The 115,343-nt window shown below is 70.6% G+C and carries 101 protein-coding genes, 2 tRNA genes, 1 other RNA gene and 2 pseudogenes (2 of these 106 only partly in view); 26 read left to right on the top strand and 80 right to left on the bottom strand.

The window, feature by feature from the left end; translation table 11 throughout:
- Positions 1–481 carry the 3' portion of an acetate--CoA ligase gene (acs, locus tag ABD882_RS11150; RefSeq protein ID WP_345186937.1) on the top strand. The gene continues 1,484 nt to the left of window position 1, outside the view, so only the last 481 of its 1,965 coding nucleotides appear in the window; its start codon lies beyond the left edge, outside the window; its stop codon occupies positions 479–481.
- 111 nt (positions 482–592) lie between these two features.
- On the opposite strand, the gene ABD882_RS11145 is transcribed toward acs, so the two are convergent.
- Positions 593–1,051 carry a RidA family protein gene (locus ABD882_RS11145; protein ID WP_345186935.1) on the bottom strand — a complete coding sequence of 153 codons (459 nt, stop codon included), beginning with the start codon at positions 1,049–1,051 and terminating at the stop codon, positions 593–595.
- A gap of 2 nt (positions 1,052–1,053) precedes the next feature.
- The gene (gene sp36, locus ABD882_RS11140; RefSeq protein ID WP_345186933.1) at positions 1,054–1,275 is read right to left on the bottom strand and encodes a Sp36 family protein; all 222 of its coding nucleotides are present in this window, start codon (positions 1,273–1,275) and stop codon (positions 1,054–1,056) included.
- 77 nt (positions 1,276–1,352) lie between these two features.
- Here sp36 and ABD882_RS11135 point away from each other — a divergent pair, with 77 nt between their 5' ends.
- The 5 genes from ABD882_RS11135 (at position 1,353) to ABD882_RS11115 (ending at position 6,644) form a co-directional block, all read left to right on the top strand.
- Complete coding sequence (locus tag ABD882_RS11135) at positions 1,353–3,995, top strand: transglycosylase domain-containing protein (protein WP_345186930.1); 2,643 nt, start codon at positions 1,353–1,355, stop codon at positions 3,993–3,995.
- Between the two features lie 2 nt (positions 3,996–3,997).
- Positions 3,998–4,933 carry a metallophosphoesterase gene (locus tag ABD882_RS11130; protein ID WP_345186928.1) on the top strand — a complete coding sequence of 312 codons (936 nt, stop codon included), beginning with the start codon at positions 3,998–4,000 and terminating at the stop codon, positions 4,931–4,933.
- 121 nt (positions 4,934–5,054) lie between these two features.
- Complete coding sequence (locus tag ABD882_RS11125) at positions 5,055–5,609, top strand: hypothetical protein (RefSeq protein WP_345186926.1); 555 nt, start codon at positions 5,055–5,057, stop codon at positions 5,607–5,609.
- Between the two features lie 97 nt (positions 5,610–5,706).
- A tRNA-Pro gene (locus tag ABD882_RS11120) sits at positions 5,707–5,780 on the top strand.
- Between the two features lie 108 nt (positions 5,781–5,888).
- Positions 5,889–6,644, top strand: a complete 756-nt coding sequence (locus ABD882_RS11115; protein WP_345186925.1) for an HAD-IIB family hydrolase — start codon at positions 5,889–5,891, stop codon at positions 6,642–6,644.
- A 188-nt stretch (positions 6,645–6,832) separates the two neighbouring features.
- Here the strand turns inward: ABD882_RS11115 and ABD882_RS11110 are convergent, their stop codons facing one another.
- The 8 genes from ABD882_RS11110 to ABD882_RS11075 form a co-directional block, all read right to left on the bottom strand.
- Positions 6,833–8,059 carry an alpha-hydroxy acid oxidase gene (locus tag ABD882_RS11110; RefSeq protein WP_345186961.1) on the bottom strand — a complete coding sequence of 409 codons (1,227 nt, stop codon included), beginning with the start codon at positions 8,057–8,059 and terminating at the stop codon, positions 6,833–6,835.
- A gap of 73 nt (positions 8,060–8,132) precedes the next feature.
- Positions 8,133–8,858, bottom strand: a complete 726-nt coding sequence (locus tag ABD882_RS11105; RefSeq protein ID WP_345186923.1) for a FadR/GntR family transcriptional regulator — start codon at positions 8,856–8,858, stop codon at positions 8,133–8,135.
- Positions 8,859–9,009: 151 nt separating this feature from the next.
- A complete protein-coding gene (locus ABD882_RS11100; RefSeq protein ID WP_345186921.1) occupies positions 9,010–9,612 on the bottom strand; it encodes a thymidine kinase in 603 nt (200 codons plus the stop codon).
- Positions 9,613–9,619: 7 nt separating this feature from the next.
- Positions 9,620–11,080 (bottom strand): malate dehydrogenase (quinone), encoded by a 1,461-nt coding sequence (gene mqo / locus ABD882_RS11095; RefSeq protein ID WP_345186920.1) that lies wholly within the window; start codon positions 11,078–11,080, stop codon positions 9,620–9,622.
- 80 nt (positions 11,081–11,160) lie between these two features.
- Positions 11,161–12,237, bottom strand: a complete 1,077-nt coding sequence (locus ABD882_RS11090; protein WP_345186917.1) for an aspartate-semialdehyde dehydrogenase — start codon at positions 12,235–12,237, stop codon at positions 11,161–11,163.
- 153 nt (positions 12,238–12,390) lie between these two features.
- Complete coding sequence (locus tag ABD882_RS11085; protein WP_345186915.1) at positions 12,391–13,677, bottom strand: aspartate kinase; 1,287 nt, start codon at positions 13,675–13,677, stop codon at positions 12,391–12,393.
- Positions 13,678–13,770: 93 nt separating this feature from the next.
- Positions 13,771–14,388, bottom strand: a complete 618-nt coding sequence (locus ABD882_RS11080; protein ID WP_345186913.1) for a response regulator — start codon at positions 14,386–14,388, stop codon at positions 13,771–13,773.
- On the bottom strand, positions 14,385–15,626 hold the full coding sequence (locus ABD882_RS11075) for a sensor histidine kinase (protein WP_345186911.1): 1,242 nt from the start codon (positions 15,624–15,626) through the stop codon (positions 14,385–14,387). Before ABD882_RS11075 ends, ABD882_RS11080 begins: the two co-directional genes overlap by 4 nt.
- A gap of 96 nt (positions 15,627–15,722) precedes the next feature.
- Between ABD882_RS11075 and ABD882_RS11070 the strand changes: the two genes are divergently transcribed.
- Positions 15,723–16,208 carry a DUF2871 domain-containing protein gene (locus ABD882_RS11070; RefSeq protein WP_345186910.1) on the top strand — a complete coding sequence of 162 codons (486 nt, stop codon included), beginning with the start codon at positions 15,723–15,725 and terminating at the stop codon, positions 16,206–16,208.
- Here the strand turns inward: ABD882_RS11070 and ABD882_RS11065 are convergent.
- From ABD882_RS11065 to ffs, 6 genes are all read right to left on the bottom strand, one after another.
- Positions 16,174–17,142, bottom strand: a complete 969-nt coding sequence (locus ABD882_RS11065) for a DMT family transporter (protein ID WP_345186908.1) — start codon at positions 17,140–17,142, stop codon at positions 16,174–16,176. The two genes, ABD882_RS11070 and ABD882_RS11065, sit on opposite strands and share 35 nt — an antisense overlap.
- Positions 17,139–17,732: a recombination mediator RecR gene (recR, locus tag ABD882_RS11060; RefSeq protein ID WP_345186906.1), complete on the bottom strand. Its 594-nt coding sequence runs from the start codon at positions 17,730–17,732 to the stop codon at positions 17,139–17,141. Before recR ends, ABD882_RS11065 begins: the two co-directional genes overlap by 4 nt.
- A 38-nt stretch (positions 17,733–17,770) precedes the next feature.
- Positions 17,771–20,005, bottom strand: a complete 2,235-nt coding sequence (locus tag ABD882_RS11055; RefSeq protein WP_345186905.1) for a DNA polymerase III subunit gamma and tau — start codon at positions 20,003–20,005, stop codon at positions 17,771–17,773.
- A 208-nt stretch (positions 20,006–20,213) separates the two neighbouring features.
- The gene (locus ABD882_RS11050; protein ID WP_345186903.1) at positions 20,214–22,721 is read right to left on the bottom strand and encodes a glycoside hydrolase family 65 protein; all 2,508 of its coding nucleotides are present in this window, start codon (positions 22,719–22,721) and stop codon (positions 20,214–20,216) included.
- Between the two features lie 24 nt (positions 22,722–22,745).
- Positions 22,746–23,480 (bottom strand): beta-phosphoglucomutase family hydrolase, encoded by a 735-nt coding sequence (locus tag ABD882_RS11045; RefSeq protein WP_345186902.1) that lies wholly within the window; start codon positions 23,478–23,480, stop codon positions 22,746–22,748.
- Positions 23,481–23,625: 145 nt separating this feature from the next.
- Positions 23,626–23,722: signal recognition particle sRNA small type (gene ffs, locus ABD882_RS11040), an RNA gene on the bottom strand.
- Positions 23,723–23,838: 116 nt separating this feature from the next.
- Between ffs and ABD882_RS11035 the strand changes: the two genes are divergently transcribed.
- The 3 genes from ABD882_RS11035 to ABD882_RS11025 are packed head-to-tail and all read left to right on the top strand — an operon-like array spanning position 23,839 to position 28,377.
- The gene (locus ABD882_RS11035) at positions 23,839–24,834 is read left to right on the top strand and encodes an AAA family ATPase (RefSeq protein WP_345186900.1); all 996 of its coding nucleotides are present in this window, start codon (positions 23,839–23,841) and stop codon (positions 24,832–24,834) included.
- Positions 24,831–26,102 (top strand): DUF58 domain-containing protein, encoded by a 1,272-nt coding sequence (locus tag ABD882_RS11030; protein ID WP_345186899.1) that lies wholly within the window; start codon positions 24,831–24,833, stop codon positions 26,100–26,102. The genes ABD882_RS11035 and ABD882_RS11030 overlap by 4 nt, the downstream gene beginning before the upstream one ends.
- Positions 26,089–28,377, top strand: coding sequence for a transglutaminase TgpA family protein (locus ABD882_RS11025; RefSeq protein WP_345186897.1), 2,289 nt, complete (start codon positions 26,089–26,091; stop codon positions 28,375–28,377). The genes ABD882_RS11030 and ABD882_RS11025 overlap by 14 nt, the downstream gene beginning before the upstream one ends.
- 13 nt (positions 28,378–28,390) lie before the next feature.
- On the opposite strand, the gene ABD882_RS11020 is transcribed toward ABD882_RS11025, so the two are convergent.
- The 3 genes from ABD882_RS11020 to ABD882_RS11010 form a co-directional block, all read right to left on the bottom strand.
- Complete coding sequence (locus ABD882_RS11020; RefSeq protein ID WP_345186895.1) at positions 28,391–29,080, bottom strand: DedA family protein; 690 nt, start codon at positions 29,078–29,080, stop codon at positions 28,391–28,393.
- A 143-nt stretch (positions 29,081–29,223) separates the two neighbouring features.
- Positions 29,224–30,120: an oxygen-dependent tRNA uridine(34) hydroxylase TrhO gene (trhO, locus tag ABD882_RS11015; protein ID WP_345186893.1), complete on the bottom strand. Its 897-nt coding sequence runs from the start codon at positions 30,118–30,120 to the stop codon at positions 29,224–29,226.
- Positions 30,121–30,129: 9 nt separating this feature from the next.
- Positions 30,130–31,584, bottom strand: coding sequence for an LssY C-terminal domain-containing protein (locus tag ABD882_RS11010; RefSeq protein WP_345186891.1), 1,455 nt, complete (start codon positions 31,582–31,584; stop codon positions 30,130–30,132).
- A gap of 81 nt (positions 31,585–31,665) precedes the next feature.
- Between ABD882_RS11010 and ABD882_RS11005 the strand changes: the two genes are divergently transcribed.
- Positions 31,666–31,753: transfer RNA gene (locus tag ABD882_RS11005), tRNA-Ser, on the top strand.
- Positions 31,754–31,817: 64 nt separating this feature from the next.
- Here the strand turns inward: ABD882_RS11005 and ABD882_RS11000 are convergent.
- The 5 genes from ABD882_RS11000 to ABD882_RS10980 form a co-directional block, all read right to left on the bottom strand.
- Positions 31,818–32,426, bottom strand: coding sequence for a GNAT family N-acetyltransferase (locus tag ABD882_RS11000; RefSeq protein ID WP_345186889.1), 609 nt, complete (start codon positions 32,424–32,426; stop codon positions 31,818–31,820).
- Between the two features lie 32 nt (positions 32,427–32,458).
- Positions 32,459–33,130: a phosphatase PAP2 family protein gene (locus ABD882_RS10995; RefSeq protein ID WP_345186887.1), complete on the bottom strand. Its 672-nt coding sequence runs from the start codon at positions 33,128–33,130 to the stop codon at positions 32,459–32,461.
- 106 nt (positions 33,131–33,236) lie between these two features.
- A complete protein-coding gene (locus ABD882_RS10990; RefSeq protein WP_345186885.1) occupies positions 33,237–34,205 on the bottom strand; it encodes a carbohydrate ABC transporter permease in 969 nt (322 codons plus the stop codon).
- Entirely contained in the window at positions 34,205–35,425 is a 1,221-nt protein-coding gene (locus ABD882_RS10985) for a carbohydrate ABC transporter permease (RefSeq protein ID WP_425563362.1), read from the bottom strand. Before ABD882_RS10985 ends, ABD882_RS10990 begins: the two co-directional genes overlap by 1 nt.
- A 210-nt stretch (positions 35,426–35,635) precedes the next feature.
- The gene (locus ABD882_RS10980) at positions 35,636–36,967 is read right to left on the bottom strand and encodes an ABC transporter substrate-binding protein (RefSeq protein ID WP_345186881.1); all 1,332 of its coding nucleotides are present in this window, start codon (positions 36,965–36,967) and stop codon (positions 35,636–35,638) included.
- Positions 36,968–37,203: 236 nt separating this feature from the next.
- On the opposite strand from ABD882_RS10980, the gene ABD882_RS10975 reads away from it, so the two are divergent.
- A complete protein-coding gene (locus tag ABD882_RS10975; protein WP_345186880.1) occupies positions 37,204–38,220 on the top strand; it encodes a LacI family DNA-binding transcriptional regulator in 1,017 nt (338 codons plus the stop codon).
- Positions 38,221–38,345: 125 nt separating this feature from the next.
- On the opposite strand, the gene rplL is transcribed toward ABD882_RS10975, so the two are convergent.
- The 3 genes from rplL to ABD882_RS10960 all read right to left on the bottom strand — a co-directional run bounded on the left by rplL (position 38,346) and on the right by ABD882_RS10960 (position 40,690).
- Positions 38,346–38,726, bottom strand: coding sequence for a 50S ribosomal protein L7/L12 (rplL, locus tag ABD882_RS10970; RefSeq protein ID WP_345186879.1), 381 nt, complete (start codon positions 38,724–38,726; stop codon positions 38,346–38,348).
- 51 nt (positions 38,727–38,777) lie between these two features.
- The gene (rplJ, locus tag ABD882_RS10965) at positions 38,778–39,266 is read right to left on the bottom strand and encodes a 50S ribosomal protein L10 (RefSeq protein WP_345186876.1); all 489 of its coding nucleotides are present in this window, start codon (positions 39,264–39,266) and stop codon (positions 38,778–38,780) included.
- A 428-nt stretch (positions 39,267–39,694) separates the two neighbouring features.
- A complete protein-coding gene (locus ABD882_RS10960) occupies positions 39,695–40,690 on the bottom strand; it encodes a hypothetical protein (RefSeq protein ID WP_345186875.1) in 996 nt (331 codons plus the stop codon).
- A 288-nt stretch (positions 40,691–40,978) separates the two neighbouring features.
- On the opposite strand from ABD882_RS10960, the gene ABD882_RS10955 reads away from it, so the two are divergent.
- Positions 40,979–41,659 carry a YqaJ viral recombinase family protein gene (locus ABD882_RS10955; RefSeq protein ID WP_345186873.1) on the top strand — a complete coding sequence of 227 codons (681 nt, stop codon included), beginning with the start codon at positions 40,979–40,981 and terminating at the stop codon, positions 41,657–41,659.
- A gap of 12 nt (positions 41,660–41,671) precedes the next feature.
- Here the strand turns inward: ABD882_RS10955 and ABD882_RS10950 are convergent, their stop codons facing one another.
- From ABD882_RS10950 to ABD882_RS10920, 7 genes are all read right to left on the bottom strand, one after another.
- Complete coding sequence (locus ABD882_RS10950) at positions 41,672–42,193, bottom strand: hypothetical protein (protein WP_345186870.1); 522 nt, start codon at positions 42,191–42,193, stop codon at positions 41,672–41,674.
- The gene (locus ABD882_RS10945) at positions 42,190–42,798 is read right to left on the bottom strand and encodes a signal peptidase I (RefSeq protein WP_345186869.1); all 609 of its coding nucleotides are present in this window, start codon (positions 42,796–42,798) and stop codon (positions 42,190–42,192) included. Before ABD882_RS10945 ends, ABD882_RS10950 begins: the two co-directional genes overlap by 4 nt.
- A gap of 71 nt (positions 42,799–42,869) precedes the next feature.
- Positions 42,870–43,514, bottom strand: a complete 645-nt coding sequence (locus ABD882_RS10940) for a SipW-dependent-type signal peptide-containing protein (protein ID WP_345186867.1) — start codon at positions 43,512–43,514, stop codon at positions 42,870–42,872.
- 23 nt (positions 43,515–43,537) lie between these two features.
- Positions 43,538–44,164 (bottom strand): SipW-dependent-type signal peptide-containing protein, encoded by a 627-nt coding sequence (locus ABD882_RS10935; protein WP_345186866.1) that lies wholly within the window; start codon positions 44,162–44,164, stop codon positions 43,538–43,540.
- 169 nt (positions 44,165–44,333) lie between these two features.
- Entirely contained in the window at positions 44,334–45,518 is a 1,185-nt protein-coding gene (locus ABD882_RS10930) for an SseB family protein (RefSeq protein WP_345186865.1), read from the bottom strand.
- 61 nt (positions 45,519–45,579) lie between these two features.
- Positions 45,580–48,069 (bottom strand): ATP-dependent helicase, encoded by a 2,490-nt coding sequence (locus ABD882_RS10925; protein ID WP_345186863.1) that lies wholly within the window; start codon positions 48,067–48,069, stop codon positions 45,580–45,582.
- Positions 48,070–48,106: 37 nt separating this feature from the next.
- Entirely contained in the window at positions 48,107–49,108 is a 1,002-nt protein-coding gene (locus tag ABD882_RS10920) for a glycerophosphodiester phosphodiesterase family protein (protein ID WP_345186862.1), read from the bottom strand.
- An 87-nt stretch (positions 49,109–49,195) separates the two neighbouring features.
- On the opposite strand from ABD882_RS10920, the gene ABD882_RS10915 reads away from it, so the two are divergent.
- Positions 49,196–50,122, top strand: a complete 927-nt coding sequence (locus tag ABD882_RS10915; protein ID WP_345186860.1) for a Bax inhibitor-1/YccA family protein — start codon at positions 49,196–49,198, stop codon at positions 50,120–50,122.
- A gap of 70 nt (positions 50,123–50,192) precedes the next feature.
- On the opposite strand, the gene ABD882_RS10910 is transcribed toward ABD882_RS10915, so the two are convergent.
- Together ABD882_RS10910 and ABD882_RS10905 are read right to left on the bottom strand one after the other, a co-directional pair.
- Complete coding sequence (locus ABD882_RS10910) at positions 50,193–51,467, bottom strand: RNA polymerase sigma factor (RefSeq protein ID WP_345186858.1); 1,275 nt, start codon at positions 51,465–51,467, stop codon at positions 50,193–50,195.
- A 25-nt stretch (positions 51,468–51,492) separates the two neighbouring features.
- A complete protein-coding gene (locus ABD882_RS10905) occupies positions 51,493–51,918 on the bottom strand; it encodes a YciI family protein (protein ID WP_345186856.1) in 426 nt (141 codons plus the stop codon).
- A 117-nt stretch (positions 51,919–52,035) separates the two neighbouring features.
- Between ABD882_RS10905 and ABD882_RS10900 the strand changes: the two genes are divergently transcribed.
- Complete coding sequence (locus tag ABD882_RS10900; RefSeq protein ID WP_345186854.1) at positions 52,036–52,710, top strand: DNA alkylation repair protein; 675 nt, start codon at positions 52,036–52,038, stop codon at positions 52,708–52,710.
- Positions 52,711–52,797: 87 nt separating this feature from the next.
- Here the strand turns inward: ABD882_RS10900 and guaA are convergent, their stop codons facing one another.
- The 7 genes from guaA to ABD882_RS10865 form a co-directional block, all read right to left on the bottom strand.
- Positions 52,798–54,402, bottom strand: a complete 1,605-nt coding sequence (guaA, locus tag ABD882_RS10895; protein ID WP_345186852.1) for a glutamine-hydrolyzing GMP synthase — start codon at positions 54,400–54,402, stop codon at positions 52,798–52,800.
- On the bottom strand, positions 54,399–54,884 hold the full coding sequence (locus ABD882_RS10890) for a DUF3817 domain-containing protein (protein ID WP_345186850.1): 486 nt from the start codon (positions 54,882–54,884) through the stop codon (positions 54,399–54,401). Before ABD882_RS10890 ends, guaA begins: the two co-directional genes overlap by 4 nt.
- A 107-nt stretch (positions 54,885–54,991) precedes the next feature.
- Positions 54,992–59,695, bottom strand: a complete 4,704-nt coding sequence (locus ABD882_RS10885; protein ID WP_345186849.1) for an ExeM/NucH family extracellular endonuclease — start codon at positions 59,693–59,695, stop codon at positions 54,992–54,994.
- Between the two features lie 235 nt (positions 59,696–59,930).
- The gene (locus ABD882_RS10880; protein ID WP_425563361.1) at positions 59,931–60,785 is read right to left on the bottom strand and encodes an SURF1 family protein; all 855 of its coding nucleotides are present in this window, start codon (positions 60,783–60,785) and stop codon (positions 59,931–59,933) included.
- A 34-nt stretch (positions 60,786–60,819) separates the two neighbouring features.
- Complete coding sequence (locus tag ABD882_RS10875; protein WP_345186847.1) at positions 60,820–61,941, bottom strand: GuaB3 family IMP dehydrogenase-related protein; 1,122 nt, start codon at positions 61,939–61,941, stop codon at positions 60,820–60,822.
- Between the two features lie 56 nt (positions 61,942–61,997).
- On the bottom strand, positions 61,998–62,549 hold the full coding sequence (locus ABD882_RS10870) for an OsmC family protein (protein ID WP_345186845.1): 552 nt from the start codon (positions 62,547–62,549) through the stop codon (positions 61,998–62,000).
- A 110-nt stretch (positions 62,550–62,659) separates the two neighbouring features.
- Positions 62,660–63,304 carry a TetR/AcrR family transcriptional regulator gene (locus ABD882_RS10865; RefSeq protein ID WP_345186843.1) on the bottom strand — a complete coding sequence of 215 codons (645 nt, stop codon included), beginning with the start codon at positions 63,302–63,304 and terminating at the stop codon, positions 62,660–62,662.
- A 97-nt stretch (positions 63,305–63,401) separates the two neighbouring features.
- Between ABD882_RS10865 and ABD882_RS10860 the strand changes: the two genes are divergently transcribed.
- Positions 63,402–64,955, top strand: coding sequence for a DHA2 family efflux MFS transporter permease subunit (locus ABD882_RS10860; protein ID WP_345186841.1), 1,554 nt, complete (start codon positions 63,402–63,404; stop codon positions 64,953–64,955).
- Between the two features lie 157 nt (positions 64,956–65,112).
- Here ABD882_RS10860 and guaB read toward each other — a convergent pair whose 3' ends face one another.
- From guaB to ABD882_RS10840, 4 genes are all read right to left on the bottom strand, one after another.
- The gene (gene guaB / locus ABD882_RS10855) at positions 65,113–66,615 is read right to left on the bottom strand and encodes an IMP dehydrogenase (RefSeq protein WP_345186839.1); all 1,503 of its coding nucleotides are present in this window, start codon (positions 66,613–66,615) and stop codon (positions 65,113–65,115) included.
- A gap of 94 nt (positions 66,616–66,709) precedes the next feature.
- Entirely contained in the window at positions 66,710–67,669 is a 960-nt protein-coding gene (rarD, locus tag ABD882_RS10850; RefSeq protein WP_345186837.1) for an EamA family transporter RarD, read from the bottom strand.
- A gap of 179 nt (positions 67,670–67,848) precedes the next feature.
- Positions 67,849–68,145, bottom strand: coding sequence for a co-chaperone GroES (gene groES, locus ABD882_RS10845; RefSeq protein ID WP_017203655.1), 297 nt, complete (start codon positions 68,143–68,145; stop codon positions 67,849–67,851).
- A 135-nt stretch (positions 68,146–68,280) separates the two neighbouring features.
- Positions 68,281–69,177 carry a hypothetical protein gene (locus ABD882_RS10840; protein ID WP_345186835.1) on the bottom strand — a complete coding sequence of 299 codons (897 nt, stop codon included), beginning with the start codon at positions 69,175–69,177 and terminating at the stop codon, positions 68,281–68,283.
- Between the two features lie 51 nt (positions 69,178–69,228).
- Here ABD882_RS10840 and ABD882_RS10835 point away from each other — a divergent pair, with 51 nt between their 5' ends.
- Entirely contained in the window at positions 69,229–70,527 is a 1,299-nt protein-coding gene (locus tag ABD882_RS10835) for a class I SAM-dependent methyltransferase (RefSeq protein ID WP_345186833.1), read from the top strand.
- Positions 70,528–70,534: 7 nt separating this feature from the next.
- Here the strand turns inward: ABD882_RS10835 and ABD882_RS10830 are convergent, their stop codons facing one another.
- The 15 genes and pseudogenes from ABD882_RS10830 to coaA form a co-directional block, all read right to left on the bottom strand.
- Positions 70,535–71,623 carry a hypothetical protein gene (locus ABD882_RS10830; RefSeq protein WP_345186831.1) on the bottom strand — a complete coding sequence of 363 codons (1,089 nt, stop codon included), beginning with the start codon at positions 71,621–71,623 and terminating at the stop codon, positions 70,535–70,537.
- 6 nt (positions 71,624–71,629) lie between these two features.
- A complete protein-coding gene (locus ABD882_RS10825) occupies positions 71,630–72,031 on the bottom strand; it encodes a hypothetical protein (protein WP_345186830.1) in 402 nt (133 codons plus the stop codon).
- Complete coding sequence (gene tsaD / locus ABD882_RS10820) at positions 72,028–73,116, bottom strand: tRNA (adenosine(37)-N6)-threonylcarbamoyltransferase complex transferase subunit TsaD (protein ID WP_345186958.1); 1,089 nt, start codon at positions 73,114–73,116, stop codon at positions 72,028–72,030. Before tsaD ends, ABD882_RS10825 begins: the two co-directional genes overlap by 4 nt.
- An 81-nt stretch (positions 73,117–73,197) precedes the next feature.
- Positions 73,198–73,623 (bottom strand): annotated as a pseudogene (rimI, locus tag ABD882_RS10815) (ribosomal protein S18-alanine N-acetyltransferase); the annotation flags it as partial.
- Entirely contained in the window at positions 73,620–74,270 is a 651-nt protein-coding gene (gene tsaB / locus ABD882_RS10810) for a tRNA (adenosine(37)-N6)-threonylcarbamoyltransferase complex dimerization subunit type 1 TsaB (RefSeq protein WP_345186827.1), read from the bottom strand. The pseudogene rimI and the gene tsaB, both read right to left, overlap by 4 nt.
- Positions 74,267–75,436, bottom strand: coding sequence for a hypothetical protein (locus ABD882_RS10805; RefSeq protein WP_345186825.1), 1,170 nt, complete (start codon positions 75,434–75,436; stop codon positions 74,267–74,269). Before ABD882_RS10805 ends, tsaB begins: the two co-directional genes overlap by 4 nt.
- On the bottom strand, positions 75,433–77,031 hold the full coding sequence (locus tag ABD882_RS10800) for a sensor histidine kinase (RefSeq protein ID WP_345186823.1): 1,599 nt from the start codon (positions 77,029–77,031) through the stop codon (positions 75,433–75,435). Before ABD882_RS10800 ends, ABD882_RS10805 begins: the two co-directional genes overlap by 4 nt.
- A 279-nt stretch (positions 77,032–77,310) precedes the next feature.
- Positions 77,311–78,189: a response regulator transcription factor gene (locus tag ABD882_RS10795; protein ID WP_345186821.1), complete on the bottom strand. Its 879-nt coding sequence runs from the start codon at positions 78,187–78,189 to the stop codon at positions 77,311–77,313.
- Positions 78,190–78,318: 129 nt separating this feature from the next.
- Entirely contained in the window at positions 78,319–78,822 is a 504-nt protein-coding gene (tsaE, locus tag ABD882_RS10790) for a tRNA (adenosine(37)-N6)-threonylcarbamoyltransferase complex ATPase subunit type 1 TsaE (RefSeq protein ID WP_345186819.1), read from the bottom strand.
- The gene (alr, locus tag ABD882_RS10785) at positions 78,819–79,928 is read right to left on the bottom strand and encodes an alanine racemase (protein WP_345186817.1); all 1,110 of its coding nucleotides are present in this window, start codon (positions 79,926–79,928) and stop codon (positions 78,819–78,821) included. Before alr ends, tsaE begins: the two co-directional genes overlap by 4 nt.
- Positions 79,929–80,113: 185 nt before the next feature.
- A pseudogene (locus tag ABD882_RS10780) lies at positions 80,114–80,461 on the bottom strand (holo-ACP synthase); the annotation flags it as partial.
- 255 nt (positions 80,462–80,716) lie between these two features.
- Complete coding sequence (gene glmS, locus ABD882_RS10775) at positions 80,717–82,561, bottom strand: glutamine--fructose-6-phosphate transaminase (isomerizing) (RefSeq protein WP_345186815.1); 1,845 nt, start codon at positions 82,559–82,561, stop codon at positions 80,717–80,719.
- Between the two features lie 70 nt (positions 82,562–82,631).
- Positions 82,632–83,645: a MauE/DoxX family redox-associated membrane protein gene (locus ABD882_RS10770; protein ID WP_345186812.1), complete on the bottom strand. Its 1,014-nt coding sequence runs from the start codon at positions 83,643–83,645 to the stop codon at positions 82,632–82,634.
- 42 nt (positions 83,646–83,687) lie between these two features.
- Positions 83,688–84,227, bottom strand: a complete 540-nt coding sequence (locus tag ABD882_RS10765) for a hypothetical protein (protein WP_345186809.1) — start codon at positions 84,225–84,227, stop codon at positions 83,688–83,690.
- A gap of 96 nt (positions 84,228–84,323) precedes the next feature.
- On the bottom strand, positions 84,324–85,274 hold the full coding sequence (gene coaA / locus ABD882_RS10760; protein ID WP_345186808.1) for a type I pantothenate kinase: 951 nt from the start codon (positions 85,272–85,274) through the stop codon (positions 84,324–84,326).
- 325 nt (positions 85,275–85,599) lie between these two features.
- Between coaA and ABD882_RS10755 the strand changes: the two genes are divergently transcribed.
- The 4 genes from ABD882_RS10755 (at position 85,600) to ABD882_RS10740 (ending at position 89,078) form a co-directional block, all read left to right on the top strand.
- Positions 85,600–86,109, top strand: a complete 510-nt coding sequence (locus ABD882_RS10755; RefSeq protein ID WP_345186807.1) for a hypothetical protein — start codon at positions 85,600–85,602, stop codon at positions 86,107–86,109.
- Between the two features lie 231 nt (positions 86,110–86,340).
- Positions 86,341–87,276 carry a Ppx/GppA phosphatase family protein gene (locus tag ABD882_RS10750; RefSeq protein WP_345186805.1) on the top strand — a complete coding sequence of 312 codons (936 nt, stop codon included), beginning with the start codon at positions 86,341–86,343 and terminating at the stop codon, positions 87,274–87,276.
- A gap of 52 nt (positions 87,277–87,328) precedes the next feature.
- Positions 87,329–88,156 carry an arsenate reductase/protein-tyrosine-phosphatase family protein gene (locus tag ABD882_RS10745; protein WP_345186804.1) on the top strand — a complete coding sequence of 276 codons (828 nt, stop codon included), beginning with the start codon at positions 87,329–87,331 and terminating at the stop codon, positions 88,154–88,156.
- A 73-nt stretch (positions 88,157–88,229) separates the two neighbouring features.
- The gene (locus ABD882_RS10740; protein WP_345186802.1) at positions 88,230–89,078 is read left to right on the top strand and encodes an AraC family transcriptional regulator; all 849 of its coding nucleotides are present in this window, start codon (positions 88,230–88,232) and stop codon (positions 89,076–89,078) included.
- Positions 89,079–89,102: 24 nt separating this feature from the next.
- Here ABD882_RS10740 and ABD882_RS10735 read toward each other — a convergent pair whose 3' ends face one another.
- Together ABD882_RS10735 and ABD882_RS10730 are read right to left on the bottom strand one after the other, a co-directional pair.
- Positions 89,103–90,167, bottom strand: coding sequence for an ATP-binding protein (locus tag ABD882_RS10735; protein ID WP_345186801.1), 1,065 nt, complete (start codon positions 90,165–90,167; stop codon positions 89,103–89,105).
- Positions 90,164–91,645 carry a tyrosine-protein kinase domain-containing protein gene (locus tag ABD882_RS10730; protein WP_345186799.1) on the bottom strand — a complete coding sequence of 494 codons (1,482 nt, stop codon included), beginning with the start codon at positions 91,643–91,645 and terminating at the stop codon, positions 90,164–90,166. Before ABD882_RS10730 ends, ABD882_RS10735 begins: the two co-directional genes overlap by 4 nt.
- 122 nt (positions 91,646–91,767) lie before the next feature.
- Here ABD882_RS10730 and lepB point away from each other — a divergent pair, with 122 nt between their 5' ends.
- Positions 91,768–92,496: a signal peptidase I gene (gene lepB, locus ABD882_RS10725; RefSeq protein ID WP_345186797.1), complete on the top strand. Its 729-nt coding sequence runs from the start codon at positions 91,768–91,770 to the stop codon at positions 92,494–92,496.
- Here lepB and ABD882_RS10720 read toward each other — a convergent pair.
- The 5 genes from ABD882_RS10720 to ABD882_RS10700 all read right to left on the bottom strand — a co-directional run bounded on the left by ABD882_RS10720 (position 92,474) and on the right by ABD882_RS10700 (position 95,219).
- Positions 92,474–93,529: a heparan-alpha-glucosaminide N-acetyltransferase domain-containing protein gene (locus ABD882_RS10720; protein WP_345186796.1), complete on the bottom strand. Its 1,056-nt coding sequence runs from the start codon at positions 93,527–93,529 to the stop codon at positions 92,474–92,476. The genes lepB and ABD882_RS10720 overlap by 23 nt on opposite strands.
- A gap of 102 nt (positions 93,530–93,631) precedes the next feature.
- Positions 93,632–94,141, bottom strand: coding sequence for a hypothetical protein (locus ABD882_RS10715; RefSeq protein WP_345186795.1), 510 nt, complete (start codon positions 94,139–94,141; stop codon positions 93,632–93,634).
- Between the two features lie 175 nt (positions 94,142–94,316).
- Entirely contained in the window at positions 94,317–94,439 is a 123-nt protein-coding gene (locus ABD882_RS10710; RefSeq protein ID WP_345186793.1) for a hypothetical protein, read from the bottom strand.
- Between the two features lie 23 nt (positions 94,440–94,462).
- The gene (locus tag ABD882_RS10705; RefSeq protein ID WP_345186792.1) at positions 94,463–94,978 is read right to left on the bottom strand and encodes a hypothetical protein; all 516 of its coding nucleotides are present in this window, start codon (positions 94,976–94,978) and stop codon (positions 94,463–94,465) included.
- A 46-nt stretch (positions 94,979–95,024) separates the two neighbouring features.
- Entirely contained in the window at positions 95,025–95,219 is a 195-nt protein-coding gene (locus ABD882_RS10700) for a hypothetical protein (RefSeq protein ID WP_345186791.1), read from the bottom strand.
- 286 nt (positions 95,220–95,505) lie between these two features.
- Here ABD882_RS10700 and ABD882_RS10695 point away from each other — a divergent pair, with 286 nt between their 5' ends.
- On the top strand, positions 95,506–96,408 hold the full coding sequence (locus ABD882_RS10695) for a helix-turn-helix transcriptional regulator (RefSeq protein ID WP_345186789.1): 903 nt from the start codon (positions 95,506–95,508) through the stop codon (positions 96,406–96,408).
- Here the strand turns inward: ABD882_RS10695 and ABD882_RS10690 are convergent.
- A complete protein-coding gene (locus ABD882_RS10690; RefSeq protein WP_345186788.1) occupies positions 96,381–97,319 on the bottom strand; it encodes a hypothetical protein in 939 nt (312 codons plus the stop codon). The two genes, ABD882_RS10695 and ABD882_RS10690, sit on opposite strands and share 28 nt — an antisense overlap.
- A 212-nt stretch (positions 97,320–97,531) precedes the next feature.
- Positions 97,532–99,034: a helix-turn-helix transcriptional regulator gene (locus tag ABD882_RS10685; protein ID WP_345186787.1), complete on the bottom strand. Its 1,503-nt coding sequence runs from the start codon at positions 99,032–99,034 to the stop codon at positions 97,532–97,534.
- An 89-nt stretch (positions 99,035–99,123) separates the two neighbouring features.
- Between ABD882_RS10685 and ABD882_RS10680 the strand changes: the two genes are divergently transcribed.
- Positions 99,124–100,164, top strand: a complete 1,041-nt coding sequence (locus tag ABD882_RS10680; protein ID WP_345186785.1) for a glycosyltransferase — start codon at positions 99,124–99,126, stop codon at positions 100,162–100,164.
- 37 nt (positions 100,165–100,201) lie between these two features.
- On the opposite strand, the gene ABD882_RS10675 is transcribed toward ABD882_RS10680, so the two are convergent.
- Positions 100,202–101,116 (bottom strand): glycosyltransferase, encoded by a 915-nt coding sequence (locus tag ABD882_RS10675; protein ID WP_345186784.1) that lies wholly within the window; start codon positions 101,114–101,116, stop codon positions 100,202–100,204.
- Positions 101,117–101,244: 128 nt separating this feature from the next.
- On the opposite strand from ABD882_RS10675, the gene ABD882_RS10670 reads away from it, so the two are divergent.
- Together ABD882_RS10670 and ABD882_RS10665 are read left to right on the top strand one after the other, a co-directional pair.
- Positions 101,245–103,431 carry a glycosyltransferase gene (locus ABD882_RS10670; protein WP_345186782.1) on the top strand — a complete coding sequence of 729 codons (2,187 nt, stop codon included), beginning with the start codon at positions 101,245–101,247 and terminating at the stop codon, positions 103,429–103,431.
- Entirely contained in the window at positions 103,428–104,381 is a 954-nt protein-coding gene (locus ABD882_RS10665; RefSeq protein ID WP_345186781.1) for a glycosyltransferase family 2 protein, read from the top strand. Before ABD882_RS10670 ends, ABD882_RS10665 begins: the two co-directional genes overlap by 4 nt.
- An 8-nt stretch (positions 104,382–104,389) precedes the next feature.
- Here ABD882_RS10665 and ABD882_RS10660 read toward each other — a convergent pair whose 3' ends face one another.
- The 8 genes in view from ABD882_RS10660 to ABD882_RS10625 are tightly spaced (each overlapping or abutting the next) and all read right to left on the bottom strand, a layout consistent with a single transcriptional unit that may run on beyond the window.
- Positions 104,390–105,478, bottom strand: a complete 1,089-nt coding sequence (locus ABD882_RS10660; RefSeq protein ID WP_345186779.1) for a glycosyltransferase — start codon at positions 105,476–105,478, stop codon at positions 104,390–104,392.
- Positions 105,475–107,334 (bottom strand): ABC transporter ATP-binding protein, encoded by a 1,860-nt coding sequence (locus ABD882_RS10655; RefSeq protein WP_345186778.1) that lies wholly within the window; start codon positions 107,332–107,334, stop codon positions 105,475–105,477. The genes ABD882_RS10660 and ABD882_RS10655 overlap by 4 nt, the downstream gene beginning before the upstream one ends.
- Positions 107,328–109,565: a glycosyltransferase family 4 protein gene (locus ABD882_RS10650; RefSeq protein WP_345186777.1), complete on the bottom strand. Its 2,238-nt coding sequence runs from the start codon at positions 109,563–109,565 to the stop codon at positions 107,328–107,330. The genes ABD882_RS10655 and ABD882_RS10650 overlap by 7 nt, the downstream gene beginning before the upstream one ends.
- Complete coding sequence (locus ABD882_RS10645; RefSeq protein ID WP_345186775.1) at positions 109,558–110,529, bottom strand: glycosyltransferase family 2 protein; 972 nt, start codon at positions 110,527–110,529, stop codon at positions 109,558–109,560. The genes ABD882_RS10650 and ABD882_RS10645 overlap by 8 nt, the downstream gene beginning before the upstream one ends.
- The gene (locus tag ABD882_RS10640; protein ID WP_345186773.1) at positions 110,526–111,644 is read right to left on the bottom strand and encodes a glycosyltransferase; all 1,119 of its coding nucleotides are present in this window, start codon (positions 111,642–111,644) and stop codon (positions 110,526–110,528) included. The genes ABD882_RS10645 and ABD882_RS10640 overlap by 4 nt, the downstream gene beginning before the upstream one ends.
- Entirely contained in the window at positions 111,635–113,881 is a 2,247-nt protein-coding gene (locus ABD882_RS10635) for an N-acetylneuraminate synthase family protein (protein ID WP_345186771.1), read from the bottom strand. The genes ABD882_RS10640 and ABD882_RS10635 overlap by 10 nt, the downstream gene beginning before the upstream one ends.
- Positions 113,878–114,600, bottom strand: a complete 723-nt coding sequence (locus tag ABD882_RS10630; protein WP_345186769.1) for an acylneuraminate cytidylyltransferase family protein — start codon at positions 114,598–114,600, stop codon at positions 113,878–113,880. Before ABD882_RS10630 ends, ABD882_RS10635 begins: the two co-directional genes overlap by 4 nt.
- Positions 114,597–115,343: the 3' portion of an RNA-binding protein gene (locus tag ABD882_RS10625; protein WP_345186767.1), read on the bottom strand. It continues 288 nt past the right edge of the window; the window shows 747 of its 1,035 coding nt (coding positions 289–1,035); its start codon lies off the right edge, out of view; its stop codon occupies positions 114,597–114,599. The genes ABD882_RS10630 and ABD882_RS10625 overlap by 4 nt, the downstream gene beginning before the upstream one ends.

Genomic DNA, 115,343 nt, shown 5'->3' with positions numbered 1-115,343 from the left:
GAAGTTCGAGAAGCAGGGCTACTACTTCGCCGGCGACGGCGCCCGCCTCGACGAGGACGGCGACCTGTGGCTGCTCGGCCGCGTCGACGACGTGATGAACGTGTCGGGGCACCGGCTCTCCACCGCCGAGATCGAGTCGGCCCTGGTCGCGCACGAGGCCACCGCCGAGGCAGCCGTCGTGGGCGCCTCCGACGAGACCACCGGACAGGCGGTCGTCGCCTTCGTGATCATCAAGGAGAGCTACCTGGCCGCGCACGCGCCCGAGGGCCTCGCGCAGCTGCTGCGCGGCTGGGTCGGCGAGCAGATCGGCCCGATCGCCCGCCCGCGTGACGTCTACATCGTGAACGAGCTGCCAAAGACCCGCTCCGGCAAGATCATGCGTCGCCTGCTGCGCGACGTCGCCGAGGGCCGCGAGGTCGGCGACACCACGACCCTCGCCGATACCGCCGTGATGAGCGTGATCTCGGCCCAGGTGAAGTAGGGATCCGGACCCCCGGTTCCGCACCCGTCATCAGGGACGGGAGATGGAAAACGCACCCGAGAACGTCGTTCCGGGTGCGTTTTCCATCCCGCCGTGCGGCGGGGCCTGAGCTCAGGCGAGCGTGAAGGTGACCTCGACCTCGACCGGGCTGTCCAGCGGCAGCACGGCCACGCCGACGGCCGCGCGCACGTGGCGTCCGGCGTCGCCGAAGATCTCACCGAGCACCTCGCTGGCGCCGTTGATCACGCCCGGCTGGCCGGAGAACGACGGATCCGAGGCGACGAAGCCCCCCACCCGGAGCACTCCACCCAGACGGTCCACACCGCCGGCCGCGTCTGCCGCTGCGGCGACCGCGTTCAGCGCGCAGAGGCGGGCGAGGGCCTTGGCGTCCTCCGCGGAGACGGCCGCTCCCACCTTGCCGGTGGCGGGCAGGGATCCAGCCACGAACGGCAGCTGGCCGGACGTGTGCACCAGGCCGTCGTGCACGCGTGCGGGCACATAGGCGGCCACGGGGGCGGCGACGGACGGGAGTTCGATGCCGAGTTCGGCGAGTCGGGCGCTGACGGTCATGCTCATTCTCCTTCGAATTGACGGGCGGCTTCCGCCGCGGCGCCGAGGCCGGTGTTCGCGGAGGCGGCGTCGCCTCCGACCGGGCGCTTGAGATAGGCGACCAGTCCCCCTTCGGGGCCGGTCACCACCTGCACCAACTCCCACCCCTGCTTGCCCCAGTTGTTCAGGATCGCGGCGGTGTTGTGGATCAGCAGCGGCGTCGTGAGGTATTCCCACGTGGTCATGGCACTCCCGGAGGATGGGGACGCACACGCAGGCGCGTCAAAGTTTGCGTTCAGGGAACTCCCCTACGATCAAGCGTATGCCTCAGACCAAACGCACGCTCACCGGTGTGCTCAGCGGCCTGGCCGGCCTCGTCGGTCTCAGTGTCGTCGCCGGTGTGCTCGTCACGGCCACTGTCACGCCGGTGTTCGCCGTGACCGGCGCCGCTGCCACGCAATCGATCGACCTGTTCGAGAACCTCCCCTCGAACCTCACCGTCGATCGGCCGATGCAGCCGACCACGATCTACGCCAACGACGCCAATGGGCAGCCGCAGGTGATGGCCCGGTTCTTCGATCAGAACCGCATCCCCGTGACGTTCGATCAGGTCGCGCCGGTGCTCTACGACGCTCTCCTCTCGAGCGAGGACAAGAACTTCTACTCGCACGGCGGTATCGACATCGTCGGCACGCTCAAGGCTGTCGTCGGCAACGTGAGTGGTTCCGCGAGCAACGGCGGATCCTCCATCAGCCAGCAGTACGTGAAGAACGTGCTGTTGCAGGAGTGCGAGCAGAGCGTGCCGCTGAGCGACGCGCAGGCGACGCGCGACGCGAAGCTCAACAAGTGCTGGCAAGACGCAGCCACGACGGTCGGCAGCGCCGGCATTGCCCGCAAGCTGCAGGAGATCCGCTACGCGACGGCGATCGAGAAGAAGTACTCCAAGAACGACATCCTGATCGGCTACCTCAACCTCGCGAACTTCGGCGGCACGACCTACGGCATCGAGGCCGCGGCGAACCGCTACTTCGGCGTCTCGGCCGCGAACCTCTCGCTCGCGCAGGCGGCGACCCTCGCCGGCATGGTGCAGAACCCGAACGCGTTCCGGATCGACCTGCAGGATCCGACGATCTGCGATTCGAGCGGCAAGAACTGCGAGAACTCGCCTAAGGACGGATTCAAGGACACCCTCGTCCGTCGTCACTACGTGCTGAGCCGCATGCTGGCCAATGGCAAGATCACCCAGGCGCAGTTCGACGAGGCCGACAAGCAGCCGATCACCCCGAACATTCAGACGCCCAGCCAGGGCTGCGCAGCGGCAGCCGGCAACGCGTACTTCTGCCAGTACGTGAAAGAGACGCTGTTCACCGACCCGTCGCTGGACAGCGTTCTGGGGACGGCAGGTTCGGCCGCTCGCCAGGACAAGCTGTACCGCGGCGGCCTGAACGTCTACACCAGCCTGTCCGCGCCGCTGCAGGGCACGGTTCTCCAGGCGATGGCGGACAACACCACTCCCACGATTCCCGGGATCGCGTTCGGCGCGGCAGCGACGAACATCGAGGCGTCGACGGGGCGCATCCTGACGATGGCGCAGAACACCACCTTCAGCGAGGAGGCGGGTGACGTCGCGGCGACGGGCCAGACCTCTCTGGTCTACGCGGCCGACTACGCCCACGGCGGATCCACCGGCTTCGCCGTCGGATCGACGTACAAGGTGTTCACCCTTCTGGACTGGCTCGAGAAGGGGCACTCGCTCAATGAGAGGGTGGACGGAAACCTCAGGCGGCAGACGATGCACTGCGGCACGAAATCGATCCCGATGACCTCGGACGTCCAGAACTTCCAGAACGCGCGCGGCTACGTCGGCACCCCGATGGAGTTCACTGCGGCGTCGCTGAACAGCGGCTTCCTCGCGATGGCCGCGAAGCTCGATCTGTGCGAGATCAACGACGTCGCGGCCCGCGTTGGCGTGCACCTGGGCAGCATGGACCCGGTCAACTCCCGCGTCGCCACCTACTACCCCGACGGGACGGTGAAGGATCCGGGCCCGCAGCCCTTCGACGTGCTGGGCTCGAAGGCAATCGCGCCTCTGGACATGGCTTCGGTCTACGCCGCGATCGGGAACAAGGGCGTCCGCTGCGACCCGCACGCGATCGACAAGATCACCGGCCCTGACGGCTCCGAGCTCAAGCTCCCGCCGACGACCTGCACCCAGGTCATCCAGCCGGATATCGCCGCAACCGCCGCGTATGCGCTTCAGGGCGTCATGACCAGGGGCGGTACTGGGTCCCAGGCGAACCCGGGCGACGGCACAGAGCTGATCGGAAAGACCGGAACGAACAACAACGATCAGACGATGCTGATGATGTCGAGCACCAAGATCGCGACGGGAATCTGGGTCGGACAGTCCACCGGGCTCGCCAACATCTACGAGTTCTACACCAAGGACAACAACGTCCCGAACATCCGCTACTACCTCGGCAAGGCGATCCAGGGGGAAGCGGACAGCCTCTACGGCAGTGACGCGTTCCCGCCGCCCGTGCAGAGCCTGCTCAAGCAGTCGTACTCCAACCTGCCGAGCGTGATCGGCCAGACCGTGGATCAGGCGACGCAGACGCTTGAGGGCGCAGGCTTCAGCGTGAGCGTGGGTGCGGCGGTTCCGAGCAACCTGCCGACCGATCAGGTCGCGGCGCAGGATCCGGGCCCCGGCCAGGTCGTGACCGGAAGCACGATCACGATCTCGCCGAGCAACGGACAGGGCTCCACCGTCCCGAATGTGGTGGGCATGATCATGGCCGACGCGGCGAGCGCGCTGCAGAAGGCCGGTTTCCAAGCGGCGAAGGGCACCTGCACGCCGGGCAACGGCGACGACACCGGAACGGTCTCGGCATCGAGCCCGGCGGCCAACACGGTCGCTCCGAAGGGCTCGACGGTGACGCTGAACTACGTGAAGAAGAACTGCTAGCAGTGCCGGTCGCTACCCCGGCTCGTTCGGCCCTCATCGCACTCGGTGCGGTGGGGGCCGCCGGCGTCGCAGCGGCGACCTGGGGCATCGGCATCGAGCGCTACCTGTTCACGCTGCGGCACGCGACCGCCCGCTCCCTTCCGGCGGGATCTCGGCCGATCCGGATCCTGCATGTCTCGGACGCGCACATGGCGCCGTGGCAGCACCGCAAGCAGCGCTGGCTCGCCTCGCTCGCCGAGTTGCGCCCCGACCTCGTCGTGAACACCGGCGACAATCTGGGCCATGAGAACGGGCTGGAGGGCATCCGGGCCGCCTTCGCGCCGTTCGCCGGTGTGCCTGGCGTGTTCGTGCACGGCTCGAACGACGTGCATGCGCCGTCGCCGCGCAACCCGTTCCGCTACTTCATGGGACCGTCGGCGCGGGTCGCGACAGCGCCGAAGCTCGACACGGCCGCGATGGACCGGTTCTTCACGGACGAGCTCGGCTGGACGGATCTGAACAACGCCGCCGCAACCCTGACGGTGGCGGGTGAGCGGATCGATCTGTTCGGCGTCGACGACGCCCACCGTGACTGGGACGAACTCGACGACCTGCCCCCCGCGATCGACGCCCTGGGTGCCCGCCCGGCCGGCGTCCCGGTGCTGGGCGTCACGCACGCCCCCTACCAGCGCGTGCTGAACGCGTTCACCGATCTGGGCGCGGACGCGATCCTCGGCGGCCACACGCACGGCGGCCAGGTGTGCATCCCCGGATTCGGCGCGATCGTGGCGAACTGCGACATCCCGCTCAAGCAGGCGAAGGGCCTGAGCACCTGGACGCACGCAGGCCGCTCCGTGCCGCTGAACGTGAGCGCCGGCTGCGGTCACTCGATCTACGCGCCGATCCGCTTCGCGTGCCGCCCCGAGGCGACGCTGCTGACGCTGCTGCCCCGGGCCTGACGTTCCCTCGGCCCGAGCATCGACTGCGCGGGGTGGAGATGAGGTTTCTCCCGGTTCCCGACACGTGGCTGATTGGTTGGTCAGCCTGCCGGCCTGTCCGCGCACGAGTTAGGCTCTCGACATGAAGCGCGCCGCGATCATCACCGTCACGGTGGCCGGGCTCGCCGTCGCCGGGCTCATGGCTCTCGCCGCATCGCCTGTCATCTCGGCCGTCGCGAAGTCGAGTCACGTTCAGCCGACCGCGCCAAGCGCGCCACAGCGGACACCGGCGCCGACGTCCACGCCGAGCGCCGACCCGGACCGAGTCATCTGGCTCGGGGACGGGATCAGCGTGAAGGTCAGCGAGCTCCCGAAGGGGTGCACGACCTATTCGAAGATCGAGATCTTCGACGTGAACGCCCACAGCTACGGCAGGCTCATCGGAGATCCCGAAGATCGCGGATCGGCCCCGGGTGCGACCGGCACCGTGAACCGTGACGCCGCAGGCGAGATCGTCAGCTACACGGCCGCTTCCGGCGACAACACGTGGACCGTCGGCGACCGTCTCTGCACGAACCCGCTCATGGTCGGGCGGTACAACCACATCGGCTCCGACCGGGGCGACCACGCCCTCCAGCCGGGCGAGACCGTGGTGATCCGTCCCGACATGAACGTCGAATGGGTGCCCGGCAGCTGACGTCCACCCCACACCCAGCGGATTCCTCCCGCCACGCGCGGGCTCCCACCTCGATTCGGCCCCCGGCTCGTTTCCGTATAGACTTGAACGGTTGTCGCGGGGTGTGGCGCAGCTTGGTAGCGCGCTTCGTTCGGGACGAAGAGGCCGCAGGTTCAAATCCTGTCACCCCGACAGCACGAGGAAGGGATCGATCCATCGGATCGGTCCCTTTCCTCTTGCCCTCATCGCTCGATGCCCCGTCCGCCGCCTCTCAGAGACACCCTCTACGCTGGAACAGCTATGACGACGCCCCGCCTGGTCGCCTTCGACCTCGACGACACCCTCGCCCCCTCGAAGAGCGCGATCGACCCGCGCATCGCCGCACTGCTGCTCGCCCTCGCCGAGCGCGTGGAGGTGGCGATCATCTCCGGCGGCAACGAGGAGCAGTTCCGCACCCAGGTCATCTCGAAGCTCGACAGCACCGACGCCTCGTTGCTGGGACGGATCCATCTGCTGCCGACCTGCGGCACCCGTTACCTGCGCCACGACGGATCCGCCTTCTCCCTCGTCTACGCACGCGATCTGAGCGATACGCAGAAGACCGCCGCGCTCACCGCACTCGAGGAGGAGGCCGCCCGTCTCGGACTCTGGGAGAGCGAGACGTGGGGCCCCATCCTCGAGGACCGCGGCTCTCAGATCACGTTCTCGGCGCTGGGCCAGAAGGCTCCGCACGACGCGAAGAAGGCCTGGGATCCGGACGGCTCCAAGCGGGCAGCGCTGCGCGATGCCGTCGCAGCCCGGGTGCCCGACCTCGAGGTGCGTTCGGGCGGATCCACCTCGATCGACATCACCCTCGCCGGCATCGACAAGGCCTACGGCATGACCGAACTTGCCGAGCGCTGCGGGATCCCGTTCGCGGAGATGCTGTTCTACGGCGACCGTCTCGACGAGGGCGGCAACGACTACCCGGTCAAGGCCCTCGGCGTGCCCTGCGTGGCCGTGGAGGGCTGGGAGGACACCGCCGACCACCTGGACGCGCTGCTGCCGACGCTCTGACGGCCGGTACGCCCCTCGCGGGATGGAAAACGGTGCTCCCCGCGCCCGAGTAGTCGCGTTTTCCATCTCCCACGCCCGAGGCCGCTCCCGGGAAGATGGATTTCGTTGCCCGTAAGGGAGTGGGAGCGACATTATCCATCTCACCGCGGGCACACCCCGCGGGTAGGGCGGATCCGCGTTCGGCGCGATCAGCCTGCGGCTGCCTCCGCAGCGGTGGACAGGGTTGCCGCGACCGGCACCATCCGGGTGAGCTGGGTGACGTGGCGGGGTTCGAGCTCGGCGAGCGACGAGACGCCGAGCAGGCGCATGGTCCGCTCGATCTCGCTGCGCAGGATCGCGATCGTGCGGTCGACGCCACGGCGCCCGCCCGCCATCAGCCCGTACAGGTAGGCCCGGCCGATGAGGGTGAAGTCGGCGCCGAGCGCGACCGCGGCGACGATGTCGGCGCCGTTCATGATGCCGGTGTCGACCATGACCGTGAAGTCGTCGCCGACCGCTCGGCGCACCCGCGGCAGCAGGTGGAACGGGATCGGCGCACGGTCGAGCTGACGGCCGCCGTGGTTGGAGAGCACGACGCCGTCCACACCGTGAGTGTCTTTGAGCCGCACCGCGTCCTCCACGGTCTGCACGCCCTTCACGATGAGCTTGCCGGGCCAGATGCCCCGGATCACGTCGAGGTCGTCATAGCTGATCGTAGGATCCATCGCCGCATCCAACAGCTCGCCGACGGTGCCGCCCGTCGTCGACAGCGAGGCGAACTCGAGCTTCGGCGTCGTGAGGAAGTCGATCCACCACCATGGCCGCGGGATCGCGTTGACGATCGTGCCGAGGGTGAGCTGCGGCGGGATCGAGAAGCCATTGCGCTTGTCCCGCAGGCGCGCACCGGCGACCGGAGTGTCGACCGTGAACATGAGCGTGTCGAAGCCGGCCTCAGCGGCACGGCGGGTGAGCCCGTAGGAGATCTCGCGGTCGCGCATGACGTACAGCTGAAACCAGTTGCGCCCGTCGGGGTTGGTCTTCTTCACGTCCTCGATCGACGTCGTGCCGAGCGTCGAGAGCGTGAACGGGATCCCGGCAGCGGCGGCAGCACCGGCCCCGGCGAACTCGCCCTCGGTCTGCATGAGGCGGGTGAACCCGGTCGGCGCGATCCCGAACGGCAGCGCGCTCGGCCCGCCCAGGATCGTGGTGGACGTGTCCAGCTCGGGGGCGGGAGCGAGCACCCCGGGGTGGAATTCGATGTCCTCGAACGCCTGTCGGGCGCGGGCCAGCGACAGCTCGCCCTCAGCGGCGCCGTCGGTGTAGTCGAAGGCCGCCTTGGGGGTGCGGCGCTTCGCGATCGTGCGCAGATCGGAGATCGTCAGCGCTCCCTCGAGACGGCGCTTGGCGCCGTCGAGCTCGGGTGCCTTGAACTTCATCAGCTCGAAGATCTCGGCGGGGTTGGGCAGCTGGCGCTGCACGGTGCGCTGGGTCACGGGAGTGTCCTCTCGGTCAGTGGGTCGTCTGGTCGGCGTCGGCCAGGCCGGTCGCCGCGTAGTAGCCGGTGATGTGGTCGCGGACCAGAGCAGCCGCGGCCTCGGCCCGGCCCTCTTCGATCGCACGGACGATGTCGCGATGCTCGGCGCGGAGCCGATCCGCCATGCCCTGCCAGTCCTGGACCCGGTCGGATCCCGCCAGGACATACGATTCGATGCTGTCGCGGAGCCCCGTCATCATCGCGGCGACGACGGCGTTGCCGCTCGCCTCGGCCAGGGCGAGGTGCAGCTGGGCGTCGAGGGCGAGGAAGTCGGCGGGGTCGAGATGCTCGTCCATCGCGTCGAGGATCCGGTGCACCGCAGTCGTGTCGCACTCCCCCGCGGCAAGGGCCGTGACGACTGCCTGCTCGAGGATGAGGCGCGTGCCGACGACGTCGGCGATCGGGAAGCCGTGCGCGGCGACCTGCAGCCGCAGCAGAGCGGACAGGCCTCCGCCCGGGGCCGCGATGACGATCGCGCCGGCCTGCGGCCCGGATCCCGTCGACGTGCGGATCAGCCCCATCACCTCGAGCACCCGAAGCGCCTCGCGCACGCTGGAGCGGCCGACGCCGAGCTCGGCCGCGAGATCGCGCTCCGAGGGCAACCTGTCGCCGGGCCCGACCGCGCCGTCGAGCAGCCGCTGCTCGACGTGCTGCAGCACGGCACGCCAGGTGCGCGCGGGCGCATCGCCGGGAGCGGGCATCGATCCTCCTGTGGTCTGACCACAGTTTAGGCCGTGTGGTCAGACCACGCAACCCGCCCCGCTACCGACGAGTCGTCCCCGTCAGTGCACGCTATAGGGCGCGCTGACGGGGACGACTCGAAAGAAGGGAGGCGAGGTGGGAGGGATGTGGTCAGCCGAGGCGGCCGGCGGACTCCTGGAGGTAGCAGTGGCCGCAGAGCGACTCGTAGGCGACCGAGGCGCCGTCGATCGCGACCTGATCGCCGTCGAACACGAATCGGTCGCCGATCCGGCGGCCGTTGAACACGGCCTTGCGCCCGCAGCGGCAGATCGTCTTCAGCTCCTCGAGCGTGTGCGCGATCGCGAGCAGCCGACCGGATCCGGGGAACGCGTGCGTGCGGAAGTCGTTGCGGATCCCGTACGCCAGCACGGGGATGTCGTCCTCGACGGCGACGCGGAAAAGATCGTCGACCTGATCCGGCGTGAGGAACTGCGCCTCGTCGATGAGCAGGCAGGCCACGTCGAACCCGGTGCGCCGGACCCTCTCGCGCTCGCGGTGGAACACCGCCCTCGCACCGTCGTCCGCGCCGATCAGGAAATCGGCCTCACGGGTCATCCCGAGTCGGCTCTCGATCTGCGAGGCGCCCTTGGTATCGATCGCGGGCTTGGCCAGCAGCACATGCTGGCCGCGCTCCTCGTAGTTATAGGCGGCCTGCAGCAGCGCGGTGCTCTTGCCGGAGTTCATCGCCCCGTAGCGGAAGTACAGCTTGGCCACGGCGCGCTCAGGCGGTCAGGTCGAGCGTCTTCGCGGTGGACGCCATCGAGGCGCGGGCGTCCGCGGCGTCCTCGTTCAGCTTCTCGCCGAGCGTCGGGATGAGCGCCTGCAGCTTCGGCTCCCACTCCGCGTACTGCGCGGGGAAGCAGCGCTGCAGCACATCGAGCATGACCGGCACGGCCGTCGACGCACCCGGCGAGGCGCCCAGAAGACCGGCGATGGATCCGTCGGCGGCGGCGACGACCTCGGTGCCGAACTGCAGCTTGCCGCCCTTCATCACCTGTGCGCGCTGACCGGCCTGCAGCAGCTCCCAGTCGCCGTCCTGCGCGGTGGGCATGAACTCGCGCAGGGTCGACACCTTGCGGTGGTGGGTCTTGAGCAGTTCGCTGACCAGGTACTTGATCAGGTCGAAGTTGGTGAAGGCCACCTTGAGCATGCTGCCGAGGTTGTGCGGGCGCACCTGCGTGACGATGTCGAGCATCCCGCCCTGCTTGAGGAACTTCGGGCTGAACGTCGCGAACGGGCCGAACAGCAGGCTCGCCTGGCCGTCGACGACGCGGGTGTCGAGGTGCGGCACCGACATCGGCGGAGCGCCGACCGGCGCCTGCGAGTAGACCTTCGCCTGGTGCTTGGCGACGATCTTCGGGTCGGAGGTCTTCAGCCACTGTCCGCCGATCGGGAAGCAGCCGTAGCCCTCGATCTCGGAGATCCCGGATCCCTGCAGCAGCTTGAGCGCCCAGCCGCCGGCTCCCACGAACACGAAGCGCGCCTTGATCTCGTTGGGGGTGCGGCCGAGGCTGTTGCGGTACTTGACGAGCCAGGTGCCGTCCTGCTGCTTCTTGAGCTTGCGGACCTCGTGGTTGCGCAGCAGCGTGAAGTTCTCGTCCTCGGTGAGGTGATCGAAGAGCTGACGGGTGAGGGATCCGAAGTCGACGTCGGTGCCGCTCGGGGTGCGCGTGGCCGCGAACGGCTCGCCCTTGCGGCGCTGCTCCATGAGCAGGGGCGCCCACTGGTTGATGACGCGGGAGTCCTCGCTGAACTCGATCCCCGCGAACAGCGGCTGCTGCTTGAGGACCTCGTAGCGCCGGCGCAGGTAGTCGACGTCCTTCTGGCCGCGCACGAACGTCATGTGCGGCGTGGAGTTGATGAACGTGGAGGGGGCGTCGAGCACGCCCCGGTCGACGAGCGTCGACCACAGCTGACGGCTGAGCTGGAACTGCTCGTTGATGCCGACCGCCTTCGCCGGGTCGAGCGCGCCGCCCGGCCCCTCGGGCATGTAGTTCAGCTCGCACAGGGCCGCGTGCCCCGTGCCCGCGTTGTTCCACGCGTTCGAACTCTCCTCGGCCACCTCGCTCAGGCGCTCGAAAGCCACGACCTTCCAGTCGGGCTGAAGTTCGCGGAGCAGGGTTCCCAGGGTGGCGCTCATGATGCCACCGCCGATGAGGACGACGTCGACGGATTCAGTCACTCGACCAGTCTAGTTGCCCCCGAGCGTGCGATGATTCGCCGTGGCGGCCATCCCGCCGCCGATATTCGCCGGGATGTACGTCAGGCGCTGAGGCGGGCGGAGAGTCGCTCCGCGACCAGCTCGGCGACCTGGACGGCGTTCAGCGCGGCGCCCTTGCGGAGGTTGTCGTTGCTGATGAAGAGCACGAGGCCCTTGCCCTCCGGAGCCGACTGGTCGGCGCGGATCCTGCCGACGAAGCTCGGGTCCTTGCCCGCGGCATACAGCGGCGTGGGAACCTCTTCGACAACCACGCCGGGCGCGGCGGCCAGCACCTCGTAGGCGCGCTGCGGGGTGATGTCGTTCGCGAACTCGACATTGATCGAGAGCGAGTGCCCGGTGAAGACCGGCACGCGCACGCAGGTGCCGGCGACGCGCAGGTCGGGCAGGTCGAGGATCTTGCGGCTCTCGTTGCGGAGCTTCTTCTCCTCGTCGGTCTCGTTCAGTCCGTCATCGACGATGGATCCGGCGAGCGGGATCACGTCGAACGCGATCGGGGCGACGTACTTCTCCGGCTGCGGGAAGTCGACGGAGGATCCGTCGTGCACGAGCCGCAGCGTGTCGCCCTGCGCGAGCACACCCTCGACCTGGCCGAGCAGCTCCTGGGCGCCGGCGAGGCCGGATCCGCTCACGGCCTGGAACGTGCTCACGATGAGCCGCTCCAGCCCCGCCTCCGCGTGCAGCGCCTTGAGCACCGGCATCGCCGCCATCGTGGTGCAGTTCGGGTTGGCGATGATGCCCTTGGGCGTGTCCGCGATGGCCTCGGGGTTCACCTCGCTCACCACGAGCGGCACCTCGGGATCCATCCGCCAGGCGCTGGAGTTGTCCACGACCACCGCACCGGCGGCAGCGAAACGCGGCGCGTAGGCGCGGCTCGCCGTGGCGCCGGCGGAGAACAGCGCGATCTCGACACCGGCGGGATCCGCGGTCTCGACGTCTTCCACAATCACCGAGACGCCGCCGAAGTCGATCGCCGTGCCGGCCGAGCGGGCAGACGCGAACAGGCGTAGCTCGCGGATCGGGAACGAGCGCTCCGCGAGGATGTCGCGCATCACGGTGCCCACCTGGCCGGTGGCGCCGACGATGGCGACGGAGAATCCTGAGTCGGAGATGCGGGTCATGGGGTGCTTCCTCAGCTACGTGCCGTGGCGTGCTGCCAGGCGGACGAGACGGAGGCGCGGTCGCCGGGTGTGGCGGATCAGTCCGCGCCTGGCGCCGATGTCAGGGTTTCGGCGATTCTACCGGGTCGGCGGGGGGCCTGGCGCCGTGTGGTGTCAGCGACCGGTCCCGGCGGCGACGACGGTCTCGACCTCGCCGTCCAGGCCGTAGGCCGCGTGCACGACGCGGGCGGCCTCGGCGAGCTCGTCACCGCGCACGACCACGGAGATCCGGATCTCCGAGGTCGAGATCATCTCCAGGTTCACGCCCGCGGTCGACAGCGCCTCGAAGAGGATGGCGGAGACACCGGAGTGCGACCGCATGCCGGCGCCCACGACCGACAGCTTGCCGATCTGATCGTCGTGCAGCAGACTCTCGAAGCCGACCTCGGACTGCTCGGCGGCGAGCGCCTTGAGCGCCGCGGACGCGTCGGACTTGGGCAGCGTGAACGAGATGTCGGTGCGGCCGGTGGACGCCGCCGACACGTTCTGCACGATCATGTCGACGTTCGCGCCGGACTTCGCGACGATCTTGAAGATCTCGGCTGCCTTGCCCGGGACGTCGGGCACGCCGGCGACGGTGACCTTGGCCTGGCTGAGATCGGTGGCGACACCGGCGACGATCGGCTCTTCCATGGCTTCTCCCTCGGATTCGCGAGGGTGCTTCATGCCCTCGCCCAGAACGTACGTGCCCTCGTTCGCGGTGAAGCTCGAGCGGGCGTGGATCAGGACACCGTGCCGGCGGGCGTACTCGACGGCGCGGATGTAGAGCACTTTGGCGCCGTTCGCGGCGAGCTCGAGCATCTCCTCGCTGGTCACGTGCGCGAGCTTGTGCGCGAGCGGGACCACTCGCGGATCCGCCGTGAAGATGCCGTCGACGTCACTGTAGATCTCGCAGACGTCCGCGTCCAGGGCTGCGGCCAGGGCGACGGCCGTGGTGTCGGATCCGCCGCGGCCGAGGGTGGTGATGTCCTGCGTGTCGTCGTTGATGCCCTGGAAGCCGGCGACGATCACGATCGCGCCCTCGTCGAGCGCCTCACGCAGCCGGGTCGGGGTGACCTCGACGATGCGCGCGGATCCGTGCCGGCTGTCGGTGCGCATGCCCGCCTGCGGGCCGGTGAAGGAGCGGGCGTCGAAGCCCATCGAGTGGATCGCCATCGCCAGCAGCGCCATCGAGATGCGCTCGCCGCTGGACAGGAGCATGTCGAGTTCGCGCGGCGCGGGGATCGGGGCGACCTGCGCGGCCAGGTCGAGCAGCTCGTCCGTGGTGTCGCCCATCGCGCTCACGGCCACGACCACGTCGTGCCCGCCACGCCGGGTGTCCACGATGCGCTTCGCGACGCGCTTGATGCTCTCTGCGTCGGCGACGGACGAGCCGCCGTACTTCTGCACGATGAGGGCCACGGGTCACTCCTGGGGGATGCCGGGCGCCGGGGTCGGCGCGCCATGGGTCATTCTACGAGCGGGATCCATGCCGCTTCCGGTATGTGTCGGCGTTCAGAGCAGGCCGCGTCTGTGCGCCTCGGAGACCGCGCCCGTGCGGCTGTCTGCGTCCAGCTTGTCGAGCAGGTGCACGACGTGGGTCTTCACGGTCGCCTCGCTGACGAACAGCCTCGTCGCGATCTCCCGGTTGCTGAGTCCTTCGGCGACGAGGGCGATGACGTCCCGCTCCCGCGCCGTCAGGTCGACCCGGGGTGCGCGCAGCGCCGCCACGAGCCGTTCGTCGCCGCCGGGGGTGAGCACGACGGATCCCGCCGCGGCGTCCACGATCGCTCGGGAGATGACCTCGACTCCGACCTCCTTCAGCAGGTAACCCGCGGCACCCGCCTCGACCGCGCGGACGATCTGCGCATCGTGGTCGAACGTGGTGAGGATGAGCACGGCCGGCGGATCCGGCAATGCCCGCAGCGCCGCGGTCGTGGCCACGCCGTCCATGCCCTCGCCGAGTCGTAGGTCGCACAGCACCACGTCGGGATGCAACTCGCGCGCCGACTCCACAGCCGCCTCGCCGGTGCCGACCTCGGCGAGCACCTCGAACCCGCGGGCCTCGACGACCGCGCGGATCCCCGCCCGGACGATCGGATGGTCGTCCACGATGATGAGCCGGATCCTCACTGCGCCTCCCCTCGGTCGCTCCGCGCGGCGCGTGCCGCGCCCGCCGGCAGCGGCAGCGTCGCCGCGATCGTGGTGCCCGCCCCCGGCGCGGTCGTCACCGCCAGATCGCCGCCGCCCTCGCGCAGGCGCGAGCGCATCGCGGCCAGCCCGTACGACGCATCGGACGGACGGGCGTCGGCATCGAACCCCACCCCGTCATCGGCGATGCTCAGCCGCACGGATCCGCCGTCCGCCTCGAGCGCGACCTCGACCGCCTGCGCCCCGGCATGCTGGCGCACGTTCGCGAGCGCGGACTGGGCGACGCGGAGGAACGCGACCTCCGTGGGGGTGGTCAGCACGGGCAGATCCGGATCGACCCGCAGCTGCACGGTCGTGCCCTCGTCGTCGTGCAGGGCGTCGAGCATGCGGGCGAGGGCGCCGGCCAGGGCGGACTCGTCGAGATCCGCGGGCGCGAGCGCGGCGACGATCCGGCGCAGGTCGGTGAGCGAGTGCTGGGCGAGCTCCTCGATCTGGGCGATGTTCCTCGGCCGCGGGTTCTCGGACGACGAGCCGCCCGGATCCTCGACCCGGGCGAGCAGCACGATCGTGCTGAGCTCCTGCGCGATCGTGTCGTGCAGGTCGCGGGCCAGCCGGGTGCGTTCGCGGGTGGCTCCGGCCTCGCGCTGGCTGGAGACGAGCTCCTCGTGCAGCCGCTCGGCTTCGCTCTGGGCCCGCAGCAGCGAGTCGATGAGACGCTCTCGCTCCGCGGCGTCCCGGAGCATGGCGTCGTAGCCGAGCGAGACGGCGTAGGCGAAGCCGCCGCCGACGAGGGGTCCGATCAGGTGCGCGAGCGTGGTCCCCGGCTGCACCCCGCCCGGATGCAGCATGGGCGCGATGATCGAGGCGGCGAGCACCGCGATCACGAACACCGGCGACCACGGCCGGCGCAGCACGTGCCCGGCCAGCAGCAGCAGCGGAAATGCCAGCCACACGAACTCCGGCGACAGCACGAGCATCCCGATCCAGATGGCGAAGAGGCCCAGCATCCACCAGCCGGCGGCGCGCTGGTGGGCGAAGCCCGCTCCCGCGCCGTACCAGGCCAGATAGACCGACGCGGCGAGCAGCAGGGGCAGCAGCTCGCCCTCCGTCCCCGCACGCACCGTCGTCACGACCACCAGCACGACCGTGATGAGGTGGAGGGCGAAGCGGGCGCCGCGCAGCATCCGCCAGCGGGCGGTGGCGGCTGCGGGCTCGGTCATCCTCCGATTCTCCCCGGTCGGAGGGGTGTTCGGCCAATACACGCTGTCGATCCTTCGATGGATGCGCGCTGGCGCTCGGCGCGGCAAGCTGGCAGCATGACCACTTCCTCCGACTCCGCCGCCCCGGCCTCCGCCGCTTCCCCCGCGCCCGCCGTGCAGCGCCGTGCGCTCACCCAGCTCTTCTGGGCATCCGTGACCTGGATCGCACTCGGCCTGATCATGGGCCTCTTCTACCGCGAGTTCACGAAGGCCCACGGTTTCCCGGACGGCTTCACCGGGCAGCTCGCCATCGTGCACACGCACCTGCTCGCCGTCGGCGCCCTGGTCATGCTGATCGTGCTGGTCCTGGAGAAGGCGTTCCGGCTCTCCGCGAGCAAGCTGTTCCGCTGGTTCTTCTGGATCTACAACGTCGGCCTGCTGCTGACCGCGGCCATGATGACGTGGCACGGCATCCTCGAGGTGCTCAAGGTCGAGGCGTCGAAGGCCATTCCGGGGATCGCCGGTGCGGGCCACATCCTCATCAGCGCGGGGTTCGTGCTGCTGCTGATCACCCTGTGGAAGGGGATCCGCCGGGCGTCGTGACCTCGGGCGGTGCGGCGGCCTGGGCCAGGGCGGCCGCATCGTCGGCTGCCCTGGGGCGCAGCCGTCCGCCGGTTCCGGCGAACCAGCAGCCGATGATCACCAGGGGGAACCCGATCAGCAGGCCCACGGTCAGCGGCTCGGTGAGCACGATCGCGCCGAGGATGATCGCGATGATCGGGTTGACGTAGGTGAACAGCGGCGCACGGACCGGGCCGACCTCCTTGATGAGGGCGAAGAACGCGAGGAACGCGACCGCGGTGCAGATCACCGCGAGCGCGATCAGCGCGACGATCGACGGCGCCGTCGGCACCTCGTGCTGCGTGAGCAGGGCGATCGGCAGGTAGAGGATCCCGATGAACAGCAGCGCGAGCGTGATCGTCCCCATCGAGGGCACGTCGCCGAGCTTGCGCGCGACGATGAACGGGGCCGTCGCGTAGAGCACGGCGACGAACAGCACCTCCCCCGCGGCGAGGAGATCGACCTTTCCGCCGGAGAGCCCGGGGCCCGCGACGACGACGCCCACGCCGACGAATCCGACGAGCAGGCCGATCAGACGTGCCGGCGCGAGCACCCCGCGATCCCCGCCGCCGAGCGCGATGAGCGCGGCGAACAGCGGGACGGTCGCGACCAGGAGCCCGGTGAGCCCCGACGGCAGCGACTGCTCCGCGTTGCCGAGGAGCAGGAAGGGTCCGCCCATCTCGACCAGCCCGAACGCGAGCACCCAGGGCCACACCTTCCAGGCGGCCTTCAGCGCGCCGCTCCGAATCGCGAACGGGAGCAGCAGGAGCGCGGCGATCAGCGTGCGCCCCGCGACGATGGACGGCGGCGAGAACGACTCCACCGCGATGCTGATGAACAGGTACGGCACGCCCCAGAGCAGGCACATCGCCCCGAACAGCAGCCAGCCGCGGCGGCCGAAGCCGGTGCCGCTCACAGGACGCGCCGGCCCTCGAAGGCGCGGCCCAGCGTGACCTCGTCGGCGTACTCCAGGTCGCCGCCGACGGGCAGGCCGGAGGCGAGGCGCGACACGGTGATCTGCATGCTGACGAGCAGACGGCTGAGATAGCTCGCCGTCGCCTCGCCCTCGAGGTTCGGGTTGGTCGCGAGGATCACCTCCTGCACCGTGCCGTCGGCGAGACGTGTCATCAGCTGCGCGATGCGCAGGTCGTCGGGACCGATGCCCGCGATCGGGCTGATCGCGCCGCCGAGCACGTGGTAGAGCCCGCGGAACTCACGGGTGCGCTCGATCGCCGCGACATCCTTCGCGTCCTCGACCACGCAGATGGTGGCCGCACTGCGGCGCGGATCGCGGCAGATCGCGCAGCGCTCCTGCTCCGAGACGTTGCCGCAGATCTCGCAGAAGCGCACCCTCTCGCGCACCTCGGAGAGCAGCTCGGCGAGCCGCTTCACATCGAAGGAGGGCGTCTGCAGGATGTGGAACGTGATGCGCTGAGCGGACTTCGGGCCGATGCCCGGCAGGCGGCCGAACTCGTCGATCAGCTCCTGGACGATGCCGTCGTACATCTAGATGGACCTCGTAAGTCTCAGGGAAGCGTCGTGGATCATTGGAACCGCGTCTGAGGCTCGTAGGCCTCTTCGCGCAGGAAGGTGGCACCGAGCACCTGACGGACCACGGCCTCGCCGTAGCGCTGGACGCCGGGGGCACCCGAGCGGGGTGTTCGCGCGGGGGCTGCGGCAGCAGGTGCCGCCGGGGCGGGCGCCGGCGGGGCGGGCACCGGGGTGTTCGGGATCGCGGCCGCGGGGACGGTCGCCGGTTCCGGAGCACCCCGGTACGGACCCGGATCCGAGTCGGGACCGGGGGCGTCGGCATCGTCCGGGAAGGGCGGTTCATCGTCGAGCACGTCTCCGTCGTGCACCGGCTCGTACCACCCCGAGGCGGGCATCGCCTCGACGTCGGCGGGCTCCTCGTCGACGGGGAGCTGCGCCACGAGCGGCGCGGCCGCGACGGCGACCGGCGTCGCAGATGCCGGCTCGGACGTCGACTCGGTTTCGGGGGCGTCCTGCGGGATCGTCGCGACCGCCCACTCCGTGACGGGGGCCGCGGTGGCGGATGCCCGACCGTTCGACGCAGGCGCAGCGAGCCCGGTGCCGCCGGGCGGGGACGGAACCGCGGGGGCAGCAGCCGGTTCGGAGGGTCGCGGGGCCTTCCCGCCCTCGTCTAACTTCCGCTCCGGAGCCTCCGCGGGCAGGGGCGCGGGACGGTACTTCACCGTCACCGCCAGCTCGGCCTCGATCGCGGTGCGCAGGTGATCGGACGGCCCGCTGCCGGGCGTCGTGCCCTTGAACCGCGCGACGTCGTTCGGGCCGGGGAAGCCGAGGGTGAGCACCTCGGTGTCGGCGGCGAAGGCCAGGGGCTGGACCGCGGTGACCACGAGCCAGGATCCGCGGCTGAGCTTCTCGACCCGGCCGAGCACAGCGGGCCAGACCGCGCGGATCCGATCGATGTCGACAGGAGCGGACGCGGCGATCGGGGCGGACGCGTCCTCTTCGGGGACGGCGACCGGGGCGGAGGCAGCCCGTTCGGGGACGGAGACCGGAGCGGGAACGGCCCGTTCGGGGTCGTTGAGCGAGGACGGCGAAGCCGACCGAGACGAAACGCGGCCATCCCCCGGAGCGACCACGGCCACGCCCTCCGCGGCCGGAGCGTCCGCGGCCGGCGCGAGCGCGGACAGCACGCGCGCCACGAGAAGTTCGAGGTGCAGGCGCGGAGAGGTCGCGCCCGTCATGTCGTCGAGCGCGGAGCTCACCAGGTCGGCGGCGCGGGAGAGCCGCACGCCGCCGAACGCGGCGGCCTGCGACCGCATCCGGGTCAACTCGTCCTCGGGTACGCCGCGCAGCACGGCGGAGGCCCCGTCGCCGACGGCGGCGATCACGATCAGGTCGCGCAGCCGCTCCAGCAGGTCATCGACGAAGCGCCGCGGATCCTGCCCCGTCTGCACCACCCGGTCGATCGCCGGGAATGCCGAGGCGGCATCCCCCGCGGCGAGCGCGTCGACGATCTCGTCGAGCAGGGCGGAGTGCGTGTAGCCGAGCAGCGCGACCGCGCGCTCGTAGGCGACTTCCACGGCCCCGGAGTCACTCGAGGGATCGGATCCGGCGATGAGCTGGTCCAGCAGCGACAGGGTGTCGCGAGGCGATCCGCCGCCCGCCCGCACGACGAGCGGCAGCACGCCCTGCGCAACGGTCACGCCCTCTTCTGCGCACAGCTTCTCGACGTACGCGAGCATCGCCGCGGGCGGCACCAGCCGGAACGGGTAGTGGTGCGTGCGGGAGCGGATCGTGCCGAGCACCTTCTCGGGCTCGGTGGTCGCGAAGATGAACTTGATGTGCGGCGGCGGCTCCTCGACGAGCTTCAGCAGCGCGTTGAAGCCCTGCGGCGTCACCATGTGCGCCTCGTCCAGGATGAAGATCTTGAACCGGTCGCGGCTCGGCGCGAAGGTGGCCCGCTCGCGCAGGTCGCGGGCGTCATCGACGCCGTTGTGGCTGGCCGCGTCGATCTCGACGACGTCGAGGGATCCGCCCCCGTCGCGGGACAGCTCGACGCAGCTCGGGCAGACGCCGCAGGGCGTGTCGGTGGGGCCCTCGGCGCAGTTCAGGCAGCGCGCCAGGATGCGCGCGGACGTGGTCTTGCCGCACCCGCGCGGGCCGGAGAAGAGATAGGCGTGGCCGACCCGATCACCGCGCAGCGCCGTCATGAGCGGATCGGTCACCTGCGACTGCCCGATCATCTCCCCGAAGTTCTCGGGCCGGTAGCGGCGGTACAGGGCTGTGCTCACCGGTCCAGCCTAGAGCGTGCCTCCGACATTGGGACCGGTGCGGATCCCGTCACCGCATCGGACCGCCGAAATGCCGCCGTCGGCGCGAGCGCCTGCCTCGGAGATGTGCGCTTCACGCGGACCGGATCCCGGGGATCCGTCCGAGCGAAGCGCACAAGTCCGAGCGAAGCGCACACGGCCGAACCGCGCCCAAACTCGGAGCGAAGCGTCACTCCCCCGATTCGCCGACGAAGCCGATGATCGGGATCGCGGACGTGGTGGGGACAGTCGGCGAAAGGATCGTGCCGTCCTCACGGCGCGATCGGGTGCCGAACTCCGGCCGGCCCGGGATGAGCGGGCCCTGATGCGTGAGCGGCACGTGCGCCGGAGCCGAGACCTGCGCGGTCCACTCCTGGCCGCGGACGAAGAACGCGACAGGATCGCCGGAGCGCACCTCGACGAGCAGCTCGCCGGCGGTCACGGTGACCTGCAGGGAGGATCCGTGCCACTGCAGCGGGAACGACAGCTCGGGCCAGTCGACCGGCAGGCGCGGGTCGAAGCTGAGCTCGCCGTCGTGGTCGCGCATTCCGCCGAAGCCGCTCACGAGCGCGGTCCACACGCCGCCCGCGGAGGCCACATGCACGCCGTCCGCGGTGTTGCTGTGCAGATCTCCGAGGTCGACGAAGATCGAGTGCAGGAAGTACTCGTATGCGAGATCCTGATATCCGACCTCCGCCGCGAGAATCGACTGCACCACGGCGGACAGTGTCGAGTCTCCCGTGGTCAGCGGGTCGTAGTACTCGAAGTCGGCGAGTTTCTCCGCCTCCGTGAAGTGGTTGCCCTGCAGGAACAGCGCGAGCACCACGTCGGCCTGCTTCAGCACCTGGAACCGATAGATCACCAGCGGGTGGAAATGCAGCAGCAGCGGGCGCTGCTCGGGCGGGGTCGCGGGCAGATCCCACACCTCGCGCTCCAGGAACAGCGAGTCCTGCGGGTGGATCCCCAGCGCCGGGCTGAACGGGATGTGCAGCGCGTCGGCCGCGCGCTCCCACTGCTCGACCTCCGACGGGTCGATCCGCAGGCGCTCCACAGCCGCCTCGTACGCCTCGGGCGCGTCGTCCGCCATCTCCCGCACGACCCGGGCGGCGAAGCGCAGGTTGTAGCGGGCCATCACGTTCGTGAACAGGTTGTCGTTCACGACCGTCGTGTACTCGTCCGGGCCGGTCACGCCGTGGATGTGGAACGTCGGCGCATCGACGCCGCCACGACGCCAGAACCCGAGCGTGGCCCACATCCGCGCGGTCTCCACCGCGATGTCGACGCCCTCGCGATGGAGGAACTCGTCGTCGCCCGTGGCGCGCACGTACTTGCCGAGCGCATAGCTGACGTCGGCGTTGATGTGGTACTGCGCGGTGCCGGCGGCGTAGTAGGCGGAGGCCTCCTCGCCGTTGATGGTGCGCCACGGGAACAGCGCCCCGCCCTCGTTCAGCTGGCCGGCCCTGCGACGGGCGGCGGGCAGCATGTGCACCCGGCAGCGCAGGGCGTTGCGGGCGAACCGCGGCGACGTGTAGGTGAGGAACGGCAGCACGTAGACCTCGGTGTCCCAGAAGTAGTGCCCGCCGTAACCGGATCCGGACACGCCCTTCGCGGAGACCCCCGCACCGTCGGCGCGCGCCGAGGCCTGCGCGAGCTGGAACAGGCACCAGCGCGTGGCCTGCTGCAGATCGTCATGTCCGGAGATCTGCACGTCGCTCCGCTCCCAGAACGCGGTGAGCCACTCGGCCTGCTTCGCGAACTGCGCCTCCACACCCTCGACGCCGGCCCGGTCCAGGGAGCGCCGGCAGCGGTCGATGAGCTCGCGTGCGGGCACGCCGCGCGAGGTGTGATAGCTGACGACCTTGGTCACCCGCGTCGGCACGCCCGCCTTGGCCTGCACCCGGAAGACGTTCTTCGCGATGTCCGGCTCGACCAGCTGCCGCGCGGTGTACTCGTTCTCGGTCTCGACGATGTGATCGGCGACCACGGCGAGGGTCATCCCTGAGTTCGCCACCCGGTAGGCGAGCGCCGAGCGCTCCCCCTCCTGCCAGTACTCGGCGGGCTGCAGCACCCGGTCGCCGATCCACTCCGCCTTGCGCGGGTCGAAGCCCGCCTCCTCGCCCGGGGATCCGACCGCCATCGACGGCACGCCGCCGTAGACGTCCTCACCGTCCTGGCGGTTCAGCAGCTGGCACGAGATCGTGACGGGGGCGTCGGCGTTCTCGACGGTCACCTCGAGGCGCAGCACCGCGAGGTGACGCTCCTCGAACGACACGATCCGCTCGTCGCGGATCCGCACCCGCTTGCCCGACGGGGTCTCCCAGAGCACCTCGCGCTCGAGGATCCCGGTGCGGAAGTCGAGCGACCGGCGGTACTCGCGCACGTCCGCCTCGTCGAAGCTCAGCGGCTCGTCGTCGACGTACACGCGCATGACCTTCGCGTCCGGCGCGTTCACGATCGTCTGGCCGACCTCGGCGAACCCGAACGCCTGCTCCGCGTGGCGGATCTTCCACGTCTCGTGCAGGCCGTTGATGAAGGTGCCGTGCTCGTGCGCGATGCGCCCCTCGATGTGGTTTCCGCGCAGGCCGAGATAGCCGTTGCCGAGCCCCATCAGCGTTTCGGACACGCCGGGATCCGTGTGCGGGTACCGGGTCTCGACAAGACGCCAGGGATCGACGGGGAAGAGGTCGCGATCGATCATGCAGTGCTCCGTTGCGGGGTGGTCTCAGGGAAGGAAACGGGCGAGGTCGTCCACGACGACGGTCGCGCCGTGGGCGAGGAGGGATGCGGATCCGGCGCCGCGGTCGACGCCGATGACCGTGCCGTACCCGGCGGCCGCGGCCGAGGCGACGCCGCTCGTGGCGTCCTCGACGGCCACCGCGACGGCGGGATCGACACCCACGCGCTCGGCGCCGACGCGGAACACGTCGGGCGCGGGCTTGGAGGCGAGGTGCTCGCGCTCGGCCACCACGCCGTCCACCACGACGGTGAAGAAGTCGCGGATGCCGGCGGTGGCCAGCACCTCCTCGGCGTTCTTGGAGCTGGACACGACCGCGAGCGGCACACCGTCCGCCCGCAGCCGCTCGAGCAGCGCCAGCGATCCGGGATACGGCGCGATGCCGTCGCGGCGCAGCGCCTCGGAGAAGGCGACGTTCTTGCGGTTGCCGATGCCGCACACGGTGTCGACCTCGGGGTCGTCGCCGACGGATCCCCACGGGATCTCCACGTTGCGGCTGCGCAGCAGGCTGGCCACCCCGTCGTAGCGCTTCTTGCCGTCGACGTAGGCGAAATAGTCCTCGTCGGTGAAGGCGGGCGTGATCCCCCACAGGGTGAACACCTCGTCGAACACCGCCTGCCACGCGTGCATGTGCACCTCGGCGGTCGGGGTCAGCACGCCGTCCAGATCGAACAGCACCGCCGCCGCTCGATGAAGATCGGGGAGGGCGGGGGTGTCGGGCACGGCGGAGCCTCCGGGTGGCTGAGAGCGGAATCGAGCGGACCGGCACGTCGGGGTGCCACACTGTCCAGGCTAGTGCGGAGGTGCACCCCACGGGAAGACGCCGCCGACCCGCATCCGCGGGACGCAGGATCGCCCCCCCGGGAACAGAAAAGACCCTCCGCGCACCCGGCAGAGCCCGGTTACCCTTGCTGCGTTTCCGCCCTGGGGGAGTTGGCCTGGGTGCCGTCACGCGGAGAGCCGAGGATCAGTCTACCCGAGGTCGCGGGCGGGACCGACCTGCGCCCGCCCGCCCCGTCGCCCCCTCCCCGCGTTACGATCGGAGACGCGGGCGCACCGCGGCGCCCGGCGAGAGGGACGCATGCACGCCACCGAGACCGCACAGGCCACGCACGAGACCATCGACGCCGACGAGTTCGCACGCCGGACCAGCGCGATCCTCGGTGCGATCACCGAAGTCATCGACGGCAAGGACGATGCGATCCGCAGCGCCCTGATCTGCCTGCTCGCCCAGGGGCACCTGCTCGTCGAGGACGTGCCGGGCGTCGGCAAGACCATGCTCGCGCGGGCGCTCGCGGCCAGCATCGACGCGACCGTCCGACGGATCCAGTTCACCCCCGATCTGCTGCCCGGCGACATCACCGGGGTGAGCGTCTACAACCCGGTCGCGCAGGAGTTCGAGTTCAAGCCCGGTGCGGTGTTCGCGCACATCGTGATCGCCGACGAGATCAACCGCTCCTCCCCCAAGACCCAGTCCGCGCTGCTGGAGGCGATGGAGGAGGGGCAGGTGACGGTCGACGGGAACTCGCGTCCGCTGCCGGATCCGTTCCTCGTGGTCGCCACCCAGAACCCGCTCGAGATGGAGGGCACCTACGCGCTGCCCGAGGCGCAGCGCGACCGGTTCATGATGCGGATCTCGATGGGCTACCCGGACGCCGCGGCCGAGACGCTGATGCTGCGCCAGCGCGACGTCGCCAACCCGCTGGACGCGATCCGCCCGGTGCTGGCCGCGTCCGACGTGCGGGCGCTGATCGGCTGGGCCCGCTCGGTGCACGTGGCGCCGGCGCTCGAGGAGTACGCGGTCGCCCTGTCGCAGGCGACCCGCTCCGACTCCAACCTGCATCTGGGCGCGAGCCCCCGCGCCACCCTGCAGCTCGTCCGGGCGGCCAAGGTGCAGGCGGCCCTGGACGGCCGCGACTTCGTCCTGCCCGACGACCTCACCGCGCTCCTGCCGGCCGTCTTCGCGCACCGGCTCATCCCCGCCCGCGGCCTGCACCGCGCCGGGGCGCGCCCGATCGAGGCGGCGCTCGAGGGGATCGTCCGGCGCACCCCCGTCCCCATCGGCCTGCCGCGGTGAGCCGCTCGGTCTCGGCGCCGGCGCCCGGGCGGCGGATGACCGGGCGCGGGGTGTCGGTGCTGCTGACCGGGATCGCGCTGGTCATCGCCGCGAACGTGTTCGCCGCGCCCATACTTCTCGCCGCGGCCGTGCTGCTGCTCGCGATGCTGATCCTGTCGGCGATCGTGGTGTTCGCCCCGCACCGGCGGGCGGTGGTGAGCCGCACGGTCGCGTCCGATCTGCTCACCGTGAGCGACGACACCACCGTGCGGGTGCGCGTGGACCTGCGCACGCTCCTCTCCGCTCCGGCCGGCCGCTGGCATGACGTGCTGCCGCCCGCGGTGCGCGGATCCTCCTCCGGCGCGTTCCCGCCCGACTCTCGGGAGACCGTGCCCGGCGGCGTCACCATGACCATGACCTATGCGATCAGCGGCGCGCGACGGGGCCTCGCCTCGCTCGGGCCGTTCCAGCTCACCACGACGGATCCGTTCGGGCTCTTCCGCCGCACCGACGAGCTGGGCGATCCGACGCCGATCACGATCGTCCCCGCCGTGCTGCCGCTGCCCCGGCTCGCCGACCGCACCGGCCGCGCCGGCGGCACCGCGCAGACCTCGTCGCATCGGCTCGGACAGGGATCCGACAACCTCTCGCCGCGGCGGTACGTGCCGGGCGATTCGATGCGGCGGATCCACTGGCGCGCCACCGCGCATCGCGGCGACCTGATGGTGCGCCAGGAGGAGCAGGAGTCCAGCCCCGACGCCCTCGTCGTGCTGGATCGCGCCGGCGTGCGGTGGGGACCGGCGGATCCGACGATGCCGGGCGCCGTGGCCGCGGGCTTCGGCGAGGAGGGCTTCGACCGGGCCGTGACGGCGTGCGCCTCGATCGCGCTGCACCTCGTCGATCACGGGTTCGCCGTCGACGTGGTCGATGCGACCGGCGTGCTCATCGGGCGGCTGCGCGGGGCGGAGGATGAGCGCGACGGGCTGCTCGTCGCGCTGGCCGGCACGGCTGCGCGCACCGGGGAGCGCGATGCCGGCCTTCCCGCGGCGAGCGAAGGGCATACCGTCGGCCCGCTGGTCATGATCACCGGGGCGCTGGACGCCGCCGATGCCGCCGCCCTCACGCACGGCGGCGCGGGCACGCCGATCCTGCTCGCGACCGCTCCCGGCGCCGATGCGCTGGCCGCGGCCGGCGCGCGGGGCTGGCGCACCGCCACGCTCGGCGACGACCCCGCCATCGCGTGGGCGAACACCGGCGCCGACGAGGAGCCCGCGCATGCCGGCACCTGACCACAGCGCGTACGGCGGACCGGCACGGGAGCGCAGCGGCTACTCCGGCCCGGTGGCGGCCGCCGCGCTCTGCGCCCTGGGCCTGCTCGTCGCGGTGTGGCCGCTGAGCGCGGTCGTGGAGCCCGGAGCGTGGAGCGCCGGCGCCGCGGCGGCCGCCGGATCCGTGATCCTCACCGGGCTGATCGTGCGGCTGCTCACCCGACGCAGTCCCGCATGGTTCACCCTTCCCGCCGTCCCGATCGCGCAGCTGCTCGTGGGCGCCGTCACGATCACCGTCTTCACGTCGGCGCAGACCGGGAGAGGCGGCCTGCTCCTCACGCCCCAAGCGCTCGATCGGATCGGCGCGCTGCTCTCGACCGCGACCGAGGAGATCCGCGCGGGCGTCGCGCCTCTTGCCGCCAGCCCCGCGGTCGCCGTCGCGGTCGCGGTCGTCACCGGGTTGCTCGCGCTCGTGCTGGATCTCGTGCTGGTCGCGCTGCGCGGCGGTCTCGTCGCCGCCGTGCTGCTGACCGCGGCGGGCGCGGTGCCGTCGATCATCGTGCACGAGGATCTGAACCCGGTGTGGTTCCTCGCACTCGCCGTCGTGATCGTGCTGTTCCTGCATGTGCGGTTCGGGCCGCAGGGATCCGGGCGTCCTGGCGCCGCGGGGCGCGCGACCGCACCGCCGATCCGCACCCGGGCCGTCACGACCGTCGTCGTGGGGGCGTTCTCCGTGGTCGCCGCGCTCGTCGTCTCCCCGCTGCTGCCGCTCTCGGCTTCCGGGATCGGCGCCGGCGGCGGGACCACGACCCTCAGCGCGACACTCGATCTCGGGCAGGATCTGCGCCGCCCCTCCCCCACGACGGCGCTCACGCTGATCAGCGACGACGGCATCGCCCCGTATCTGCGCATCGCGACGCTCTCCTCGTTCGACGGCAGCCAATGGCAGCCCGATCATCCCGCCACCGCGCCGCTCACGCAGGGACTCGAGGCGGTGACCGCGCCCGAGGGCGTGGCGACGCACAGCACGCACACCACCATCCGCACGACGGGCATCGCGGGTGCGTGGCTGCCCATGCCCTATCAGGCGACAGCTGTGCGCGGCGTCGGCGGCAGCTGGGTCGCGGCGCGGGAGAACCGCACCGTGGTCGCCGCGAACGCCGACGCCGCCGATCAGAACTACACGACCGACACGACGACCGTGGTGCCGACGCTCGCACAGATCCGCGACTCGACGGCCTCGGGATCCGATGCGCCGGCGGCGCTGCGCGCGCTGCCGAAGAACATGCCGGCGGTGATCGCGGCGGACGCGGAATCGGTCGCGGGCGGAGCGGGCACCGACTACGACAAGCTGATCGCCCTGCAGACCTGGTTCCGGGCCGGGTTCCGCTACTCGCTCAAGACGCCGGTCGATGAGGGCTTCGACGGCACGAACGTGCAGGCGGTCGCCACGTTCCTCAGCGTGCGCGAGGGGTACTGCGTGCACTTCGCGGGCGCGTTCGCGCTCATGGCCCGCTCTCTCGGCATCCCGACCAGGATCGTCGTCGGCTACCTGCCCGGCACCTCGACCGATCGCCGCTCCGACGACGGCAAGGTCGTGTTCGACGTCGGCACGGATCAGCTGCACTCCTGGCCCGAGGTGTACTTCCAGAACATCGGCTGGGTGCCGTTCGAGCCGACCGCGACACGCGGCGTGCCGACCGGGTTCGTCGACCCGACGGGCACGGGCTCCGGCCCGGACGCGACCGCGACCCCCGGTGCCACGCCGCAGCCGACCTCGACGTCGGCGGCGAAGGATCCGAACCGCTCCGACATCCCCAACGCGGGCGCCGCGGGAGCCGCTGTGTCGAGATTCGACCCGAGGCCGTTGCTGTGGGCCATCGCCGGCGTGATCGTGCTGCTGCTGATCCCGGCGGGGTTGCGTGCCGTGCAGGGCGCGCGGCGGATGAGCCGCGCCGCACGCGGGGACGCGGTGGCCGCCTGGGACGAGCTGCGTGCGATCCTGCAGGATCTGGGGCTCCCCGCCCCCGCTTCGGAATCCGCCCGTGCCCGCGGCGCCAGGCTGGTGCGCGACCGCGGAGCGGATCCCGATGCGGTCGCGGCGCTGGTGAACGCTGTGGAGCGCGCGAGCTACACGCGTCCGGGGGCGCCGGAGACCGGATCCGATCTCCGTGGCGCGCTCGGGACCGTGCGCGCCGGGCTGCGGGCGCACGTGTCCCGACGCGACCGGATCCGCGCGCGGCTCGCCCCGCGCTCGCTGCTCGGCGACCGGATGCTGGCGACCTCGACGTCCTGACGGAGGGGACCCGTCAGGATCCCTCCACCGGCTCCGGGCTCCGCGGCGCCTCCGCCGCCCGCGCGGTCGTGACCGCAGCCGTGGACGGCTGAGACGGTGCCGCATCGCCCCGGCGCCGGTGCCACCAGCGCAGCCCATGGTCGATCCCGACGCCGAGGATCACGGCGAACACGACCGCGATACCGACGCCGAGCAGCGGGTTGTCGTGCACCCACTGGCCTGCGATCAGCCCGATCGCGAGCGCATAGGCGACCCAGGTGACGCAGGCGAGCGCGTCGTAGAGGAAGAACCGGCGGTGCGGGTACCCGGTCTGGCCGGCGACGTAGTTGACCGCGACCCGTCCCCACGGGATATAGCGGGCCGTGATGATCAGGGCCGCGCCGCGCTTGTCCAGCTCATCGCGCGCCCAGTCGAACATGCGGTGCACTCGCGGGCGGCGCATCCACGCCCAGCGCTCGGTGCCGATCGTGCGGCCGAGCAGGTAGGCCATGTTGTCGCCCGCGATCGCGCCGATCAGTGCGGTGAGCCCCAGCAGCACCAGATTCGGTTCGCCGCTGTGCAGCGAGAGCGCGGCGAGCGCGACCAGAGCGGTCTCGCTGGGCAGGATGGTGGCGAAGCCGTCGATGAAGAAGAACACCAGCAGCACCGGGAAGAGCCAGAGCTGACCGGCGGCGTGCAGCAGCCAGACGTTCAGCAGTTCCATGCGGGGGCGCTCCTGCGGCGAGGACGGACAAGGGGATCGCTCTCACGCTACGCGGGCGACGCCCGGCCGTCGTCATACCAGAGGGTGATGTTCCGCGTTGTTCATCTCGGCCGTTCCGGGCGGCGGCTGGCGGCTGGTCCGGCTCAGGCGCGGCCGGCGTGCTCCGCGCACGGCACGCTGTCGCACGCCGCGCACACCACGTCCTGGTGCCGGCACGACGGATCGGGGCAGTTCGCGGTGCGGTTGGTCGCCGTCCCGCACCCCGCGCAGACCCCGATCAGCGCGGCGTGGTCGCTGAAGTCCACGGATCCTCGTCCGTCGAACACGTACAGCGATCCTTCCCAGAGCCCGTCGTCGCCGTACTCCTCGCCGTAGCGCACGATCCCGCCGTCGAGCTGGTAGACCTCGCCGAACCCGCGCGAGCGCATCAGGCCGGAGAGCACCTCGCAGCGGATCCCGCCGGTGCAGTACGTGACGACCGGGCGGCCCTTGAGGTCGTCGTAGGCTCCGGAGTCCAGAAGTCCGACGAAGTCGCGGGTCGTCTCGGTGTCGGGCACCACGGCTCCGCGGAAGCGCCCGATCCCGGCCTCGAGCGCGTTGCGTCCGTCGAAGAACACGACCTCGTCGCCGCGTTCGGCGACCAGCTCGTGCAGCCCCGTCGGGCTCAGCCGGGTCCCGCCGCCGACCACCCCGTGCTCGTCGACGCACAGCTCACCGGGCGCCCCGAAGGAGACGATCTCGTCGCGCACCTTCACGCTGAGCTTCGGGAAGTCGGCGCTGAAACCGGCCGCATCGACCGCGGTCCCCTCGCTCCACTTCACGTCCGCCTCGCGGAACGGCGCATAGGAGCGGAACGAGCGCAGCCACTTCTTGACCGCGGGCAGGTCGCCGCCGAGGGTGCCGTTGATTCCGTGCTCGGAGATCAGGATCCGCCCGCGCAGGTGCAGTGCGTCGCACAGGTCGCGCTGCCAGAGCCGGATGGCCTCGGGATCCGGCAACGGGGCGAACGCGTAGAACAGCACGATCTTCGGGGTGGGCACCCAGCGATCCTAATTCGACTGGGAGCGCCGCCGGGCCCAGGCCCCCGCGGCCTCGCTGGAAAGCGCCAGCAGTGCGAGGCACTGCAGCGACGCGGAGAGCAGCGTGCCGTTGAACCCGAGCGCCAGCCTGCCGTCGAGATAGTCGATCGCGGTGGAGAGCACGCCGATCGCGAGCAGCACGAGCAGCACGGCGCGGGAGCGCCGCCCCCGCCGCAGCACGAGCCACGCCATGACGAGCTGGGCGACGACGATGGCCGCCGCGAAACCGAGGGCGCCGAACAGCACGGCCCGCGCGAGATCCGGTCCGTCCGTGACCGTCGTGCGCACGGTCGGATCCGTCGCCGCCGTCACGATCAGGGCGCCGAGGTCGATCAGCCCGCCGAGCACGACGACGCCCACCGCGAAGAAGATCGCGAGCGGCGCGCGCCGCATCGACCGCTCCGCCGTGGTGCGCAGGGATTCGCCGTGCCCCTCTCCTGCACGCTGAGCGGCGGGGTCGGCGTCGTCGGTGCCAGCGCCGGGGCCTGCGGATCCGGCGTCCGTCGCGACGGCGGAGACGTCGAGGATCGGGAGATGCCCGTCGGTGATGAACCGGTCGCCGCCGCCGTTGCGCGAGTGGTAGCCGGTGGTGAAGTCGGGAAGGTCGCGGATGCGCACGGCAGGATCGGCCTCGCGTGCGCTCTGCACGACGAAGTCGCGTTCGATGTCGGTGTTCTCGTCGATGCGGTGCGTCACCTGCAGGGTGAACAGGCTGAGCCCCACATCGGTGTCGTACGTGCCGGCGCCGAGCCAGTCCGCCTGCGCGCCGCCGGGCAGCAGCCAGCCCGGCGGGCAGTGCCAGAAGCGCACGTGATGGCGCTGCTTCGGATTGCCCGCCACCTCCTGCTGGTAGGCGACGTCGTGCCGGCGACCGAACAGCATGAGCGGCGACACGGGCGCGGTCGGATAGCTGCGCCGGGTCAGAGTCGACACGATGATCCCCCAGGTCGACGCCGCGGTGATCTCGTCGGCGCGGTGCCAGCCGCCGCGAGTCATCACGGCATCGAGCTGCAGGGCGGATCCGTCAACGCCGAGGTTGACCGGATCGCCCAGCAGACCGTCCGCGGTGCGCGTGCGCCCGAAGAAGTAGTCCGGCACGTAGAGGTCGCTCAGCAGCTTGTGCAGCCGGGGCAGCACCAGGTAGGCCATGATCGCCCACACCGGCAGGAAAAGCAGCACCGACCAGGGATAGCGGAACCCCTGGATCGAGATGATGCCCGCCAGCCAGACGGCCGAGACGGTGCCGACGAGGAATGCGATCCGGTCGAAGACCGTGGAGGACGGCAGCGGCTGCTGCATCTGCAGCGCCCACCGTCGCCGCGACGGATGCTGCTCGTCGCCGCGCGCCCCCTCGTCGCTGGTCCCCGCGGGCTCGGATCTCTCAGTGCCGGTCACCACGTGCCTCTCCTTCGCGGTCTTCTTCATCCTGGCACGCCTCGCCTGCCGGCGGATGCCCGTGTCCGGGAGGGCTCAGGGGATCGGATAGGATGGTCAGGTTGTCTTCCTGGTGACGTGTCCGAGCGGCCGAAGGAGCACGCTTGGAAAGCGTGTGTTGTGCAAGCAACCGCGGGTTCGAATCCCGCCGTCACCGCCAGGCAGAAGGGCCTCCGCACATGCGGGGGCCCTTCCTCATTCACCGGCTCCGAGGTGCCCGCGACTCAGGGCGCCGGGATCCGGATCCCGTAGGTCGTGCTTCCGTCGCCGGATGCGAGAAGCGCGAACCCGAGCCGCTCGTAGAAGGCGCCGGCCGGGGCGTTGTCAGCGTTCATGGAGAGATGCAGCGCGGGCACGCCGCGGCGGCCGAGCTCGGCGAGCAGCGTGTCGATGAGGCGGCGGCCGAGGCCCTGCCCCTGGGTCTCCGGCAGCAGATCGATGTGCAGGTGCGCGGGGTATTCGCGGACGATGGCGTCCTCCCGCGGCACCATCCGGTCGCCGTAGCCGAGGAACTTGTCCTGGGCCGTGGGCTCCGCGGCGCCGGAGCGGCGGTAGCGGTGCACGCGAGACGGCCACCACTCGTCGCGGAACCACGCCGCGAACGCATCCGTGTCGTCGGTCGCCACGACGTAGCCGATGACACGACCGTCGTCCGACTCCACGACCCAGCAGAGCTCCGGGTCGCGCACGCCGTAGGGCACCGCGAACAGGTCTCCCCAGAGCGCGTCGTCCTCGAGCATGCCCGTCGCGTCCTTCCCGACATCGGCGGTCTTCACGCACACGTCATACAGGCCGTCAGCATCGGCGGCACGGTAGGGGCGGATCTGTGCCACGGAAGCTCCTCGGGATCGCGAACCCGTTCAGCCTATCGACCGTGCGCGGGCGGACCGCCGATGCCGCGGTCGCGCGGGATGTCCTCCCCCGCCTCGCCCGGCATCCCCACCCGGCCCACCCAGCGCCACAGCACCGCCGCGGCGATCAGCGCCACTCCGCCGCCGACGAGCGCCCCGCCGACGGTGTCGCTGAACCAGTGCACGCTCAGCACCGTGCGGGAGAAGCCCATGGCGACCACCCAGACGGCGCCGCCGATCGCGGTCGCGACCGCCGGGAACAGGAACCACAGCACGATGGCGACCGTGGCCGCATTCGCGGTGTGCCCGGAGGGATAGGATCCGAAATCCGACGCGATCAGCAGATCCTCCGGCCGGGGCCGACCCAGCAGGTGCTTGATGAGCTGCACGACGGCCGCGCTCGCGACGAAGGCGGCGAGCGCGTAGACCGAGGCCCTCCAGCCCCGCAGCAGGCCGACCAGCGCGATCCCGAGCGGGACCACGAACGTCGCGAACCAGCCGCCGCCGAGGAAGTTCATGACCAGCGCGAAGCCGATGAGCGGGTCGGAGCGCCATTCCCCCATCTCCAGGTTCCAGGCATCGTCCCACGAGACGATGAGCCCGGGGCGCAGGATGACGAGGGCGCCGACCATGGCCGCCACGGCGACCGCGGCGATTCCGGTCCACAGCGCGATCCGTCGTGTCATCCGGCCATTCTCCCCCGGATCCGGTCCTGAGCCAGTCGAAGTCCGGTCCCTGAGCCTGTCGAAGGGTCCGGGGCGACGCTTCGACAGGCTCAGTGAACGGAACGACTCAGCCCTTCGTCGCGCCGGCCAGCAGGCCGCGGACGAAGAAGCGCTGCAGCGCGAAGAACACGATGAGCGGGACGATGATCGAGATGAACGTTCCCGCGGACTGCAGGAACCACTTGTCTCCCCACGACCCGGACAGCGAGTTCAGCGTCTGCGTCAGCGGCAACGACGAATCCGGCGCGAAGATCGTCGCCACGAGCAGGTCGTTCCAGACCCAGAGGAACTGGAAGATCCCGAACGAGGCGATGGCCGGCATGGCCAGCGGCAGGATGATGCTGAAGAAGATCTGCCCGTGCCCCGCACCGTCCACCCGTGCGGCCTCGACGACCTCGGCGGGGATCTCCGCGATGAAGTTGTGCAGCATGAAGATCGCCAGCGGCATGGCGAAGATCGCGTGCGCGATCCATACCGTCGCGAAGCTGTGATCCACGTCGCGCAGCGTGAAACCGGGGAAGATCTCCGTCCCGAACAGCGTGAGGCCGCGCGAGAACAGCGAGAGCAGCGGCACCAGCGCCATCTGGATCGGCACGATCTGCAGCGCGAACACGAACACGAACACGAGGTTCTTGCCCTTGAAGTTCATCCACGCGAAGCCGTAGGCGGCGAGCGACGCGATGAAGATCGGGATCACCGTAGCCGGGATCGTGATCGCGAGCGAGTTGATGAACGAGGCGCCCAGGGTCAGCGCGGTGCCGCCCGAGGTCAGCGCGTCGGCGTAGTTCTGCAGCGTGAACGACGGGTTCACGAAGACCGTCCACCAGCCCGTGCTGTTCGAGTCGGCTCCCGGGCGGAACGACGTCACGAACAGTCCGAAGGTGGGCAGCGTCCAGAAGATCGCGATGATCACCGCGGTGATCGTGGCGCCCCGCGACGTGAGCCGCTTCTGCGCGTTCGCCTCGTGGCGGCGGGTGTCGCGCTCGACCTGGCGCTTGGTGCGGTCGTCGGTGACGACCGCCTGCGTCGCACTCATCAGCGGATCTCCCTCTGCTTGGCCATCTGCCGTGCGTTGTAGATGATCAGCGGCAGCACGAACAGGAACAGCACTACGGCCAGCGCCGAGGAGTGTCCGTAGCTCTGGAAGCGCTGCTGCTGGTTCACCATCTCGAAGCCCAGCACCGTGCTGTTCGCCCGGCCGCCGGTCATCACCGCGACGATGTCGTACACCTTGAGCGAGGCGATCGTGATGGTGGTGAGTACGACGATCAGCGACGAGCGGATCCCCGGCACCGTGACGTTGCGGAAGCGATCCCAGGCGTTGGCGCCATCCAGCGATGCCGCCTCGAGCTGCTCGGTGGGCACGGCCTTGATCGCGGCGGAGAGGATCACCATCGCGAACCCGGTCTGGGTCCAGATGAACACGATGAGCAGGCAGATCGTGTTGACCAGGGGCGTGGTGTCCAGCCACGAGATCGGCTTGCCGCCGAACAGCGTGGCGATCGCATTGAGCAGTCCGATCTGGTTGCCCTGCCGGTAGTCGTAGATGAACTTCCAGATGATGCCGGCGCCGACGAACGAGATGGCCACCGGCATGAACACGAACACCTTGAGGATCTTCTCGCCGCGCGCCCGGTCGATGAACACGGCGTACGCGAGACCGAAGACCGTCGACACGATCGGGGCGATGAGCGCCCAGATCAGCGTGTTGATCACCGACCAGAAGCCCTCGGGGTTCGTGAAGGTCCAGGCGTAGTTCTCCAGCCCGACGAAGTCCTTGCCGGTCTTGTCGAAGAACGACTGGATCACCGTGCTCACGGCCGGATAGATGAGGCCGATGATGAGCAGGATCGTGGCCGGAGCCATGAACAGCACCAGCTGCAGCGTGTATCCGGCACCCTCTCGCGCTCGGTAGTCGGCGAAGAACAGCAGGCCGCCGGCGATCAGCGCGATCGCCATGACGTAGATCACGGCGTTCTGGTACGGCCGCAGCATCATGAACGCCAGGACGGGGATCACGAAGCAGGCGACCAGGCGGAGCCAGAAATAGCCCCTCCCGCGACGCGGCGCGTATTCGATGAGCAGCAGCAGGATCGCGGCCACGGCGCCGAAGACGACGAGCACGATCGGGATCTGCAGCAGCGGATTCAGTGCGCCGATCCAGATGAAGAAGCTGTTCAGCGAGAAGCCGATGGTGGTCGGCTTCACGGTGTCCGAGGAGCCGGCGAGGATCAGGGCGAAGAAGATTCCGACCATCGCGACGGCGCCCACGATCAGGGCGCCGACGGTGAGGGACCGGGATCCGGTCGTGCGGCCGGTTCGCGTGGAAGCGGTCGCGGTGGGATGCGACATGTGGACCCCCTTCTGGGTTCGACGTTGAACTCTGTCAGGACCTGCCCGAGGGGAACGGCGGGGCCGCCCGCCAGAGGCGGACGAGCCCCGCTGTCCTCTCAGGTAGTGCTCAGACTAGTTCTTGTAACCCGCCTGGATGTCGCTGAGCACCTGGTCGGTCGGCTTGCCGTCGATCCAGCTGACCATGCCCTTCCAGAACGACCCGGAGCCGACGGTGGCCGGCATCAGGTCGGAGGCGTCGAAACGCAGCGTGGTCTTCGGGTCCTGCAGCGTCTTCATCGCGTCCTGCAGGAACGGGCTGGAGGCCAGCGACGCGTCTGCGTTCTTGTTCGCGGAGATGACGCCGCCCAGCTTCACGCGCGCGTTCGCGAAGTCGGCGGACGACATGAACTCGAGCACCTTCTGCGTCGCGGCGGTGTCGCTGAAGCCGGCGACGAACTCGCCGCCACCCTCGATCGTGTTCTCGCCGGCCTTCATGCCCGGCAGCACGAACGCGTACACGTCGCCGTCCGCGGCGACCTTGGGCGCGGCTCCCGCCTTGGTCTTCACGTCGAGGAAGTTCGACGAGAGGAACGAGGCCTGGTGCGTCAGCGCGCAGGTGCCGTCGGCAACCTTGGCCGCGACGTCCGCGAAGGCGGTCGAGTTGATGCTCTTCACGTCGCCGAAGCCCGCGTTGACGTACTTCGGGTCGAGCAGGATCGTGCCCACGGCGTCGAAGGCCTGCTTGATCTGCGGGTCGGTGAACTTCACGTCGCCGGAGACCCACTTGTCGTAGACGTCGGTGCCGCTCTGGCGCAGGACGAGGTCCTCGATCCAGTCGGTGCCAGGCCAGCCGGAGGCGTCACCCGAGGCGAAGCCGGCGCACCAAGGTGCGGTGCTGGTCTTCTCCTGGATGGTCTTGGTCAGCGTGAGCAGGTCGTCCCAGGTCTTCGGGACCTCGACACCCCACTCCTTGAACTTGGCCGGCGAGTACCAGACGTAGCCCTTGACGTTCGCGAGCATCGGTGCGGCGTAGAACTTGCCGTTGAACGTGCCGTAGTTCTTCCAGTCCTTGGACCAGTTCTTGTCGACGTTGGCCGAGACCGCCGCGGGGGCGGTCTTCACATCGCCGGTGTCGACCAGGCTCTTGAGCAGGCCGGGCTGCGGCACGATCGCGATGTCGGGTGCGCTGCCACCGGTGACCTTGGTGACGATGTTGCCCTCGAAGCTCTTGTCACCGGTGTAGACCACCTTGATGCCGGTGTCCTTGGTGAACTGGTCGAAGGACTTGTTCAGCAGGTCCGCCTCGGATCCCGTGATGCCGCCCGAGATCTTCACGGTCTGCCCCTTGACGGACGAACCTCCGCCGGACGAACTGCCGCCCTCGGCGCATCCCGCGAGCGCGAGACCCGAGACGGCAAGCAGCGCCAGAGGTGCCAGCAGGCGACGTCGCTGAGACATTCCCATACGTTTCTCCTTTGAATCACGCGGAAACCAGTTTCTCCGCGCTGGGGGCTCCTCCCAGGAACCGCTTCCAGGTGACACTAATGACCTTTGCCTGCTTCCCGCAACGTTGATCTGGTCACAACTGCATAACCGAAGGGTTCGAAGGCGGAGCCTCGTGGGAGCGTTTTCAAGGAACCGGTTCCACAAAGCCCTTCTGATCGCTAGGGTGGGGGAATCCGTTTTTCTAGGAGGACGCAGTGACCGGGATCATCGATGTCGCGCTGCGTGCGGGCGTTGCGAAATCGACGGCCAGCCGCGCGCTGAGCGGGAACGGGTACGTCTCCGCGGAGACCAGGGAGCGCGTCGAGCGCGCGGCACGAGAACTCGCCTACTCCGCGCACTCCAGCGCATCCAGTCTCGCGACCGGACGCACGTCCACGATCGGCGTGATCATGCCGATGGCCGACCGCTGGTATTTCGCCGAGCTGCTCAGCGGAATCCAGCGGGCGCTCGTCGACGACGGGCTGGACCTCGGCCTGTACGGCGCGACCGAGGGCAGCGCGGAACGCGCCCGGATGCTGGACCACGCCCTCGCCGGGCGACGCTTCGACGGCATCATCGCCGTCTGCCTGCAGCCCGGCGCGCATGAGCTCGAGCGGCTCACGGAGACCGGCCTGCCGCTCGTCTCGGTCGGCCCGTTCTCCGAGCGCGCCGACACCGTGACGATCGACGACGTCGCGGCCTCCCGGGTCGCCACGGAGCACCTGATCGACCTCGGGCACGAGGACATCGCGTTCCTCGGCGACGAACCGGATGCCGACCGGTTCAGCTTCGGCGAGCGCAAGCGCCTGGACGGCTACTGCCAGGCGATGATCTCGGCGGGACTCGATCGCCGGATCCGTCCCGTCACCACCCGCTCGACGATCCCGGAGGCGTTCGAGACGTCGGCCGCGCTGCTGGCGGACAAGCGGCACCGCCCGACCGCGATCGCCGCGGTGTGCGACGAGGCGGCGATCGGCGCGATCCTCGCCGCGCAGCGCCTCGGCATTCCCGTGCCCGGTGAACTGAGCGTGACCGGCATCGACGATCATCGCTACGCCGAGATGTTCGCCCTGACCACGATCCGGCAGTCACCCAAGGAGCAGGGCGCGGAGGCGGTGCGGCTGCTCCGTGCGCGGATGCAGGATCCTCAGGCGCCGCTCGGGCACGTGGTCGCGCCGGTCTCCCTGGTCGCGCGGGCATCGACCGCGGTACCACGCAGCGACGCCCGCTGAGGATCCGGCACGGCGCGGTCTCGCCCCGCTCTCATGCCGTGCTCCCAAGCCGTGCTCCCGCCCCGCACACGCACGAAGGCCCCGGGAGAACCCGGGGCCTTCGCGGAGCGTCGGTGAGACGAAGGTTACTTGAGGGTAACCGTCGCGCCAGCCTCCTCCAGAGCGGCCTTGGCCTTCTCGGCGGCCTCCTTGTTGGCGCCCTCCAGGACGGCCTTGGGGGCACCGTCGACGACGGCCTTGGCCTCGCCGAGGCCCAGCGAGGTGAGCTCGCGGACCGTCTTGATGACCTGGATCTTCTTGTCGCCGGCAGCCTCGAGGATGACGTCGAAGGAGTCCTTCTCCTCGACCTCTTCCGCGGCACCCGCGCCACCGGCGCCGGCAACGGCGACGGGAGCAGCAGCGGTGACGTCGAACTTCTCCTCGAACGCCTTCACGAACTCGCTGAGCTCGACAAGGGTCAGGCCAGCGAACTGCTCGAGCAGCTCTTCGGTGTTGAGCTTCGCCATGATGTATCTCCTAGATTGATGGGGTTTGTGGGACGAAGACCTGCAGGGCGCTCACGCGGCCGCTGCGGTCTCCAGCTTCTCGCGAAGGGCATCGATGGTGGCCGCAGCCTTGCCCATCGTCGCCTTCATCATGCCCGCGGCCTTGGCCAGCAGAACCTCACGGCTCTCCAGCGAGGCGTACTTGTCGACCTCGGCGGCGCTGAGGGTGTTGCCCTCGAACACGCCGCCCTTGATCACGAGAAGCGGGTTGGCCTTGGCGAAGTCACGCAGAGCCTTCGCAGTGGCGACGAAGTCGCCATGCACGAACGCCACGGCAGACGGACCCTTGAGGTCGTCATCCAGCGACGTGATCCCCGCGTTGTTCGCGGCGATCTTGGTCAGCGTGTTCTTCACCACGGCGTAGCTCGCGTCCTGACGGATGCTGTTGCGCAGCTGCTTGAGCTGGGCAACCGTCAGACCGCGGTACTCGGTCAGCAGGACGGCGTTCGAGTTCTCGAAGTTCTTCGTGAGCTCGGCAACCGATGCATCCTTCTGCGCCATGGTCACTCCTTGGTGGGTACGGGATGCTCCACGGCGGTGGAACACCGGCCTCGACCGCCGCGCAGCGCTCTGCGGGCAAAGAAAAACGCTCCGGCGCAAGCGCACGGAGCGGGAGACCCAGAATCCTGGATGATCGTTCGTGACACCTGCGCGGGCCTCTGCGTCTCGGATCCGGGGATCCTGCAGTGCTTCGATCGCCCCGCACTCGCATGCACGACGATGACCGGCGGTCTTCGGTTATGCCCAAGGTTACGCGATCCCCGACTCCCCACCAAATCCGCCGTGGCTCGCGCGGCCGTCTGCGGGCCCCCTGCGTCCGTGCACCCGCGAGTGCACGGCCTGTTGCCGAGTGCACCGGCTGTCGACGTGAAGAGGCGGTGCAGTCGGCACCATGCCGTGCACTGGGATCCTGGGCATCCACGAGCTCGTCACGGGGCGACGATTCCGAACGCCTCCAGGCGGCGGCCGAGGGCCAGCGCCGTGCGAATGTGATCGGACTCCCAGCGGGCGAAGCGCGACTGTGTCGTTCCCCGGATCCAGTCCTCCCGCCTCTTCTCGTCGAAGAGCACCTGCTCGAGTGTCCGACCCGACCGCATCGCCTCGTCGAGATACTTGTCCTTGCCGTCGAACTCACCGAATCCGTCCACGCCGACGAACCGGAAGTCGACGTAGTAGGTCGTGCCGTCCGGGCCCGCCACGGGGGCCTGCAGCACCGGGGGCGCGAAGCCCAGCCGATGCAGCTGCAGGCGGCTGACGCTCTCCCCCGGCAGCTGCGCCCGGCCATCGCTGAAGTCGGCGACCCAGCGCGCCCGGCGTACGCCCCGCGATCCCGCGGCGTTCGCCAGCCTCGTCTGCAGCCCGCGGCGCCACGACACCACGGAATCGATGTCCCATTCGCGCAGGCGTTCGCCCATCTTCCGCTCGGCCGCATCGGCGAGCGCCACCCCAGCTTCCCGTGGCAGGGCTCCGGTCAGGTCGAACACGGTGCGACTGAGCGACGTGCAGCGGATCCCGTCGATGACGACGACGTCCTCGGCGGGAAGGTCGGCGACGTGGCGCTTCACGTCCGGGGCGCTCGAGATCCGCGCCGAGGCCTCCGTCGTCATGTGCACCCGCACGCAGTCGATCCGGTACAGCGGGAGCCTCCAGAGCACCGCCGCGGACGTGTGCGACATCACCGCGCCGCCGGTCGCATCCCTCGCCACGGCGATCACATGCGCACGATGGCGCTCTTCGGGCCACAGCGCCTCGCGATCCTCGGTCGCGATGTACCAACCGCGCCGGATACGGAAGAGCACCCCGTGGCGCACGGCGTCGGCGATGCGCCGATCCGTCCAGCCGTTCAGGACGAGGTCGTTCCGCGAGCGCACCAGCTGCTCCAGCTGAGGCGCGTGCGGGAGAGGGATCGCGAGGGCTGAGGACATCCTTCAGCATGTTCCGGCGCATGCGCGACGAGGAGCGCGATCACGCACTCCGTGCACAACCCGGCCGAGGGCGCGCCTGTGCGGAACCATGACAGGAGAGGCCACGGTGCACGGGATCCTGCCGAGTGCACCGGAAGATCGCGTCAACAGGCCGTGCGTTCGGCAGAATCCCGTGCACCTGCGGCGCCCGCGCACGGCCCGCACGGCCCGCACGGCCCGCGCGTGGCCCGCGCAACCACCGCGGCGCGCCAGGCCGTGGGCGTCGGCGCCCGGAGGTAGCCTCGAGAGGTGACCCCGGATCTCGCAGCGCGCATCGTCGCGGATTCGCGCGACCGGGTCGCGTGGTTGCGGGCACGGGCGCGCGGCATCACCGCCACCGACGTCGCGGGCCTCACCAGCGAAGGCTCGATCGCCCGAGCCGCCGATGCCAAGCTCGGCGCGGGCCCGCGGTTCGCCGGCAACGCGTACACCGACCATGGCCGCAGGCGCGAGCCCGAGATCGCGGCCTGGGTCGCCGCCACGCACGGGATCCTGCCGTCGTCCGCGCTGTTCCGCGCGGAGGTCGAATCACGGCACCTCGCGACGCCGGACGGCATCATGCAGGATCCGGCCGGGCGCGTCACGCTGGCCGAGATCAAGACGACCAACAAGTCGTGGCGCGCGATCCCGCGCACCTACCTGCGCCAGGTGTGGTGGCAGCAGCACGTGCTGGGCGCCGAGCGCACCCTGTTCGTCTGGGAGGAGCACACCGACTTCCAGCCGATCCACGACGAGCCGCACTGCGTGTGGATCGACCGCGACCAGCGCGAGATCGACGCTCTGGTCGGTCTCGCGACCCGCCTCATCGACGAGCTGTACCAGCGCACCACCGGGCGCACTCCCCCGTCGCCCACTCCGCAGGCCGCGGAGAGCCGCCGCGAGGCGCTGCGCGAGCGCGACATGTTCCGCGCCCTCGCCCTGGCCGAGTGAACCGGGCGCGCGTCAGCTGCCGTTCGTGAACGTGCAGGTGGGATTCGTCAGGATCGGCTTGGTGTAGGTGAGCGTCGACACCGTCGGCGAGACCCACCCCGCCCACGCCTTGGTGCGCACGATGGAACTGAACGTCTCGCCCAGCAGGCCGCCGAGCAGGCCCGAGAGCAGCGTCTTGGTGAAGGTCGTCGTGTAGACGCCGTTCGCGTCTGGACCGGTGGTGGGCACGGACTGCCACGCCGTGCCGGCGATCTGCCACTCCGTGTTGGCGGCGGCCGTGAACCCGGTGTACGGCGCGATCTGACCGGTCCACTTCCACGTGACAGCCATGACGGTACCGCCCAGCAGGGCACTGTGGCAGGTGGTCACGGCGGTGAGCTGCGGCGGGACGAGCCGGATCGCGGTGACCGCACTGCCTGAGGCGTACTCCGGATCGACGTAGGACGCATCGGTGAGCTGCGGTGGAGGCATGGTCGCGATCCCGAGCAGCCCCGCGATCAGGACCACCCCCGCGAGCCGGATCCGCACGGTCATGAGTCCGGATCGCCCTCGGTCGCCGCGGAGGTCGTCGCCTGCCTGCGCTCGCGCGGCCAGAACGCCCAGACCACGAGTGCGGTCGCGCCGAGCGTGAGCCCGCCCAGCACGAACGGGTTCCCGAACGCGACGATCAGCGGAGCGATGCCGGGAATCGCGAAGCGCACGATCCGCACGGTGCTGACCGGATACGGCGCAGGGTCGTCCTGCGCGTTCGCGTCGCCCCGCAGAGTGATCAGGCGCTGAGCGGCGGTGTCGCCCAGCGCCACCACGCGCACACGGTGCGTGACCGGCAGCTGCCCCGGCCGGTCCACGGTCACGACGTCGCCGACATGCACGTCACCGGCGGGGATCTGCTGCACGATAGCGACGGATCCGGCAGGGATGGTGGGCGACATGGATCCGGTGCGGAACATGATGAGCGTGATGTGCGCGGTGAGGGCGAGCACCACCAGCACGATGCAGATCAGACCGGCCAGCGCCGCGACCCACAGCAGGATCTCGCTCAGCACGCCACCCGCCGACGGCCGAGGACGGACGCCGGCACCGGCCGACTCGCGTCGCGCTCGTCGGGTCGCCGGCGCCGGGGTCGAAGTCTGGGTCATCGCCTTCTCCTGCTCACGTTCTCCTGCTCACGTTCTCCTGCTCACGTTCTCCTGCTCGCGATGCTCGGGCGTCAGCTCGAGGTCGCGGCGAACTGCCAGGTCTGCGTCAGCGGCAGTCCTTGCGCGCCGTTGCCGGTCGCCGCGGGCATCGTGATCGCGAAGCAGTAGTTCACCTGGTTGCCGCCGTTCGCCGTGAGCGTCTGCGACGTGGCCGCCGAGGTGCTCAGCACGGAACCGTCGGCCACGACGCTGACGGATCCCGCGGCGGCGTAGTCCGCAGCCGTCGCGCACTGCGCAGCCGTCACGGTCTTCACGCCGTATGTCAGGTAGTCGGCGAGCGTTCCGGCCGCGTACGTGCTCGCGGTGAGTTTGACGGTCCCCGCGACGGACGGGTTGACGGTCTTCACGCTGAACAGCGCGTAGACCGTCTTCCCCGGCGCGAGGGCGGCGGCATCCGCGGCCTGGGCGAAGACCATCGCGATCGCGGTGCCCGCCGTCGCATGGCTGGCGAAATTCGTGCCGTTGACGCTGCCGACGACATCGAACCTGCCCGCGGTGAAGGTTCCGGTCGCGAACTCGGAATCGTTCCAGCTCGCGAGCGTCATCGTCGCCCCGACGCCCAGCACGAGCCCGCCCGCGAGCACGGCCCGCACCCGCCGCAGCACGAGGCTGCGGCGGCGCGTCCGGAGCCCGCGGCGCGTCGGCACGATGATCACCGTCCCCCCTGACGCATGCGTGCTCAGTTCGACGTAGCCGTGAAGGACCAGGTGCCGGTCGCCACGCCTCCCTGGGTGAGCGACGACTTGGCGGTGGCGATGAAGCACAGCTGGGCGGCGGTTCCGGCCGTCCCCGCGGTCGCTCCCTTCGTGAGCGCGACGCTGGATCCGGCGGTGAAGGTGGTGAGATCGGCGCCCGATGCGACGAGAGTGCCCGTGGTCGCGGTGGCGTCGCAGGTCGCGCCGGCGGCGATCGAGTACACCGAGTATGAGATGTTGACCGCGTTGGCTCCGGTCGCGGTGCCCGTCGAGGCGACCAGCGTGGCATTGCTCGTCGTCGCCGAGTCGAGCCGCACCCAGAACGGCGCGTACACGACGTCGCCCGGCGTGAGGTTGCTGAACGGCGCGCTGAAGGTGAGCGCCGCGGCGGTGTCGCCCTTCGTCACATTGTGATCGCTGAATCCGGCGGTCGCCGACGTCGTCGACCCCTGCAGGTTGAACGAACCGGCAGTGAAAGTCCCGGTCGCGAATTCGGAATCATTCCATGCCGCGAGGGTGATGGCGGCGCCGACGCCGAGCACGAGGCCCCCGGCGAGCACGGCGAGGATCTTGCGACGGGTGCGGGTGGTGTCGGAAGGCGTAGTGGTCATGATCGTCCTCAGTTCAGAGCTGTTAACCTGATCCTGCATTCCGGAATATCAGTATGCAAGGAGGTTCACACGTTCTTGAGGTCGGCTTCACAGACCCTTGAGGATCCGCCTCACGGCGTCCCGACGCCCCCGGATCCCGCACCCCCGGGGAGCCCGCCCCGCCGGCGGCCTACTCGGCAGGCGCGAGGGCGATCACGGCGCCGAGGGCGTCGCGATGCACCGCGATCGCGGGCCCCGCGGCATCGACGAGGACACCCGTCATCTCCGGGTGCTGGGCGATGACAGTGCCGATCTGCTCGGCGCTGAACGGCAGCGGCTGGTCGCCGCGGCCCAGGGCGATGACCTCGAGCGGGTGGCTGAACAGCTGCAGGTAGCGCTCGCCGTCGGCGGTGTGCGCCTCGGCGACGCCGAACTGCCCGTCGCCGTCCGCGTCGCTGACCGCCACCCACATCCGCGCGGTCGTGAGCGCCTCGGCCACACGTGCCTCCGAGTCCGCCTCGCGGGGAGCTGCGAGCAGCGCCTTGATCGCGAACGACGGATCGGCTTCCTCGAGCGCCTTCTGCAGCACCTCGGAGGGGAACACCACCCGGTTCGTGCCGGAGGCGTTGTCGATGATGAGTCCGGCGAACGGTCCTTCGATCACCTGCTGGTACACGGCCTGCACCGGCTGCACCACGGCGGACGTCTCGGACGGATCCTCATCGCTCTGCTGCACCGAATCGCGCACGGCGGCCGCGGCGCTGAACGCGAGCATGAACGAGTTCTCCCCGTCGTTGACGACCGCGACCGAGAGCGGTCTGCCGGCCTGGATCTGCTCGCCGGCGTCGCCGTGCACGCGCAGGAACAGGTTGCCCTGCAGGGACTGGCGCAGCACGCCCAGCAGCTCGGCCTGGCTCGGATCCCCGCCGAGCTGAGCGAGCGCCTCGCGCAGCAGCACGTTGTCCGGCATTCCGGGGATCGATTCGGTCTGCGTGGGCGGATCCGCCGGGGCGAGCGGCAGGGGCGGCCGTCCGGACGGAAGGTCCGCGGGCGCCGGGGCCGGGGCGATGAGCGCGTCGTCCACGACCGTGTCGATCAGGTCGTGGCCGGGCGCCGGGCTCTCCGCGGGGGCGTCGACCGTCGGCCCGGCGGGCGCTCCGAGCCCGCGGAACGCCTGTACGGACACGTTCACGGCGGGGACGTCCTCCGCCGCCTTCTCCGCGAGCGCCTCAGCCGGAGACTCCGGGGCGACATCGCCCTGCGGCTTCTGCGACGGCGCTGCCTGCAACGGCACTTCCTGCGACAGGACGCCGTCGGCGGATGCCTCAGCGTCGACGGCCTCGTCCTGCTTCTGACGGCGTGAGAAAAGTCCCATCCGGCCAGCCTAACCGGGCGGAGCCGTGCCGTCGTGACGGGGAGATGAACGGGCCGCGGGATCAGATCCTCTGGATCGGCGCGATCTTCACCAGGAGCTTCTTCTGCCCCGCCGTATCGAATCGCACGTGCGCGATGCGCTTCGCACCCTCGCCCGTGATCGCCTCGACCCTGCCCTCGCCGAAGTCGTCATGGCGGATCCGGTCACCGGCGGTCAGTTCGAGATCGCCGTTGTCGCGCACCTTCGCGGTCACCCGGTTCGGGAACTTGTCCATCGCGGTGGACAGCGGTTTCAGGCCCTCCCGCCGCGGCAGCTCGCGGGCGGCGAACCGGTCGCCGGAGCCACTGGATCCGGATCCGCCGAAGCCACCCGGACGGCGCGCGTTCAGCGCACGGGACTGGGTGCCGCCGCGCGAGTTCACATCGCCCGGCGACTGCCGCCAGTCGATGAGTTCGGCGGGGATCTCCTGCAGGAACCGGCTCGGCATCGCCACCGTCACCTCGCCGAACTGGGCGCGGGTCATCGCGAGGGAGAGGTGCAGGCGCTTGCGCGCGCGGGTGATGCCCACGTAGAAGAGCCGCCGTTCCTCCTGCGGCCCGCCCGGCTCGTTCGCCGAGATCCGATGCGGGATGAGGTCTTCCTCCACGCCGGTCACGAACACGGCATCGAATTCGAGGCCCTTCGCGGTGTGCATGGTCATGAGCGACACCACGCCCGACTCGTCGTCGAGGTCGTCGGCGTCGGAGACGAGCGCGACCTCGGTGAGGAAGTCGGCGATCGTGCCCTCGGGGTTGTTCCGGGCGAAGTCGCGGGTCACCGCGATGAGCTCGTCGAGGTTCTCCAGGCGCGCCTCGTCCTGCGGGTCGCGGCTGGCGCGCAGCGCGTCCATGTAGCCGGTCTTCTGCAGCAGCAGGGTCAGCCCCTCCGCGACCGCGGTGGGCGGGGCGACCTCACCCGACGCGGGCAGCATGATCTCGGTCGCCTCGCGCAGCACCGCATCGAGCTGCGCGATGGCCGCCTGGATCTTCGGGCCGACGCCCAGCTGGCCCGGATGGGCGAGCGCGTCCCGGAAGCTCAGGCCGTGCTGCTCCGCGAAGCGGGCGATCGAGGACTCCGTGACGTCGCCGATGCCGCGCCGGGGCCGGTTCAGGATCCGTCGCACCGCCATCTCGTCGGCCGGGTTCGCGATCGCGACGAGGTAGGCCAGCGCGTCCTTGATCTCGGCGCGCTCGTAGAACTTCGTGCCGCCCATGATCTTGTACGGCACGGCGGAGCGGATGAAGATCTCCTCCAGCGCGCGGGACTGCGAGTTGGTGCGGTAGAACACGGCCATCTCGCCGTAGGGCATGCCGGCTCGGCGCAGCGCCTCGACCTCGTCGGCGACGAACTGCGCCTCGTCGTGCTGCGAGTAGCCGGTGAAGCCGACGATCGCGTGGCCCGCGCCCTTGTCGCTCCAGAGCTTCTTGTCCTTGCGGTCGAAGTTGTTGCCGATCACGGCGTTGGCCGCCGAGAGGATGTTCTGGGTCGAGCGATAGTTCTGCTCGAGCAGCACGACCTTGGCGCCGGGGAAGTCGCGCTCGAACTCGCTGATGTTGCGGATGTCGGCACCGCGGAACGCGTAGATGGACTGGTCGGAGTCGCCGACGACGGTGAGCGCGGCTCCGGGCTCGACGCCTGCCGCCTCGTGCGGGTCGGGCTCGAAGATCATCATGCCGTTCGAGGCATATGGCTCGGGCGCGTTGCCCTGAACGGGCCGGGTGAGTTCGTGGATGAGGGCGTACTGGGCCGCGTTCGTGTCCTGGTACTCGTCCACGAGGATGTGCCGGAATCGGCGGCGGTAGATGTCCGCGATCTGCGGGAACGCGCGGAACAGATACACGGTCTGCCCGATGAGATCGTCGAAGTCGAAGGCGTTCGCCTTCTGCAGCTGTCGCTGGTAGTCGGCGAACACCTCGATGAAGACCCGCTCGGCCGGATCCGACATGTTGGCCTGCCGGGCGTAGGACTCGGCATCCTGCAGCTCGTTCTTGAGCTTCGAGATCCGCGACTGCATCGCGGCCGGGGTGAACCCGAACGCGTCGGCCTCGTGGTCTTTGACAAGTCGCTTGATGAGCGCGCGGGAGTCGCCGGAGTCGTAGATCGTGAACGACTTCGTGAATCCGAACTGCTCGGCCTCTCGGCGCAGGATCCGCACGCAGGCGGAGTGGAAGGTCGAGATCCACATGCCGCGTGCGGAGTCGCCGACCAGCTGCACGACGCGCTCGCGCATCTCCCCCGCGGCCTTGTTCGTGAAGGTGATCGCGAGGATCTGGCTGGGCCACGCCTCCCGCTGACGCAGCAGCAGGGCGATCCGCCGGGTGAGCACGCTGGTCTTTCCCGATCCCGCCCCGGCGACGATGAGCAGCGCCTGCCCGCGATAGGTGACGGCGTCGAGCTGCTGCGGGTTGAGCCCCGCGAGCAGGTCGTCGGCGGCAGCACCGGAGGTCGCTCCGTGCACCCCTCCGAAGGAGGATCCGGGCGGGAGGATGACGGGTGACGGGGCTTCGCTCATGACCCTTCGAGTCTAGGTCCGGCGTCCGACATCGGCTTCAGCGGCGGAAGGCGTCCACACCGAGATCCGGATGGTCCACGAACACCCCGTCCACGCCGGACGCGCCGATCCGAGCCCACTCCGCCCGGTAGTCACCGAAGGCGGCTGGTTCCCCCGGCACCCGGAATCGCTCGTCCAGGAACGCGTTCTCAGGGCGGCAGGTCCAGGTGAACACGACGAGCCCGCGCTCGTGCGCCCGGGCGACGAGCGCGGCGCCATCCCCCTCGAGCAGAAGCAGCTTGTCTACGCTGATGCCGTCCACGACACCGGTCAGATCGTCCAGGCCCCGCGGGGTGAGCGCTTCTGCGTAGGTGCGCGCGGCGGCGCCGTCGCGGGCGACGAGGTCGGCCGGCGCCCCCTCGGCCTCGAGCAGATACACATAGTGCGCCACGACGCCGCGGGCGCGCAGCTCGGCGAGCACCGTCTGCTCGAACGACTCGATCCACAGGGGATGCTCCCCTGAGGCCCACCCGGCCGCACGCAGGTCGCGCTCCACGAGCGCGGCGAGATCATGCCCGATCCCGGCGAAGTACGTCGCGTGCTTGATCTCCAGGACCACGCCGATCTCGCGGTCGTGGATCGCTGATCCTTCGGCGACCAGGGCCAGCAGATCCGTCAGCCGCAGGATCGGCTCGGTGCCGTCGTGGGCGGCCGATTCCGGCCGGATCGCCGGGATCCGCTCCCGGCAGCGCAGGGTGCGAAGCTCTGCCCAGGTGAAGTCCTCGGTGAACCAGCCCATGAGGTCTTCGCCGTCGATCCGCTTCGTCGTGCGCCGGTCCGCGAACTCCGGATGATCGGCGACGTCGGTGGTGCCGGAGATCTCGTTCTCGTGCCGGATGACCAGCACGCCGTCACTCGTGGCGACCACATCCGGTTCGACGGCGTCCACGCCCATCGCGAAGGCGACGCGGTACGCCGAGGCCGTGTGCTCGGGCCGATACCCGGGAGCGCCGCGATGGCCGATGATCAGAGGGGTGCCGAGTGGGTTCCGCCGGGTCACGCTCTCAGCGTACGGCAGTGCCGCACGGACGATCGGCCGCTATCCTCGAAGAAAGAAGACCACCACTTCTGAGGAGTGAGGCCGACCATGAGCAACTTCGCGTTCAACAACCCGGCGTTCAAGCAGCAGGATCCGCGCGCCGTCGCGACCTATCCCGGAGGCCCGCAGGCGGGCGCCCAGAGCGGGCAGTACGCGCCCCCGCCGCCCGCCGGGCAGTTCGCCGGCGCCCAGCAGGCCGCCGTCAACGCCCACCTCGAGGGCATGTACACCGCGCCGTCGGCCGGCTCCCTCGAGACCAACCGGATGACCGTCGAGGACACCGTGTGGAAGACCGCCGGCCTGTTCGGCATCCTCCTCGTGTTCGCCGTGATCGGCTGGTTCTTCACTCTCGGCGGTGTGAGCGCCGTCGGCGCCCGCAGCGTCAGCATGCTGCCCTGGGTCGTCGGTGCCCTCGGTGGCTTCGTCCTCGCGATGATCGTGAGCTTCACCTCCCGCAAGAAGGTGCGCCCGGCGCTCATCTTCGCGTACGCGGCGTTCGAGGGGCTGTTCATCGGCGGCATCTCGGCCTTCTTCGAGGTGCTGTGGCCCGGCATCGTCATGCAGGCCACGCTGGCCACGGCCGCCGTCGTCGCCGTCACCCTGGCGCTGTTCGCCAGCGGCAAGGTGCGCGCCTCCGCGAAGATGACCAAGATCGTGATGATCGCGATGCTCGGCTATCTGGTGTTCTCACTGCTGAACGTCGGCCTGATGCTCTTCAACGTGCTGCCGCAGAACCAGATGTTCGGTCTGTACAGCGCGAAGGTCGCCGGCATCCCGCTCGGCCTCATCATCGGCGTACTCGTCGTGTTCCTCGCCGCGTACTCGCTGGTGATGGACTTCGACCAGATCCAGCAGGGCGTGCGCAACGGCGCCCCGCGCGTGTACGGCTGGCTCGGCGGCTTCGGCATCATGGTCACCGTCGTCTGGCTGTACGTCGAGATCCTGCGCATGATCGCGATCGCCCGCAGCAACTAGCCACGGCTCGGAATCGACGAAGGCCGCTCTCCCTGGGAGGGCGGCCTTCGTCGTTCTCCCAGCGATCCGCTCAGCCGCGCGCCTTCTGCTCCAGCAGGGCGCGTTCACGGTCGTTGCCGGCGAGGGCGGCGGCGGTCACGAACTCCGAGCGCGCCTCCTCGCTGCGGCCGAGGCGCAGCAGCAGCTCGCCGCGGGTCGCCGGCAGCAGGTGATACCCGCGCAGCGATCCGTCCGCCACCAGCGCGTCGATGATCCGCAGCGCCGACGCGGGCCCGGTCGCCATCGCGACGGCCGCGGCGCGGTTCAGTTCCACCACGGGTGAGGGCGCGATCCGTCCCAGCGCCTCGTACAACAGCACGATCCGGTCCCAGTCGGTCTCCTCGACCGAGCCGGCCACCGCGTGGCACTCGGCGATCGCGGCCTGCAGCGCATAGGCACCGCGCCCGCGGCCGAACGAATCGGCGCGCGCCAGCGCCGCCCTGCCACGCGCGATCCTGCCCCGATCCCACAATCCGCGATCCTGATCCGCCAGGAGGATCGGATCCCCGTTCGCGTCGGTCCGCGCAGGGAACCGCGCGGCGGTGAGCTCCAGGAGCGCGAGTAGCGCGTGCACGTCCGGCTCCTGCGGCACGAGCGCCGCCAGCACCCTGGCCAGCCGGATCGCCTCCCGGCCGAGGTCGGGTCGCAGAAGGTCCTCCCCCGCCGTCGCGGCGTGCGCCTCGTTGAACACCAGGTACAGCACGCTCAGCACCCCGCCGAGGCGCTGCGCGAACTCCTCGCGCGGCGGCACCTCGAACGGCGCCTTCGCCGCAGCGAGCGTCTTCTTAGCCCGCACGATGCGCTGCTGCACGGTCGCCGTCGGCACCAGGAAGGCACGGGCGATCTGCTCGCTGGACAGCCCGCCGACGACCCGCAGCGTGAGCGCCACCCTGGCCTCCCGGGAGAGCACGGGATGGCAGGCGATGAAGACGAGCCGCAGCACGTCGTCATCGATCGCGTCCGGATCCCACGGCTCGGCGTCGAGCGAGGCATCCTGCTCGCGCTGCGCGTCGTGCGCGATCCCGGCGAGACGTTCGTCGTAGCGCTCCCGGCGGCGCCATCCGTCGATCGCGCGGCGCTTGCCGACCGCGGTCAGCCAGGCGGCGGGGTTGGCCGGCACGCCGTCCCGGGGCCAGTGCGAGAGAGCCTCCAGGAGCGCGTCCTGGGCCAGATCCTCCGCAAGGCCGAAGTCTCCCGTGTACCGGGTGAGGGTCGCGACGATCTTCGCCGATTCGATGCGCCAGACCGCGGCGACGGTGCGCTCCGCCGAGGAGCCCGCCGTCGCCGCGGTGCCGGATCCGGTCATGGCCGCCGCCCTGGAATCCTCGCGCTCACTCGGCGGATCGCGCGTCCGCCTGCTCGCGCCACTCGGCCTGCTTCTCGACCCACTCGTTGTCCGCCGGGAAATCCGCCAGCTCCGTGACACGACGCACCTCGAGATACGAACCGGGGCCGAGCGGCGCCCGCTTGGCCCACTCCGCCGCTTCCTCGCGCGTGGACGCCTCGATGATCCAGAAGCCGTTGAACAGCTCCTTGGTCTCCCCGTAGGGGCCGTCGGTGACGAGCGGGGCCTCGGCGGAGAAGTCGACCACGAAGCCTTCGGCTGCATCGGTCAGACCCTCACCGGAGAGCAGGACACCCGCCTTGAGCATCGATTCGTTGTACCGCCCCATCGCCTCGATGACCTGCTCGAACGGCATCTCCTTGTACGCCTCCACGCCCTGGTCGTCCGCGCGCATGATCAGCATGAACTTCATGATCTCGTCTCCTCATTCTGGGGTCGTGTCTCGACCCTCTCACTCCAGACGTCGAACGAGAAGACGCCGGATCGACACCCGCTCGAAGATTCTCCGGAACATTTCTAGACTCGCGATGTGGAATCCTCAGCAGCGCTCGCCGGACAGATCCGCTCGATGCTGCGGGAAGCCGCGGATCCCGCTCTCGCGCCCGGGCAGCAGGCGTACATGAAATCGGCTCTGCCGTTCCTGGGCGTGCGGGTTCCGGAGGTGCGGCGTCTCGCGCGCGAGGCCGCCTGGGGCATCTCGGACGCGGACGAGCTGCGCGCCGCGGCGCTGCCGCTGTGGCGGGAGGCATCGCACCGCGAGGAACGCTACGCGGCACAGGCGCTGACGGCGTTGCGGCCGCTGCGCGGGCGGCTCGACCTGCTCGACGTGCACGAGGAGATGATCCGTACCGGGGCGTGGTGGGATCACGTCGACGAGGTGGCGCACCGCCTCGCCGACCTGCTGGACGCGCATCCCGCGGAGCTGGCCGTGGAGCTGCGGGTGTGGGCGAACGACGAGGACTTCTGGATCCGCCGCGCGGCGATCATCGCGCAGCTCGGGCGCCGCGACCGCGTGGACCGGGCACTGCTCGTCGACGCGATCGAGCCGAACATCGCCGACCCGGAGTTCTTCGTCCGCAAGGCGATCGGCTGGGCGCTGCGCGACTTCGCCCGGACGGATCCGGACTGGGTGCGCGCATTCGTCGACGCGCACCCGGGTCTGTCGCCGCTGAGCCGCCGCGAGGCGCTCAAGCACCTCGGCTGACTCAGCCGCTCTCGACGATGTTCGCCTGACGCCAGATGCCCCTCACCGATATGGCAAGGGGCATCTGGCGTCAGGCGAGCGACTGCGTCACTCCCACTCGATGGTGGCCGGCGGCTTCGACGTCACGTCGAGCATCACGCGGTTGACCTCGCGCACCTCGTTCGTGATGCGGTTCGAGATCTTGGCCAGCACGTCGTACGGCACGCGGGTCCAGTCCGCGGTCATCGCGTCCTCGCTCGAGACCGGACGCAGCACGATCGGGTGACCGTAGGTGCGGCCGTCGCCCTGCACACCCACCGAGCGCACGTCGGCGAGCAGCACCACCGGGCACTGCCAGATCGTCTGATCCAGCCCCGCCGCGGAGAGCTCCTCGCGAGCGATCGCGTCCGCGTCGCGGAGGATGTCCAGCCGCTCCCGGGTGACCTCGCCGATGATCCGGATGCCGAGGCCCGGACCGGGGAACGGCTGGCGACCCACGATCGCCTCGGGGATGCCCAGCTCGCGGCCGATCGCACGCACCTCGTCCTTGAACAGGGTGCGCAGCGGCTCGATCAGGTCGAAGTCGAGATCGTCGGGGAGCCCGCCGACGTTGTGGTGCGACTTGATGTTCGCGGTGCCCGCTCCGCCGCCGGACTCGACCACGTCGGGGTACAGCGTGCCCTGCACCAGGAACTTGACCTTCTCGCCCGACGCCTTCGCCTCTTCGACGAGGTCGCGCTGCACCTGCTCGAACGCGCGGATGAACTCGCGGCCGATGATCTTGCGCTTGGTCTCCGGATCCGTCACGCCGGCCAGGTGACCGAGGAACGTGTCGGCCGCGTCGACGGTGATGAGACGCACGCCGGTGGAGGCGACGTAGTCGCGCTCGACCTGCTCCCGCTCGCCCTTGCGCAGCAGGCCGTGGTCGACGAAGACCGCGGTCAGCTGATCGCCGATCGCCTTGTGCACGAGCGCGGTCGAGACGGCCGAGTCGACGCCGCCCGACATCGCGGAGATCACACGGGCGTCGCCGACCTGGGCGCGGATCCGCTCCACCTGCTCGGCGATGACATTGCCGCTGTTCCAGTCGGCGGAAAGGCCCGCACCCTTGTGCAGGAAGTTCTCGATGATCTCCTGGCCGTGGTCGGAGTGCTTCACCTCGGGGTGCCACTGCACGCCGTAGAGCTTGCGCTCCTCGCTCGCGAAGGCCGCCACCTGGGTGGATCCGGTCGAGGCGAGCACCTCGAAGCCCTCAGGGGCGCGCGAGACCTGGTCGCCGTGGCTCATCCACACGTTCTGCTCGGCGGGCTGGCCCGACAGCAGCGTGGAGTCGTTGGCGGGGATCGTCGCATCGGTCGCGCCGTATTCACGGAGGCCCGTGTTCGCGACCTCACCGCCGAGCGTGCGCGCCATGTACTGGAAGCCGTAGCAGATCCCCAGGGTCGGGACTCCGAGGTCGAACACCGCGGGATCCAGCTGCGGGGCGTCCTCCTCGTACACGGAGGACGGGCCGCCGGAGAGGATCAGCGCGACGGGGTTCTTGGCCGCGATCTCGGCCGCCGTCACGGTGTGCGGCACGATCTCGCTGTACACGCCGGCCTCACGCACGCGGCGGGCGATCAGCTGCGCGTACTGCGCGCCGAAGTCGACGACGAGGGCGGGACGCTGCTCGGTGTCGGGGCGGGGGTCGGCTGCGGGAGCAGTGTCGGTCAACGGGCACCTTCCGTGGCGGGAGTGGTCGAGGTCGGGTCGAGGTCGGCGGCTTCACGCTTCACGAGGTAGGCCTTCACCTCGCGGGCGACGCGGGTCTCCATGATGAAGGAGAGGAACGGCACGACGCCGCCGAGGGCGAGCAGGATGAAGCGCGGGAACGGCCAGCGCATCAGGCTCCACACCCGGAAGCAGGCGAACAGGTACACGACGTAGAACCAGCCGTGCGCGACGAGAATCCCCATCGACAGGTTCAGCCCGTCGCCGGTGGATTCCAGGCCGCCCTTCAGCCCCTCCACGACGGGGGCGAACGACAGGAAGCCGCCGGATCCGCCCGCGAAGAGCTCGAGGTGGATCGGGGTGTACTTGAGGACCATCTCGGTGCACAGCAGCAGGAGCATGACACCGGTGATCACTGAGGCGATCTGGTAGAACTTCAGCGCCCCGCGGATGGCCGGGAAGCTCACGGCTTTCGGTTCGGGCATGCCTCCAGTCTAATCGCCGGATCTGTGCGCCTTTCCCGTGTACGACGGAGGCCGCCGGATCCGAGACGAGCTCGGGATCCGACGGCCTCCGTGCCGTGCGGGGACGATCAGCCGAAGATGCCCTTCAGCAGATCCGACACCCCGCCGAGGATCGAGCCGATCACGTCACCGCTGTGGCCGTTGCCACGGCTCACGTGCACGGTCGCGGTGACCTCGTTCCCGTCGGCCTGGGTGACCGCGAGGGTGTACTTGTCGGGCTGCGCGTCCTTCGGCACCACCGGCGCCGCGGCGAACGATCCGTCGGCGGCGACCTTCGCGGTGCCGAGCGCGACGACCACGCCCTTCTTGCCGCGCAGCTCGAGCGTCACGGTCGCACCCTGCGTGAAGTGCGCGCCGCGGACGGCGAGCGCCGTCCCCGCCTGCACCTTGCCGTCGCCGCCGACCAGGATCGTGCCCTGGAACGGACCGGTCTGGCCGGCCACCGTGATCGGCAGGTCCACCGCGGTGCCCGTGCCGGCCACCGCGACGTGCAGCGACTGCGCGCCGTTCACGCCCTGCGGGATCGCGAACGTCAGCGTGGCGGTGCCGGCCTCGTCGAAGGCGTCGACCTTGACGGTCGCGTCCACGGCCGAGGTGGCCAGGGCCGTGCCGCCGAGTGAGACGGTGACATCACCGGGCGCCTTCTCCCCCGCGCTGAACGCGAGCGAGCTGAGCGTCAGGGTGACACTCTCCCCCGGTGTGTAGCCGGCCGCGTCGGCGGGCGCGGTGAGCGCGGCGCCGATCGCACGCTGTGCCAGATCCGGCGTCGCGGTCTTGTTGGCCGCGAACCAGTCCACCATCGACTGCAGATCGACCTTGCCGGTGTCCTTCTTGCCCGTGCCCTTGGCGAAGGTGAGGAAGCTGTCCCCACCGGCCGCGAGGAACGAGTTCGCCGCGACCGTGTAGCTCGCGGACAGATCGACCGCCGTGCCGTTGAGCGTCATCCCCGTGATGTGCGAGCCCTGGGGCGCCGCAGGATCGTAGGTGTAGACGAGCTCCTTCGAGACGCCGAGCTTCAGGAACGGACGAGCCGAACCCGCCGGCTGCCACTGCTCCTCGAGCACGCTCTTCAGCTGCGCTCCGGTGAGCTGCAGCGTCATCAGCGTGTTGGCGAACGGCTGCACCGTCGCCGCCTCCCGGTAGGTGACGTTCCCGTCGGGGTCGGACGCACCGGAGGAGGCGTACGTCAGGTTGGCCCGCAGACCGCCCGGGTTCATCAGGGCGAGGTCCGCACCGGTCGACCACTTCTGCACGTCGGCCACGAAGTTGCCCAGGGGGGACTCGCCACCGCGGTTCTCCGTCTTGCCGTCGCTCTGGCGTGCCCGGTTGAAGTCGCCGGTGATGGATCCGAGTGCGACCGCACCCAGCTGATCGGCCTGCTTCTTGGCGGCGTCGACGATCGCCTGCACGGCCGGGTCCGCCGGATACTGCGGCACCTTGTTGACGACGAGCGGCTTGATCTCGTTTGTGATCGAGAGCAGCTTCTTGCTCGCGGGGTCCACCTTGATGTCCATCAGACCCAGGTTCTCGCCGTACTGACCCGCCGAGACCACCGGTCGCCCGTCGATCACGTGGTTGTACGCGAGGTGGGTGTGCGCGGACACGATCGCGTTGACGTCCTTGGTGACGCCGTTCACGATCTCGCCGAGACGCGAGGCGGGCGTGATGCTGGCCACGTCGGCCGTGGTCGCCCCCTCGTGCACGAGCAGGATGATCACGTCGGCCTCGCCGTTGGACTCATCGCCGTCCTTGAGGTCCGTCGCGACCTTGTTCACCGAGTCGGCGATGCTGCGGACCTCGAGGCCCTTCATGCCGTCCGGGGAGACGAGGGTCGGCAGATCCTCGGTGACCGCTCCGATGAAGCCCACCTTGATGCCCTGCACGTCCTTCACCCAGGCCGGGGTGAGCGCGGGCTCACCGGTCTCGGTGACGAACACGTTGGAGCTCAGGTAGGTCCAGTCCGCGCGCTTCTGCACACGGTCGCGGAGGTCGGCGTAGCCCTGGTCGAACTCGTGGTTGCCCGCCGCGCTCACATCGAGACCGGCTGCGTTCAGCGCGTCGATCGTCGGGGTGTCCTGCTGGATGAAGGACGTGAACGTGGAGGCGCCGATGAGGTCGCCCGCGGCCGCGAAGATCGTGTTCGGATTCTGCGCCCGGATCTGCTCGACGGCGCCGGCCAGAACCGCGGCTCCGGCGGCGGCGCCGTCGGCCTCGATGCGGCCGTGGAAGTCGTTGATCGTCACGACGTTGATGTCGACCGGATCCGCCGTCCCGTTCAGGCCCACCAGGATCGGGTCGTGGTCGCTGGCGCGGTACGGCGTGCCGGCCTCGGTGGAGGCGAAGGCGTAGCCGCGGTCGCTCCACTCGGGCGAGTTGATGCTCCACACGCCCGCACCGGTGATCGCCTTCGCCGCGGACGGCGACGCGATCACGTGGTCGAGGGATCCGAGCTCACCGTCGAAGGAGTAGGTGTGCTGACCCGCCGCGTACGTCGGCTCGACGTCGGTCCACCCGGCCTGGGCGAACACGTCGATCGGGTCCTCCTTGCCGTAGGCGTTGAAGTCGCCGACGAGGAAGACGTCGCCGCTGCCGGAGCTCTTCTGCACCTGCTGCGCGAACGCGAGTTCGGACTGCGCCTGCTTCACGCGGTCGGCGTTGAAGAAGCCCTGACCGTCGGCCGGCTCGGCGCCGGCGCCGGTGGGCGGGGACTTCGACTTCAGGTGCGTCGTGATGACGGACAGCACACGGCCGCCGGGGGTCTGGAACGTCTGCGCGATCGGCTCGCGGGCGTTGCCCCACACGGTCTCGTCGATGACGGTCGACGCGTCGCCCTTGAGGGTGACGGATGCCTTCTTGTAGACGATCGCGGTGGTGATCGCGTCGGTGATCGCCGGGTTGTTCAGCGCCTGCGGTGTGCGCACGTAGTCCCACACATCACCGCCGGCGGCGTCGTTGAGCGCACCGACGAGGTTCTGCAGCGGAGCGTCCAGCGCGAGACCGAACTTCGGTCCGTTCTCGACCTCCATCAGGCCGACGACGTCGGCGCCGAGGCCGTTGATCGCGGCGACCGTCTTGGAGCGCTGGATCTGGAACTGCTCGGCCGTCTTCGCACCGCGCGCGTTCGCGTCCTGGCTCGACAGCGTCGTGAAGAAGTTGTAGACGTTGAACGACGCCACCTTCACGTCGCCGCCGACCGTCGGCGGGGTCACCGGACGGGGGTTCTCGGTGCCGTAGGTCGGCTTGTGCGAGGCGTCGCTGGTGCTGTCGATCGGCACGACCGGCTGCAGACGCCAGTCGCCGAAGCCGTACTGCAGGACCACGCCCTCGGCCGGGAAGTTCACGGTGTCGCCGTTGCGGACGACGGTGTCCTTCGTGAAGTACGGCTGGTCGCCGATGTGCAGCTTGTTGTTGATCTGCAGCGACCATCCGTCATCGAGCAGGATCCGCTTCGCGCGGTTCTGCGCGGTGATCGCGTCGGCGTCCGGACCCGGACGGGAGAGCTCGGTCGCCTTCACGTTGAGCTCGCCGGCGTTCAGCCACAGCGTGCCGTAGTTGTACAGCTGGTGGCTGGAGGCGATCTTGTAGCTGCCGGCCGGTGCGACGAGCATGTTCTCGTACGCCTCGCGATCCGCGCCGAGCACGGAGTCGGGCAGCGCGATCGGCGTCGGAACGCCCACGTTCGCCGTGACGACCGAGACGTCCGCGGCCGCGGCCGGCGAGATCTGGGTCTGACCGCTGAACTCGGAGACCGTGCCGGTGACCGAGACGAGGTCGCCGATCTCGCCTGCGGGCGCGAGCGCGTTCAGGTAGACGAAGATGCCGTCCGAGGCGCCCGCGGTCTTGACGTCGCCGCCGGTGCCCTGCGTCTGGATGACGATGCCCTTGTAGCCGCCGGTGCGGTAGTCAGCGGTGACGACGCCCTCGACGGTGACGATCTGGCCGACATGCGGCGAGACGTCCGTGGTGCCCTGCACCTCGGCGATGCTCATCGCTGTGCCCGTGCCGGTGCCGGGGTCGGTGCCGGGATCCGTTCCCGGGTCGGTGCCGGTGCCGGCGTCCTTCGTGTTCATCGGCGAGATGGTCGCGGAGAGCGCGAAGTCGGCGCCGTTGGCGTCGGAATCCTTGCCGTCCGCGCGGTTCAGCGACTTCACGTCGGTGTTGCCGGCGGGGGCCGCCGCGACCGATCCCTCGAAGGTGTTCGAGGTGCCGTAGCCGAGCAGGTCGATCACGTCGGGGCTGACCGCGTCGCCGGCGACGGATCCGGTCGGCAGCGCGATCGCCGCCGTGCCCTTCACGAGGGCGAGGGTGCCGGCGCTGCCGCTCGGGTTCAGGCCGCTGGTCACATCGGGGGCGGGCAGTGCGGCGCCGTTGGTGCCGTTGCTGCCGCCCTGCACGAGGTAGTAGCCGTGCGCGGGGATGGCTCCGGTGAGGGCCACGACGCCCGAGGAGTTCCCGGTGCCGGTCGCGGAGCGGTACTGGATCGACGTGCCGTCGAGCGAGATCTCCGCGCCGGTCGGGTTGTAGAGCTCGACGAACTTGTTCGTGAACGCGGCGCCGGCGCTGCCGCCGGACAGATAGGCCTCATTGATCACCACCCCCGTTCCGGAGGGGTTGGCGAAAGCCGGCACGGCGACAAGGGAGCCGAAGCTCACGGTGGTCACCGTGGTCACGGCGAGCGCGCACAGGCGCGCTCGTGCGACGCTGCGGCGAGCGGATGCGGAGCGATGCACGACGGGAACGGCGCGGTTCTCGTCATCGGGGACGGACGTCATCGGAGCTGTCTCCTCGGGAGGGGGGGGGGACGGCGAGCCCTCGTGGGTCCGCCGTGCCGTCGTCCGGGGGGACGGCGGCATACTCCCCGACCATAAGTGAGGCTATGGACAATCTTCAAGGACGATATGGATCACCTGGGAGCTGTTCACCCGCCGGACATGGGATCGTCACGATTCCCCGCACGAACGCGCATTCTGGGGCCCCTCGTCGCTCAGAAGAGCGACGGTGCTCAGATCACGCTTTTCCGGGCTCCGGGCCCGGATTCCCGGGGCCCGGGCGCTCCTCGAATTCCTCGACCTCGCGCTCCCAGGCGTCCTTCGCCAACCGGTACCAGAGGTAGAACGCGAAGCCCGCGAACACCGCCCATTCGACGGCGTAGAAGATGTTCAGCCAGTTGATCGGCGACTGCTGCACAGGCGCCGGCGACGATATCGCGGCGAGCCCCCCGAGCGGCTTCTGCGCCGCCAGATACGGCCTGTACACGCTCAGTTCATCGGTGTCGTGCCAGAACCCGAGCAGCGCGGCCGGCGACATCCGGTCCATCCGGCGCGGCTGATCGTGCGGCGGGGCGACGGCGCCCTCATCCGAGATGAGCCGGCCGGTGAGGTCGACGGCGGATCCGTCGGCGGTCTTCTGCAGTCGCTGCACGGCCGCCTTCGCCGCGGACTCGTCCGGAGCCCAGCCGATCGCGACCGCCAGCGACGTCGGCTGCGTGGATCCCGCGATCCTCAGCTGTCCCGTCACCCAGTAGCCCTCGACGCCGTCGTTGAACCGCGACGACACGATGAGGAAGTCGTCCGACACCCATGATCCCGAGGCCTCGGTGCGCTGTCCGATGAGCGGCGCGTCCAGATACGCCCCCGGCTTCACGACCTGATCGAGCGGCTTCACGCTCTCGGTGAGATCCGGCGGCGGGGGGTTCGAGTCGATCGCCCGCCCGAGCTGCCACTGGCCGAGCCAGGCGAACACGCCGGCTACGACCAGACACAGCACCAGCATGCCGATCCAGCGTCCGCGCAGCATGACCTCGCGCAGGGTTGGCGGGAAGTCGAGGAGGTCGGGCGACGGCGCGGGCGGCACGGCTTTCATCACGAGGCGGCGTTCATCGAGGGGCGCGAACGGATCAGGACGCGTACGGGGACAGCACGACCTCGACCCGCTGGAACTCCTTGAGGTCGGAGTATCCGGTGGTCGCCATCGACTTGCGCAGCGCCCCGATGAGGTTCGCGGTGCCGTCGGCGACGGGAGCGGGTCCGTACAGGATCTCCTCGAGCGTGGCGACGCCGGCGACCGCCACACGCCGGCCGCGGGGCAGCTTCGGGTGGTGCGCCTCGGGACCCCAGTGGAAGCCCCGGCCCGGGGCGTCGGTCGCTCGCGCCAGCGCGACGCCGAGCATGACTGCGTCCGCGCCCGTGGCGAGCGCCTTGACGATGTCGCCCGAGGTGCCCACCCCGCCGTCGGCGATCACGTGCACGTAGCGCCCGCCCGACTCGTCCAGGTAGTCGCGACGCGCGGCGGCGACGTCGGAGACCGCGGTCGCCATCGGGGCGTGGATGCCGAGGGTCGCTCGGGTCGTGGAGGCCGCGCCTCCGCCGAAGCCGACGAGCACGCCCGCCGCGCCCGTGCGCATCAGGTGCAGCGCTGCGGTGTAGGTGGCGGCGCCACCGACGATCACCGGGACGTCGAGGTCGTAGATGAACTTCTTCAGGTTGAGCGGCTCGGCGACGCTCGACACGTGCTCGGCCGAAACGGTCGTGCCGCGGATGACGAACAGGTCGACCCCGGCCTCGACGACGGTCTGGTACAGCTCCTGGGTGCGCTGCGGGGTGAGGGATCCAGCGACGGTGACACCGGCCTCGCGGATCTCGGCCAGGCGGCGCTTGATCAGCTCGGGCTGGATCGGCTCCGCATACAGCTCCTGCATGCGGGCGGTCGCCTCGGCGTCGCCGAGCCCGGCGATCTCGTCGAGCAGCGGCTCGGGATCCTCATACCGGGTCCACAGGCCCTCGAGGTCGAGCACGCCCAGTCCGCCGAGCTGGCCGAGCATGATCGCGGTGCGCGGGCTGATCACGGAGTCCATGGGGGCGCCGAGCACGGGGATCTCGAACGGGAACGCGTCGATCGTCCATGCGGTCGACACGTCCTCCGGGTTGCGGGTGCGCCGCGAGGGCACGACCGCGATGTCGTCGAACGTGTATGCGCGACGCGCGCGCTTGCCTCGGCCGAGTTCGATCTCCTGAGTCACCCCGCCAGCCTACCCGTCATGGCTTTGGACGCCCTCCGGAGGTGGGGCTGCGTCGCTCAGGCGAGCGACCCCGAGACCGGCACCGAGTTCGCGAACAGGTCCAGCACCGGGCAGTGCTCCTCGACGACGGCGCGGAGCTTCTCGTACTCCTCGACCGTGTTCGGGCCCGTGACGTCCACCCGTACGCGCACGTCGTGGAAGCCCGCGCGGCCCGACTCGTCGATGCCGAACAGCTTGCGCACGTCGAGGTCTCCCTCCGCGGTGATCTCGATGTCGTCGATCGTGAGGCCGAGCGCCTGCGCGTACAGGCGGAACACGACGACCTGGCAGGACACGAGCGCACCGAGCGCGTACTCCACAGGGCTCGGTGCGGCATCGTCGCCGGCGAGCCCTGCGGGCTCGTCCACGAGGAAGCGGTGCTTGCCCGCGCGGATCTCGGTGCCGACGGATCCGACGCCGCGGCCGGTCACGGTGTAGGTCAGCTGCGCGTTGCGGGGGTCGGCCGCGATGCGGTCGTTCCACGCGGCGCCGGCCGCGCCGAGGCGCTCCGCGCGCTCTTCGGGCGTGACGTCGAGAAGGGGGCTGATGGTGTCCTGGAGGAGAGTCATGACGCGACGGTAACCGGACCCCGCCGTCGGTGTCGTGGGATCCGTCACGCGCGGATATGCGGCGTCAATCTCCGTAACGTCCGCGGAGGTCGCCCGGGGGCCTGCCTGCTCTACAGGCGGTGCTCGTTGCGCGGGAGCACCTCGAGCACGTGCGGCAACTTGTTGGGGAAGCAGGCGCGGAACAGCTCGGTGATCTGCGGATCGGATCCGTAGTCGTCGACGATCCTGAGGCCGATCATGGTGCTGATCAGCATGCCCTCGGCGAGGAACGTGCGCGCCTCCTCGGCGTCCAGGCCCATCTCATCGCGGAAGAAGCGCCACACGCGTACGAACCCCTGGCGCGCGGCCGCTCCGATCGCGGGGTTGCTGCCGAGCAGGTAGGCGTGGGCCAGGGTCTGATGCAGCCCGTGCACCTCGATGAGGTCGACGTAGGCCTCGCCGATGCGCTTGCCGACCGGGCGCTCGCCTCCGTCGTCCGAGGCCGCCAGCGCGACCCGGAACGCCGAGAGCAGCTGATCCAGCGCGAACCCGATGGTCGCGAGGAAGAGGTTCTCCTTGGAGCCGAACAGCCGCACGACGTAGGGCTGACTGACCCCCGCCGCGCGCGCCACCTCGTCTGTGGTGGCTCCCTCGTAGCCGCGCGCGCCGAAGATCGTGAGCGCGGCCCGGATGATCTGCGCCCGTCGCTCGTCGGAGGAGAGTCGTCGACCCGGTTCGTCGACGACGTCGGGGGCGGAAGCCGCTGCGGAGGTCATGCCGAAAGGTTATCAGCGAATGACTTGACTTTGTAATCATACGATTACTACAGTCGTTCCAGCGCTGGTAATCATCCAATTACAACGGGAGCTTCGCATGTCCGAATCCTCTTCCCCCTCGACCGCACTCCGGGACCGTTCCGCCGCCGCGCCCCGCCGCAGCCGTCCGGTCGCGCTCGTGATCGCGGCCGCCTCCTTGCCGATGTTCATGGCGACGCTCGACAACCTCGTCATGACCAACGCCCTGCCCGTGCTGCACCGCGAGATGGGGGCGAGCATCGAGCAGCTGCAGTGGTTCGTGAACGCCTACACGCTGGCATTCGCCGGCGCGATCCTCGTAGCCTCCGCGCTCGGCGACCGGTTCGGACGCCGCACCGTGTTCACGGTCGGGATCGCGCTGTTCGGGGCGGGCTCGCTGTTCGCCGCCCTCAGCTCCGACCCCGGTCAGCTCATCGCCGCGCGCGCCGTGCAGGGCCTGGGATCGGCGGCCGTCATGCCGCTGTCGCTGGCACTGCTCACCGGTGCCGTGCCCGCCGCGCGGCGCGCACTCGCGATCGGCATCTGGGGCGGCGTGTCCGGGCTGGGCGTCGCCGTCGGGCCGCTCATCGGCGGCGCCATCATGGAGGGCTGGAACTGGCAGGCGATCTTCTGGATCAATATCCCGGTCGCCGTGGTCGCGATCCCCCTCGCCGTGCTCGTGCTGCGCAACGACTTCGGCGCCCGAGCCCGCATCGACGTGCCGGGCGCGGTGCTCGCCGCGGGCGGCGTGCTCGCGCTCGTGCATGCGATCGTGCGCGGCAACGACGACGGCTGGGACTCCCTCGGCGTGATCGCCGAGCTCGCCCTGGGCACCGCGCTCGTGCTCGCCTTCGTGGTCTGGCAGCTGCGGTCGAAGGCGCCTCTCGTGCCGTTGCGGCTGTTCCGGGATCGGTCGTTCTCGATCACGAACGTCGTCGGATTCGCGTTCAGCTTCGGCACCTTCGGATCCGTGTTCATCCTGATCCAGTACCTGCAGGTCGTGCAGGGTGCGACGCCCCTCGAGGCCGCCGTGCAGACCACGCCGTGGACCATCGCGCCGATGTTCGTCGCGCCGCTCGCGGGCATTCTCGCCTCGCGCGTCGGGACCCGGATCCTGCTGATGCTGGGGCTGCTGCTGCAGGCCGTCGCCCTGGCGTGGATGGCGATCATCATCACCCCGACGGTCGCCTACGTCGATCTGGTGGTGCCGTTCATCCTGGCGGGAGTGGGCATGGGCCTCGTGTTCGCGCCGTCCGCCACAGCGCTGCTCGCCACCCTCGGGCTCGTCGACCATGCCAAGGCGTCGGGCGTGAACTCCACCGTCCGCGAGCTCGGCGTGGCCCTCGGCACGGCCGTCATGACCGCGATCTTCGTCGGCGCCGGCGGACAGCTGCTGCCCGATCACTACGTCGACGCCGCCCGTCCGGCCGTCTTCACCGGAGCCGCCGTGCTGCTCGTCGCGGCGATCGCCGCGCGCTGGCTGCCCGCCGGACGTGGCGTGCACGGCGCGACCGAGACGCCGGCCGCGCCCGAGTCCGAGACATCCGCGCCCGATCCGATTGCCGCGGAATCGGATCCCGCCGAAGCGGTCCCCGCAGAGGCGGATCCCGCCGAAGCGGTCGCCCTCCCCTGACCCATCTGACCCGCGAGACTGCAACTGGGCGGCGAGACTGCAGCAACGCGCTGCAGTCTCGCGGGTCAGTTGCAGTCTCGCGGTCGGGGGGCATGCCGAAGGCCCCGGGGCTGCGGCTGGCGAAGTCGCTGCGTCCGGGGCCTTCGAGAGGGCGAGGTCAGCGCTTGTAGTTCGGGGCCTCGACCACGATCTGCACGTCGTGCGGGTGCGATTCCTTCAGGCCCGCCGCGGTGATGCGGACGAACTTGCCGCGGGTCTTCAACTCCTCGATCGTGCGAGCGCCGACATAGAACATCGACTGGCGCAGGCCGCCGACGAGCTGGTACGCGACGGCCGAGACCGGGCCGCGGTACGGAACCTGGCCCTCGATCCCCTCGGGGATGAGCTTGTCGTCGCTGGGCACATCCGCCTGGAAGTAGCGGTCCTTCGAGTAGGACGTCTGCTTGCCGCGGGTCTGCATCGCGCCGAGGGATCCCATGCCGCGGTACAGCTTGAACTGCTTGCCGCCCTGGAACACGATCTCGCCCGGCGACTCGTCGGTGCCGGCGAGGAGGGATCCGAGCATCACGGCGTCGGCACCCGCGACGAGAGCCTTGGCGATGTCGCCGGAGTACTGCAGGCCGCCGTCCGCGATGACCGGGATGCCGGCCGGGCGCGCGGCGAGCGACGCCTCGTACACCGCGGTGACCTGGGGCACGCCCACTCCGGCGACGATGCGCGTCGTGCAGATCGAGCCGGGGCCGACGCCGACCTTGACGGCGTCCACACCGGCGTCGACGAGCGCCTGCGCGCCCTCGCGGGTGGCGACGTTGCCGCCGATGATGTCGATGTGGGCGAAGGACGGATCCGCCTTGAGCCGCTTGACGAGGTCGATCACGCCCTGGGACTGTCCGTTGGCCGTGTCGACGACGAGCACGTCGACGCCCTTGTCGCGCAGCGCCTCCGCGCGCTCCCAGGCGTCCCCGAAGAAGCCGATCGCGGCGCCGACGCGCAGGCGGCCCTTGTCGTCCTTGGTGGCGAGCGGATACTTCTCGCTCTTGTCGAAGTCCTTGATCGTGATGAGCCCGGCGAGCTTCCCGTCGTCGTCGATGAGCGGCAGCTTCTCGACGCGATGCTTCGCGAACAGCGCGATGACCTGCTCCGCGGGGACCCCGACCGGTGCGGTCACGAGTCCCTCACGGGTCATCACGTCGCGGGCCAGCGTGGTCTGCTTCGCGGATCCCGAGACGAAGCGCATGTCGCGGTTCGTGACGATGCCGACCAGGTGCCCCTCGGGGTCGACCACCGGCAGCCCGGAGATGTGGTACTTCGCGCACATCGCGTCGACCTCGGCGATCGTGGCGTCGGGCGTCGTGGTGATCGGATCCGTGATCATGCCGGACTCGCTGCGCTTCACGCGATCGACCTGCGAGGCCTGGTCGGCGATGGAGAGGTTGCGGTGCAGGATCCCGATGCCGCCTTCGCGGGCCATCGCGATCGCCATGCGCGCCTCCGTCACGGTGTCCATCGCGCTGGACAGCAGCGGCGTCGCGACGGAGATCCGCCGCGTCACCCGGGAGGAGGTGTCCGCCTCGCTCGGGATCACGTCCGTGTGCCCCGGCAGGAGCAGGACGTCATCGTAGGTCAATCCGACAAAACCGAACGGGTCGTGCTGCTCCATGGGTGGGGGTGGTCCTCTCGCGCGCGTGTATCGATTCTAAGCGCCGGGAGCGGTGCGGTATTCCCAGGAAGCGCGCGAGGGAACCCGCAGAGGATCAGGGCACAGGGATGGTGTCGGTGCCGGGATTGTGCTCGTCCACCGCGCCCGCGCTGGATCTGAAGCGGCGGGCGGCGAGTGCCAGATCGACGAGGAACACCGCGATCGCGACCCACACGATCGCGAACCCGATCCAGCGGGCGGCGAGCATCTCCTCGTGCATGATGAGCACGCCGACGAGGAACTGCATGACCGGGGTGATGAACTGGATCATGCCGATCACGGTCAGCCCGATCCGTCGGGTCCCCGCCGCGAACAGCAGCAGCGGGACCGCGGTCGCGACCCCGGCGAACGCCAGCAGGCTCGCATGCAGCGCGCCGTTCTGGCCCATCGTGAGACCGGTCGTCAGGCCGACCACGACGAGCTGCACGGCGGCGATCGGCAGCAGCCAGAACGATTCCAGGGTGAGGCCGCTGATCGCGTCGACCGAAGGGCCGATCTTCTTCTTGACGAGGCCGTAGATGCCGAACGAGGCCGTCAGCGACAGCGCGATCCAGGGGAACCCGCCGTGCGCGAAAACGATCACGAGCACGGCGACCGTGGCGATCCCGATCGCGACCCACTGCAGCCGGCGCAGCTTCTCGTGCAGCACGAACACGCCGAGCAGCATCGTCCCGATCGGGTTGATGAAGTAGCCCAGGCTGGTCTCGACGATCTGGCCGTCGAGCGTGGCGAGGACGAACACCTGCCAGTTGATGTAGATCAGCACGCCGGCCAGGGCCGTCAGCGCGAGCAGCCGCGGCTGGTGGATGATCACGAGCAGCGGCTTCCAGCCGCGCGTGATCGCGAGCAGGATCAGGCAGAACACGAACGAGAGCGCGACCCGCCAGGCGACGAGTTCCCACGGTCCGGTCGGGCTGAGCAGCAGGAAGTACAGCGGCAGCACGCCCCACAGCAGGTAGGCGCCGATCGCGGAGGCGACGCCGACCGTCTGGGCGCTGCGCGGGGTGGAGTTCACCGGTCCACCCTATGGCCGGGCGGGGACATAGGATCGCGGCCCCCGATACCTCACCGTCGTCCCCGTCAGCGCATCCCCTGGGCTCCGCTGGCGGGGACGACTCGTATATGAGGGGCGGGGACGACGAAGGGTCCGGATGCGCGAGGCATCCGGACCCTTCGTGCGAAAGTGCTGCGAGGTCAGCGCACGACCACGGCGAGCACGTCGCGGGCGGAGAGCACGAGGAACTCGTCTGCACCGAACTTCACCTCGGTGCCGCCGTACTTGCTGTACAGCACGCGGTCGCCGACGGCGACGTCGAGCGGCACGCGGTTGCCGTTGTCGTCGATGCGGCCGGGGCCCACGGCCACGACCTCGCCCTCCTGGGGCTTCTCCTTGGCAGTGTCAGGGATGACCAGGCCACTCGCGGTGGTCTGCTCGGCCTCGACCTGCTTGATGACGATGCGGTCCTCGAGCGGCTTGATGGAAACCGACACGGTCTACCTCTTTCTCGACGGTTCAAGTCTGGTTAGCACCCTCAGCCCGAGAGTGCTAACAACAGTCTAGGCACAACGCTGGCACTCATGCAATGCGAGTGCCAGCCGAGGGTGTCGGTGCGGGAACGGATCGCGTCAGCGCAGACGCTCCCCCTTTGTGCCGGGGTGCGCGGCGCGGATCGCCCGGATGCGCTCCCGGTACGTCGGGCTGGTGATCGCGGGGGCACCGGCGGCGCGGATCACCACACCGGTCTTCGGATCCACCAGATCGGCTCCGGTGCGGACGTCCACGATGCTCCCTGACCGCGTCTTCGACACCGCGGTGATGTACCCATGCCGATACTCGGTGCCACGTCGCGCGAGACCCCACACCGCGCAGACCCCTGCCGCGAGCAGGCACAGCGCACCAGCTGCGAAGACGCTGGCCCCGAGGACGCCGCGGATCCCGTTGAGACCCAGGATCGAGCCGCACAGGCACAGCACCAGGAAACCGGCCAGCGGAAACACGGTCACGCGGGAGACCCCCTGCGCCGTGGGCCCGGGAAGGATCCGCCGGGTCGTATCCGGGCTCCAGGGTGCGACGACGCGACTCGGATCCGGCACACCGTCCGGGCTCGAAGCCGGCGCGATGACACCGTGCTCCCGCGCCCAACGGTCGAAGCGACTCGCGCTGCGCAGCTGCCTGCCGAGCTCGTAAGCGATGATCCCCGGAACCTGCGGCTGCAGGACGCGCCACGCCGCCCCCTCCATCCGCAGGCGGCTGCTGCTCGCAAGCGCGGCGCAGAAGACGACGCCCAAGAACGCGAAGGCGCCGAGGAACACCAGAAGCAGAACCATGCCGATGTCCACTCCCGAACGGCGGCTCGCGGCCCCGACTATGATCGCGATGAACGCGACATAGATCGCCACACCGACCGGCAGCAGGCACCACGCCCACACGATCAGCTTCCCGCGCTGGCGCCGCAGTTTCGCCGCCTCGGGGCCGATCCGGCGCACCCATTCGTCCTGTTCCACCGCCGTGGTCGTGCTCACGTGCCCTCCGTCCGCGTCGGGCAGAGCCGCGACGTCGATAGCCTGGACCGCGTGGATATGAGCGAACTGCGAACCCTGCTCACGCCCGAGGCGCTGCGGATGCTCGACACGCTCGGGCCGATCGGGTCCACCGACGCCGCCGCCCGCGCGGTCATGCGACTGCGGGCCGAGGGGCACTCCCCCGAGTTCGTGGCGGCCGTCGTCGGACAGGCGCGGTTGCGCACGAAGGCCGCAGCGAAGTTCGGCGAGTTCGCGGATCGGATGCTGTTCACCCGCGCAGGGCTCGAGCAGGCCACGCGGCTCGGAGTCGCCGCGAGGCACGCGGGCCGGTTCCGTGCGGCCGGGATCACGCAGGTCTCGGATCTCGGTTGCGGGATCGGGGGCGACGCGCTCGCGTTCGCCGGCGCAGGGATCCGGGTGACGGCCGTCGACGCGGACGAGGTGACGGCGGCACTCGCGGCGTTCAATCTCGCCCCGTTCGGGTCGGACGTCGAGGTGCGGCACGGCTTCGCGGAGGACGCGGCGCCGGGTGCGGGGGGAGACGGCGTTTCGTCTCGGTCGCCTGCGGCGTCCTCGCTCAACGACCCCGAAACAGGGGCGCCCGACAGCCCCTCCTCGCTCGACGACTCCGGGCACGACGAACCCGCGGAGGGCGTGTGGCTGGATCCGGCGCGCCGCACCGCCGGGCACACCGAGACACGACGAGTCACGGCCGACGACTACTCCCCCTCGCTCGAGTGGGCTTTCGCGCTCGCCGAGCGCATCCCGACCGGCATCAAGCTCGGCCCCGCACACGACCGCGACGCGATCCCCGCCGATGTCGAAGCGCAGTGGGTGAGCGCCGACGGCGACGTCGTCGAGCTCGTGCTGTGGTCCGGGATCCTCGCACGTGAGGACGTGCGCCGGGCGGCTCTGGTGATCCGCGGCGGCCGCACACACGAGCTGACCGCGCCCGCCGACACCGAGGACGCGGAGGTCCGCCCGCTCGGCGCCTACCTGCACGAACCGGACGGCGCCGTGATCCGCGCCCGCCTCATCGGCGACCTCGCGCGGAGCCTCGACGCCGGCATGCTCGATCCGCATATCGCGTACCTGACCTCCGAGACGCCCGCCGACAGCCCGTTCGCCGCGTCGTTCCGCGTGCGCGAGGTGCTGCCGATGAATCCGAAGGTGATCGGATCCGCCCTGAAGAAGGCGGGAATCGGACGCCTGGAGATCAAGAAGCGCGGGGTGGATGTGGATCCGGCCGCGTTCCGCAAGAAGCTCGCACTGCGTGGTTCCGCCGAGGCGACGCTGATCCTCGTGCGCATCGGCGACAAGCGGCACGCGATCCTCGCCGACCGGGTGTGAGCCGGGTTCAGGACGTCGGCTTCAGGCCGAACGGCGCGGGTGTCGGCGCCGGCGCCGGATCCGCCGTGATCACGAGATACGAGGAGAACCCGGACCAGTAATCGAGCCGGTAGGCGGCGTGCTCCCCTGTCGCGGGCAGGTCCAGGCTCAGGCTCGGCGACGCATCGCCCGTGACGGCGCTCCTGGTCGCGGCGTTCTGCGTGCTGCACACCTTGTGTGCACCGCCGTCTTCGACCACCAGGCAGATCTCCCCCTGTGCGCCGTATCCGAGCCAGACCGGGATCTGCCCGACGCGCCCGGCGACGGCCGTGTGCTGGAACCCGTTCTCGCTCGTGACCCGCCTCCAGGCAGCCGTCTCCTCGGGACCGAGGCCCGGTTCGGGGTCGATGCGAGACGTCCAGCGCTGCACATAGCCGACCGGCACTCCCCCTCCGGACAGCGCGACCGAGCCCTGGTAGCCGAACACGGACCCCCCGATGCCCGGGGAATCCTGACTCATGACGCCCACCGGCTGCGCCTGGATCTCCGAGCGCACGGCACACTGACTCTGCGGCGGAGAGCGCGGCACGTCGAGCACCGCACACAGCAACGCGCCGCGACCCCGCGATGCGAACCAGAGCAGGGCCGGACCGGACCGAGCCAGCAGAGCGACGGAACCGGGATCGTAGTCCTCGGCGCTCACGACCTTGTCGCGACGTTCGGCCTCGCCGGCGCGCAGAGCGATCCCGACGTCGGGCGGCCGCGGGATGGAGACGCCGATGGCGATGCCGATGAGGAGGAGGGCGACGACCGTGCCGATCACGTAGCGCGGACGCTTCCAGCCGCCCGTTGCCAGCCAGGCGCGGATCGCGAGGCGGAAGCGGGCGAGCGGGGTGGTGGGGGTCGGGGCGGGCTGGCGAGACGAGGGCGAGGTCCCTTCGACAGGCTCAGGGACCGGGACAGGCTCAGGGACCGGGACAGGCTCAGGGACCGCGGCGGGGACCTGGGATCCGCGCAGCGCGGCGAGGCGGGCGGCCTCGGCGGCGGTGAGACCGGCGGCGTCCCTGCCGTACGCGCGGCGCTCCAGCGCGCGACGCTCCCGATCCGCATCCGTCATGAGCTGCTATCCGAACCAGCCGAACCGGTAGGCCGCCCAGAGCAGCCAACCCGCGCTGTACAGGGTGGCGATGCTGCCGAGCACGAGCGCCCAGACGCACATCGCCCGGCTCTCCCGAGGCCGGCGCAGCGACATGATCGCGGCGATCACCGAGATGATCGCGACCGGGATCCCCCAGCCGACGAACAGCGAGGCGAACAGCGCGACGATCGAGGAGAGCAGCGCCCACGGCGCCAGTCGCGGCTCGTCCACCGGGATCGCCTCGGTGCCGACCGTCGGCTCCCACGCCGTGTCCTGCACCACGGATCCCTCGTTGTCGAGCTGCGGGCCGCTCTCCACGCGCACCGGCGTCGGCGCCGTCGGCAGGCGATGGTAGCGGTCCGGATCCGCCTCCTGCGCGGCCATCATCCGACCCCGGCGACGGATCCGGCGGTCTGCTCTGCGACCTGGATCTCGGTCACCGGCAGCGTGGAGTCGGCGCCGAACGCGAGCGTCGACGGGCGTCGCCCCGACGCGATCAGCTCCGCGGCGAGCGCGGCGATCATCGCGCCGTTGTCGGTGCACAGCGACAGCGGCGGGATCCGCACGGTGACGCCCGCGGCGGCCGCACGCTCGAGCGCGACCTCGCGCAGCCGGCGGTTCGCGATCACGCCGCCGCCCAGCAGCAGCCGGGGCACGCCGCGATCGACGCAGGCCGCGAGCGCCTTGGTCACCAGCACGTCGACCACCGCCTCGCGAAAGCTCGCAGCCACATCGGCGACGGGGATCTCGCGCCCCTCGGCCTGCTCCCGCTCGATCCAGCGCGCCACCGCCGTCTTCAGCCCGGAGAAGGAGAAGTCGTAGCGGTGCTTCTCCAGATCGGACGCCCGGGACAGCCCCCGCGGGAACCGGATCGCGGTGGGATCCCCGGTCGCGGCGGCGCGGTCGATCTCGGGGCCGCCGGGGTAGGGCAGGCCGAGGATCCGCGCGACCTTGTCGAACGCCTCCCCCGCCGCGTCGTCGACGGTCTCGCCGAGCAGCTCGACATCGGAAGTCAGGTCCCGCACGTGCAGCAGCGACGTATGCCCGCCGGAGACGAGCAGCGCGATCGTCGGATACTCGAGAGGCTCGGAGCCCGTCGTGAGGATGTCGGCGGCGATGTGCCCGACGAGGTGGTTCACTGCGTAGAGGGGCTTGCCGAGCGAGACGGCGAGGCCCTTCGCGGCGCCGACGCCGACCATGAGTGCCCCAGCCAGGCCCGGCCCGCTCGTCACCGCGACGGCGTCGAGCTCCTCCAGGCGCACGCCCGCCTCGGCGAGCGCCCGCTCGATCGACGGCTGCAGCTCCTCCAGATGCGCGCGCGCCGCGACCTCGGGCACGACCCCGCCGTAGCGGGCGTGCTCGGCCATGCTCGAGGCGATCGTGTTGGACAGCAGGGTGCGACCGCGCACGATCCCGATCCCGGTCTCGTCGCAGCTGGTCTCGATGCCGAGCACGAGCGGCTGATCAGCCATCGGATCCTCCCCCGGGTGCCGGCTCGCCGTCAGTGCGACCGGATCAACGACCCCGCCCAGGTCGAGCCGCATGATGATCGCGTCGACGTCGTCGGGCTGGTAGTACCCCGCGCGGCGGCCGATCTCGGTGAAGCCCTCCGAGGCGTATAGCGCCGCAGCGACCGGATTGTCCGCACGGACCTCGAGGAAGACCTCGCGCGCGCCGCGCTCGGCGGCCTCGGCGAGCAGCACCCGCAGCAGCGCCCTGCCCCGCCCCGTCCCGCGGTAGGCGGCGTCGAGGGCGATGGTCTGGATGTCGCTGTCGCCGGATCCGCGCAGGGCGCGCACGCCGCCGTATCCCACGATGAGCTCGCCGTCGCCGAGCGGCTCGGTGTCGACGACGTAGCGGCCGTGCGGGCTGGCGAGCTCGACGGCCATCAGCTCGGCGCTCCACGCGTCGGTCGGGAACGAGCGGCGCTCGATCTGCATGATCGCGTCGAGGTCTGCGGCGGTGGCGGTGCGGATCACAGTCCCACCCGTTTCGGCGCGACGGGTGGACGGGCGTCCGGTGGGCGCAGGTAGAGCGGCTCGGATCCGGTGAGCGTGCGTCCGGCGGCGAGGGCGCGGCGGGCGACACGGGCCAGCGCCGCCCCGGAGATCGCGGTCACCTCGATACGGCGCAGCGCGCCCAGCCGGGCGTCGACCTCGTCCCTGGGCACGAGCACCGTGTCGACGACCGCGTGCGGGATCCCGTCCACGTCGATGCCCTCGTACACGGTCACCGCAGTCTCGCGGCGCCGGGCGTCGGTGAGGATCGCGAACGGCGATCCGGAACCTGCAGCGCCGGGCGCGCCCTCCTCGATGAGGGCGAGTGCGGCGGCGAGGTGACTCGGCACGGAGACGACCGGAATCCCCCGGCCGAGCGCGAACGTGCGCGCGGCCGCGATCCCGATGCGCAGCCCGGTGAAGGGTCCTGGCCCCATGCCCGCGGCGACGTGAGTGATCGGATCCTGTGACATCGCGTCCGCGGCCTCGGCGAGCACCTGCTCGAGCAGCGTGCCGATCACCTCGGCGTGCCCGAGCGGCTGGGCGCTCGCGGCCTCGGCGAGCGTGCTCCCGTCGTGGCCGATCAGACCGACGGTCGTGCCCAGTGAGGTGTCGACGCCCAGAATCACTCTTCCAGCGTAACCGTCGGCACTTCCGCTGCGCGCTCCCACCGATCACCGCCGCGATCGCGCGCCGTCGCGGCCGCGGCGGCGGCCGCACGCACCATGGCGTCCGGGTCGTAGTCCGCGGCCAGGGCACCGGCCCAGCCGACGCTCGCCGACACCCGCACGGAGGCGCGCGGCCCCGCATCCTCGATCGTCGACACCTGCTCGAGCAGCCCGCGCAGGTGATGCTGCGCCGCCTCGTCACCGCCCTGGATCAGCGCGAGCGCCTGCGCGTCGGAGACCCGCACCACGGCGGTCGCGGCGGGAAGCGCGTCGCGGACATGCAGATGGAAGGCGTCGACGATGCTGGCGAACACGACGGCCCCCGAGGCCTCCAGCAGGTCGGCCGGATCGTCCAGACGGATGTCGAACAGGGACCAGTCGGTCTCGCCCCGGCGGCGGGCCCGATCGAGCCGGATCCGCAGTCCGTCCTGCCCGTCGTGCTCCGCACTCGCGCGCGCCTGCCCCTGCGGTTCGGCCTCCGTGCGCACCAGCAGCACGATCGTGATCGCCGCGCACACGCTGGTGAGCTGGATGCCCACGCCGTTGATGTCGCGGAGCATGCTGAGCTCGTCGCCCGGTGCGGATCCGATGCCCACGATCGCCGCGACGATCCCGAACACGGCGACCACGACGAATGCCGAGGAGATCAGGGCGAGCGGCAGGATCACGTCGCGCGCGCGGATCCGGAGCCGGAACAGCTCCCAGGCCGACAGGCCGGCGAACACGGCGGCCCCGGAGAAGACGCAGCGGAACACGGTCGAGTACAGGTCGGTCGCCGAGCTCAGCACCAGCGCCGTGGGCGCCGCGAGGACGAACAGCACCGAGATCGGCCAGAGCGGGCGCTTGCCCGCGTACAGTCGCACGCCGACCCAGAGCAGCGGCTCGAAGCACACGATCAGGCCCGACGACAGCGCCCGCAGCTCCGGGCTGTCGAACTGGGTCGCAGCCACCCACACGTAGGTGGCGATCATCGCGATTCCGAAGCCTGTGGACCAGGTCACGGTCGCCCTGCTCGGCCGCGGCAGCAGCGCGAGACCGAACACCACCGCGGTCGCCAGGCTGACCAGTGCGATCAGCGTCGCGGACGGGTTCACGGTGATTCCGACCGGACCGGTGAGATGCATCATGAGGAGGGGATCCTGTCTACTCGACGGGGAAAGCGCAGGCGCATCGTGGTGCCCTCGCCCACCGCGCTGGTCACGTCGATCGTGCCGCCGTGCGCGGTCACGATGTCGTGCACGACGACCATCCCGAGCCCCGTGCCGGGGATCCCGCTGAGGACCGCGCGCTCGGAGCGGAAATACGGCTGGAAGAGGCGGTCCAGGTCGGCCGGGCTCATGCCGGATCCGGTGTCCTCGATCGTGAGCGCCGCGGATCCGTCCCCAGTGGCGTCGAGCGCGAGCCGGATGGATCCGCCGGCGCCGGTGTACTTGACGGCGTTGCTGAGGACGTTGTCGATCGCCTGGCGGAGCTGGAACGCATCGCCGTGGATGAGCAGGGCCTGCGCCCCCGACACGTCGACCTGCAGCCGGTTCGCCGTGGCGGTGGGCAGGAAGGACGACACCGACGCCTGCACCAGCGCGCGCAGATCCACCGGCTCGGACCGCACCCGGGGCTGAGGGTGGGACGCGTCCAGCGCCGTGGTCACCAGCCCCTGCATGCGCTCGCCGGCACTGGCGACGATGCGCAGCTGATCCGCGGCCCGAGGCGGCAGATCGTCGCGCTCCAGCAGCAGGTCGACGTGCCCGACGATCGCCGTGAGGGGGTTGCGCAGTTCGTGATTCAGGATCGCCGACATCATGCGCCGCTCCTCCGCGAGCTGCAGGACCGCGGTGACATCGTCGATCAGGACGAGGGCGACACCGCCCTCGCCGACCGCGCTCGCGATGGGCTGGACACGCACCTCAAGCGCCCGCCAGGCGCCGGTCGCGTCGTACAGCCACACCCGCTCGCCGGTCAGCACCTCGCCGCGCGCGGCACGCGACAGCACCGTCCGCTCGACCGGGATCGGCTCTCCCTCGCGATCGTCGTACTCCACCGCGGGGGCGGGCAGCGCGCCGGCGAAGGCGCCCCACCCGTACAGCCGGCGGTAGGCGTCGTTCATCTTGAGGATGCCGCCGTCCGCGCCGACGGCCACGAGCGCGGTGTCGAGGGCGTCGATGATCTGGGTCACTCTGCGCTCATGCGTCTCGGCCCGCTGGGCGGCCTGGTTGATCTGCTCGGATCGGCGCCGCAGCAGCCGGCGCGCGGCGCGTGACCGACGCATGCCCAGGCGGATCGTGGCGCCGAGGAACCCGAGCGCGAGCGCGGTGATGAGCATGCGCAGCACGACGTCGGAGATGGTGCCGGTCTGGCTGCCGACCGTGAGCAGGCTGGCCGCGCTCAGCGCGATCGCGGCGACCACGGCGCTCATCGTGTAGTAGGTGGCGATCCAGGTGATCGGGATCACCCAGAGGAAGCTGAGCCGGATGTCCGGCACCTCGGTGGTCAGGCCGATCGCGACGATGTCCATCAGCGGCACCACCAGCACCGCGCCGGCCGGGATCCGGTCCCAGGGCAGCAGCAGCACCGCGATCGTGGTCAGGATCGTGATCAGCAGTCCCATGGTGAACAGCGGTATCGCGAACACGCTGGGTTTCAGTGCCGTGATCAGCACGGCGACGGCGACCACGGTGCCGGTGTAGATGAGCTGCCAACGCCAGATCGATGCCCTTCGTGACACGGCGCGCCTCCTTGCTCAGCTCTTCCGCAAGATTATCCAAAGAGGTACTCAAGACCATCGCACATCCGCGCGCGGCCTCGTAGCATCGCGGGTGGAAGGCGAACACCCTCACCGGATTCTCGCCTCACCCCCCGAGACGCAGGATCCGTTCGGGGGTGCCGCCTTCTACTCCCGCGAGACGTCGGACCCGTAACGGCGTGCGAGCGGGGGGACGGAGCCGGAAGTGGGGTTCCGCTCCGGATGCGAGAAGAACGGGCTCGCAGACATGAGATGAGAACGTCAGTCTGGGGACGACGTTCCGTTGGTGCGTGGGGTGAGGCGATACCCCACCCCGCGCACCGTCTCTATGTAGCGCGGCTCGGCCGTGCTGTCGCCGATCTTGCGGCGCAGGTTCGCCATGTGCGTCTCGATCGAGCGCTTGTCCGCCTCGCCGACGGTGTAGGCCGTGCCGAACGCGTCGCCGCGCAGCACGAGCGTCAGCTCCGACTTGCTGCGCACCCGGCGCTGGGATTCGAGCAGCGTCGCGAGCAGCGCGAACTCGGTCGGCGTGAGCTCGACCTCCTGCTGCGCCACGAGCACGATGTGCGTGACCGGATCGAGGCGGATGTCACTGTGGGCGAGCCACGGCGCCCCGGCCGCGGAGTCGGCCGCAGACGGCGGCAGCCCGATCGCGGCGGTCGGGTTGCGCGCGGGCGCGGCGCGGGCCGGCGGCACGGCGGAGCTCCCCGCGGACGCGGTCACCACGTGCCTCGTCGCCGCCGCCCGTGCGCTCGGCGTCTCGGTGCGCTCGCGGCGCAGCAGCGCCTCGATCCGCGCGCGCAGCTCCCGCGGACGGAAGGGCTTGACGAGGTATTCATCGGCGCCCGAGGTCAGGCCGAGCACCACGTCGGACTCCTCACCGAGCGCGGAGAGCATGATGATGAACGTCGCGCTCGTCTGGCGGATCCGGCGTGCGGCCTCGAACCCGTCGATGCCGGGCAGGTTGATGTCGAGGGTCGTGATGACCGGGTCGTGCGCGGCGACGGCCGAGACGCCCTCGAGGCCGGATCCGGCCAGCACCGTGCGGAACCCCGCCGCCTGGAACACCTCGTCCAGCAGCGAGCGGACGTCCGGATCGTCCTCGATGATCACCGCCGTGCGGGTCGCGGTGTCGGTCATGTACGGCTCTTCATTCGTGCGCATCGCCCCGCGTCGAGCGGGCCCCCCTGCGTCGGATTCTACTCAGTTCGCGGATTCGGGGAGGGTCGGCGTCGTCGCGGCGGGCGTCAGCGCCCTGCTGAGGGGGCGTCAGCGCCCTGCCGTGGCGGCACCCGCACGGGTGATCGTCACGATGCGGGGCAGGTCGGCGTCGAGCTCGTCGTCGGGCGTGCCCGCATCCTCGGCCGCGCCGACCGGACGCTCCAGCTCGATGTCCCAACACGAATCGGCGAGCTCCTCGGCCATGCCGCGGCCCCACTCGACCACGACCACGGATCCCGGCACGTCGATGTCGAGGTCATCGAGCTCCGCGGCGGATCCGAGCCGGTACGCGTCCACGTGCACGAGCGGCGCGCGCCCGACCAGCGAAGGGTGCGTGCGCGCGATCACGAACGTCGGGCTCTGCACCGGTCCGCGGACGCCGAGGCCTTCCGCGAGCCCCCGGGTGAAGGTGGTCTTGCCTGCGCCGAGCAGGCCGGTCAGGATCAGCACGTCGCCCGCGACGAGGTCGGCGCCGATCGTGTGGCCGAGCTCCTCCATCGCCGCGGCAGTGGGCACCTCGTGTCGTCCGACGAGGTCGTCCAGCGCCGTCACGACACGCTCCGGCGCGGCACCCGGGATCCGATCCTGGTCACGATCTCGTAGTTGATCGTGCCGGCCGCGTCCGCCCACTCGGTCGCCGAGGGGAGCCCGAGCGTCTGGTCGCCGAACAGCACCGCCTCGTCGCCGACCGCGACCGGCGCGTCTCCGACATCGACGACGAACTGGTCCATCGCGACCCGGCCCGCGACCGTGAAGCGCCGCCCGCCGATCTGCACGGGTCCGCGCCCCGACGCCTGCCGCGGCACGCCGTCGGCATAGCCGAGCGGGATGAGCGCGAGCGTCGTCTCCGCGTCGGTGCGGTGGTCGTACCCGTACGAGACGCCGGTCCCGGCGGGCACGCGGCGCACGGCCGCGACCGCACCGCGCAGCGTCATCGCCGGGCGCAGGCCCAGGTCGCCCGGACTGCGGTCGTCGAACGGGCTCAGCCCGTACAGCCCGATCCCGATCCGGACCGCGTCGAGCCGCGCCTCGGGCAGGTCGATGGCCGCGGCGGTGGCGGCGATGTGGCGGATCTCAGGGTGGATGCCGAGCGACTCGGCCGCCGCGCAGGAGGTCAGGAAGGCGGCAAGGGCCGCTCGGTCGTCGTCCGCGGACGCATTGGAGAGATGGCTGAACAGGCCGACGATGCGGATCCGCCCGATCCGCTCCAGGCGGGCCGCCTCGGCGAGCACGCGCTCGGCCTCCCCCGGCGCGATGCCGTTGCGGCTCAGCCCGGTCTCGAACTTCAGGTGCACGCCGACCGGATCACGGCCGGAGCCCGCAGACGCCGCCGCCTGGAGCTGCTCGAACGACGAGATGCCGAGCTCGACCCCGGCCTCCGCAGCGTCGTCGAACCGGCGCCCCGGGGCGTGCAGCCAGGCGAGGATCCGCGCGTTCACGCCCTGCCGACGCAGCTCGAGCGCCTCCTCGACCGTGGCGACGCCGAGCCGCGTCGCGCCGCCGGCGAGCGCCGCCACTGCGGCGGACGCCGCCCCGTGGCCGTACGCGTCGGCCTTCACGACGCCGATCACCTCGACGCCGGTGAGCCGGCGCAGCTGCCGGGTGTTGTCGCTGATCGCGGCGAGGTCGATCGTGGCCTCGCGGAACGGCGCGGTCATGCGGGGTCCTCGGCGTGGTGGGTGGCGGGGGCGGCGGGCTCGGGCTCGGCGGCGGGCTCACGCTTTCGCCCCCCCGCAGCGCCCGCACCCTCCCGCAGCGACGCATCCAGGAGGGGGTCTCGGCGGTCAGAAGGGGTGAACATGTCGGGGCCGGATCCGGGGGACGCGGGGGTGGATCGCTCGCGGGCCTCGGCCACCACGTGCGCGGCGGCGAGGCCGGCGTCATGCGTGAGGGACAAGTGCAGCGTGGTGATGCCGCGGGCCGCGACGGCCTCGGCGGTGGATCCGCTCAGCACGAAGTACGGGCGCCCCGAGGGCTCCGACGCGATCTCGATCTCGGTCCAGTGCACGCCCTCGGATCCGCCCAGGGCCTTGATCAGCGCCTCTTTCGCGGCATATCTCGCTGCGAGCGACGGCAGCCGCAGCCCGTGCTCCGACGGCGCGAACAGCCGCAGCATCAGGCCGGGCGTGCGCGCCATCGTGCGCTCGAACCGCGGGATGTCCACGAGGTCGATGCCGGTGCCGATGATCACCGATTCAGCCTAGCGGGGCGCCCCGCCTCCCTCGCGTGTGCCGATCCTGCGCCGATCCCTAAGCCGGGAAGCGGATCCGTCCGCCGCCAGTGCACCGGATCCTGCCCACTGCACGGCATGTTCACGCACATTTCCCGTGCACTCGACAACAACCCGTGCAGTGAGCGCAACGCCAGGCCCTTCGACGGGCTCAGGGACCGGACGAACAGAGCCAGGCCCTTCGACAGGCTCAGGGACCGGACCAACGGCGCCGCGTCACTCCACGGTGACGGACTTGGCCAGGTTGCGGGGCTGGTCGACGTCGAGGCCCTTGGCCGTGGCGAGCGCCATCGCGAAGATCTGCAGCGGCACGACCGCGAGGATCGGCTCGAACATCGCCTCGGCGAGCGGGATCCGGATCACCTCGTCGGCGAACGGCAGCACGGCCGCGTCGCCCTCCTCCGCGATCACGATCACGCGGGCTCCGCGGGCGCGGATCTCCTGGATGTTCGAGACCACCTTGGCGTGCAGGAGCGCGGAGTGCCGCGGCGACGGCACCAGCACGAACACCGGCTGGCCGGGCTCGATGAGCGCGATCGGCCCGTGCTTGAGCTCGCCGGCGGCGAAGCCCTCGGCGTGGATGTACGAGATCTCCTTGAGCTTGAGCGCGCCCTCGAGCGCGATCGGGTAGCCCACGTGGCGACCGAGGAACAGCACCGAACGGGTGTCGGCCATCCAGCCGGCCAGCTGGGCGACGCGCGCCTCCTCCTCCGCGAGCACGCGGGAGATCTTGGCGGGCAGGGCCTCGAGCTCGGCGACCGCGCCGGATCCGTCGGTGTGGGATCCGCGCACCCGGCCCATGTGCAGGCCGAGCAGCAGCAGCGCCGTGATCTGGGCGACGAACGCCTTGGTCGAGGCGACCGCGACCTCCGGCCCCGCGTGCGTGTAGACGACCGCGTCGGACTCGCGCGGGATCGTCGCGCCCTGCGTGTTGCAGATCGACAGGGTGCGCGCCCCGCGCTCACGGGCGTACTTGACCGCCATCAGCGTGTCCATGGTCTCGCCGGACTGGCTGATCGAGACGACCAGCGTGTGCGCGCCGATCACCGGATCGCGGTAGCGGAACTCGTGCGCGAGCTCGACATCCACCGGCACGCGCGCCCACTGCTCGAGCGCGTACTTGCCGACCATGCCCGCGAAGGACGCGGTGCCGCACGCGGTGATGATCACGCGGTCGATGCCGCGGAACAGGTCGTCCAGTCCGTCGAGCTCGGGGATGACCACGGCGCCGTCCTTGATGCGCCCGCGGATCGTGTTGGCCACGGCCTCCGGCTGCTCGGCGACCTCCTTGGCCATGAAGCTCGGCCAGCCGCCCTTGTCGGCGGCGTCGGCGTCCCAGGACACCTCGAACGGCTCGGAGGTGACGGGGTTGCCGGCGAAGTCGGTGACGGTCACGGCGGAGGGCGTGATCGCGACGATCTCGTCCTGGCCGATGGCGAGCGCGCGGCGGGTGTGCTCGACGAACGCGGCGACATCGGATCCGAGGAAGTTCTCGCCGTCGCCGAGCCCGATCACGAGCGGCGAGTTGCGGCGGGCGGCGACCACGAGGCCCGGCTGGTCCTGGTGCACGGCGAGGAGGGTGAACGCGCCCTCGAGGCGGTTCACGACGGCGCGGAACGCCTCGGTCAGGTCGCCGGTGCGGCGATACTCGCGGCCGACCAGGGCCGCGGCGACCTCGGTGTCGGTCTCGCTGCGGAACGTCACGCCTTCGGCCTCGAGCTCGGCGCGCAGCGGCGCGAAGTTCTCGATGATGCCGTTGTGGATCAGTGCGAGCTTGTCGTCGTCAGCGAGGTGCGGGTGCGCGTTCGCGTCGGTCGGGCCGCCGTGCGTCGCCCACCGGGTGTGCCCGATGCCGGTCGTGCCGTCGGGGAGGGCAGCGTCGGCGAGCGAGTCGCGCAGCATCTGCAGCTTGCCGGCCTTCTTGCGCATGCCCAGGGATCCGGATTCGCCGATGACGGCAATCCCGGCGGAGTCATAGCCGCGGTACTCGAGACGGGCAAGACCTGCGAGCAGGATGTCCTGGCTGGGGCGCGGCCCCACGTATCCGACGATTCCACACATGCGTTCCAGGGTACGGGGGCATTTTTGCGCAGGATCCATACGAAAGCCCGGTTACCCGACCCGACCCCCCTCAGGACGCCGGCGGACGCTCCCCGTGCAGGCTCTCGTACACGTCGTCCACGAACTCGGCGATCTCCTGCGCGCCCAGCACGGGGCCTCCGGCGAGCATGCCGTCGCTGCCGAGCAGCAGGGCGGTCGGCGTGAACCAGGGGTCGGCGATCGAACCGCTGACGTATTTGTGCGGGTCGTGCAGGGTCTGCGGCTCCTCGGCGGAGGTGAGCGCGCTGGCCTCCGGGGTGCTCTGCACCAGCAGTCGCACCGAGACCTCGGGAAGGAGCTTCCGGTATGCCTCCGCGCTCTCGATCACCGGCGTGCAGGATCCGCAGGTCTCCGAGACGGCCAGCAGCAGGATCGGCTCCCGGGCGGCGAGATCCCGGAGGTTCACGGTCGTTCCGTCACCGAGCTGCACGGGGACCGCCGGCGTGCGGGTGCGGACATAGTCCTCGAGCTCGTCGTCGTCGAGCGAGGCGGAGGAACGGGCCACTGCGCCCGCCGGTGCGGCGACCGCGGGGGCGGATCCGGGTTCCCGCACGAGGATCACAGTGGCCGCGGCGACCGCGAGCACCAGGATCCACGCCCACTCCGGAACGGCCGCGCGCGCGATGCCTCCCCAGAGCGGCGCCGATCCGATCGTGACGGCGGAGGCGAGCGCGACCAGGAGCAGCCAGGCGTTGCGCACCAGCGTGCGGGTGGTGATCGGGCGGCGTTCGCCGAAGCACGCACAGGAGGCGTCGGGTGTCTTCCGCTTCGCCCGCCACACCATCGCCAGGTACGCCGCGAACAGCAGCACCGCGACGACGGCCGCGGCGATCCCGAGCGGGCCGCCGACGAACAGCAGCACGGCGGCGAGCAGCAGTTCGGCGTACGGATGCACCCGGATCAGCCAGCCCTGACGCAGCGCCGCGGGGATCCCGAGCGATTCCCAGCCGGCGGCGTCATCGGGCGTGCGCAGCTTGGCGATGCCGCTCGCGATCAGCACGGCAGCGATGATCAGCGTCGGCCCGACGGTCCAGGCGGCGGTCATGACGGAGTCCCCATCCGGCCAGTATCCCAGGCGCGAGTCCGCCTAGGGTCGTCGGCGGGGCCGACCGGCGACGGCGTCGGCGAGCAGCCCGACGACCATCTCCGTGAGAAGGTACTCGGCCTGGGCGGATCCCGAGTCGTCCACGGGCCCGGCGAGCAGGGCGGAGAGAAAGGCGCGCACGCCGTCGGCAAGGATTCCGCGCGGCAGCGCCATGCTGACGACGGGGAAGTTCAGTCCGCTCGCGTCGAGCGCTTCCCGGGGAATCCACGCGCCCAGGGACCTGCCGCGACTGCGCCCGACCGTCTGGATCGGGAAGTCAGGGTGCACGAAGCAGAACGTGCCGGGCGGAACGATCCGCGTGGTGCCGTCCGGAGTGCACAGCGTGAACGGCGCGTCCGCGACGAGAACGCCGACGATGCCCTCCTCATACCCGCTCTCCGATGAGCCCCAAGCCCATCGTTCGCCCTTGTCGAACTCATACTGTGAGGCAAGCACCTCACCGACTTTCACGATGACGAGCGTCTCGTCCTGCTGCTCCCCCAGCCTGTGCAGAACTCTGCCGAAATCCGCAGAGATTCCCATTGCCTTCCTTCTGTGAGTGCTCCCCGCGCAAACGGGTGGCCATGAACCAGCGGGAGAACAGTACGCCCGTTGGATATGAAAATCTTGAAGGAATGCTCAGAGCTTGCGCAGCAGCACCGACTCCACGGCGTGCGAGGCGCCCTTGTTCAGCACGAGCGTCGCGCGGTGCTTGGTCGGCATCACGTTCTCGATGAGGTTCGGCAGGTTGATCTCGTTCCAGTACCCCATCGCGGTGGCCACCGCTTCGTCGTCTGTGAGGTGCGCGAACACGTTGAAGTACGAGGACGGATTGGTGAACGCGCCCTGGCGCAGCGCGAGGAAGCGGTCGACGTACCACTGCGCGATGTGGTCGAGATCGCCGTCGACGTAGATCGAGAAGTCGAACAGGTCGCTGACGGCGACGTCGTTGGGTGCTGGCGGCGGCTGCAGCACGTTCAGCCCCTCGACGATGACCACGTCGGGCCGGCGCACCACGACATGCGCATCGGGGACGATGTCGTAGCGGATGTGCGAGTAGAACGGCGCCCGCACCTCGTCGGCGCCGCTCTTCACCTTGGTCAGGAACTCGATCAGCGCACGCCGGTCGTACGACTCCGGGAAGCCCTTGCGGTCCATGATCCCGCGGCGCTCGAGCTCGGCGTTGGGGTACAGGAACCCATCGGTGGTGACCAGTTCGACGCGGGGCGTGCCCGGCCAGCGGCTCATCAGCTCGCGCAGCAGGCGGGCGATCGTCGACTTGCCGACCGCGACGGATCCGGCGACGCCGACGACGAACGGCGTGGTCTCGTCGGTCTCGTCCAGGAACCGGCTCGTCGCCTCCCCCAGTCGCTTGGTCGAGGTCGCGTACAGGCTGAGCAGCCGGCTCAGCGGCAGATAGACCTCTTTGACCTCGTTCAAGTCGAGTCGGTCGCCGAGACCGCGGATCCCGACCACCTCGGTCTCGCTGAGCGGCTGGTCGAGGTCGGCGGCGAGGCGCGCCCAGTCCGCACGGTCGATGCGACGGTACGGGGACAGCGGCGCCAGAGTGTCGGAGCTCACGGGCTCCATCGTAACGGCGCGACGCTCAGCGGCACCGGCCCCGGGGCCCCCACCCACCGCTTCGCCTGTCGCCAGACGCCCCACCAGGGCCGCGGGACGGGCATCTGGCGTCAGGCGAGCGCCGGACGTCGCACGGCAGCGGCGGCGATCAGAACACGCCCTCCGTCGATCGGCAGGCGACTCGCCCCGTCCGCGCGATGCGGGCGACGGCCACTCTGGGCGTGACAGACCAGAGCCGACCGTGCGACCCCACGCGCGATCGGCCGCTCTTCCTGGTGACGGCCCGCCGTTCTCAGGAACAGCGAACCCGCATCAAACAAACCGGAGATACGTCATGGTAGACACCACCCCGTCCCCCGCCCGCGGAGTCAGCCGCCGCAGCCTCGTGAAGGGCGCCGCGTGGTCGGTTCCCGTGATCGCCGTCGCCGCCGCGACCCCGCTCGCCGCCGCGTCCACCGCCACCAACGTCGGCAACTTCTCCCTCGATGGCACCTGTGGCGTCCTCGGCGTCCTCGGCCCCGGCTTCACCCTGACCGCGGGCGCGGTCGCGCTCCCCGTAGGCACCGTGATCAACATCACCGGCTCGGGTATCGCCAACATCGGCGTCTTCTCCGTGACCGGCGGCACGGCGAATGTCAACGTCCTCTCGCCGACCTCGGCACAGATCACGCTGACCGCCCCGCTGGCTGCTGGCGCGACGGCCGCCTTCCGTACGACGCTGTCGATCTCGGTCGCATTCGGACTGTCGGCGACGCTCACGCTGCCGTCGGGCTTCGTCGCCGGCCCCACCGCCAAAGCGACCGGCGGCGTCAACGCGACGCTCGTCCTCTGCTCCAGCAACTGAGCGAAGCTCTTCCGTCGGCCCTGGCCGACACGTGTGGCCGGGTGTTCGCACCCGGCCACACGTGCGTAACGGCCCACCTGCCGCTTCGCCTGTCGCCAGACGCCCCACGAGGGCCGCGGGAAGGGCACTTGGCGTCAGGCGAGCACCGCGGGACGGGCATCTGGCGTCAGGCGAGCGCACGGCAGCGCACGGCAGCGCACGGCAGCGCACGGCAGCGAGTAGTCTCTCCCCGTGCGTCTCGGAGTGCTCGACATCGGATCCAACACGGTTCACCTGCTCGCCGCCGACGTGCACCTCGGAGGTCGGCCGCTGGCGACGACGAGCGATCGCACCGTGGTGCGGCTCATGCGGATGCTCACTCCGTCCGGCGCGATCGCCGAGGAGGGCGTGCAGGCGCTCGAAGCCGCCGTCGCTCAGGCCCGCCGCATCGCCGAGCTGGAGCGCGTCGACGAGCTGCTCGCCACCGCCACGAGCGCCGTCCGCGAGGCGGCGAACGGCCCCGAGGTCATCGCGCGCATCGAGGCCGTGCTCGGTCAGCCGCTGCAGGTGCTGGACGGCGAGACCGAAGCCCGGCTCACCTTCCTCGCCGTGCGGCGCTGGTTCGGCTGGGCGGCCGGGCAGATCCTGCTCTTCGACATCGGCGGCGGATCCTTCGAGATGGCGGCCGGATCCGAAGAGCTTCCCGAGATGGCCGCCTCGGTGCCGCTCGGCGCGGGCCGCTCGACGCTGATGTTCCTGCCCGACGACCCGCCCGGCGAGGACGCGGTGGAGCGGCTCCGAGAGTACGCCGCGGAGCTGTTCGTCCCCGTGGCCGCACGGTTCTCCGCCTTGCCCCGGCCCGACCACGTCGTCGGATCCTCCAAGGCCATCCGGTCGCTGGCCCGGCTGGTCGGCCATCCCGCATCCGGCTGGCCGGGATCCGAGCGGATGCTGCTGCCTCGGGCGTCGCTGGGATCCTGGATCCCGCGTCTCGCGCGCCTTCCTGCGTCCGCCCGGCAGGAGCTTCCCGGGATCACCCCGGACCGCACCTTCCAGATCGTCGCGGCCGCCGTCGTGCTGCACACCGCGATGACCGCGATGGATGTGGCCGAGCTCGAGGTGTCGCCGTGGGCGCTGCGCGAAGGCGTGCTGCTGAGATACATCGAGGATCGGACGCACGCGGGCTGATCGGCGCGACTTCCGGATGCGCGGAGGCCCTGCCCGCCCCTACCCTGGTGTCATGACCGACCCGACGGCACCTGGGGCACCGCGCGGCGACTCCCCCCTACCGCTCACTCGACGTGAACTCCGACAGCGTCGCGACGCCGCAGCCATCGCGGCGGCTTCCGGCGCGCACCTCGAACCTCCCTTCGATCCGCAACCCGGCACCGGATCGGTGGATCACACGCCCGCGCACGGCGGCGCCGCCTTCGGGTCGCTGGCCGGCATGTTCGCCGCTTCGGCCGCACCGGTCTCCGCTCAGCCGACCGTGCTCACCGTGTGCACGGGGAACATCTGCCGCTCTCCCCTCGCCGAGGCGCTGCTGCGCACGCGGCTCGCGGGGCTCGACCTGCGCGTGCACAGCGCGGGCACGCACGGCCTGGTCGGCGAGGCGATGACCGAACCGGCGCAGCGCCTCGCCCGCACCCACGGCGTCGAGCCCGCGCAGGCGTCGGCGCACCGCGCCCGGCTGCTCACCGAGCCGCTGCTCGACGATGCCGACCTGATCCTCACGATGACGGCAGAGCAGCGCGACTACGCGGTGCGGATGCTTCCGCGCCGGCTGCACCGCATCTTCCCGGTACGCGAGTTCGCCCGACTCGCTCAGTCGCTGGACGACACGGAGGTGCGCCGGATCGCCGACACCGCAGGCACGGATCCGCGGGCCCGCCTGGTGGCCGTCGTCGAGGCGATCGCCGCGCTGCGCGGCGGCGCGTCCCCGCACCGCGAGGGTGAGGATGTGATCGATCCCTACCGGCGACCGTTCACCGTGTACGAGGAGTCGGCCGCGCAGCTGCTGCCCGCGCTGCACGACGTCGAAAGGGTGGTCCGCGCCGCCGTCCGCTGACCGTGTCACCGTCGATCATCGCCATCAGCCAAGGCGATAGCATGGCCGCACCCTTTGTCCGAAAGAGTTCTGCGTGAGCCCCACCTCCCCTGCCCGACTGCTGGAAAGCCACCTCGGGCTGTCCTCGCACCACGCCGGTCTGGTGAGCGCGCGCACGTTCCGATCGATCCTGGTCACCGTGCATCGGCCGCAGGCGCCGCGCTGGACCTGGCGCGGCGATTCCTCTCCGCACCACCCGCGGGCTGCCCTGCTGTTCCCTATCGGAGAGGCACGGGACGGCACCGCGCTGCCGATCGGCATCTTCGTCCCTCCGCAGTCCGGGGAGACGATCGAATGGAGCCGCCCCGTCGAGGTCGTCGCCGTGTGGGTGCCGCTGGAGACGCTGCGCGACTTCACGAACGATCAGCCGCTGCGGCCGGTCACCCTGAACAGCACGCCGATGGTCTCCGCCTTCCGCGCGTTCACCCTCGCGATCGCCCGCAGCACGGAGGAGTCCTCGTCGATCTCGCGCTACGCCATCGAGCGGCTGCTCGCCGAGATGGTGTTCGGCGCCTTGCTCGAGATCTACTCGGTGAACCTGCCGCACCCGGGGCAGCCCTCGCTCGTGGATCGCGCCCGCTCCACGATGCTGATGCGCCGGGAGGATCCCGGGTACACCATCGCGGAGCTGGCATCGGACCTGCATGTCTCGTTGCGCCATCTGCAGCGCGCGTTCGCCCGGATCAGCACGACCCCCGGCGAGGCTCTGCGGCGTATGCGTGTGGAACTGGCCGAGTCGCTCCTGGGCAACTCCGACTACGCCGTGCTGACGATCGCGGAGATCGCCATGCACGCCGGTTTCTCCAGCGCACTGCAGCTCCGCCGGGCACTGCACGCGGAGGGCCTGCCCTCCCCGAGCGTGATCCGCCCGCCGTCACGCTGATCGTCGCGACAGCGCGTCGATGCTTCAGCCCCTGCGCACCAGCACGCGCGCGTCGACGAGCTGATCGATGGCGGTGCGGACCAGGTCGTGCGGGTCCCCCTGCTCTGGGTGCCCGAAGTGCGCGACCACGTCGTCCACGATCTCGCCCGTGCTCCGACCGGCACGCAGCGCGTCCCAGATGACCGGGGCGATCCCGTCGAGCACGCTGACCCAGCGGTGTGCGAGCACGACCACTCGGTCACCGCAGCGGATCGCGTCCGTGACATCGGACAGATCGAACTCGGGGTGCACGACGTCGATCCCCGCCGGCTCCCAGTCCTCGTGCACGCGCTCATGATCGAGCAGCGCCGGCACGATCGGGGGAACCGTCGAGGCGTCCGCATAGGTGAGCCGCACGACGCCGCCGATCCGATCGCACAGCGTCGCGAGGGTCTGCAGGGGGCGGGGCAGCTCGGCCAGATAGCTCATCTGCGGCGCGATCTCCGCAATGGCCTCGGGGAACGCGACCGGCTCGATCGTGGGCGCCGGGTGGTCGGCGTCGCGTTCGAGCAGCACGAGCGCACTCAGAAGCAGCGGCCCCTCCGGCACCGGCAGGAGCCCGGCGCCGCCGGGCGAGACCTGTTCCTTCGGCATTCCCGGTCGAACGACGGACAGCGGCTTGCGATACGGGCTCACGGCCAGCTGAGGGTCGACGGCGACGGTCTCGTCGGAGACATACCCGTAGTGCGCGCCGAGCGCCCGGCTGAGTGTCGTCTTGCCGCGCCCGGACGGACCCACGAACGCGGCGACGCGCCCCGCCGGATCCGCGACACCGCAGGCGTGGAACATCATGAGCTCACCACCGCGGCGCTCCAGCGCCGCGAGCGTGACCTTCACCGTCAGCAGCTCGGCGAGAGCCTCGAGATCGCCTTCGGGCGTGACGACGATCGTCTCATCGGGTTCCGCTGGGTCATAGACGACCTGTGCACCCGTCCAGGATTCACGGATCCGCGCGGCCGCGTCGGCAGCGAAGTCTTCGGCGAAGTCGAGGCGGACCCGCACCCCGAACGCGCTCACGACGAGAGGCGTGTCCGCGCGGGACGCCGTCATGCCGTCTCCGCGGTCTCCCGCCGGCGGACGGATCCGTCACGCACATTCCCGGACGGCAGACCCAGGTCGTCGTCGGAGCGGTAGTAGTCGCCGTGGTACTGGTAGCCGTAGTAGGCGGCACCGCTGCCGCGCTTCGGCACCCGGTTCAGCACGATGCCGAGCGGACGGGCGCCTGCCCGTTCCAGGTTGCCGAGCGCCTTGCTGAGCACCTCGTACTTGGTCTTGCCGACCGTGCCCACGACGATCGCGCCGTCGGCACTGTGCGTGAGCACGGCGGCGTCAGTGACCGGGATGAGCGGCGGGGCGTCGATGACGACGATGGCTTCGCGGGCGATCGACTTGAGCAGCTCGCGCATGCGGGCGGATCCGAGCACCTCGCTCGGGTTCGGCGGCACCTTGCCGGCAGTCACCACGAGCAGCTGCCCGTTGCCGAAGCGCTGCGCGACCTCGGCGATCGTGGCACGACCGGCGAGCACGTCCGAGATGCCGGCGCCGTGCGGCAGGCCGAACACGGTGTCGATCATGGGACGGCGCAGGTCGCCGTCGATGAGCACGACGGGCTGCCCGCTGGAAGCGAGAGTCACGGCGAGGTTCGAGGCGATCGTCGACTTGCCGTCACCGGGCAGCGGGCTCGTGACGACGATGATCCGCGGCGGGTTGTCGACGTCCATGTACTGCAGGTTGGTGCGCAGTTCACGCATCGACTCGGCGATGCCGAACAGGTGCGCCCCCTCGCTGCTGCTGCTGTTGCCGCCGTCGAACGGCAGCAGCCTGTTGTCCGCGGTGAAGGATTTCTCTTCGGGGATCGTGCCGACGACGGCCACACCGGTCTCGCGCTCCACCTGCTCGACCGAACGGATCCGGCGGTCGAGCGTGTAGCGCAGCAGGCCGTAGCCGACCGCGATTGCGAGGCCGATCAGGGCGCCGAGCGCCAGTGCGAGCTTGGTGTTCGGCGACGACGGGCTGTCCGGCAGCCGGGCGGAATCGACCGGGCTGAGGAAGACCACACCCTTCTTCGCCGCGTCGCCGCTCTCCAGCCGGTTCACCTCAGCGCCCATCGAACGCACCCAGGCCTCCGCGAGGTCGCGGGCCTTCTCGGGCGTCGCGGCGTCGGCCGTGACCTTGAGCGTGAGGGTGTCGATGGTGTTGCTCACCGACACCTGCTTCACGAGCTCGTCCGACGTCGTGTGGAGGTTGAGATCCTTGATGACGCCCTCGGCGACCGAACGGGACGAGCCCAGTGCGGCATAGGTCTTCACCCGGCCGTTGGCCAGGGTGTTGCCCACGACCGCGTTGCTGGCATCGGATCCGCCGGCGTCCGTGCTGACGGCCGACTGCACGATCGCGGAGGCGTCTGCGGAGTAGACCTTCGGCTGCAGGAGCGTCCAGCCGAAGGCGAGGACGACGCCGAGTAGCGTGATGACGACCATTCCGAGCCAATGGGCACGGAAGACCCGAAGATAGTCACGCAGATCCATGTGGGCGGTTCCCCCTCGCTGATGTCACCCCGGCGAGGGCGATGTCACAATTTGCTCTTGATCGTACCGGACGCGACAAAAGCCGCGCGACCTGCGAAGAATCCGACGGCATGATGGATCCCATGACCGCTGACGCACCCGACGCCCGCAGGCCTGCCTCCGGACGGCCGCTGTGGCGACGGATCACGGGGAGCGCCTGGTTCCACCTGTTCGCGGCGTTCGTGGTCTTCGGGCTGATCCTGTCCTTCGTCGCGAAGCCGTACTGGGTGCCGTCCGGATCGATGGAGCAGACCCTTCAGGTCGGCGACCGGGTGCTGGTCAACCGGCTCGCGTATGTCGGAGGGGCGACGCCGCATACGGGAGACATCGTCGTATTCGACGCCGGGTCCGGATGGGACACGACGTCCGCACCGCCGGACAACCCGATCAAGGCGGTGCTGCGCTGGCTCGGCGAGGTCACCGGTTTCGGCCCGTCGGGTCCGCATACGCTGATCAAGCGAGTGATCGCCGGCCCCGGGCAGACCGTGAAATGCTGCTCGGCCGACGGCAAGCTCGTCGTGGACGGAAAACCGCTCGCCGAGCCGTACGTCTTCCAGGACTTCCCGTTCCAGCCCGGCACGCTCGACTGCACGACGACGCCGGCCTCACCCCGCTGCCTGCCCGAGGTCACCGTCCCGAAGAACTCGTACCTCGTGATGGGCGATCACCGCTCGAACTCGTCGGACGGCGCCATCCAGTGCCGCGGACGCACCGCGCCGGACGCGGGCTGCTGGCGCTGGGCGCGATCCGAGGAGATCGTCGGCAAGGCCGTCGTGATCCTGTGGCCGGTCACCCGCTGGTCGGGGCTGTGACCGCCGAGCGGCGCCTCACGATCAGCGGCTTCGGGCGTCCGGAGACGGCACCCATCAGCCACTCGACCGGACCGGTGCCCACGAAGCGCCACCAGAGCCACGCGACCACCAGCGGCAGGATGACGATGCTCGCCCACGCGAGCGGCACGTTCGCGGTCGGCCAGCCGATCGATCCCATCCACAGCGACACGATCCACACGTGCAGCAGATACAGGCTGAGGGCGAGCTGCCCCCAGACGCGCACGGGCGCGAAGACGCCGTCGACGACAGTGCTGCGCCGCGGCAGCGTCGCCAGCACGACGATCACCGCGTAGGTCGCGAACACCAGGCCCACGTCGTGCAGGGTGTCCGGGTAGCTGCCGGACACGGCCGCCGGCACGTGCAGCCCTTTCTCGAGCACCGGACGCAGGGCGTACGCGAACGGCGCGATCGCGAGCATGATCCACATCGTGCGATCCCGGCGCAGCCCGGCGCGCAGCAGCAAGGCCCCCAGGAGGAAGAACGGCAGCAGATTGGTGAGCCGATAGGAATGACCGAGCACCGTCCAGTCGGCCAGGCTCCGCACCACGACGTTCGAGGTCATGATCGGAACAATCTGCCCGCGGGCGAGCTCGTTCAACGGAGCGCCGATCACGACGACGATCGCCAGCACGACCGCCAAGGCCCGCGTACGCAGCAGGAGCAGGGGCACGCCGACGATCAGCAGCAGACCGAGGCAGCACAGCACGATCACCACCCACGACCCCCAGGTCGCCATCCACAACCCCAGCGCGATCAGCACCAGGCCACGGATCCCCTGCTGCAGCAGAGTCGCTCCGGTGCGACGCGAAGAGTTCCACACGAGCTGTGCGGACATGCCCATCACCAGTGCGAACAACGGCGACGCGACGTCGTTGACGTTGCCGACCACGAAACGCACGGCGCCGGGCAGCTGCGGCAGAAGCGGAGCCGCGTGGGCGATGAGCATCGCCACGATCGCGACACCCCGCAGCACATCGGGCACGATCAGTCGTTCGCCTCGCACGGCAGCCATCCCGCTCCTCTCGCCGCCTGCAAACTATCGCATCGAGGCGCGGGGAAGCGGACGGAGTCCCTCGGCTATCAAGCCGGTGGACTCATCCAGCGATCAGGAGCGTCAGCAGTTGCATCCTGGCGGGGTGCTGGCCCAGGTGATGGTCACAGGGATCGGCGAGTGGTCGTGATCGCTGCAGTCGGCGGCGTGACCCCAGGACATTGCGAACGAGATCGAACCATTCAGAATGTTGCCGCTGGCCGTGCTCTGCCCGAAGAAGAAGAGGTTGGCAGTCTGCCCCGCCGGTACCTTGAGCGGCAGCGTCACAGAAGTCGCCGGCGAGAAGATCGGGCTGGCGGGCGTCTGCGCGGTGATCGTCACTCCGCAGATCCAGATGTCCAGCAGGCTGCCGTTCTGCACGGTCACGGGAACGCCATAGCTCTGCTTCGCGTCCGGGATGTGGCAGGAATTGCCCGCGTTCTTGCAGGCGCTGCCGAAGGTGACCTGCGGTGGCGGACCCGACGTCGCAAAAGCGGGTATCGGGGCGGCCAGCGCCACGGCGGGCACTGCCCACGCCATGGCCTTGGTCACCGTGCGGCGGCTGACGCCTTTCGGCTGATCGAGTTCAGACATGATGCATCGCTCCTCCGGTTGTCCCATCGCTCGAATCCCCAGCAGACCTTGAGCGAGCACGCTGGACCGGAATTCTCCTGCGTGCACAACCAGTATGTCACCTGAACCGCGCGGGCGGAAGTGGCGATCTGCCGTCGGAGCAGACCACGGAGTGCGGCAGCGCCCCGACGAACGGTCAGTTCGGCAGAACGGTGCCGATCGCGACCGGCTGCTCGGGAGAAGCCCCGGAGTCCGGTGCAGCGGAGGGATCCTGTGCCGTCTGCGGGTCGGCGATCGGCGCGGGGTACGTGTCACTCATGGCGTGTCCTCTGTGTGCTCGGGTCAGATGTTGGCGACGTTGCGGATCCAGGTGATGGTGGTGCCTGGAGCGGCGTAGCCGGGAGGCTGCGACACCCGCGTGATGCGCTGCGTGATGAGCTGCGTGGGGTTGCTGACGGTGCCCGACCAGTAGAAGTTCGAGTCGACCGGGGTGTCCCCGTCGACCGCCGCGGGCAACGCGCAGGTGTACGTCGACTTGTACATGTAGTAGCTGACGCCGCCGTACACCAGCGTGCCGTCGGCAGCGGGGAGGGTCCAGCAGTTCCCGCCGCCCGACTTCGTCCAGCCTGTGACCGGCTTGGTCGACCCGAACCGGAGGCTCATGCTCGTGATGGTCTGCTGATGCACTGTCCCGGAGACGAAGAGCTGGCCGCCGTTGGACGTCCTCCCGTCCCACGTGACCGTGCCGCTGCTCAGCCTCGTCACATAGAACACGCCTCCGAGGGCGTTGTGCGGGGTGGAGACGGCGAAAGCCGGCACCGGCGCTGCGAGCGCCAACGCCGGAACCCCCCAAGCCATGGCCTTCGTCACCGTACGGCGACTGATCGTCCTGCGCTGCTCGACGTCAACCATTGATCGATATCTCCCCAGAATCGTCCATCATCCACCCCGCCCGGGGGCCCCCGAACGGCATCGCCTCCCCCGTCTCCAGGTCGAAGGCGAGGTCGAGGTCCGGTCCCTGCGGCACGTATGCCGCCGCGAGGATGACCGACAGGTTCCAGGCGGCTCCCACCGCGACCTGGCCCTCGTCGCTGCTCATCCTCATCCGCATCGCCATCCACCCTCGCCCCAGCGAGGATCCCCCCAGCGAGGATCCGACGCGGCCCCCTCTCACCATCGTCCGGGCACTCGGCGTCCCGGACGAAACCCACCCGGGATATCGGCAATCCGCGCGCCTGTCGGTTTACATTTCGGTCGATCCGACACCGTTGTGACGCTGGATTACCACCTCTCGTCAGGCATTCAGCCAATACGTCCGACGCCGTGGCATGGTGGGATCCCGCTTCCGCTGACGGCTGGGAAGGAGGAGCGGACGCACCGCGACCATGCGCATCGACCACGGACTCGACACGCAGGACGCCGCCGCCCGCGCGCTCCTCGCCGGCCTCGGCTGGGTCGTCGATGAGGCCGCCGTCCCCTTGCGGGTCGGCGGCGACCTCCTGAGTACGGACAGTTTCGCACTGGCCCGCCTGTGGCACACTCCGCTGCTCTTACGCCCCGTCGCGAAGGAGGCGAGACCCGACAACGGCCGTTTCACCGCAACCCTCATCGTCGAGGGCAGGGGGGTGCTCACGATCGACGGCGCACCGCACTCGTTCGAGCCGGGAACTCTGCTGATCTACGACCGGCAGCTCTCCGAATCGATGCAAGCCGACGCGTCGATCGCAGCGATCCACGTGTCGCACTGGTGGACCGCCATTCTCCGCGCTGGGCAGCGTCGCGAGGACGTGCCGGTGGCCAGCAGGCCTCCCGCACAGCTCGTGGGTCTGCTCATCGCGATGGTGAACACCACGTTCGAGCAGCGCCTCGACGAATCAGACCTCGGCTTCGCCGCCTGGCTCGCCTCGATCGACTCGGCCGTGTCGTCGCTGCTCGGCAGCACGCTGCGCGCTCGCGCTGCCCTCGCCAGTCCCGTCACGCTCTATGAGCGCGCCCTCGCCGTGATCCAGGAGCGGCACGCGGATCCGGCGTTCACGGTCGCGGAACTCGCCGAGCACTTCGACGTGTCCAAGCCCTGGCTGCACCGCGCGTTCGCGGAGCAGGACACGTCACCACGCCGCGTGCTGATGGACACGCGGATCGCGCACGCTCGTGCACTGCTGCCTCTGCTGCCGACACCTGCGGCGATCGCCTCCGCGGCGGAAGCGTCGGGTTTCGGCACGAGCAGGGCGCTGCGCCGGGCATTGCGCGCGGAGGAGCCTCACACCCCGCCCGCTGGAGTCGGCTGAGCGCTGCCGCGGCTCCGCCCTGTCAGCGCCGCCTGCATCGCGGCCGTTGAGGGGAACCCGGATGTCCGTGCGACGGCCACGATGTCGACGTCGGGCCCGCCGAGCTCCATCCGCTCGCGCGCGGCCGCTGCCCGCAGCCGCCGCAGCTCAGCCCTCGGTGTCGTACCCGCGGCACGGAACGCGCGGAACAGGCTCGACGCCGAGGAGAAGGCTCCGTCGCTGATCTGCGCCATGGAGAGGTCGGCCCGATGGTAGTTCTGCTCCAGGAACGTCAGCGCGCGCCGGTAGAGCTCCGCGTTGGCGGGCGACAGCCCGTCCGGGATCCAGCTGCCGCCGGACTGCGCCAGATAGGCGACGGCGTGCTCGACGGTGCGCCAGTAGGCGGCGAACGCGGAGTCAGCAGAGCTCAACCTCGCGGCGATGCCCTGATTCAGCACCGAGGTGAACAGGGACGCGGACACGGCCGACGGCCGCAGCACCCGCGCGGGCGACGCCGCTGGTCCGAACCCGGCACCGATCCGCTCGTGCCATGGCCCCGACGCGGACAGCATGGTCGTGGGCCGGGCGCTCCGGAACTCGAGCGCGTCCAGATCGTCGATCATCAGCTCGCCCTCGCGCACGAGCCGGTGGCGGCCGCCGAAGCAGAATTCGGCCTCGCCTTCGACCATCAGGATCGCGCGCCAGCGGGGCTCCCCTCCTTGCCGCGGATGCGCCCACCGCGCTGTCATCGGCGTGGCACGGATTCTGGTCGCGAACGCCGACACCCCGCCGATCCTGTTGACGTGGATCCGCGGCGGTTGCGGCGAGTCGACGATGTCCCAGCCGACCTCGATCGCCGAGTCGCGGATGCTCGCGACGTCCCACCACTCCGCGACGGCACGCCGATTGCCGCCGGCTGCATTCCTCTGCACGCGCAGTTCTCCCCTTCTGAGCCCTCCCCAGGGCGGAATCGGCGGAGGCCGCGGCATGCACCGCGCCGGACCGATTCCCACAACACCGACGACCTCGGGAGATCGTCGGTTGGTCCACTCAAGCGCACGTTCCGAGCAATTGGTAGACACTGCGTGAAAATCACCCCCGCGTTCACCCTGTGGCGAGACGGCGAGCAGAACACCGGTGGATCTCAGAGATACCCGGACTCGGCCGCGTGCCGCACGGCCTCGGCCGCGGATGTGACGCCGAGCTTGCGATACAACGAGCGCTGCTGGCTCTTGACCGTGTTCACGGACCGGAACAGTGCCTGTGCGATCTGATCACGGGTCTCGCCCCGGGCGAGCCCGGCCAGCACCTCCGCCTCGCTGCGCGTCAGGCTCGGCGCCTCGAGCACGCCGGTGTCGGCGAGCAGGAAGCCCGCCGGCAGCAGACCCGGAATCCGTTCCGCGAGCCGCGCGAACACGCCCGGAGCGAGGATCCGCAACATGCCGGCCTCGTACGACTCCGAGCGCGGGTTCAGGTCGGACAGGTGATCGACGGCCGTCGTGGCCGCCACCGGATCCTCCGTCAGACAGTGCGCAAGGCTCAGCAGCAGGGTTCGCCGTCGCTCGGCCTGGCGCAGCCCCTTCGTCATCGACTTCACCGCGGTGAGATCGCGGATCGCGGTCCGCGACGCGCCGGAGGCAAGAGCGATCATGGTCCCGATGAACCAGATCGGCCAGGAGCGGTCGTCCACCTCCTGCCATTCCTGCTTGGCCCGCGGGACGTTGCCGCTGAGGAGCGATTCGAGCGCCAGCAGAGCGCTGGGCGCCGACCGTTGAAGACCGGATCCGGTCGCACCGAATCCCGCGGCCACGAGCGACTCGAGTCGCGCGCGCGACTCGGAGCGGCGTTCGGCGACCACACCGAGGCGCTGCAGCGCGAGCAGGTGGAACGGCCAGATCTCGCCCATCTGACCGTAGGTGAGCTGCAGGACGCGCTCGAACGCCGTGCCGGGGTCGCTGTCGGCATCGAGCATGGTCACGACGAGGGTCTGCTCGGAGTCCAGAGACCGCTCCACCCAACTGTCCGAACGGGGAAGCTCCCGCGCCTCGCGCAGGTGCGCCTGAGCCACGACGGGGTCGCCGCAGAGGCCGTGGATCAATGCGGAGCGCAGATGCGCCTCCCGGGCGAAGAACTCGAAGCCTGCTCGCAACGGCACGCGCAGCACCCGTGCATAGAGCGACAGCGCCTCGTGCAGCCGCCCGTCGAGCGCCGCCGCGATCGCGGCCTGCTTGAGATAGAGGCTGCGGATCCCATTGCTCGGATCGATCACCGTCGGGATCGGATCCGTGACGTCGGGCAGCACGGCGAGCATCTCGTAGGCCGTGCCCGCCTCGCCGATCACCCGCGCCTGCGCGGCATCGATCAGCACGTGCCAGCGATGCAGGTGCGCCGGCAGATCCGGCGTGTGCGGGAGAGCCCCCGCGGAGTCCGGCTTCTCGGTCGTCACGGGTGCCAGCATGCGCGCCACGAGCGAGGCCACCGGGTTGAGTCGCAGCCGCTCGGGAGCAATCTGCGCGATGACTCCGGACAGCTCGTCCGGGGGCATGGCGAACCACAGGTCGACCGAGCGCGTGCCGATCAGCCGCACCACGGCGTCCTGATCTCCCCGGCGGGTCGCCTCCCGCACCTGCCGCGCAATCTCGCGCATGGCCTCACCCCACTCGGGCAACCGATCCCCTGCCCCTGGTGCGAGCTTACCGATCGCGCCGCAGACCTCCCGCGTGTGACGATGGTCGCATGCGTCTGCTCTACGTCTCGCCGGGTCCGCTCGACGCGAAGGCCGTCGACGGGCTCTCGCAGTTCGCCGTCACGTGGCCCGGTGACGTCGTCACCGTCGCTCCGGCGGGGGCGAACGCCGCGCCCGCGGAGACGCCGGCAGTGCGCGTCATCACCGAGCAGCCCTCGGCCGACACCGTCCGTGCACTGTCGCCGGACGTGGTGCTCGCGCTGCACCGGCCGGAGTTCGCGTGGCTCACGGCCATCGCGCCGACCGTCTACACGGCCGAGTTCACCCGCCGCATCCGCACGGATCAGCAGCACCTCACCGCGCACACCGGCCTCGACCGCGCACGGATCTCGGTCGGGCAGCTCCGGCGCGAACGTCAGTATCGCGCGATGGCCTCCTCCGCCGCGGGGCTGCAGTGCAACGGCCTCGCCGCATGGGACGCGTATGCACGGCTCAGCCCGAGCCCGCTCGCATTCCGGGACCATCGGATCCGCGCCGCCGATCTCGCCCTCGCGCGCACACGCGACACCTGGGACGGAAGGCGGCCGCTGCGGGTGGCGTTCTCCGGCCGCATCACGGCGGTCAAGGGCCCGCGGACGGTGCTCGACGTCGCCGCGCTCATGCCCGAGGTCGAGTTCGTGGTGCTCGGGGACGGCGATCAGCGCGCGGAGCTGCAGCGCCGTGCGCCGGGCAACGTGCGGTTCGCCGGGTTCCTGGCCTTCGCGGAGTGGACGGCGTACGTGCGCGAGCACGTCGACCTAGCACTGCTCCCCTACCCGCAGGGCGACCCGTCCGGCACCTACTACGAAGCGCTCGGCAGCGGGGTGCCGGTCGTCGGCGCCCGCAACACCACCTGGCGCAGGCTCGCGGACGACGAGGGACTGGGCTGGGCGGAACCGGACGCGCCGACGATCGCGGAGCGGATCCGCACCCTGCGTCCTGCCGACCTCGATGCCGTGCGCACGCGCGCGCTCGACGCGCTCGTGCCGTTCGAGGAGGTCGCCGCCCAGCGCGTCGCCCACCTCGCGACGATCGCCGCCGGCGGGCGCTGAGCTGCGCCCCGGCTTCGGCCGGCCGCGGCGGGCACGGTCACCTCGACGAGCGTCCGCCCACGCGCCGAGCGCGGGACGAGAGCGTCCGCCAGACGCGACGCAGTGCGTTCCGGATGCTCTTCGCGACGCCGATCGCGCGGGGGAATCGCACGCGGAGCCGCTCCAGCAGTGCGTAGCGGTATTTGAGGTCCTGGATCTGGTCGTGCTGCCGGAAGATGAACGTGAACAGGTCTTCCGCGTGGTCGGCGTAGGTCTGCAGATTGTTGCGCAGGATCCGCGAGTGCGCGGCGATCAGGTCGTCGCGCGTCATCCGCGAGTTCACCGATCCGGCGTCTCCGATACGGTAGAAGAAGTGCACTCCCTCAAGGCGATGCGGCACGCCGCCTCGCCCGAGCACGCGCAGGACGAAGTCATGATCTTCTCTTCCCCGCCGCATGGTCTCGTCGTAGCCCCCCACCGCCGCCCAGTCGTCCCGGCGGAACAGCGCCGCTGCGAAGATCTGGTTGTGCACGAGGAACTCGGTCCAGTCGAAATCCGGCAGACGCCACGGTCCGGACAACCGGCCGAAGAACTCCGCCCGCGAGTACACCAGCGGGACATCGGGCTGCGCGTCGAGCACGGCGACCGCCTCGGCCACGTAGGTCGGGGAGATCCGGTCGTCGCTGCCCAGCGGCAGGAAGTACGCTCCGGTGGCGACGGCGATGCCGGCGTTGAGCGCCGCAGCCGGACCCCCGTTGTCCTGCCGGATCACCTGAAGCCGATCGTCGGTGCGCAGCTCGTCCAGCAGCTGGAGTGTCTGCGGATCCGTGGATCCGTCGTCGACGACGACGATCCGGGTCTGGGCGTAGGTCTGGGCGAAGACCGAGTCGAGCGTCTCGGCGAGCGTCGCGCCGGAGTCGAACACGGGGATGACCACGGTCACCGCCGATGCGGACACCGATTGCGAACTCACGGACGCATCCATTCACCGGTTCGAATGAGCGTCAGGATCGCTCACGGGACCCTCAGTCTAGCCACAGGCAGGCGCCGGGATCCGGGCGCGATCACCACCCGTCCGCGCGCATTGAATAGGGTGGACGCGTGCGCGCCGAGCCCCCCGAAGCAGCGAAGCGCGGGGAACTCTCCCCGCGAGTCGTGATCGTCGCGCAGGAGCCGCCGATGCGCAAGGCTGACAGCGCCGGCGTCGGGTACCTCCGGGATCTCCTCGACCTGCTGCGCGACCGTGGCGCGCGCGTCACCGTGCTCGTCGCCGACACCGAGACCAGCCGGCGTGCGGCCGCCGATGCCGACGGCTACGACCTCGTCCTCATCCCCACCTCGCGTGCCGTGACCGCGGCGGGCGCCACCAAGGACGCGATCAGCACGCGCCTCGCGCCGATCCGGCCGCCCCGCGGTTTCCTCGCGGCTCTGCGCCGCCACCCGGCCGCGCTCGCAGCCGTCCGTGCGGCGGATGTCATCGACGTGCAGTGGCCGTCGATGACCGCCGCCCTCCCCGCGCTGCACCGGCTTGCTCCGCGCGCCCGCCTGATCGCGACCCTGCACGACGTCGCCAGTCAGGGACTGCGCCGGCATCGCGCGCAGGCCCGCTCGCCGAAGACCTGGATCCGGTTCGCGCTGAGCACCGTGCAGGCCCGTGCGGTCGAGATGCGCACCACCGCCCTCGCCGACACGGTCATCGTGTTCAGCGAGAAGGATCGCGCGCTGCTGCCGCGCTCCGAGCGCGTCGAGGTCGTGCACCCGCCGCTCGCACTGCCCGGCGCGGTGCCGGTCGCCGAGCCTGGGGAGAGCCCGGAGCTGCTGTTCGTGGGGCCGCTCTATCGCGGCGAGAACCGCGAGGCGCTGCTCTGGTTCGCGGATGAGATCTGGCCCCGGGTGCGTGCCGCGGTGCCCGACGCGCGCCTGCTCGTGGCGGGACGGGCCACCGCCGCGCATCGCGCGGCGTACGCGCACGCCAGCGGGATCGAGTTCGTCGGCTTCGTCGACGACCTGGAGCCGCTGTACGCGCAGGCCGCGGCGGTCATCGCGCCGCTGCGCGCCGGCGCCGGCGTCAAGTTCAAGGTAGTCGAGGCGCTGGTGCGCGGCGTGCCTGTGATCGGCACGTCCGTGGCGTTCGAGGGCATCGGAGACGAGACGCAGCAGCCCCGGCGGCACGATGACGCCGCAGACTTCGCCGAGGCCGTCCAGGCCGCGCTGCGAGATCCGGCGGGCGCCCGCGAACGCGCCAGGTCCTGGCAGCACTGGGCCGAGCAGAACTACGCGCCCGAGGCGTTCGCCCGACGGATCGCCGGGATCTACGGGCTCGCCGCGGCCGTCACCGCCGCCCCGGTCGCCCCCGTCGAGAGCGCCCCTCTGGCCAGCGTGGTCATCCCCGTGCGCAACGGGGCGCACGGCATCGCCCGGCAGCTCACCGCCCTCGCCCAGCAGGACGTGGCCGCGCGCCTCGAGGTGATCGTCGCCGACAACGGCTCGACCGATCGCACCGCCGCCGTCGCGCTCGCCCACCACGCCGGATTCCAGGATCTGCGCGTGGTCGACGCCGGAGCGCACCCCGGCGTGAACCACGCGCGCAACGCCGGCGTGCTCGCCGCGCGCGCCGAGAAGGTGCTGTTCTGCGACCACGACGACGAAGTGCATGCGGGATGGGCTGCGGCGATGATCCGCGCCCTCGACGACGCCGACCTCGTGGGCGGCCGCTTGATCCTCACCCAGGAGGACACCGGAGGCGCCCACGTCATCGGCGAGGTCTCGGCGCTGCGCACTGCCCTCGGCTACCTCCCCTACGCGGTGGGGGCCGACCTCGGCGTGCGCCGCGCGGCCGCTCTCGACGTCGGAGGCTTCGACGAGAGCTTCCGCCGTGGTCACGACGAGGTCGACTTCTGTTGGCGCGTGCAGCAGAACGGATCCACGATCGCCTTCGCGCCCGACGCCGTCGTCACCTACCGCCAGCGCCGCGGGGCCCGAGACAGAGCGCGGCAGAGCTACCATTCCGCACGCACGTCGATCCTGCTGTGGACCCGGCACCATGGCATCGCGCCCGTCGTCGCCCCCTCACCCCGCCGCGCCGTGCGTGACGCGGTCACCTCGGTCCGCTATCTGCCGCGGCTCCTCTCCGCGGCGCGGCGCGACGAGGCCGCCCGGGCGCTCGGCTGGGTGTGGGGCACGCTGGACGGGCAGCTGCGCTATCGCGTGCTGGGGTCGCCGCCGGCACCGCGGTTGATCGACGCCCACCCGATGCCGCCCGCCCCGCACGAACGGCGGACGCCGTGACGGGCGACGCACGCGTGACCGTGGCGATCGTCGCCTACCGCCACGCCGCGTACATCGAGCAGTGCGTCGCGTCGATCCGCAACCAGTCCGTCCCGTGCCGGATCCTCGTCCTCGACGACTGCTCCCCCGACGACACGGCAGACGTGATCCGGCGCCTGGCCGCCGAAGAAGGCTCCGGTCCGCAGATCACCGCGCTCCTGCAGCAGGAGAACATCGGCCTCCCGGCCAACCTCAACATCGCCCTGCGCCTCGCCGACACCGACTACTTCGTGTATCTCGCCGGCGACGACTGGTCACTCCCCGACCGGCTCGAGAAGCAGATCGCGGCGCTCGACGCCGCCGGCCCCGACGCCGGGCTCTGCTACACGGACTGCCTGCGCGCCCGAGCCGACAGCACGCTGCACGACGAGCGGTTCAGTCAGAATCATGCGCACGTCTTCTCCCCCGATGCGGCGGATCCGTACCGTGAGCTGCTGCTCGTCGACAACTGGATCCCGGCGCCCACGGTCATGTTCCGTACCTCGGTGCTGCGCGTGGTCGGCGGCTTCGACGAGGCGATCCGGTACGAGGATCACGACACGTACGTCCGCATCGCACGCGAACATCGGCTGGTATACGTCGATGAGGCGCTGTCCGTGCATCGCGAGCTGGACGACGGGCTCGGCACCGAGATCTTCCGGCCGAACAGCAGGGACTGGCTCGAAGGCCAGCTCCTGATGGAGCGCAAGCAGCTCGGCGTCGACCCTGCACTCACCCGCGAGCTCTGCGGGCGGCTCCGCGTCCGCGCCATCCGGCTGTTCAAACTCGGCGGAGACACCCGTCTCGCTGCGGAGACGATGGGCATGGTCGTCCGGGCGAGACCGACGCTGGATCCCGTGCTCTGGGGGTACTGGCTGCTGGCACGCATGCCGCGGCGGGCGCGGAGCGGTTCCCGCCATCGCGCGGGCTGAGCGGCGTTTCAGCGTTCAGGGAGCGCCCGCAGCGCCTCGGCGACCTCATGCCAGGTGCGCCGGAAGGTGAAGCGCTGCTCGACGTCGGCCCGCGCCGCAGCACCGACGCGACGGCGCAGGGCGGGATCCGCGACGGCCTGGCGCACGACCGCGGCGACCCCGCCAGCGTCGTGCAGTGGCAGGGCCAGGTTCGTCCGCCCGTCGTCGATGTACTCGCTCATCGCCGCGGTGCGGGTCACGGCCGTGCAGCGTCCGCATGCCATCGCTTCCAGCAGCACGCTCTGCCCGGTGGGATACGCGAGGTCATGCGTGGGCACGACGACGAGATCGGCCGCGCGGAGGTTGTCCCGGTGCACCGGCATCGACGTCGGCGGGTGCAGGCGCACGTTGGCGGGCGGATCGAGGATCCGGTCGGGCTGGGTGAAGATGTCGTAGCGGATCTCCGGGGTCATCCTGGCCGCGTCGACGAGGGTGTCGAAGTCACGGCCCCGATCGATCCCCATCGCCGCGACCTGCAGCCTCGGCTGCTGCGGCTCGGCGGGCGTGTACCAGGACTCGTCGACCCCGAATGGGACGAACACGACCTTGTCGGCCGCGCCGATCGACGCGAACGCCTCGACCTGGTTGGGCGAGAACACGAAGATCCGGTCCATCTGCGCGGCCGTGCGGGCGATCCGCGCCCGCTGATCGGCCGATCCGTGCAGGATCTCCTCCGCCCACCAGCAGGAGACGACCGCGAGCGGCACCCGCGCGTAGGGCGGGATCCGGCGTCGCCGCAGTGCCGCGGGCAACACCGCCTTGTCCTCGAGCATGCCGAGCACGACGTCGGCCCTCGCCGCCCGCACCAGCCCCCGGACGGCGAGGTCGGCCCGCACCCCCGTGCGATGCTCGACGACGTCGCGCAGCTTGCGGTGCAGCCGGCCGCGGGCGGGGGCGATCGGCATCAGATCGAGGCCCTCGTCCATCAGCAGGTCGATCCGATACGGGCCGGGCACGCGATCCTCGGGCGGGCCGAGGTGCTGCGCGCGCCGCACGCCGTCGTGGTCGAAGAGCCCGAGCACCCGCAACGGGCGCCGCGCGGCGAGGGTCGCGGTCACGAGCGCCCCGCGAGGGGATCCGGTCGCTCCGCGGCGGCATCCGAGCGTTCCGTGCCGAGCTCGCCCAGCTCGACCATCCGCGCGAACTCCGGCACCGCGGCTCGCACGGCGGAGAACGATCCCTCGCCGCGCACCCTGCCGCCGCTGAGGAACACGAGCGTGTCGGCGTCTCGCACGGTCGACAGCCGGTGCGCGACGATGATGATCGTCATCTCGCCATGCAGCGACGCCAGCGATGCCGCGATCTGCGCCTCGGTGTCGTTGTCGAGCGCGGACGTGGCCTCATCCAGCACGAGCACGCGGGGCTCGCGATACAGCGCGCGGGCGAGACCGAGCCGCTGACGCTGTCCTCCGGACAGGCGGGATCCGCGTTCTCCGATCACGGTGCGCACACCGTCCGGCAGCTCGGCGACGACGTCGTCCAGACGCGCGAGGGTGAGCGCTCGGCGGACCCGCTCAGGATCGATCTCGCTCTCCGGCAGACCGAACGCGATGTTCGCCTGCACGCTGTCGTTCAGCAGGAAGGCATCCTGCGGCACGACGCCGAGCCCGCCGTACCAGCGCGCCGGATCCTCCAGGATCGGCACGCCACCGCAGGTGATCGATCCGCGGGTCGGGGTGAGCAGCCCGAGTACGAGGTCGACGATGGTCGACTTGCCCGCGCCGCTGGATCCCACGAGCGCCGTGGTCTGGTGCTCGCGGATCACGAGATCGATACCGCTCACGACCGGATCCGTCGCATCAAGGTAGGAGAACTCGACGCGGTCGAGGCGGATGTCACCGCGCAGCGGCTCGGCGATGACCGGCTCCTCGACGTGCGCCTCGCTGCTCTCGAGGTCTTCCACGGCGGTCGCGAGGATCCCCATGCTCGCCTCGGAGGCCCGCACCGCGCCGATGTTCTGCGTCATCAGGTTCATCGTCGGCAGCGCCCGCATCGCCGCGGCGCCGAACAGCCCGAGCGTGGCGATCGTGCCGGCGGCCGATCCGGTCGAGAACATGATCGCGGAGACCCCGGCGAGCGCGAGCGCGAACACGACCTGCGACACCGCGGCCGGAATGGTGCCGAGGGTGGCCAGCAGCCGGTTGGATCCCAGCATCCGGGCCTGGGAGGCCTCGTATTCGCCGAGCAGGCGCCGCCCCGTCGACGACAGCCGCACCTCGCGGAACCCGTGCACGAGCGGCAGCAGGAACGACCAGCTGCGCAGGTTCGCGTCCGTGCTCGCCGCGCCGGCCCGGCGCTGCGCCGGCTGCAGCCGCCGCTGCGTGACGGCCATCGTGCCGCCGAACAGCACGATCGTGAACGCCGTGACGAGGGGCGAGGCGACCAGCAGCACCGCGCAGATCGCGATGAGCGTGAGCACGCTGGTGTAGACGGTCAGCACACAGGTGAGCGCGTTGCCCACGATCGCCACGCCGCCGACGTTGCGCAGGATCTCGGCGTCGGATCGGCGCCGGTGCGACGCGTACGGCTCGGCCGAGTAGGCGCGCAGCATGGCCGTGTTCGCGGCGACGCCGAGCCGGGCGCTGCGCCCGTTCTGGGTCCACACCAGCAGCACGCCCAGCCCGCTGCACACCAGGAACAGCAGCGCGATGCACAGCGCGAACATGGGGATCACCACCCGCGGATCCGTCGTGCCCAGCATGCTCGCGAGCACGCCGACCGATCCGGATCCGGTGCCACCGCCCGAGATCAGAGACATCAGCGGGATCATCGCGATGACCGGGATCGTGCTGAGCGCGGTCTGCACGAGCATGAGCACGACCGCCACGCTGATCCAGGACACTGCGCGCACCCCTGCGAGACGCATCAGCGCACCGAGGCCGCGTCGCACCAGCGGGTCGAAGATGATCAGCATCTCGCCTCCTCCCCCGCGGGCCGGTACGCCCGCCCGATCGCCGCCGTCATGTCGCCCGGCGTGGTCAGCCGGTCGCGCGGCACCCGCCGGGCACCGGCCAGCGCCGCGGCGGTCGCGGCGCGGTCGTCCGGATCCACGCAGCGCTCGGGGCCGACGATATCGCCGTTCCCGCCCACGTCCGACGCCACCACGCGGAGCCCGCGCGCCACCGCGTCCAGCAGGGTGTACGAGCAGTTCTCCCACACCGAGAGCTGCGCGATCACGTCGGCACCGGCCATGGCGGCCTCCGGATCCACGAACCCGGGGAAGTCCACCGGCACGCCGAGACGGTCGGCGAGAGCCACGAGCTCGTCGCGCTGCGGCCCCTCCCCGGCGACGGTCAGCGTCGCCTCGGGATGCGCCGCATGCAGTCGGGCGAACGCCTCGATGAGCCGATCGATTCGCTTCTCCGCAGAGAGTCGCGACAGCGACAGGATCCGCAGGCCGGGAGCGGTCGTCCTGTCGGTCCCTGCGGCGGGCGTGCGAGGCTGTTCTGGCGCGTCGACCCCGTTCGGGATCACCACGACCGGTCGCCGCACCCGCCACTTCGCGATCATGGCGTCGCGCGTCGCGCGCGACACGGCGATCGCGCCGGCGAAACGGCGGAAGCGCTCCCGGTGCACGAGCGCCATGAGCCGCGCCTGCGCCGAGGAGCGGTGATAGACGCCGTCGTCGAGCGCGATGCCGTGCTCGGTCGTGAACCGGCGGGCGGTGCGCGGCAGCCGGGTCCAGGCGCTGACGATGTCGGCGTAGGCGAGGTGCGAGTGCACGACCTCCGGATCCGTCGCGCGCACGGCTTCGGCGACCGTGCGCCGCGAGGCGACGAAGCCCGCATCCGGCCCGAACGCCCCCGTGATCACCGGCGTGTCCTGCGCCCGCAGCCGCTCGGCGAGGGCGCCCTCGGGGCAGAGCACCGTGATGCGCCAGCCGGGGATGCCGGCGCGGGTGGCGTCGAGCACGTGCCGGGCGACCCCGCCGATCGGAGCGACCGGGACGAGCCAGAGCGCGCGGCGCTCCGCACCCCGCTCGGACCGCCACTCGCGGAACAGCGCCAGCCAGCGCTCGGCCATCCGCTCGTCCGTGAAGACCTGCTCATAGGCCGCCGCGTTCGCGTGCCCCCATGCCGGATCCGCGCTGAGTTCGATCCCCTGCTCGATGCCGGCGGCGAGCTCGCTCGGAGCGCACAGCACGGAGTCGGGCAGCAGCGCCTGCTGGTCGACGTTGCCGCCGACCGCGGTGAACACGAGGCCCTTGCCGAGGGCGGCGGCTTCGAGCGGAAGCAGGTCGAAGTAGGCCGTGCGGTTGGGGATCACGAGGAACCGCGCCCGCGCGATCGCGGGAGTCGGGTCGTCGAGCCAGCCGAGGTCGTGCACCGCGTCGGATGCCCGGCGATCCGGCCCGGCGCCGAGCGTGCAGAAGCGCAGGTCCGGCCGCTCCGCGGCGAGCGCCTCGGCCGCGGCGAGGAAGAGGTCGTATCCCTTGTGCGCGACGTAGCGCCCGACGAACAGGATCGCGGGATCCGCGTCGCCGTCATCGCCCGCCGTCTCGCGGAGCACCGGGCGCGGCACGCCGGACAGCACGTATCGCGTGGGAGTCGTCGCGAGGATCCCCCCGAAGGCGTCGACGTACACGCCGGCCGCACCCCACGTCGGAAACACCACTCGGTCGGCCAGGCGGAACAGGGCACGCTCGTCCCTGATCATCCGGCGGCGGGTCCGGGCGACCTTGCCCGGCGCGCGCCCGGCGTTCATCATCGCGAACTCGTCCCCGCTGAGGGTCGGGCTGTGCGGCATGTACCACGTCGCCTTCCCCCGGCTCCGGGCGAACCGGAGGCGCCGCGGATCCTGGAAGCCCTGGAACACGACGACGTCGGCCGCCGCGATCTGTGCGCGCAGCCGCGGGGTCATCCCGCTCTTGAGCGCGTGTCCGATCTCGTGCCGGATCCGTCCCACGATGCGTCGGATGCTCGGCGTGCGGCGGGTGCGGGCGGGGGCAGGGCGCGGCTCGCCCGTGGCGCGGTTGCGCTGCTCGAGCACGAGGCCTGCGAACCGGACGTCGACGTCGGGACTGTCCGTCCGGGCGAGCGCGGCGCGCAGGTTGTACGTGTACCCGGTGGGACCTCCGCCGGGGGCGATCAGGTCGCACACGACGAGGACGCGGGTCGGATCCAGCGCGGCGGAAGACTCAGACATGCGCCGTCACCTCGTCGGGGTGCAGGGCTCCGGACAGCCCCGCCGACTCGACCAGCCACGCCACATGCTTCTCGGCGAGCCAGCGCGGCGAGCGGGCGACGACACGATCCGCCGTACGCGCCCGCCGCTGCAGCTCCGCCAGCCCGTGGCGAGCGGCCGTGCGGTGCACCAGCCGGTTCCACACGCCGGCGGGCGCCGTGGACGCCGATCCGCCGGATGCGGGGTCGGACCGTGCGAGATCGGACGGTGCGAGACCGTGCTTGGCGTCGAACGCGCGCTTCGCCGCGCCCGCGAGGAACGCCCGGGTCACCCGGACTTCGGTGGTGGTGGCGGCGACGTGATGCGGCGTCTCGAGCTCGGGCGCGAGCACGATCCCGATCCCGGACTGGTGCAGCCGGTAGCCCCAGTCCACGTCCTCCCAGCCGTAGGCGCGGAACGCGGTGTCGTAGTCGCCGATCCGGTCGTAGGTCTCTCGGGCGACCGAGACGTTGCCGGCCCAGTACCGCCAGGCCGATTCCGCGGGCGCCGCGTAGGCGTCAGCCCGGAACCGCCCGTCACGCTCCCGACCGTAGGCACGCGCGTAGGCCGTGTCGGGGTAGACGTTGCGGTACAGGCCGATCACCCCGCACACCCCCTCCGCGTGACGCGCGACATGCGCGGCCACGTACTCCGGGCCCGGCCGCAGGTCGTCATCGCAGCGGATCAGGATCCCGCCTCGTGCGTCCGCGAATCCCGCGTTCAGCGCGGCCGAACGGCCCCGGTTCTCCGGAAGCACGAGCGCGCGCACCGGCAGGTCGGCGGCGGCCTCAGCGATGACCGCAGCGGATCCGTCGATGTCCCCGTCGACGACGACGATCGCCTCCCACGCGGGCTCGGTCTGGGCGCGGAGCGCGGCGAACAGGCGCGGCAGACGCGCGGATCCGCCCCGGGTCGGGACGACGATGCTGGCGAGGGGCGCGGTCATCGCGGATCCTCCTGCGCGACCATGGCGCACATCTCGACGACCTGTTCGGCCCAGCGCGGCCAGTCCAGCGCTTCGGCATAGTGCGCGGCGGCGGACCGGCGCGAGACGTCGCTCTGCTCGCCGCGGCTCAGAGCGACGAGCAGCCGGGCGGCGCGCGCGATCGCGGCCTCGTCCTCGTTCGGCACGAGCCATCCGCTGAGCCCCTCGGCGATGATGCTCGGCACGCCGCCGGTGTCGGTGGTGATCGCCGGCAGACCATGCGCGGCCGCATCGGTGAGGGTCACACCGGCGGCGTTCGCACGCGCGAGCTCGAGCAGCACGTCGGCCCGCTCGTACTCGTCTGAGAGCTCAGCGGCCGTGAGCCTGCCGGGGACGCGTACGTCGTCCGGCAGCGCCGGCGCGCGCCCGACCACCGTGAGCGCGATCTCCGCTCCCGCAGCGCGGGCCGCGTCGACGGCGGCGAGCGCACGGTCGCCGCCCTTGCGCTCCCAGTCGCTCGCCACGACGAGCACTTCCAGCGGCCCTCCGCCCGAGGAAGGACTGTCGCCCGACGGCAGGATCGCCGCGCCGGGGGGCGCCACGACCACGCGCGCCCGATCGACGCCCGATCGCACGAGGCCGTCCGCGGCCCACGCCGAGGCCGCGACGTACCCGGTCGTACGGCGGGCGGCGAGCACCCCCACCCGACGGACCTGCGCCGCCGAGAGCCGGCTGAGCCCCGTGAAGACCGAGTACCGATCCCTCATGTCCTCGAATCCTGCGTCGACGTACTGCACGACGGGAACGGATCCGCCCAGATGCGCGACGTCGACCGAGGCCGCGACCGCGAACACGACGCCGACGTCGGCTGCACGCACCCGCCGGGACGCGACCCTGCCCCGCGCGCGGGAGGTCGCCAGGCCGAAACTCCACAGATACCGCTTGCGCGAGAGCCGGGCGGCGAGCCGGTCGACGAACGCCGTCGGAACGTCCGCGGTCGAGATCGCGGACACCTCCGCGACGGTCTCGAGCGCACGCAGCATCGGCAGCACTATCCCCGACCATGCCGACGGATCGTCCGTCCGCCACGGGGTGAGGACGGCGATCCGCACGCGTTCCGGATCCGTCACAGCCACGCCTCCATCCGATCCAGAGCGGTCCAGAAGCCCTCGCCGTTGTTGACGTGGCCCTGCCAGATCTCCGGGATGAACGGCACGCCGGGCAGGAGCGCATCGAGCTGCGCGCCGAACGCGGGCCAGTCGATGTCGCCCTCGCCGACCTGCACGCCCTCACCGTCGACGCCCGTCGCGTCGACGAGGTGCAGGTGGATCGTGTGCGGCGCGAGCAGATCGACGGCCTCCGAGAACGCCATGCCCAGCCAGGTCGTCGCGAGCTTGGTGTGCGAGGCGTCGAAGCAGAGCGGGGTGCCGGTCTCGGCGGCGAACTGCGCGGTGTCGCGCGGATCCACGAACAGGTTGTGGAACTGCTGTCCGCCCATCAGCCACGGATACGGCGGCAGGGTCTGCGCGGCGATCCTCACCCCGTCGGCATCGAGTCGCGCCAGGGCGTCGGCGATGCGCGCATACTTCGGCGCGCGAGCGGACGGCGGCAGGTGCCGGTCCTTCGTGAACCCGCCCATCGTGACGACCATGACCGGATCCTGATCCGCCGTGAACCACCGGCGCAGGTCGCGGGTGATGTCGATCGTGCGCTGGACTTCGCGGATCGAGCGCTCCCAGATCTCCGGATCCGCCGAGGCCAGATCGACGAGGAAGTCACCCGCGAACAGGTCGGGCAGGTGGGTCGTGAACGCGATCGGGAGCCGCTGGGTGAAGACCGACGCGGGGTCGACGTCGAGATCCTTGTAGGAGAAGTGGAACTCGAGGAAGTCCGGGTTCGACTGCACCCTCAGCGCCGCCTCGTCGTGGTAGCGCACCGGCAGCCCCCACGGCCGGCGGAACGAGAAGGGCCGGCCGGCCGGTGCGACGTCGCGCAGGTCGCCGTCGAAGAAGAAGTCGCCGTCGGCCATGTCCCGCGCGAGCGTACGGCCGAGCAGCTGCGGCAGCACGTTCGGCTGCAGTCCGCGGCCGGGGCTCTTCACCGCGACGTCCTCCGCGGCGAGCACCGTGCCCGACACGAGCGGCCGCGCGGCGACGAGCGACTTGGCCAGCGTGACCCGGTTCATCTGCTCGCCGGTCGAGACCGTGCGGGCGGATCCGGTGCCCATCGACGACTCGATGTCGCGGATCTGCTCGACCATGATCCGGAACTCGTCCGGCAGCAGCGACACCGTGTGGTCGTTGCCCTCCATCGTGCGGTCGACGGTGAAGTGCTTCTCGATGATGTGCGCCCCGCGGGCGACCGCCGCGACCGGCACGTGCCAGCCGCGCTCGTGGCCGGAGTATCCGACGACCCCCTGGCCGATCTCGGCGAGCCGGTCGAGGTAGCTGAGATTGAGGTCCTTGTACGGCGCCGGGTAGGTCGACTGGCAGTGCAGCAGCGCGAACGGCGCCCCCTGCCCGCGCAGCAGCGTGGCCGTCTCGATGATCTCGCTCTCCCGCGACATCCCCGTGCTCAGCACGAGCGGCACGCCGCGCCCTGCTGCGTCGAGGACCAGCGCATGGTTGGTGAGGTCGGCGGAGGCGATCTTCATCGCCGGGATCCCGTAGTCGGCGAGAGCCTGCACGCTGGGCGCGTCCCACGGCGTGCACATCACGTCGACGCCGGCGTCCTTCGCATGGTCGAACACCTCGAACATGCTCTCCGCGGACAGGGAGAACCGGCGCAGCAGATCGAGCGTGTACTGCACGCCGAGGTCTTCGCCGCCCGTCGCCGCGCCCCGCTGCCGGTACAGCGCATCCATGTCGCGCAGCTGGAACTTGACCGCGTCCGCGTCGGACTCGACGGCCAGATCCACTAGCTTCTTCGCGAGGTCGACGGATCCGTTGTGGTTGTTGCCGATCTCCGCGATCACGAAGGTGGGGTGGCCGGATCCGATCTCGTGCCCGCCGATCCGCAGCGTCCCGGTCTCATCGATCGCGATCGCCCAGAGGTGTCCGCGGTCGTCGACCATCGGCACGTGGTGCACGCCGTCGCGTCCGAGCAGCGGCGCGATCTCGGCGACGGGCGTGCCTCGCGGCACGCTGCGCACGGCCCGGTTGGCGACGGTCGCGCAGTCCACGTCGAGCGTGGCGTCGGGGTGGGCGATCAGCCAGCGCCGGAAGTCGCCGTCGGAGAGCGACCCGAGCAGGATCCCGTGCGCGTCGACGCAGAACACGATCCGCTGCTTGTTGGCGTTGATCTTGCCGAGCCCGGTGAGGATCGGATCCTCCCCGAACACGATGTACGGCGCGATGTCCCGTTCGATGATCATGAGTGCTCCCCCCGTCGTGCCCCGTCGGGGTCGGACGCCATATCCTGCAGCACGGCTTCGGCGATGCGCAGATCGACGAGGGTGTCGATGTCGACGCCCTCGGCCTCGTCCATCACGAACAGGCCCACGCGGCCGCCGATCCTGTTGTTCTCCCGCTCGTAGATCTCGGTGCGGGTGAGGTAGAGGGATCCGGTCTCCTTGTAGAAGTAATCTCCGCTCTGCAGATCCTGGCGTCGCGGGCGGGCGGAAGGGTCGTACTCCGCGGTCGCACTGCCGCCGACCGCCGTCGCGGGATGCCAGAAGAACGGCGTCTGCGGCACGACTCCGACCAGGCTGTCGACTCCGGTCTCGGCGAACTCCTGCACGGCGCGCTCGATCGTGCCCGGCAGCCGCACGGGCGACGTGGCCTGCAGCAGCATCACGGCGTCAGGACGGCGTCCTTCTGCAGCGCGGTGCCGGATCGCGTGCAGGATCACGGGTTCGGTCGGCGTGGTGTCCTCGGCGAGCTCGGCGGGCCGCAGGAACGGCACATCCGCGCCGGCGCCGCGTGCGATCGCGGCCAGTTCGGCGTCATCGGTCGACACGAGCACGTCGAGCCCCGCGGCGAGCGCCTGCTCGATGCTCCATGCCACGAGCGGCTTGCCGGCCACGGCCCGGGCGTTCTTACCGGGGACGCCTTTGGAGCCGCCGCGCACGGGGATCACGCACAGGATGGTCATGGTCGTCCTCCTTCGGCGAGGGCGAGCACCGCATCGGCGATCGCCTTCGCGGGTTCGATGGCCGGCGGCTCGGGGGGCGCCGTCGGCGGCGACCCCCACTCGGCGAGTTCGTAGCGGTCCCAGAACTCGCGCACCCACGCCGGCGGGCGCACGCACGTCACCCATGCGTCGCGGCCGGCGGCAGCGGCCTCGAGCACACCGGTGGAGAAGATCGACACGACGGGTCCGGTGCTCGCGGACAGCGGCCCCGGGTCTGCGAAGCGGATCCCCCTCCGCCGCCACAGTGCGTGCTGAAAGCGGGAGAGCCGGTCGACCTCGGCCGGGTGCGGACGGTACAGCGCCCCGGTCTCCCGGCAGAACCCCGTCGCCGTCGCCGCGCTGATTCGCCGCGGCAGCTCGGCCCCATGAAGCTGCCCCAGGAAGATCGGCGCGCCGGCCGTCCCGGCCGCCCGGGCCGTGGCCGCGGCGGCCTTCCAGAGGAGCTGGCTGCCCACGGACTCGCCCGTCACGTCGGCCCGGCCCGAGCGCCAGAAGTCCGCGTCGCGATCCGAGAAGGCCAGCAGGTGCGCGCCAGGAGGCAGCGGCGCCATGAACGGCGTGAGCAGCCCGTGCTGCACCACCACGTACCGGGCGCCGAGCGCCTGCACCCAGAGGAACGCGGCATGCCCGACCGGCAGGTAATGCCCGGCCGAGACGACGGCCCGCACCGCGCGCAACGTCGCGGGAACCGCCGCACACCCGAC

The organism is Microbacterium panaciterrae (assembly GCF_039541635.1).
In the GTDB taxonomy this organism is placed as follows: domain Bacteria; phylum Actinomycetota; class Actinomycetes; order Actinomycetales; family Microbacteriaceae; genus Microbacterium; species Microbacterium panaciterrae.
Note: the sequence above shows the minus strand (reverse complement) of the source record. Positions and strands in the feature narration are given on the sequence as shown.

Bases quoted from the DNA above. Each gene is read 5' to 3' on its own strand.
- ABD882_RS10880 (WP_425563361.1), bottom strand. From the start codon at position 60,785: ATGAAAGCCGTGCCGCCCGCGCCGTCGCCCGACCTCCTCGACTTCCCG.
- ABD882_RS10685 (WP_345186787.1), bottom strand. From the start codon at position 99,034: ATGCGCGAGATTGCGCGGCAGGTGCGGGAGGCGACCCGCCGGGGAGAT.
- ABD882_RS11050 (WP_345186903.1), bottom strand. From the start codon at position 22,721: ATGATCGATCGCGACCTCTTCCCCGTCGATCCCTGGCGTCTTGTCGAG.
- ABD882_RS10990 (WP_345186885.1), bottom strand. From the start codon at position 34,205: ATGAGTGCGACGCAGGCGGTCGTCACCGACGACCGCACCAAGCGCCAG.
- ABD882_RS11070 (WP_345186910.1), top strand. From the start codon at position 15,723: ATGACCACTTCCTCCGACTCCGCCGCCCCGGCCTCCGCCGCTTCCCCC.
- rplL (WP_345186879.1), bottom strand. From the start codon at position 38,726: ATGGCGAAGCTCAACACCGAAGAGCTGCTCGAGCAGTTCGCTGGCCTG.
- ABD882_RS10910 (WP_345186858.1), bottom strand. From the start codon at position 51,467: ATGACCGGATCCGGCACCGCGGCGACGGCGGGCTCCTCGGCGGAGCGC.
- ABD882_RS11075 (WP_345186911.1), bottom strand. From the start codon at position 15,626: ATGACCGAGCCCGCAGCCGCCACCGCCCGCTGGCGGATGCTGCGCGGC.
- ABD882_RS10630 (WP_345186769.1), bottom strand. From the start codon at position 114,600: ATGACCATCCTGTGCGTGATCCCCGTGCGCGGCGGCTCCAAAGGCGTC.
- ABD882_RS10870 (WP_345186845.1), bottom strand. From the start codon at position 62,549: ATGACTCTCCTCCAGGACACCATCAGCCCCCTTCTCGACGTCACGCCC.
- ABD882_RS10715 (WP_345186795.1), bottom strand. From the start codon at position 94,141: ATGTCTGAACTCGATCAGCCGAAAGGCGTCAGCCGCCGCACGGTGACC.
- ABD882_RS10995 (WP_345186887.1), bottom strand. From the start codon at position 33,130: ATGACACGACGGATCGCGCTGTGGACCGGAATCGCCGCGGTCGCCGTG.
- ABD882_RS10700 (WP_345186791.1), bottom strand. From the start codon at position 95,219: ATGAGCAGCGACGAGGGCCAGGTCGCGGTGGGAGCCGCCTGGAACCTG.
- ABD882_RS10945 (WP_345186869.1), bottom strand. From the start codon at position 42,798: ATGACCCAGACTTCGACCCCGGCGCCGGCGACCCGACGAGCGCGACGC.
- ABD882_RS10805 (WP_345186825.1), bottom strand. From the start codon at position 75,436: ATGATGCATCTCACCGGTCCGGTCGGAATCACCGTGAACCCGTCCGCG.
- ABD882_RS11115 (WP_345186925.1), top strand. From the start codon at position 5,889: ATGACGACGCCCCGCCTGGTCGCCTTCGACCTCGACGACACCCTCGCC.
- ABD882_RS11010 (WP_345186891.1), bottom strand. From the start codon at position 31,584: ATGAAGAAGACCGCGAAGGAGAGGCACGTGGTGACCGGCACTGAGAGA.
- ABD882_RS10755 (WP_345186807.1), top strand. From the start codon at position 85,600: ATGGTAGACACCACCCCGTCCCCCGCCCGCGGAGTCAGCCGCCGCAGC.
- coaA (WP_345186808.1), bottom strand. From the start codon at position 85,274: ATGGAGCCCGTGAGCTCCGACACTCTGGCGCCGCTGTCCCCGTACCGT.
- ABD882_RS11090 (WP_345186917.1), bottom strand. From the start codon at position 12,237: ATGACCCGCATCTCCGACTCAGGATTCTCCGTCGCCATCGTCGGCGCC.
- ABD882_RS10730 (WP_345186799.1), bottom strand. From the start codon at position 91,645: ATGGATCTGCGTGACTATCTTCGGGTCTTCCGTGCCCATTGGCTCGGA.
- rplJ (WP_345186876.1), bottom strand. From the start codon at position 39,266: ATGGCGCAGAAGGATGCATCGGTTGCCGAGCTCACGAAGAACTTCGAG.
- ABD882_RS10885 (WP_345186849.1), bottom strand. From the start codon at position 59,695: ATGACGTCCGTCCCCGATGACGAGAACCGCGCCGTTCCCGTCGTGCAT.
- ABD882_RS11125 (WP_345186926.1), top strand. From the start codon at position 5,055: ATGAAGCGCGCCGCGATCATCACCGTCACGGTGGCCGGGCTCGCCGTC.
- ABD882_RS10795 (WP_345186821.1), bottom strand. From the start codon at position 78,189: ATGACCGACACCGCGACCCGCACGGCGGTGATCATCGAGGACGATCCG.
- ABD882_RS10890 (WP_345186850.1), bottom strand. From the start codon at position 54,884: ATGCCCGAACCGAAAGCCGTGAGCTTCCCGGCCATCCGCGGGGCGCTG.
- ABD882_RS10735 (WP_345186801.1), bottom strand. From the start codon at position 90,167: ATGACGGCGTCCCGCGCGGACACGCCTCTCGTCGTGAGCGCGTTCGGG.
- ABD882_RS10985 (WP_425563362.1), bottom strand. From the start codon at position 35,425: ATGGTCGGAATCTTCTTCGCCCTGATCCTCGCCGGCTCCTCGGACACC.
- ABD882_RS10830 (WP_345186831.1), bottom strand. From the start codon at position 71,623: ATGACGGATGCGGATCGGGAGCGTCGCGCGCTGGAGCGCCGCGCGTAC.
- ABD882_RS11135 (WP_345186930.1), top strand. From the start codon at position 1,353: ATGCCTCAGACCAAACGCACGCTCACCGGTGTGCTCAGCGGCCTGGCC.
- ABD882_RS10745 (WP_345186804.1), top strand. From the start codon at position 87,329: ATGACCGACCCGACGGCACCTGGGGCACCGCGCGGCGACTCCCCCCTA.
- ABD882_RS10650 (WP_345186777.1), bottom strand. From the start codon at position 109,565: ATGTCTGAGTCTTCCGCCGCGCTGGATCCGACCCGCGTCCTCGTCGTG.
- ABD882_RS10645 (WP_345186775.1), bottom strand. From the start codon at position 110,529: ATGACCGCGCCCCTCGCCAGCATCGTCGTCCCGACCCGGGGCGGATCC.
- ABD882_RS11020 (WP_345186895.1), bottom strand. From the start codon at position 29,080: ATGGAACTGCTGAACGTCTGGCTGCTGCACGCCGCCGGTCAGCTCTGG.
- guaB (WP_345186839.1), bottom strand. From the start codon at position 66,615: ATGGAGCAGCACGACCCGTTCGGTTTTGTCGGATTGACCTACGATGAC.
- ABD882_RS10705 (WP_345186792.1), bottom strand. From the start codon at position 94,978: ATGGCTTGGGGGGTTCCGGCGTTGGCGCTCGCAGCGCCGGTGCCGGCT.
- ABD882_RS11145 (WP_345186935.1), bottom strand. From the start codon at position 1,051: ATGACCGTCAGCGCCCGACTCGCCGAACTCGGCATCGAACTCCCGTCC.
- lepB (WP_345186797.1), top strand. From the start codon at position 91,768: ATGACCGCTGACGCACCCGACGCCCGCAGGCCTGCCTCCGGACGGCCG.
- ABD882_RS10935 (WP_345186866.1), bottom strand. From the start codon at position 44,164: ATGACCACTACGCCTTCCGACACCACCCGCACCCGTCGCAAGATCCTC.
- ABD882_RS10680 (WP_345186785.1), top strand. From the start codon at position 99,124: ATGCGTCTGCTCTACGTCTCGCCGGGTCCGCTCGACGCGAAGGCCGTC.
- ABD882_RS10765 (WP_345186809.1), bottom strand. From the start codon at position 84,227: ATGGGAATCTCTGCGGATTTCGGCAGAGTTCTGCACAGGCTGGGGGAG.
- ABD882_RS10980 (WP_345186881.1), bottom strand. From the start codon at position 36,967: ATGGGAATGTCTCAGCGACGTCGCCTGCTGGCACCTCTGGCGCTGCTT.
- recR (WP_345186906.1), bottom strand. From the start codon at position 17,732: ATGTACGACGGCATCGTCCAGGAGCTGATCGACGAGTTCGGCCGCCTG.
- ABD882_RS11035 (WP_345186900.1), top strand. From the start codon at position 23,839: ATGCACGCCACCGAGACCGCACAGGCCACGCACGAGACCATCGACGCC.
- glmS (WP_345186815.1), bottom strand. From the start codon at position 82,561: ATGTGTGGAATCGTCGGATACGTGGGGCCGCGCCCCAGCCAGGACATC.
- ABD882_RS10720 (WP_345186796.1), bottom strand. From the start codon at position 93,529: ATGGCTGCCGTGCGAGGCGAACGACTGATCGTGCCCGATGTGCTGCGG.
- ABD882_RS11025 (WP_345186897.1), top strand. From the start codon at position 26,089: ATGCCGGCACCTGACCACAGCGCGTACGGCGGACCGGCACGGGAGCGC.
- ABD882_RS10770 (WP_345186812.1), bottom strand. From the start codon at position 83,645: ATGACCGCCGCCTGGACCGTCGGGCCGACGCTGATCATCGCTGCCGTG.
- ABD882_RS10825 (WP_345186830.1), bottom strand. From the start codon at position 72,031: ATGATGGCCGCGCAGGAGGCGGATCCGGACCGCTACCATCGCCTGCCG.
- tsaD (WP_345186958.1), bottom strand. From the start codon at position 73,116: ATGGCTGATCAGCCGCTCGTGCTCGGCATCGAGACCAGCTGCGACGAG.
- ABD882_RS10950 (WP_345186870.1), bottom strand. From the start codon at position 42,193: ATGACCGTGCGGATCCGGCTCGCGGGGGTGGTCCTGATCGCGGGGCTG.
- ABD882_RS10655 (WP_345186778.1), bottom strand. From the start codon at position 107,334: ATGCTGATCATCTTCGACCCGCTGGTGCGACGCGGCCTCGGTGCGCTG.
- ABD882_RS10905 (WP_345186856.1), bottom strand. From the start codon at position 51,918: ATGAAGTTCATGCTGATCATGCGCGCGGACGACCAGGGCGTGGAGGCG.
- ABD882_RS10930 (WP_345186865.1), bottom strand. From the start codon at position 45,518: ATGGGACTTTTCTCACGCCGTCAGAAGCAGGACGAGGCCGTCGACGCT.
- ABD882_RS11105 (WP_345186923.1), bottom strand. From the start codon at position 8,858: ATGCCCGCTCCCGGCGATGCGCCCGCGCGCACCTGGCGTGCCGTGCTG.
- ABD882_RS10710 (WP_345186793.1), bottom strand. From the start codon at position 94,439: ATGAGTGACACGTACCCCGCGCCGATCGCCGACCCGCAGACGGCACAG.
- ABD882_RS10960 (WP_345186875.1), bottom strand. From the start codon at position 40,690: ATGTCCTCAGCCCTCGCGATCCCTCTCCCGCACGCGCCTCAGCTGGAG.
- alr (WP_345186817.1), bottom strand. From the start codon at position 79,928: ATGACCGCGCCGTTCCGCGAGGCCACGATCGACCTCGCCGCGATCAGC.
- ABD882_RS10925 (WP_345186863.1), bottom strand. From the start codon at position 48,069: ATGAGCGAAGCCCCGTCACCCGTCATCCTCCCGCCCGGATCCTCCTTC.
- ABD882_RS10635 (WP_345186771.1), bottom strand. From the start codon at position 113,881: ATGATCATCGAACGGGACATCGCGCCGTACATCGTGTTCGGGGAGGAT.
- ABD882_RS10860 (WP_345186841.1), top strand. From the start codon at position 63,402: ATGTCCGAATCCTCTTCCCCCTCGACCGCACTCCGGGACCGTTCCGCC.
- ABD882_RS11110 (WP_345186961.1), bottom strand. From the start codon at position 8,059: ATGAAGTTCAAGGCACCCGAGCTCGACGGCGCCAAGCGCCGTCTCGAG.
- ABD882_RS10695 (WP_345186789.1), top strand. From the start codon at position 95,506: ATGCGCATCGACCACGGACTCGACACGCAGGACGCCGCCGCCCGCGCG.
- sp36 (WP_345186933.1), bottom strand. From the start codon at position 1,275: ATGACCACGTGGGAATACCTCACGACGCCGCTGCTGATCCACAACACC.
- ABD882_RS10915 (WP_345186860.1), top strand. From the start codon at position 49,196: ATGAGCAACTTCGCGTTCAACAACCCGGCGTTCAAGCAGCAGGATCCG.
- ABD882_RS10865 (WP_345186843.1), bottom strand. From the start codon at position 63,304: ATGACCTCCGCAGCGGCTTCCGCCCCCGACGTCGTCGACGAACCGGGT.